The organism is Streptomyces sp. NPDC001796 (assembly GCF_042892355.1).
GTDB lineage: Bacteria > Actinomycetota > Actinomycetes > Streptomycetales > Streptomycetaceae > Streptomyces.
Map to the genome: position 1 here is coordinate 169597 of NZ_JBIAUC010000008.1, position 112013 is coordinate 281609.

100 protein-coding genes and 2 pseudogenes (2 of these 102 only partly in view) are annotated in these 112013 nt (G+C 71.6%); 43 read left to right on the forward strand and 59 right to left on the reverse strand.

Annotated elements, in window-relative coordinates; translation table 11 throughout:
- The 7 genes from ACFYZE_RS18770 to ACFYZE_RS18800 form a co-directional block, all read right to left on the reverse strand.
- On the reverse strand, window positions 1-713 hold the beginning of the coding sequence (locus ACFYZE_RS18770; protein WP_388994821.1) for a cellulase family glycosylhydrolase. The gene continues 1156 nt to the left of window position 1, outside the view; only the first 713 of its 1869 coding nucleotides appear in the window; it begins with the start codon at window positions 711-713; the stop codon falls past the left edge of the window.
- 70 nt (window positions 714-783) lie between these two features.
- Complete coding sequence (locus ACFYZE_RS18775; RefSeq protein ID WP_388994823.1) at window positions 784-2796, reverse strand: GTP-binding protein; 2013 nt, start codon at window positions 2794-2796, stop codon at window positions 784-786.
- 136 nt (window positions 2797-2932) lie between these two features.
- On the reverse strand, window positions 2933-3409 hold the full coding sequence (locus tag ACFYZE_RS18780) for a phosphotransferase (protein WP_388994826.1): 477 nt from the start codon (window positions 3407-3409) through the stop codon (window positions 2933-2935).
- Window positions 3331-3846 (reverse strand): phosphotransferase, encoded by a 516-nt coding sequence (locus tag ACFYZE_RS18785; RefSeq protein WP_388994829.1) that lies wholly within the window; start codon window positions 3844-3846, stop codon window positions 3331-3333. Before ACFYZE_RS18785 ends, ACFYZE_RS18780 begins: the two co-directional genes overlap by 79 nt.
- 25 nt (window positions 3847-3871) lie before the next feature.
- Window positions 3872-4393 carry a metallophosphoesterase family protein gene (locus ACFYZE_RS18790; RefSeq protein WP_388994832.1) on the reverse strand — a complete coding sequence of 174 codons (522 nt, stop codon included), beginning with the start codon at window positions 4391-4393 and terminating at the stop codon, window positions 3872-3874.
- 21 nt (window positions 4394-4414) lie between these two features.
- Window positions 4415-6838: a SpoIIE family protein phosphatase gene (locus tag ACFYZE_RS18795; RefSeq protein ID WP_388994835.1), complete on the reverse strand. Its 2424-nt coding sequence runs from the start codon at window positions 6836-6838 to the stop codon at window positions 4415-4417.
- A gap of 268 nt (window positions 6839-7106) precedes the next feature.
- Window positions 7107-8534 carry a S1 family peptidase gene (locus tag ACFYZE_RS18800; RefSeq protein WP_388994838.1) on the reverse strand — a complete coding sequence of 476 codons (1428 nt, stop codon included), beginning with the start codon at window positions 8532-8534 and terminating at the stop codon, window positions 7107-7109.
- Between the two features lie 661 nt (window positions 8535-9195).
- On the opposite strand from ACFYZE_RS18800, the gene ACFYZE_RS18805 reads away from it, so the two are divergent.
- The 4 genes from ACFYZE_RS18805 to ACFYZE_RS18820 all read left to right on the forward strand — a co-directional run bounded on the left by ACFYZE_RS18805 (window position 9196) and on the right by ACFYZE_RS18820 (window position 15360).
- Entirely contained in the window at window positions 9196-9411 is a 216-nt protein-coding gene (locus ACFYZE_RS18805) for a type A2 lantipeptide (protein WP_388994841.1), read from the forward strand.
- 92 nt (window positions 9412-9503) lie between these two features.
- Complete coding sequence (locus ACFYZE_RS18810) at window positions 9504-10310, forward strand: HlyD family efflux transporter periplasmic adaptor subunit (protein WP_388994844.1); 807 nt, start codon at window positions 9504-9506, stop codon at window positions 10308-10310.
- On the forward strand, window positions 10307-12541 hold the full coding sequence (locus ACFYZE_RS18815) for an NHLP family bacteriocin export ABC transporter peptidase/permease/ATPase subunit (protein WP_388994847.1): 2235 nt from the start codon (window positions 10307-10309) through the stop codon (window positions 12539-12541). Before ACFYZE_RS18810 ends, ACFYZE_RS18815 begins: the two co-directional genes overlap by 4 nt.
- Before the next feature lie 2 nt (window positions 12542-12543).
- A complete protein-coding gene (locus ACFYZE_RS18820) occupies window positions 12544-15360 on the forward strand; it encodes an NHLP bacteriocin export ABC transporter permease/ATPase subunit (protein ID WP_388994850.1) in 2817 nt (938 codons plus the stop codon).
- 4 nt (window positions 15361-15364) lie between these two features.
- Here ACFYZE_RS18820 and ACFYZE_RS18825 read toward each other — a convergent pair whose 3' ends face one another.
- Complete coding sequence (locus ACFYZE_RS18825; RefSeq protein ID WP_388994854.1) at window positions 15365-15895, reverse strand: SRPBCC family protein; 531 nt, start codon at window positions 15893-15895, stop codon at window positions 15365-15367.
- A 6-nt stretch (window positions 15896-15901) separates the two neighbouring features.
- The gene (locus tag ACFYZE_RS18830; protein WP_388994857.1) at window positions 15902-16243 is read right to left on the reverse strand and encodes an ArsR/SmtB family transcription factor; all 342 of its coding nucleotides are present in this window, start codon (window positions 16241-16243) and stop codon (window positions 15902-15904) included.
- A gap of 190 nt (window positions 16244-16433) precedes the next feature.
- Here ACFYZE_RS18830 and ACFYZE_RS18835 point away from each other — a divergent pair, with 190 nt between their 5' ends.
- On the forward strand, window positions 16434-16514 hold the full coding sequence (locus ACFYZE_RS18835) for a hypothetical protein (RefSeq protein WP_388995294.1): 81 nt from the start codon (window positions 16434-16436) through the stop codon (window positions 16512-16514).
- Window positions 16515-16568: 54 nt separating this feature from the next.
- Here the strand turns inward: ACFYZE_RS18835 and ACFYZE_RS18840 are convergent, their stop codons facing one another.
- Window positions 16569-17051, reverse strand: a complete 483-nt coding sequence (locus ACFYZE_RS18840) for a VOC family protein (RefSeq protein WP_388994860.1) — start codon at window positions 17049-17051, stop codon at window positions 16569-16571.
- A 122-nt stretch (window positions 17052-17173) separates the two neighbouring features.
- Here ACFYZE_RS18840 and ACFYZE_RS18845 point away from each other — a divergent pair, with 122 nt between their 5' ends.
- The 3 genes from ACFYZE_RS18845 to ACFYZE_RS18855 all read left to right on the forward strand — a co-directional run bounded on the left by ACFYZE_RS18845 (window position 17174) and on the right by ACFYZE_RS18855 (window position 19728).
- On the forward strand, window positions 17174-18373 hold the full coding sequence (locus tag ACFYZE_RS18845) for an epoxide hydrolase family protein (protein WP_388994863.1): 1200 nt from the start codon (window positions 17174-17176) through the stop codon (window positions 18371-18373).
- Between the two features lie 112 nt (window positions 18374-18485).
- Window positions 18486-19124 carry a ClpP family protease gene (locus tag ACFYZE_RS18850; protein ID WP_388994866.1) on the forward strand — a complete coding sequence of 213 codons (639 nt, stop codon included), beginning with the start codon at window positions 18486-18488 and terminating at the stop codon, window positions 19122-19124.
- Between the two features lies 1 nt (window position 19125).
- Window positions 19126-19728 (forward strand): ClpP family protease, encoded by a 603-nt coding sequence (locus ACFYZE_RS18855; protein ID WP_388994868.1) that lies wholly within the window; start codon window positions 19126-19128, stop codon window positions 19726-19728.
- Window positions 19729-19797: 69 nt separating this feature from the next.
- On the opposite strand, the gene ACFYZE_RS18860 is transcribed toward ACFYZE_RS18855, so the two are convergent.
- Window positions 19798-20229, reverse strand: coding sequence for a helix-turn-helix domain-containing protein (locus ACFYZE_RS18860; RefSeq protein WP_388994871.1), 432 nt, complete (start codon window positions 20227-20229; stop codon window positions 19798-19800).
- Between the two features lie 222 nt (window positions 20230-20451).
- Between ACFYZE_RS18860 and ACFYZE_RS18865 the strand changes: the two genes are divergently transcribed.
- Window positions 20452-21738: a streptophobe family protein gene (locus ACFYZE_RS18865; protein WP_388994873.1), complete on the forward strand. Its 1287-nt coding sequence runs from the start codon at window positions 20452-20454 to the stop codon at window positions 21736-21738.
- A gap of 20 nt (window positions 21739-21758) precedes the next feature.
- Here the strand turns inward: ACFYZE_RS18865 and ACFYZE_RS18870 are convergent, their stop codons facing one another.
- Entirely contained in the window at window positions 21759-22169 is a 411-nt protein-coding gene (locus ACFYZE_RS18870; protein ID WP_388994876.1) for a hypothetical protein, read from the reverse strand.
- 366 nt (window positions 22170-22535) lie between these two features.
- On the opposite strand from ACFYZE_RS18870, the gene ACFYZE_RS18875 reads away from it, so the two are divergent.
- A complete protein-coding gene (locus ACFYZE_RS18875) occupies window positions 22536-22925 on the forward strand; it encodes a nuclear transport factor 2 family protein (RefSeq protein ID WP_388994879.1) in 390 nt (129 codons plus the stop codon).
- Between the two features lie 35 nt (window positions 22926-22960).
- Here the strand turns inward: ACFYZE_RS18875 and ACFYZE_RS18880 are convergent, their stop codons facing one another.
- Window positions 22961-25492 carry an ATP-dependent Clp protease ATP-binding subunit gene (locus ACFYZE_RS18880; RefSeq protein WP_388994882.1) on the reverse strand — a complete coding sequence of 844 codons (2532 nt, stop codon included), beginning with the start codon at window positions 25490-25492 and terminating at the stop codon, window positions 22961-22963.
- A gap of 356 nt (window positions 25493-25848) precedes the next feature.
- A complete protein-coding gene (gene mgrA, locus ACFYZE_RS18885; RefSeq protein ID WP_388994884.1) occupies window positions 25849-26841 on the reverse strand; it encodes an L-glyceraldehyde 3-phosphate reductase in 993 nt (330 codons plus the stop codon).
- Between the two features lie 126 nt (window positions 26842-26967).
- Between mgrA and ACFYZE_RS18890 the strand changes: the two genes are divergently transcribed.
- Window positions 26968-27867: a LysR family transcriptional regulator gene (locus tag ACFYZE_RS18890; protein WP_388994887.1), complete on the forward strand. Its 900-nt coding sequence runs from the start codon at window positions 26968-26970 to the stop codon at window positions 27865-27867.
- 57 nt (window positions 27868-27924) lie between these two features.
- Window positions 27925-28440, forward strand: coding sequence for a DUF664 domain-containing protein (locus ACFYZE_RS18895; protein ID WP_388994890.1), 516 nt, complete (start codon window positions 27925-27927; stop codon window positions 28438-28440).
- Here the strand turns inward: ACFYZE_RS18895 and ACFYZE_RS18900 are convergent.
- The 4 genes from ACFYZE_RS18900 to ACFYZE_RS18915 all read right to left on the reverse strand — a co-directional run bounded on the left by ACFYZE_RS18900 (window position 28422) and on the right by ACFYZE_RS18915 (window position 31369).
- On the reverse strand, window positions 28422-29492 hold the full coding sequence (locus tag ACFYZE_RS18900) for an adenosine deaminase (RefSeq protein ID WP_388994893.1): 1071 nt from the start codon (window positions 29490-29492) through the stop codon (window positions 28422-28424). The two genes, ACFYZE_RS18895 and ACFYZE_RS18900, sit on opposite strands and share 19 nt — an antisense overlap.
- A gap of 50 nt (window positions 29493-29542) precedes the next feature.
- Entirely contained in the window at window positions 29543-29935 is a 393-nt protein-coding gene (locus ACFYZE_RS18905; protein ID WP_388994896.1) for a VOC family protein, read from the reverse strand.
- Window positions 29936-30071: 136 nt separating this feature from the next.
- On the reverse strand, window positions 30072-31001 hold the full coding sequence (locus ACFYZE_RS18910; protein WP_388994899.1) for a M48 family metalloprotease: 930 nt from the start codon (window positions 30999-31001) through the stop codon (window positions 30072-30074).
- Window positions 30998-31369, reverse strand: a complete 372-nt coding sequence (locus ACFYZE_RS18915) for a BlaI/MecI/CopY family transcriptional regulator (protein WP_388994902.1) — start codon at window positions 31367-31369, stop codon at window positions 30998-31000. Before ACFYZE_RS18915 ends, ACFYZE_RS18910 begins: the two co-directional genes overlap by 4 nt.
- Window positions 31370-31545: 176 nt before the next feature.
- Here ACFYZE_RS18915 and ACFYZE_RS18920 point away from each other — a divergent pair, with 176 nt between their 5' ends.
- Window positions 31546-32226, forward strand: a complete 681-nt coding sequence (locus ACFYZE_RS18920; RefSeq protein WP_388994905.1) for a phosphatase PAP2 family protein — start codon at window positions 31546-31548, stop codon at window positions 32224-32226.
- A 90-nt stretch (window positions 32227-32316) separates the two neighbouring features.
- Here the strand turns inward: ACFYZE_RS18920 and ACFYZE_RS18925 are convergent, their stop codons facing one another.
- The 3 genes from ACFYZE_RS18925 to ACFYZE_RS18935 form a co-directional block, all read right to left on the reverse strand.
- Entirely contained in the window at window positions 32317-32493 is a 177-nt protein-coding gene (locus ACFYZE_RS18925) for a hypothetical protein (protein WP_388994908.1), read from the reverse strand.
- 89 nt (window positions 32494-32582) lie between these two features.
- Window positions 32583-33494: an aldo/keto reductase gene (locus ACFYZE_RS18930; RefSeq protein WP_388994911.1), complete on the reverse strand. Its 912-nt coding sequence runs from the start codon at window positions 33492-33494 to the stop codon at window positions 32583-32585.
- 42 nt (window positions 33495-33536) lie between these two features.
- A complete protein-coding gene (locus ACFYZE_RS18935; protein WP_388994913.1) occupies window positions 33537-34901 on the reverse strand; it encodes a phospholipase in 1365 nt (454 codons plus the stop codon).
- Window positions 34902-35108: 207 nt separating this feature from the next.
- Between ACFYZE_RS18935 and ACFYZE_RS18940 the strand changes: the two genes are divergently transcribed.
- On the forward strand, window positions 35109-36167 hold the full coding sequence (locus tag ACFYZE_RS18940) for an acyl-CoA dehydrogenase family protein (RefSeq protein WP_388994916.1): 1059 nt from the start codon (window positions 35109-35111) through the stop codon (window positions 36165-36167).
- Here ACFYZE_RS18940 and ACFYZE_RS18945 read toward each other — a convergent pair.
- From ACFYZE_RS18945 to ACFYZE_RS18970, 6 genes are all read right to left on the reverse strand, one after another.
- Window positions 36144-37286: an LLM class flavin-dependent oxidoreductase gene (locus ACFYZE_RS18945; protein ID WP_388994919.1), complete on the reverse strand. Its 1143-nt coding sequence runs from the start codon at window positions 37284-37286 to the stop codon at window positions 36144-36146. The two genes, ACFYZE_RS18940 and ACFYZE_RS18945, sit on opposite strands and share 24 nt — an antisense overlap.
- 26 nt (window positions 37287-37312) lie before the next feature.
- The gene (locus ACFYZE_RS18950; protein ID WP_388994921.1) at window positions 37313-38500 is read right to left on the reverse strand and encodes an SfnB family sulfur acquisition oxidoreductase; all 1188 of its coding nucleotides are present in this window, start codon (window positions 38498-38500) and stop codon (window positions 37313-37315) included.
- Window positions 38497-39051, reverse strand: a complete 555-nt coding sequence (gene ssuE / locus ACFYZE_RS18955) for an NADPH-dependent FMN reductase (protein ID WP_388994924.1) — start codon at window positions 39049-39051, stop codon at window positions 38497-38499. Before ssuE ends, ACFYZE_RS18950 begins: the two co-directional genes overlap by 4 nt.
- Before the next feature lie 71 nt (window positions 39052-39122).
- Entirely contained in the window at window positions 39123-40340 is a 1218-nt protein-coding gene (locus ACFYZE_RS18960; protein WP_388994927.1) for an acyl-CoA dehydrogenase family protein, read from the reverse strand.
- A 46-nt stretch (window positions 40341-40386) separates the two neighbouring features.
- A complete protein-coding gene (sfnG, locus tag ACFYZE_RS18965; protein ID WP_388994930.1) occupies window positions 40387-41508 on the reverse strand; it encodes a dimethylsulfone monooxygenase SfnG in 1122 nt (373 codons plus the stop codon).
- Between the two features lie 180 nt (window positions 41509-41688).
- A complete protein-coding gene (locus ACFYZE_RS18970) occupies window positions 41689-41772 on the reverse strand; it encodes a putative leader peptide (protein WP_356947393.1) in 84 nt (27 codons plus the stop codon).
- A 137-nt stretch (window positions 41773-41909) separates the two neighbouring features.
- Here ACFYZE_RS18970 and ACFYZE_RS18975 point away from each other — a divergent pair, with 137 nt between their 5' ends.
- Window positions 41910-42920, forward strand: a complete 1011-nt coding sequence (locus tag ACFYZE_RS18975; RefSeq protein ID WP_388994933.1) for a LysR family transcriptional regulator — start codon at window positions 41910-41912, stop codon at window positions 42918-42920.
- Window positions 42921-42929: 9 nt separating this feature from the next.
- Here the strand turns inward: ACFYZE_RS18975 and ACFYZE_RS18980 are convergent, their stop codons facing one another.
- Window positions 42930-43124: a hypothetical protein gene (locus ACFYZE_RS18980; protein ID WP_388994936.1), complete on the reverse strand. Its 195-nt coding sequence runs from the start codon at window positions 43122-43124 to the stop codon at window positions 42930-42932.
- Between the two features lie 157 nt (window positions 43125-43281).
- Between ACFYZE_RS18980 and ACFYZE_RS18985 the strand changes: the two genes are divergently transcribed.
- The 5 genes and pseudogenes from ACFYZE_RS18985 to ACFYZE_RS19005 all read left to right on the forward strand — a co-directional run.
- The gene (locus ACFYZE_RS18985) at window positions 43282-44811 is read left to right on the forward strand and encodes an SDR family oxidoreductase (protein ID WP_388994938.1); all 1530 of its coding nucleotides are present in this window, start codon (window positions 43282-43284) and stop codon (window positions 44809-44811) included.
- 58 nt (window positions 44812-44869) lie between these two features.
- Window positions 44870-46249, forward strand: coding sequence for a cryptochrome/photolyase family protein (locus tag ACFYZE_RS18990; RefSeq protein ID WP_388994940.1), 1380 nt, complete (start codon window positions 44870-44872; stop codon window positions 46247-46249).
- Between the two features lie 164 nt (window positions 46250-46413).
- Entirely contained in the window at window positions 46414-47634 is a 1221-nt protein-coding gene (locus tag ACFYZE_RS18995; protein WP_388994943.1) for an aminoglycoside phosphotransferase family protein, read from the forward strand.
- A 5-nt stretch (window positions 47635-47639) separates the two neighbouring features.
- The gene (locus ACFYZE_RS19000; RefSeq protein ID WP_388994946.1) at window positions 47640-48170 is read left to right on the forward strand and encodes a hypothetical protein; all 531 of its coding nucleotides are present in this window, start codon (window positions 47640-47642) and stop codon (window positions 48168-48170) included.
- 76 nt (window positions 48171-48246) lie between these two features.
- A pseudogene (locus ACFYZE_RS19005) lies at window positions 48247-48846 on the forward strand (ROK family protein); the annotation flags it as partial.
- A gap of 78 nt (window positions 48847-48924) precedes the next feature.
- Here ACFYZE_RS19005 and ACFYZE_RS19010 read toward each other — a convergent pair.
- On the reverse strand, window positions 48925-50385 hold the full coding sequence (locus tag ACFYZE_RS19010) for a hydrolase (protein WP_388994949.1): 1461 nt from the start codon (window positions 50383-50385) through the stop codon (window positions 48925-48927).
- Between the two features lie 280 nt (window positions 50386-50665).
- On the opposite strand from ACFYZE_RS19010, the gene ACFYZE_RS19015 reads away from it, so the two are divergent.
- Window positions 50666-50932: a GlsB/YeaQ/YmgE family stress response membrane protein gene (locus tag ACFYZE_RS19015; RefSeq protein ID WP_200419602.1), complete on the forward strand. Its 267-nt coding sequence runs from the start codon at window positions 50666-50668 to the stop codon at window positions 50930-50932.
- A gap of 328 nt (window positions 50933-51260) precedes the next feature.
- Here the strand turns inward: ACFYZE_RS19015 and ACFYZE_RS19020 are convergent, their stop codons facing one another.
- The 3 genes from ACFYZE_RS19020 to asnB all read right to left on the reverse strand — a co-directional run bounded on the left by ACFYZE_RS19020 (window position 51261) and on the right by asnB (window position 55362).
- Window positions 51261-52115: a GNAT family N-acetyltransferase gene (locus tag ACFYZE_RS19020; protein WP_388994952.1), complete on the reverse strand. Its 855-nt coding sequence runs from the start codon at window positions 52113-52115 to the stop codon at window positions 51261-51263.
- Between the two features lie 445 nt (window positions 52116-52560).
- Window positions 52561-53196: a chaplin gene (locus ACFYZE_RS19025; RefSeq protein WP_388994956.1), complete on the reverse strand. Its 636-nt coding sequence runs from the start codon at window positions 53194-53196 to the stop codon at window positions 52561-52563.
- Window positions 53197-53520: 324 nt separating this feature from the next.
- Window positions 53521-55362, reverse strand: coding sequence for an asparagine synthase (glutamine-hydrolyzing) (gene asnB / locus ACFYZE_RS19030; protein WP_388994959.1), 1842 nt, complete (start codon window positions 55360-55362; stop codon window positions 53521-53523).
- 390 nt (window positions 55363-55752) lie between these two features.
- Between asnB and ACFYZE_RS19035 the strand changes: the two genes are divergently transcribed.
- The 3 genes from ACFYZE_RS19035 (at window position 55753) to ACFYZE_RS19045 (ending at window position 59647) form a co-directional block, all read left to right on the forward strand.
- Window positions 55753-56850, forward strand: coding sequence for a chemotaxis protein (locus tag ACFYZE_RS19035; RefSeq protein ID WP_388994962.1), 1098 nt, complete (start codon window positions 55753-55755; stop codon window positions 56848-56850).
- A 94-nt stretch (window positions 56851-56944) separates the two neighbouring features.
- A complete protein-coding gene (locus ACFYZE_RS19040) occupies window positions 56945-57970 on the forward strand; it encodes a Gfo/Idh/MocA family protein (protein ID WP_388994965.1) in 1026 nt (341 codons plus the stop codon).
- A 279-nt stretch (window positions 57971-58249) separates the two neighbouring features.
- Window positions 58250-59647, forward strand: coding sequence for a PP2C family protein-serine/threonine phosphatase (locus tag ACFYZE_RS19045; protein ID WP_388994968.1), 1398 nt, complete (start codon window positions 58250-58252; stop codon window positions 59645-59647).
- Window positions 59648-59707: 60 nt separating this feature from the next.
- Here the strand turns inward: ACFYZE_RS19045 and ACFYZE_RS19050 are convergent, their stop codons facing one another.
- Complete coding sequence (locus ACFYZE_RS19050) at window positions 59708-61207, reverse strand: hypothetical protein (RefSeq protein ID WP_388994971.1); 1500 nt, start codon at window positions 61205-61207, stop codon at window positions 59708-59710.
- A gap of 234 nt (window positions 61208-61441) precedes the next feature.
- Here ACFYZE_RS19050 and ACFYZE_RS19055 point away from each other — a divergent pair, with 234 nt between their 5' ends.
- Both ACFYZE_RS19055 and ACFYZE_RS19060 read left to right on the forward strand, forming a co-directional pair.
- A complete protein-coding gene (locus tag ACFYZE_RS19055; protein ID WP_388994974.1) occupies window positions 61442-62581 on the forward strand; it encodes an aminoglycoside phosphotransferase family protein in 1140 nt (379 codons plus the stop codon).
- Between the two features lie 285 nt (window positions 62582-62866).
- Window positions 62867-64843 (forward strand): N-acetylmuramoyl-L-alanine amidase, encoded by a 1977-nt coding sequence (locus ACFYZE_RS19060; RefSeq protein WP_388994977.1) that lies wholly within the window; start codon window positions 62867-62869, stop codon window positions 64841-64843.
- Between the two features lie 58 nt (window positions 64844-64901).
- Here ACFYZE_RS19060 and ACFYZE_RS19065 read toward each other — a convergent pair whose 3' ends face one another.
- From ACFYZE_RS19065 to ACFYZE_RS19095, 7 genes are all read right to left on the reverse strand, one after another.
- Window positions 64902-65399, reverse strand: coding sequence for a hypothetical protein (locus ACFYZE_RS19065; protein WP_103844891.1), 498 nt, complete (start codon window positions 65397-65399; stop codon window positions 64902-64904).
- A 240-nt stretch (window positions 65400-65639) separates the two neighbouring features.
- Complete coding sequence (locus ACFYZE_RS19070) at window positions 65640-66548, reverse strand: universal stress protein (RefSeq protein WP_388994980.1); 909 nt, start codon at window positions 66546-66548, stop codon at window positions 65640-65642.
- A gap of 125 nt (window positions 66549-66673) precedes the next feature.
- The gene (locus ACFYZE_RS19075; protein ID WP_388994983.1) at window positions 66674-66916 is read right to left on the reverse strand and encodes a DUF397 domain-containing protein; all 243 of its coding nucleotides are present in this window, start codon (window positions 66914-66916) and stop codon (window positions 66674-66676) included.
- 83 nt (window positions 66917-66999) lie between these two features.
- The gene (locus ACFYZE_RS19080; RefSeq protein ID WP_388994986.1) at window positions 67000-68166 is read right to left on the reverse strand and encodes a thiolase domain-containing protein; all 1167 of its coding nucleotides are present in this window, start codon (window positions 68164-68166) and stop codon (window positions 67000-67002) included.
- Window positions 68163-69212, reverse strand: coding sequence for a thiolase domain-containing protein (locus ACFYZE_RS19085; protein ID WP_388994987.1), 1050 nt, complete (start codon window positions 69210-69212; stop codon window positions 68163-68165). Before ACFYZE_RS19085 ends, ACFYZE_RS19080 begins: the two co-directional genes overlap by 4 nt.
- Window positions 69209-70150: a Zn-ribbon domain-containing OB-fold protein gene (locus tag ACFYZE_RS19090; protein ID WP_388994989.1), complete on the reverse strand. Its 942-nt coding sequence runs from the start codon at window positions 70148-70150 to the stop codon at window positions 69209-69211. The genes ACFYZE_RS19085 and ACFYZE_RS19090 overlap by 4 nt, the downstream gene beginning before the upstream one ends.
- Before the next feature lie 22 nt (window positions 70151-70172).
- Window positions 70173-70973, reverse strand: a complete 801-nt coding sequence (locus ACFYZE_RS19095; protein ID WP_388994992.1) for a crotonase/enoyl-CoA hydratase family protein — start codon at window positions 70971-70973, stop codon at window positions 70173-70175.
- 188 nt (window positions 70974-71161) lie between these two features.
- Between ACFYZE_RS19095 and ACFYZE_RS19100 the strand changes: the two genes are divergently transcribed.
- Window positions 71162-72793, forward strand: coding sequence for an acyl-CoA synthetase (locus ACFYZE_RS19100; protein ID WP_388994995.1), 1632 nt, complete (start codon window positions 71162-71164; stop codon window positions 72791-72793).
- A gap of 90 nt (window positions 72794-72883) precedes the next feature.
- Here ACFYZE_RS19100 and ACFYZE_RS19105 read toward each other — a convergent pair whose 3' ends face one another.
- On the reverse strand, window positions 72884-73912 hold the full coding sequence (locus ACFYZE_RS19105) for a GAF domain-containing protein (RefSeq protein ID WP_388994998.1): 1029 nt from the start codon (window positions 73910-73912) through the stop codon (window positions 72884-72886).
- A gap of 845 nt (window positions 73913-74757) precedes the next feature.
- On the opposite strand from ACFYZE_RS19105, the gene ACFYZE_RS19110 reads away from it, so the two are divergent.
- The 7 genes from ACFYZE_RS19110 (at window position 74758) to ACFYZE_RS19140 (ending at window position 83934) form a co-directional block, all read left to right on the forward strand.
- Window positions 74758-76731 (forward strand): beta-ketoacyl synthase N-terminal-like domain-containing protein, encoded by a 1974-nt coding sequence (locus ACFYZE_RS19110; protein WP_388995001.1) that lies wholly within the window; start codon window positions 74758-74760, stop codon window positions 76729-76731.
- The gene (locus ACFYZE_RS19115; protein ID WP_388995004.1) at window positions 76728-78266 is read left to right on the forward strand and encodes an amino acid adenylation domain-containing protein; all 1539 of its coding nucleotides are present in this window, start codon (window positions 76728-76730) and stop codon (window positions 78264-78266) included. The genes ACFYZE_RS19110 and ACFYZE_RS19115 overlap by 4 nt, the downstream gene beginning before the upstream one ends.
- A gap of 66 nt (window positions 78267-78332) precedes the next feature.
- Window positions 78333-79517, forward strand: a complete 1185-nt coding sequence (locus ACFYZE_RS19120) for an FAD-dependent oxidoreductase (RefSeq protein ID WP_388995007.1) — start codon at window positions 78333-78335, stop codon at window positions 79515-79517.
- Window positions 79518-79757: 240 nt separating this feature from the next.
- Window positions 79758-82547 (forward strand): nitrate- and nitrite sensing domain-containing protein, encoded by a 2790-nt coding sequence (locus tag ACFYZE_RS19125; RefSeq protein WP_388995010.1) that lies wholly within the window; start codon window positions 79758-79760, stop codon window positions 82545-82547.
- A gap of 14 nt (window positions 82548-82561) precedes the next feature.
- Window positions 82562-82993, forward strand: coding sequence for a roadblock/LC7 domain-containing protein (locus ACFYZE_RS19130; RefSeq protein WP_200419577.1), 432 nt, complete (start codon window positions 82562-82564; stop codon window positions 82991-82993).
- Window positions 82986-83360 (forward strand): DUF742 domain-containing protein, encoded by a 375-nt coding sequence (locus tag ACFYZE_RS19135; protein ID WP_200419576.1) that lies wholly within the window; start codon window positions 82986-82988, stop codon window positions 83358-83360. The genes ACFYZE_RS19130 and ACFYZE_RS19135 overlap by 8 nt, the downstream gene beginning before the upstream one ends.
- The gene (locus ACFYZE_RS19140; RefSeq protein ID WP_388995012.1) at window positions 83341-83934 is read left to right on the forward strand and encodes an ATP/GTP-binding protein; all 594 of its coding nucleotides are present in this window, start codon (window positions 83341-83343) and stop codon (window positions 83932-83934) included. The genes ACFYZE_RS19135 and ACFYZE_RS19140 overlap by 20 nt, the downstream gene beginning before the upstream one ends.
- Before the next feature lie 27 nt (window positions 83935-83961).
- On the opposite strand, the gene ACFYZE_RS19145 is transcribed toward ACFYZE_RS19140, so the two are convergent.
- Entirely contained in the window at window positions 83962-84798 is an 837-nt protein-coding gene (locus ACFYZE_RS19145; RefSeq protein WP_388995015.1) for an alpha/beta fold hydrolase, read from the reverse strand.
- Between the two features lie 159 nt (window positions 84799-84957).
- On the opposite strand from ACFYZE_RS19145, the gene paaK reads away from it, so the two are divergent.
- Window positions 84958-86253, forward strand: a complete 1296-nt coding sequence (paaK, locus tag ACFYZE_RS19150) for a phenylacetate--CoA ligase PaaK (protein WP_388995018.1) — start codon at window positions 84958-84960, stop codon at window positions 86251-86253.
- 6 nt (window positions 86254-86259) lie between these two features.
- On the opposite strand, the gene ACFYZE_RS19155 is transcribed toward paaK, so the two are convergent.
- From ACFYZE_RS19155 to ACFYZE_RS19190, 8 genes are all read right to left on the reverse strand, one after another.
- Entirely contained in the window at window positions 86260-87756 is a 1497-nt protein-coding gene (locus tag ACFYZE_RS19155) for an acyl-CoA synthetase (RefSeq protein WP_388995021.1), read from the reverse strand.
- Between the two features lie 67 nt (window positions 87757-87823).
- Window positions 87824-89374, reverse strand: coding sequence for an acyl-CoA synthetase (locus ACFYZE_RS19160; RefSeq protein ID WP_388995027.1), 1551 nt, complete (start codon window positions 89372-89374; stop codon window positions 87824-87826).
- Complete coding sequence (locus ACFYZE_RS19165; protein ID WP_388995030.1) at window positions 89371-90480, reverse strand: nitronate monooxygenase; 1110 nt, start codon at window positions 90478-90480, stop codon at window positions 89371-89373. The genes ACFYZE_RS19160 and ACFYZE_RS19165 overlap by 4 nt, the downstream gene beginning before the upstream one ends.
- 200 nt (window positions 90481-90680) lie before the next feature.
- Window positions 90681-90887, reverse strand: a complete 207-nt coding sequence (locus ACFYZE_RS19170) for a hypothetical protein (RefSeq protein WP_388995033.1) — start codon at window positions 90885-90887, stop codon at window positions 90681-90683.
- Complete coding sequence (locus tag ACFYZE_RS19175; protein ID WP_388995036.1) at window positions 90884-92494, reverse strand: phytoene desaturase family protein; 1611 nt, start codon at window positions 92492-92494, stop codon at window positions 90884-90886. The genes ACFYZE_RS19170 and ACFYZE_RS19175 overlap by 4 nt, the downstream gene beginning before the upstream one ends.
- Window positions 92495-92552: 58 nt before the next feature.
- Window positions 92553-93440, reverse strand: a complete 888-nt coding sequence (locus tag ACFYZE_RS19180) for an oxygenase MpaB family protein (RefSeq protein ID WP_388995039.1) — start codon at window positions 93438-93440, stop codon at window positions 92553-92555.
- A 99-nt stretch (window positions 93441-93539) separates the two neighbouring features.
- The gene (locus ACFYZE_RS19185; protein ID WP_388995297.1) at window positions 93540-93935 is read right to left on the reverse strand and encodes an iron chaperone; all 396 of its coding nucleotides are present in this window, start codon (window positions 93933-93935) and stop codon (window positions 93540-93542) included.
- A 176-nt stretch (window positions 93936-94111) separates the two neighbouring features.
- On the reverse strand, window positions 94112-94567 hold the full coding sequence (locus ACFYZE_RS19190) for a carboxymuconolactone decarboxylase family protein (RefSeq protein ID WP_388995042.1): 456 nt from the start codon (window positions 94565-94567) through the stop codon (window positions 94112-94114).
- A 182-nt stretch (window positions 94568-94749) separates the two neighbouring features.
- On the opposite strand from ACFYZE_RS19190, the gene ACFYZE_RS19195 reads away from it, so the two are divergent.
- On the forward strand, window positions 94750-97215 hold the full coding sequence (locus ACFYZE_RS19195) for a tetratricopeptide repeat protein (RefSeq protein ID WP_388995045.1): 2466 nt from the start codon (window positions 94750-94752) through the stop codon (window positions 97213-97215).
- Between the two features lie 140 nt (window positions 97216-97355).
- Here the strand turns inward: ACFYZE_RS19195 and ACFYZE_RS19200 are convergent, their stop codons facing one another.
- Window positions 97356-97784 (reverse strand): hypothetical protein, encoded by a 429-nt coding sequence (locus ACFYZE_RS19200; RefSeq protein WP_388995048.1) that lies wholly within the window; start codon window positions 97782-97784, stop codon window positions 97356-97358.
- Between the two features lie 164 nt (window positions 97785-97948).
- Complete coding sequence (locus tag ACFYZE_RS19205) at window positions 97949-98983, reverse strand: LacI family DNA-binding transcriptional regulator (protein WP_388995051.1); 1035 nt, start codon at window positions 98981-98983, stop codon at window positions 97949-97951.
- A 141-nt stretch (window positions 98984-99124) separates the two neighbouring features.
- Between ACFYZE_RS19205 and ACFYZE_RS19210 the strand changes: the two genes are divergently transcribed.
- The 4 genes from ACFYZE_RS19210 (at window position 99125) to ACFYZE_RS19225 (ending at window position 103188) form a co-directional block, all read left to right on the forward strand.
- Window positions 99125-100288 carry a phytanoyl-CoA dioxygenase family protein gene (locus tag ACFYZE_RS19210; protein WP_388995053.1) on the forward strand — a complete coding sequence of 388 codons (1164 nt, stop codon included), beginning with the start codon at window positions 99125-99127 and terminating at the stop codon, window positions 100286-100288.
- Between the two features lie 11 nt (window positions 100289-100299).
- Window positions 100300-101061 carry an SDR family oxidoreductase gene (locus ACFYZE_RS19215; RefSeq protein ID WP_388995055.1) on the forward strand — a complete coding sequence of 254 codons (762 nt, stop codon included), beginning with the start codon at window positions 100300-100302 and terminating at the stop codon, window positions 101059-101061.
- 66 nt (window positions 101062-101127) lie between these two features.
- Window positions 101128-102147 carry a Gfo/Idh/MocA family oxidoreductase gene (locus ACFYZE_RS19220; protein ID WP_388995058.1) on the forward strand — a complete coding sequence of 340 codons (1020 nt, stop codon included), beginning with the start codon at window positions 101128-101130 and terminating at the stop codon, window positions 102145-102147.
- A gap of 3 nt (window positions 102148-102150) precedes the next feature.
- On the forward strand, window positions 102151-103188 hold the full coding sequence (locus ACFYZE_RS19225) for a Gfo/Idh/MocA family protein (RefSeq protein ID WP_388995061.1): 1038 nt from the start codon (window positions 102151-102153) through the stop codon (window positions 103186-103188).
- A 157-nt stretch (window positions 103189-103345) separates the two neighbouring features.
- On the opposite strand, the gene ACFYZE_RS19230 is transcribed toward ACFYZE_RS19225, so the two are convergent.
- Together ACFYZE_RS19230 and ACFYZE_RS19235 are read right to left on the reverse strand one after the other, a co-directional pair.
- The gene (locus ACFYZE_RS19230) at window positions 103346-103600 is read right to left on the reverse strand and encodes a hypothetical protein (RefSeq protein ID WP_388995064.1); all 255 of its coding nucleotides are present in this window, start codon (window positions 103598-103600) and stop codon (window positions 103346-103348) included.
- Between the two features lie 14 nt (window positions 103601-103614).
- A complete protein-coding gene (locus ACFYZE_RS19235; protein WP_388995067.1) occupies window positions 103615-105072 on the reverse strand; it encodes a carboxylesterase/lipase family protein in 1458 nt (485 codons plus the stop codon).
- A 114-nt stretch (window positions 105073-105186) separates the two neighbouring features.
- On the opposite strand from ACFYZE_RS19235, the gene ACFYZE_RS19240 reads away from it, so the two are divergent.
- Window positions 105187-106164, forward strand: coding sequence for an Lrp/AsnC ligand binding domain-containing protein (locus ACFYZE_RS19240; protein ID WP_388995070.1), 978 nt, complete (start codon window positions 105187-105189; stop codon window positions 106162-106164).
- Window positions 106165-106506: 342 nt separating this feature from the next.
- Here the strand turns inward: ACFYZE_RS19240 and ACFYZE_RS19245 are convergent, their stop codons facing one another.
- Window positions 106507-106902, reverse strand: coding sequence for a hypothetical protein (locus tag ACFYZE_RS19245; protein WP_388995073.1), 396 nt, complete (start codon window positions 106900-106902; stop codon window positions 106507-106509).
- Window positions 106903-107189: 287 nt separating this feature from the next.
- Between ACFYZE_RS19245 and ACFYZE_RS19250 the strand changes: the two genes are divergently transcribed.
- Complete coding sequence (locus ACFYZE_RS19250; protein ID WP_388995076.1) at window positions 107190-108734, forward strand: multicopper oxidase family protein; 1545 nt, start codon at window positions 107190-107192, stop codon at window positions 108732-108734.
- A 375-nt stretch (window positions 108735-109109) separates the two neighbouring features.
- On the opposite strand, the gene ACFYZE_RS19255 is transcribed toward ACFYZE_RS19250, so the two are convergent.
- Window positions 109110-110273, reverse strand: a complete 1164-nt coding sequence (locus ACFYZE_RS19255; RefSeq protein ID WP_388995079.1) for a sulfite oxidase — start codon at window positions 110271-110273, stop codon at window positions 109110-109112.
- A gap of 29 nt (window positions 110274-110302) precedes the next feature.
- Here ACFYZE_RS19255 and ACFYZE_RS19260 point away from each other — a divergent pair, with 29 nt between their 5' ends.
- Window positions 110303-110650 carry a YidH family protein gene (locus ACFYZE_RS19260; protein ID WP_388995082.1) on the forward strand — a complete coding sequence of 116 codons (348 nt, stop codon included), beginning with the start codon at window positions 110303-110305 and terminating at the stop codon, window positions 110648-110650.
- Here the strand turns inward: ACFYZE_RS19260 and ACFYZE_RS19265 are convergent.
- The 3 genes and pseudogenes from ACFYZE_RS19265 to ACFYZE_RS19275 all read right to left on the reverse strand — a co-directional run.
- A pseudogene (locus tag ACFYZE_RS19265) lies at window positions 110565-110837 on the reverse strand (transposase); the annotation flags it as partial. The gene ACFYZE_RS19260 and the pseudogene ACFYZE_RS19265 sit on opposite strands and share 86 nt — an antisense overlap.
- A gap of 264 nt (window positions 110838-111101) precedes the next feature.
- Window positions 111102-111296, reverse strand: a complete 195-nt coding sequence (locus ACFYZE_RS19270) for a DUF2180 family protein (protein ID WP_388995085.1) — start codon at window positions 111294-111296, stop codon at window positions 111102-111104.
- A gap of 59 nt (window positions 111297-111355) precedes the next feature.
- A protein-coding gene (locus tag ACFYZE_RS19275) for a catalase (protein ID WP_388995088.1) crosses the window boundary here: on the reverse strand, window positions 111356-112013 show its 3' portion. It continues 815 nt past the right edge of the window; 658 of the gene's 1473 nt are visible here — the last part of the coding sequence; the start codon falls outside the window, past its right edge — the gene reads right to left on this strand; it ends in the stop codon at window positions 111356-111358.

Sequence of the window (112013 nt, forward strand, 5' to 3'; positions counted from 1 at the left end):
CGCGCGAACTCGTCCTCGGTCAGGTGCTGCTGGATGTACGTCATCGTCTTCTGCGCGGTGGCGAGGAAGGCGTCCTGCACCCCGTACGCGTTGTGCCAGAAATCGTACGACGCCTTCGTCACCGCCTGGTTCTGGGTGATGTTCTGACCCCAGAACAGGCAGATCCCGCAGGACTCGGCGGGGTAGTTCCCCGCATCCACCGCCCACTTGGGCGCGCCGTCGCCGGTGTACCAACTGTCCTGGTCGAAGAGGTGACGGGAGTAGAGGTCCTGGTGGAAATCGGGGTAGACGCGGATACCGGCGTCGAGGAACGCGCGCATCTGGTCGGTGACGGCGGCCAGGTAGGCCGTGTCGACCTGGCCGCGCACCGGCTCGGCGTGGGCCCAGGAGAGCAGGAAGCGGACCGTGTTGCCGCCGCCGAGGGTGCGCAGGGCGGTCGCCGACTTCCGGGCGTCGGCGACGGAGGCGAACGGCAGCCCGCTGTTCTCCTCCAGCTTGGTCTCGCCGGAGACGTTGTAGCCGCGCAGCACGACCTCGCGGCCGAGGCCGTCGGTGAGGCGGCCGCCCTGGACGGTGAGGGTGGCGGACGCCTGGGCGTCGAACCAGAGGGAGTCGGGAAGGGAGTCGGCGGCCGCGGGCCGTGCGCCCGGGGCCGCCAGGAGGCCGGTGAGAGCCACGAGAACGCCGCACAGACGCACACGTAACTTTGCCATGCACATTACACTCAGGGCGATTTACGGCCTATGTCAACACCCGTGCACCCTCCGGTGCGTTCGTCGCGTCTCAGGACGGCACCCCCGCCGCTCGCCCGGGCACCCTCCGCATCACCCGCAGCAGGTACTCCTCCCGGTCCAGCGGGTTGTGGTCGGTGCGCGGGCGGCTCGGAACCGCGCCACCGGTCACCGGGGCGTAGTGGTCGAACGCGGACTCCAGCTCGCCCTCGCCGCGGGTCAGCCCCGGCAGCGTCTGCTCCAGCTCGTGCACCTGGGCGGCCGGCACCCGGCCCTCGAGAACACAGGCACGCCCGCGCAGTGAGGTCGTCCCCGGGACCGCGCGCAACCGGGTGAGAGCCGGCAGCAGCGCGCCGAGCGTGTCCGCCGGGGCCTCGATCCGGAAGCGGTGCATCGGCTCGTACACCCGGGTGCCCGCCCGACTGAGCGCGGTCATCACGACCAGCGGGGTCAGGCCCCGGAAGTCCGCACCCGTGCTCGACATGCTCTTGTCGAAGCCCTGGTGGGCGTGGCTCTGCCGCGCGGAGTAGCCCGAGTGCGTCACGGTGACCGTGCAGTCGGTCACCTGCCAGCCGTGCAGGCCCTGCCTCAGGGTCTCGTTCACCGTGTCCTCCACCGCCTTGAAGAAGGCGTACGGCATCGAACCGAGCTCCACCTCCAGATGGAACGTGACGCCCGAGCCGACCGGGGCGGGGTCGATACGCAGGCCCACGGTGGCCAGGAAGGGGTTGGGGTCCTTCTTGTTGAACTCCACCGCCGCGCCCGTGCCGACGGGCCGTTCGACACACAGCGGCGTCGTCTCGCGGAAGGTGACCGCAAGTCCGTACTCCTCGGCCAGGGTCGCCTGGATGACCTCCTTCTGGACCTCGCCGTAGAGGGAGACGGAGATCTCCTGGCGGAGCTCGTCCTGTCGCAGCGCGATGAGCGGGTCCTGTTCGGCGAGCTGGGTGAGCGCGAGGTGCAGCGCTCCCCTGTCACGCGGGCGGGCGGGGACGACGACGGTCTCCAGGGTGGGCGGGGAGAAGTGGTGCCCCGGCTGCTCGGCGCGCGGCGCCTCGCCGAAGGTGTCGCCGATACGGACGTCGGTCAGGCCCCACAGCTTGCCGATGCGGCCCGCCGTCACCGATGCCTCGCGGTCCGCTCCGCCCCGGTCGAAGACACTGATCGCGGTGACCTTGCCCTCTCGTCCGTCACGGAACACCAGCCGGTCGCGGGTCCGCAGGGTCCCGGAGAACAGGCGCGCGTACGCGATCTTCTCCCCCGCCGGCCCCCGCTCGACCTTGAAGACGGTGCCGGAGGCAGGCCCCTCGGTGTCGCCCTCGACGGCCGGCAGCAGTTCCGTGAGACCGCCGATCAGCTCGCCCACACCCGCTCCCGTGATCGCCGAGCCGAAGAACACGGGGTGCACCAGGGCGCGCCCGGTCTGCTCGACGAGGGCGCGGCGCAGCCTTTCACAGGAGACCGCGTCCTCGACGTACGCGGCCAGCAGTTCCTCGTCGTGCTCGGCGAGGACGTCGAGCAGCCGTGTGGTGAACGCGGTGTCGTGGCTGTCGTACGGCACCACGTGCACGTCGCGTGTGCCGAGTCCGTACGGCCGTCCCATCGGGACCACCGACGGGGTGAGGCGCCCGGCGAGAGCAGTGAGGGTCCGGTCGTCGTGCGCGCCGCCGCGGTCGATCTTGTTGACGAACACGAGGGTCGGGATCCGCAGCCGTCGCAGGGTGCGCATCAGAATGCGTGTCTGGGCCTGGACGCCCTCCACCGCGGAGACGACCAGCACCGCGCCGTCGAGCACGCCCAGCACCCGCTCGACCTCGGCGATGAAGTCGGGGTGGCCAGGGGTGTCGATCAGGTTGACGGTGATGTCGTCGAGCGTGAAGGAGACGACGGCGGACTTGATGGTGATGCCGCGCTGCCGCTCCAGCGCGAGCGTGTCGGTCTGGGTGCTGCCGTCGTCGACACTGCCGATCTCGTCGATCACTCCGGCGGCGTGCAGCAGCCGCTCGGTGAGGCTTGTCTTACCCGCGTCTACGTGCGCGAGGATTCCCAGGTTCAGCGTGGGCACAGAGCGTCATGTCCTTAGGGAGGGTGCTGGTTCCTTGCTGGGTGGACATGAACGCTGTGCGCATGGGGGCTCCTGGGTCTCGACGGCTCTGTCCCCTGCAGTCCAGCAGGACCGTGACGGTGACAGCAACGGATTTTCAGGCGCGCTCACTCCGGTGGTCGGCGATGAGCTGCTCCAGATGGTGCAGGGCGGTGCGCACCCTGGCCGGGTCCTGCCGGAAGTACGGGTCGTCCGGCACCGGCAGCGAGCCCGCCAGGGCCCAGCCCCGGCCACGGGCCCAGGTGGCGTCATCGACGCCCATCGCCTCCCGGAAGTCGCCGCGCACCTTCTCCGGCAGGAACTTCCAGGCGGCGAGCAGGTCGACCGCCGGGTCACCGACGGCGAGGGTGCCGAAGTCGATGACCGCGCTCAGCCGGCCGTCCACGGCGAGGAGGTTGCCGACGGCCAGGTCGCCGTGGACCCAGAGGGGCGGCCGGTGCCAGGCGGGTGCGGCGAGGGCCGCCTCCCAGACCTCCGTCACCGCGTCGGCGTCGATCAGGCCCGACCGTTCGAGCGCCTCGATCTTGGGCCGTACCCGTGCCTCGCAGGCGAGCGAGTCCCGCTCGTCGCCCATCGGCACGCCCCGAAAGGCGTTGCTCTGCTCGGGAGCGGACCGCCCGTGGGATCGATCGCCTGCAGCGCGGCCAGGAACGCGGCCAGTTCGAGCGCGGTGCGGCGGGGGTCGGCGAGGCCTTCGGGGGTGGCCGTCTCGCCGTCCAGCCAGCGGTAGACGGACCACGGGTAGGGGTAGCCCTCGCCGGGTTCTCCCTTGGCGACGGGTTCGCTGACGGGCAGCGGCAGATGGGGCGCGAGCCGGGGCAGCCAGGTCTGCTCCCGCTCGACCTGGCCCGCCCAGTGCGGGTAGCGCGGGAGGCGCACGGACAGCTCCTCACCGAGGCGGAACGTCGCGTTGTCCATGCCTGAGGCCGGGACCGGGGTGATCGGGAGGCGGGCCCACTGCGGGAACTGGGCCGCCAGCAGACGGCGTACGAGGTCGGCATCGATCAGCACCGGCCCATCTCACCCTAACGGGTTGTCAGGAGTCCACGGGATTTCCGGTGCGCGGGAGCAGCAGGTGCAGCCGGACGTCCGTCAGTTCCCCGCCGGTCACGGTGGCCGTCATGTACGAGCAGTGCGGCTGGCGGCGGCGGTCTGTCGGGGAGCCGGGGTTGAGCAGGCGCAGGCCGGTGTCCGTGGTGGTGTCCCAGGGGATGTGGCTGTGGCCGAACACCAGCACATCGAGGTCCGGGTACCGGTCGGCGCAGCGGCGTTCCCGGCCCTGGGCGGGTCCCGTCTCGTGGACGACGCCGAGGCGCAGGCCGTCGAGGTCGGCGCGGGCCACTTCGGGGAGCCGGGCGCGCAGGGCGGGGCCGTCGTTGTTGCCGTACACGCCGATGAGCCGGGCGGACCGGCTCAGCAGCAGGTCGAGCGTGGCGACGTCCACCCAGTCGCCGGCGTGGATCACGACGTCGGCGCGCGCGAGTTCGGCGAGCAGCGGCGCGGGCAGTGCCTTCGCGCGCTTGGGGAGGTGGGTGTCGGACATCATGAGCAGACGCACGACACCAGGGTGTCATCGAGGTCAGGCCTGTGCGTCGGCCGGCGAGTGCTCCAGGACGATGTCCGCCCACACCTGCTTGCCGCCGCTGACCGGGAGCGTCCCCCAGGTGTCGGACATGGCCTCGACGAGCACGATGCCACGGCCGCCCGTCGCCTCCCAGCCGATGCTGGTCGGCTTGACGGGCGTGCGCGGTGAGGAGTCGGCGACCGCGACGCGTAGCCGGTGGTTGGACAGGGTGAGGTCGAGCCGGACCTGGCCGTCGGTGTGGACGAGCGCGTTGGTGACGAGTTCGGAGACGACGAGGAGCACCGTGTCGGTCTCCTCCGGCACGCCCCAGGAGCGCAGGGTGCGCCGGGTGAAGCGGCGGGCGTGCCGGACCGCTTCGGGAACGCGCCACACCGTCCAGCTCTCGCGCAGCGGGAGCATCGCCATGCCGTCGTAGCGCACCAGGAGCAGCGCCACGTCGTCGCTCCGGTTCGCCTCGGCGAGCAGGGCGTCCGCGACGAGCCCGAGGTGCGCGGGGTCTGCGGCGGAAAGCTCGCCGGCGATCCGCGCGAGGCCGTCCTCGATGTCCAGGTCGGCGGACTCGACCAGGCCGTCCGTGGTGAGGGCGATGACCGTGCCCGCCTGCAGCCTGAGCGGGCTCATCGGGTAGTCGGCCCGGGTGACGACCCCGAGGGGCGGTCCGCCCTCCGCTTCGGTGATCTCGGTGCTGCCGTCCGGGTGGCGCAGCAGGGGCGGGAGATGCCCGGCGCGGACGTACCAGGCGGTGCCCTGCTCCATGTCGACGTCGACGTAGCAGCAGGTCGCGAAGAGGTCCGACTCCATGTCCACGAGGAGCCGGTTGGCGTGCGAGACGACGACGTCCGGGGGATGGCCCTCGGCCGCGTAGGCGCGCAGCGCCGTCCGCATCTGGCCCATCAGGGTGGCCGCGCCGGCGCTGTGGCCCTGGACGTCGCCGATGACGAGGGCGACGTGGTTGTCGGGCAGCGGGATCACGTCGTACCAGTCGCCGCCGAGCTCCAGACCCGCGGTGGTGGGCAGATAGCGGGCGACGGCGACGGCTCCGGGCAGCGCGGGCAGGCGGCGCGGCAGGAGGGCGCGCTGGAGCATGCCGATCAGCTCGTGCTCGGCGTCGAAGGCGTGGGCGCGCATGAGCGCCTGCCCGGCGAGACCGGCGACGGCGGTGAGCAGGGCGCGTTCGTCGGGGCCGAAGTCGTGCGGGCTGTCCCAGCCGACGAGGCAGGCGCCGGCCATGCGCCCGCCGGCGGGCAGCGGCAGCACGGCGAGACCGCCGGGGCCGACCTCGGCGAGCGCGGGTTCCAGTGGGGTGCCGGCGGGCCAGATCGCGGCGCGGCCTTCCCTGAGGGCCGTGGCGAGGGTCGGCATCGCGCGGACGGGTGCGTCCGGCCACTCCGAGCGCCACTCGGTGCGCCACAGCTCCGGCCAGGCCTCAGGTTCGGGCGGGTCCAGGACGGTGACGACGAGGCGGTCGGACTCCAGCTCGGCGAGGGCGATACGGTCCGCCCGCAGAGGGCCCCGCAGGGCGGTGACCACGGCCCTGCTGACGTCGCGGACGGTGCCGGCTGTGGCGAGGGCGGCGGCGAGCCGCTGGATGCGGGTGACGTCGCTGACGCCGGGGCGCAGTTGGGACGCGTCGGTGACCGTGCCGACGAGCCGGACCGGGTGCCCCTCCCCGGCGGGCTGCAGCCGTCCGCGCAGCCGCAGCCACCTCGGCTCGCCGGAGGGCTGGAGGATGCGGAACTCAAGTTCCCGGTCGCCGATGGACATGTGGTCGGCCTCGACGACGGACATCACGGAGGGCAGGTCCTCCGGAACGGTCCGGGCCAGCAGGGTCTCGACACGACCGTCGAACTCGCCGGTTTCGATGCCGAACAGCCCCAGCATCTCGTCGTCGACCTGCACCCGGCCGCTGTCCATGTCGAGCGAGAAGGAGCTGCCGGGCAGCCCACCGGTGTCGGCCGCGCCCGGAGGCGGGCAGGTGATGGCCTCGGCGAACAGCTTCAGGCACGCGCGGTCGTCGGTGTCGAAGCCCTCCGGGCCGTCGCTGACGGCGGCCAGGCATCCGCCTCCGCGCAGCGGCAGGACGGCCAGCGAGAAGTCCTGGGCGGGCATCCGGCGCGCGTCGGCGCAGCGGCCGATGTCCTCCGGGGTGAGCCACTGCGCCTGCCCGGAACGATGCACCTCGGCGGCGGGGGCCGTGCCGGAGAGGGAGTAGGTGTCGCGCAGCCCGTACAGCGCCCGCGGCACGCCGGCCGACTCGGTGAGGGTCAGCTGGTCGCCGCCCTCTTCCGGACTGTAGACGACGGCGAGAGTGGCTCCGGTGAAGACGAGCACCTGTTCGAGCACACGTCGCAGACGCTCGCGCGGGTCGAGATCCGCCGCGAGCGTCTTGAGGGCAAGTTCCGCGCGCAGCGTTCTCATTCTGCGTCCCGCAGTGCCCTCACTGCCCACCCTGCCATTAGAGCGCGTCCCGGACGCTCGCGCAGCCCCTGTGAGCGCGCGGACCGACGGCTCGCGGATGCGCGGTGGAGCGGGCGTGGGGGACGGCGCGCCCGCCACGGAGGGTGACGGGCCGCCCACGGGACGCGTGGGCAACCCTGCGGACACGCCAGGAGACGGAGCGGTCCGGCCCTCCCGCCGGAGGGCCGGACCGTTCCACTGACCGGGGGGAACCGCGGTTGCTTCCCGGTCAGTGGCTCGACACCAGTCCGGAGCCGTCGCCCACGCTGCTGCCCGACTGGTCACCGACGTTGCCGGACTGGTCGGCTGCCCCGCCCGACTGGTCACCAGGGCTCGCCGACTGCTGACCGGCACCGCTCTGGTCACCCGCACCAGCGCCGGCGCCGCTCTGGTCACCCGCACCGGCGCCGGCGCCGCTCTGGTCGCCGGCACCCTGCTGGCCACCCGGGCTCGCCGACTGGCCACCCGCGCCCGCACCGGCACCGTTCTGGCCGCCGGCGCCGCCCGCGCCGCCGGCACCGAGCGTCGCGCCGGTCGCCTGCAGCGCCGTGGTCACCGGCTGGAAGAAGGTCTCGCCGCCGGTGGTGCAGTCGCCGCTGCCGCCCGAGGTCAGACCGATCGCGCTGCCGTCCTGGGTGAACAGCGAGCCTCCGCTGTCACCCGCCTCGGCGCAGACGTTCGTCTGGATGAGCCCGGTGACGGTGTCGACGCCGCCCGGGTTGGTCTCGCTCTGGAAGTTGACGGTGGCGTCGAGCCCGGTGACGGTTCCGTCGTGCAGCCCGGTGGTGCTGCCCATCCGGAAGACCTGCTGGCCCACCACCGCGTCCGCGGCCTGGGTGATCTGGACCGTCTGCCCGTTGCCGACATTGACCTCACTCGGGGCTTGGGTGTTCGGGTCGTCGTACTTGACGAGGGAGAAGTCACCGTTGCCCGGGAAGGTGGCCTGGTCGACGGTGGCGATCGGCCGGCCGTTCTGGGAGTCGGACCACTGCTTCGCCGCGACTCCGCAGTGACCGGCCGTCAGGAAGGCCGGGCTGCCGTCGCCGGCGGTGACGTTGAAGCCGAGGGAACAGCGGACGCCGCCGCCGTTCGCCTGCGCGAAGATGGCGTCGCCGCCGGACACGAAGGTCTTGAAGGTGCCCGCCGACTTCTTGACGGTCGCCACGCCCGAGCCGAGGCTCCTGACCGTCGACTGGAGCGTGTTCCACTTGGAGCCGGTGACCGTCCTGTCGGCGGTGACCCGGATCTCGTTGGTCCTGGGGTCGACGGCCCACGCGGTGCCGGGGATCGTCGCCTTGGTCCGCAGCGTCCTGGCGGCGGCCTGGAGCGTGGCGGTGCTGTTGTGCACCTGGTTGGGGACCGCGCCCGCCTTTCTCACGGTGTCGACGACCTTGCTGTCGCCGCCGACGACGTTGACGACGACCTGCTGCTTTGCGGCGTTGTAGTAGGAGCCCGCGAAGGCATCACCCAACTGCGATGCGAGCTGCTTGGCGACCAGCGAGACATCGGCCGACTTGAACGTCTTCGGCGTGTCGCCCGACGCCGAGTCCGTCTGGGACGCGTTGGCGTTGGGCAGCAGAAGGGCCGCAGCTCCGAGCGCCGCCACGCTTCCAACCGCGATCGCGGCCTTGCGCTTGGGTATGCGTTTGTGACTCAACTCTCGACCTCCTGGGGACGGGGTCCGTTGCCGCCGTCCGGCAGCTGACTGGCGCCTGGATGCCAGTTGATACGCGCGCGTCCGGTGGGGTGTTCAACCGACTTTGCAACTGGCCGAGTTGGCGTATGCGAAAGCGTGAAATAGGTGGCAAAGGCACCTGTCGAGCCCGGCCGGGCTGAAGAACCGACTCACCGAGGGGCCGTGGACACAGCGCGCTACCAGCCGGTAACTCTCGGTTCGTCACGCTCGGCCGAATCCTGGCTTCAGGGAATCTGCACATCGAATGCGCAAGCGGGTCACCATGTGCGACGGATCTGCACAGACGCACACCGCTCGCCGCGTCATTGAACCCGGACTGTCCCATTCCTTGTCGGGGTGGCAAGAGGTCGTGCGCGACGATGCCGCGCGGCATGTGAAGAAGTCGGCCCCAAGACGTGCGCACGCCTGCACGGATCGGCGCATCGGAACGTCAATTGCCCAGGTGAGAGCGGTGGTTGATTGGAACCGCCGCACGCCGCCGTGCTTTGATCCGTTGCACCGCGGGGGCCACCCCAGGGGTCCCGGCAACGGGGTGCCCGGCGCTCGCGGATCGCGGCCGACCGTCTGTCCCCAGAAGGGGCCGCTCCCCCTTGTGACTATCCATACGAAGGGAAGTTCCATCATGAACTCCACCCCCCGGGTTGAGACCGCCGAGATCTCGGACGCCGAGCTCGACGCCGTGTCCGGTGGCCTGCAGATCAACGCCGTGGGCACCGCGACCGGCCTGGTGGACGGCATCGCCCCGGTTTCCGGCCTGGTCGGCACGGCCGTCGGCACCGTCGAGGGTGTCACCGGCCTGAACACCGCCCCGGTCACGAACCTGGTCGCCGGTCTCTGATCGCACCCCTGTACCGCTGAGTCCCGGAACCGCTCCCCGGTTCCGGGACTCTCGGATGCCGTGAATCTTCTGGAGTAGGTGAGGGAAGTTCCGTGCAGTTCCGCCAGCAGGCCCTCGCCAAGCTGCAGTCGCCCGAGGAGCTCGATCTCCCGGTGCGCTTCGCCCGCCCCCAGGGCTGGCTGGTCCTGGCCGTGACGGTGGTCGCCATGGCCGCCGCGTCGGTGTGGGCCGTCACCGGCTCGGTGGCCTCCACGGTCAGCGCGCCCGCCATCCTCACGCACGCTGAGGGCAGTTACCTCCTGCAGAGCCCGGTGGCCGGACAGGTCACCGCGGTCCTCGCCGAGCAGGGCGAGCGGCTGCCCGCGAACGCGCCCGTGATCAAGGTCCGTACGGAGCAGGGCGAGTCGGTGGTCCGCACGGTCGCCGCGGGCCGTATCACCGAACTCGCCGCCACGATCGGGCAGATCATCCGCACCGGGGCGAACGTCGCCGCGGTGGAGAAGGTGGAGCACGCCTCCGACCCGCTGTACGCGACGGTGTACGTGCCCGCCGAGAACGCCGCGTCGATTCCCGCGAACGCCGCCGTCGACCTCACCGTCCAGTCGGTGCCGGCCCAGCAGTACGGCGTGTTGCGCGGCCATGTGAGGTCCGTCGACCGCACGGCCCAGTCGGCTCAGCAGATCGCCGCGTTCCTCGGGGACGACCAGTTGGGCGAGCAGTTCACCAAGAAGGGTCGCCCGGTGGCCGTGCTGGTGCGGCTCGACACGTCGTCCGGCACGAAGAGCGGCTACAAGTGGTCGTCGGCGGACGGCCCCCCGTTCCCCCTCTCCTCCATGACCCTGGCCACGGGTTCGATCCGCATGGCCGATCAGCGTCCCGTCGATTGGCTCCTGCCGTGACCGCTCCCCAGGACACCCTGCCCCCGGTGCGGGGCAGACGCCGTGCCGCGCCGCCGAAGCGCACCGTGCCCAAGTCCCGGCGCAAAACGGTCCGCACGCCCACCGTGCTGCAGATGGAGGCCGTCGAATGCGGCGCCGCCTCCCTGGCGATGGTGCTCGGCCACTACGGCCGGCACGTCCCGCTGGAGGAGCTGCGCATCGCCTGCGGTGTCTCCCGGGACGGCTCACGAGCCAGCAACCTCCTCAAGGCGGCCCGCAGTTACGGTCTGACGGCCAAGGGCATGCAGATGGACACGGCCGCGCTCGCCGAGGTGAACGCGCCCGCGATCCTGTTCTGGGAGTTCAACCACTACGTCGTCTACGACGGCATGGGGCGCCGTTTCGGCCGCCGGGGCGTGTACGTCAACGACCCGGGCAAGGGCCGCCGTTTCGTGCCGATGGAGGACTTCGACACGAGCTTCACCGGGGTAGTCCTCGTGATGGAACCCGGCGAGGGCTTCACCCGGGGCGGCCGCAGGCCGGGCATCCTGGGCGCGATGCCGGCCCGGCTGCGCGGCACGGCGGGCACCCTGCCCGCCGCGGTCCTGGCGAGCCTGCTCCTGGTGATGGTCGGCGCCGCGCTGCCCGCGCTGAGCCGCACGTACATCGACATGTTCCTGATCGGCGGACAGACTTCGCTGCTGGGCGTGCTGTTCACGTCGATGACGGCCTGTGTGCTGCTGACGGTGGTGCTCACCTGGTTGCAGCAGGCGAACCTGCTGCACGGCCGGATCATCTCCTCCACGCTCTCCAGCGCCCGTTTCCTGCGGCATCTGCTGCGGCTCCCGGTGACGTTCTTCGCCCAGCGCAGCCCCGCCGACCTGGTGCAGCGTCTGCAGTCCAACGACGCGGTCGCCGAGACCCTGGCCCGCGACCTCGCTGCGGCGGGCGTCGACGCGATCGTCGTGGTGCTGTACGCGGTGCTGCTGTACACCTACGACCCGCAGCTGACGTTCGTCGGCATCGGGGTGGCGCTGCTGAACGTGGTGGCGATGCGGGTCGTCGTACGGCTGCGGGCGACCCGTACGGCGAAGCTGCGCGCGGACACGGCGCGGCTGACCAACACCGCCTACACCGGCCTGCAGCTGATCGAGACGATGAAGGCGACCGGCGGTGAGGACGGCTACTTCCGCAAGTGGGCCGGCCAGCACGCCACGACCCTGGAGGAGCAGCAGCGGCTCGGTGTGCCGAGCGCCTGGCTGGGTGTGGTCGCGCCGACGCTCGCCACGCTCAACAGTGCGCTGATCCTGTGGATCGGCGGCCTGAGGGCGGTGGAGGGGCACATCTCGGTGGGTCTGCTGGTCGCCTTCCAGGCCCTGGTGACCCGGTTCACCGCACCGCTGACACGTCTGAACGGGGTCGCGGGCCGCATCCAGGACTTCGCCGCCGACGTGGCCCGCCTGAAGGACGTGGAGAGCTTCCAGGCCGACCCGCTCTACGGCCGCTCGGGCGGCGGCGCGTCGACGCGCCGGCTGCACGGCCATGTGGAGCTGGAGAACATCACCTTCGGCTACAGCCCGCTCGACAAGCCGCTGCTGAGCGGCTTCAGCCTGACTGTCGGCCCGGGCCAGCAGGTGGCACTGGTCGGTGGCTCGGGCAGCGGCAAGTCCACGGTGTCCCGGCTGATCGCCGGCCTGTACGCGCCCTGGGAGGGCGAGATCCGTATCGACGGGCAGCGTCTGGAGGACATTCCGCGCGGCGCGCTCGCCGCCTCGGTCTCCTTCGTCGACCAGGAGATCTTCCTCTTCGAGGGCACGGTCCGCGACAACGTGGCCCTTTGGGACCCGTCGATCCCGGACGACGCCGTGGTCGCCGCCCTGCGGGACGCGGCCCTGTACGACGTGGTGATGCGCCGCCCGGGCGGTATCCACAGCCGGGTGGAGCAGGACGGACGGAACTTCTCCGGCGGGCAGCGCCAACGCCTGGAGATCGCACGGGCGTTGGTGCGCGACCCCAGCATCCTGGTGCTCGACGAGGTGACCAGTGCGCTGGACGCGGAGACCGAGCAGACCGTGATCGACAACCTTCGCAAGCGCGGCTGCGCCTGCGTGGTGATCGCGCACCGGCTGAGCACGGTGCGCGACAGTGACGAGATCGTGGTGCTCCAGCACGGCACGATCGTGGAACGCGGGCGGCACGACGCCCTGGTGGCGGCCGGCGGCGCGTACGCCGAGCTGGTCAGGGAGCGGTGAGGATGACGGCGGTGCACGAGGGCGACGTCGTCCTGGGCGCGCTGGGGGCGATGGGCGCCCCCATCGACGGCTCGGGCCTGAGCCGGCTCGACCTGGAGGGGCCGCAGGTGCTGTGGCTCGTGGCGTCCGGCGCGCTGGACCTGTTCGCCGTCGACGCGGCGGTACAGGGCCACTGGCACCACCTGGGCCGTCTGGAGCCGGGCTCCCTGCTGCTCGGCCCGGTCGCGGGGCCCCAGCACACCCTGGTCGCCCGGCCGGTGCGCGACTGCGTGGTGCGCCGTATCCAGTTGCGCGAGCTGTACCAGCAGGCCGACACCCAGACCTGGTCGTACGACGAGTACGGCAACCCGCAGTACGTACCGCCGACGACGAGTCCCCTGGAGTACGCCCTGGCTCTCGGTGTCGGCCGGAGCCTGTCGATCCTGTTCCAGGCGCCGATGGCCACCGAGCGGGCCGCCGACATCACCGACGACGACGTCTTCTGGATGCAGGTGCCGCCGGGCAGCGTCCAGTACGGCTCGCTGTACGGGGCGGAGGCCGCGGCCGACCTGCTGATGGACCCTGCCGTCTGGCAGGGCATGGTCGACCAGCAGTACCGCCTCCTGGCCACCCTGGACAGGTGGATCGAGCAACTGGAGCGCACCCACGAGACCCGTACCGCGGCCGGTATCAAAGCGGGCGAGGCGGTCCGTGCCCAGGCCGACCGGACGCTGCTGGCGTCCATCGGGAAGTCCTCGCAGCGGCGCACCACGGCCGCCGACGCCGACGCCACCTACGCGGCGTGCGGACTGGTGGCCCGCGCGGCCGGCATCACCCTCGCCGAACCCACGCGGAGCGGCGCCGAGAGCGACCGCCTGGACCCGGTGGAGCGCATCGCCGTCGCCTCCCGTGTCCGCACCCGGGCGGTACGGCTCGACGGGCGCTGGTGGCACGAGAACGTCGGCCCGCTGGTCGGTCACCGGGCCCTGTCGGGCGCGCCGGTGGCGCTGCTGTGGCGGCGCGGCGGCTATGTCGCCGTGCACCCGTCGTCGGGGCGCGAGACACCGATCGAGAAGGCGAACGCGGCGGAGTTCGCGCCCCGGGCCGTGATGTTCTACCGCCCGCTGCCCGACCAGCGCCTCAGTCCGCTCAGGCTGCTGCGGTTCAGCATGCGCGGCATGAGCGGGGATCTGGTCAACCTGCTGATCGGTGGACTGGTGACCGTCGCGATCGGCGCGCTGGTGCCGATCGCCACCGGCAAGGTGCTCGGCGAGTACGTGCCGAAGGCGCAGGAAGGGCTGATCGTCCAGGTCTGCCTCGCCCTCATGGTCACCGGAGTGGTGGCGGCCGCCTTCATGCTGCTGGAGAACCTGACCATCCTGCGCCTCGAGGGACGGATCGAGGCGACCCTCCAGCCCGCGGTCTGGGACCGGCTGCTGAGGCTGCCGACGAAGTTCTTCGCCGAGCGGTCCACGGGCGAGCTGGCGAGCGCCGCGATGGGGGTCAGTGCGATCAGGCGGCTCCTCGCCGGAGTCGGGCCCACGGTGGCCCAGTCGGTGACGGTCGGCGCGATGAACCTGGGGCTGCTGCTGTGGTACAGCGTGCCCATGGCCATGGCCGCCATCGGAATGCTCGTCGTCATCGCCGCCGTCTTCCTCGGGCTCGGACTGTGGCAGGTGCGCTGGCAGCGGCGGCTGGTGCAGCTCAGCAACAAGCTGAACAACCAGGCGTTCCAGACCCTGCGCGGCCTGCCCAAGCTACGGGTGGCGGCGGCCGAGAACTACGCCTACGCCGCCTGGGCACGGGAGTTCGCGCGCAGCCGCGAACTCCAGCAGAAGGTGGGCCGGATCAAGAACCTGACCACGGTGCTGGGCGCGGTGTATCTGCCGCTGTGCTCCCTGCTGCTGTTCATGCTGCTGGCGGGGCCCGCGAAGGGTGCGTTGTCGGCCGCCGACTTCCTCACCTTCAACACCTCGATGACCATGCTGCTCACCTCGGTCACCCAGCTGACCGGCGCGTTCGTGTCGGCGGTGGCCGCGCTGCCGCTGTTCGAGGAGATCAGGCCGGTGCTGGACGCGACACCCGAGGTGCGCACGGCGAGCACCCGGCCGGGGGTCCTCTCCGGGGCGATCGAGGCGCGCAGGCTCTCGTTCCGGTACGCCGACGACGGTCCCCTGGTCCTCGACGACGTCTCCTTCGAGGTGAAACCGGGCGAGTTCGTGGCGATCGTGGGGCCGAGCGGTTGCGGCAAGTCGACGCTGCTGCGTCTGCTGATCGGCTTCGACAAGCCCGTGTCCGGCAGCGTGCTCTACGACGGTCAGGACCTCTCGGCGCTCGACCAGTCGGCGGTGCGCCGTCAGTGCGGGGTGGTGCTCCAGCACGCGCAGCCGATGAACGGGTCCATCCTGGACGTCATCTGCGGCACCGAGCCGTACACCCCCGAGGAGGCGATGGCGGCGGCCGAGATGGCGGGCCTGGCCGAGGACATCCAGCGGATGCCGATGGGGCTGCACACCATCGTCCAGGGCAGCGGCGCGATCTCGGGCGGCCAGCGGCAGCGGCTCATGATCGCCCAGGCGCTGATCCGCCGACCGCGCATCCTGTTCTTCGACGAGGCGACGAGCGCGCTGGACAACGAGACGCAGCGCAAGGTCATCGAATCCACCCGCGCCCTGAACGCCACCAGGATCGTCATCGCCCACCGCCTGTCCACGGTGCTGGACGCGGACCGTGTCATCGTGATGGAGGACGGCAGGATCGCCCAGCAGGGCCCGCCCTCCCGGCTCCTCGCCGACACGACCGGCCGGCTGCACGAGCTGGTGCGGCGGCAGATGGCGTGAGCGCTCAGACCTCGGCGCCGGGGACGGGCGCGCCCGAGGGGACCCCGGCGTCGACGTAGCCCTCGTAGTACTCCTTCCAGGGTGCCGACAGCCCGGCGTGCGGGCCCTCGAAGCGTTCGCCGCGGGCCTTCGCGTCCAGGGCGGAGAGGCACACCTCCCAGCCGGCGCCGTTGCGGGCGGCGGTGTTCCGCTCGCTCAGGACGTTGGTGAGCGTGAAACGGGTCCGCTTGTCGTCCAGCGCCTCCAGGTCGAAGCGCAGTTCGTCACCGCCCCACGCGAAGGACAGGTGCCGGGGCGCGTCCACGGCCCGGACCGTGCCGGTGGACTCGGGCATGTTCGGGTCCCCGCTGAACCGGACCGTTCCACCGGGGCGCAGGTCGAACTCGGCGCGGGAGGGGAACCACTGGGCGAGTTCGCCGGGATCGGTGACGAAGCGCCACACACGGTCGATGGGGTGGTCGTAGACGCGGCTGAAGCGGACTGCGGGACGGCCGTCGTCGAGGGTGAGGTACGTGCCGGTGAGGTCGGCGGGCATGGCGGATCAGTCCTTCGCGGGGGGTTCGTCGACGTCGTCCGACGTCTCGTCGAGGCGCCGCCCCAGCGCGTCGAGGCTGCTGTTCCACAGCTTGCGGTAGGGGGCGAGCCAGGCGTCGAGCTCGGCGATCGGCGCCGGGTCGAGGGCGTAGACACGGCGCTGTGCGTCCTGGCGCACACGCACCAGGCCCGCCTCGCGCAGCACCTTCAGGTGCTTCGACGTGCTCGGCTGGCTCAGACCGCACGCCTCGACGATCTCACCGACGGCCCGCGGCCGCTCCAGGAGCAGGGCGACGATGACCCGTCGGTGGGGATCGGCGAGGGCCGTCCAGAGGGAGGCGTCGGACACTCTCTGAATATGCCTCTCCAGTTATATTCCTGTCAAGGAATAGGCGCGGTGGCGCCCGCGTGCACGGGTTCGAACGGTCCGCCACCCGTGGATCGGACGGCCGCAACGCGAAGGTGACCGTGAGCCGCGGAACTTCGGCAACCGCATCCGCGCCGGGTACATCGGCAGGTCGCAGTACGCCGACCCGCATCTGAAGGGAGCGGTCGACGACTTCCGGGTGTACGGGCGCGCCCTGAACGCCGACGAGGTGACGGCGCTGGCACAGGCGTAGCCGGGGCGGCCGGCTCACCCCGTCACCGGTGGGCCGGCCGTCGCCCCGCGGTGGCTACTCGCCCGCGTACGCCTTCTCCAGGGCGGCGATGTCGAGCTTGCCCATCGACAGCATCGCGCGCGTGGTGCGGGCCGCCTTCTCCTGGTCCGGGTCGCCGACCATGTCGAGGAGCCCGTCGGGGATGACCTGCCAGGACACGCCGTACTTGTCCTTGAGCCAGCCGCAGGGGCCCGGCTGGCCGCCGCCCTCGGTGAGCCTGGTCCAGTAGTAGTCGATCTCCTCCTGGTTCTCGCAGTAGATCTGGAAGGAGATCGCCTCGTTGAACGTGAACTGGGGTCCGCCGTTCAGCGCGACGAACTTGTGGCCGTTGGCCGTGAAGTCGACGGCGATCACGGAACCGGCGGGGCCGGGGCCGGCCTCCGTGTAGCGGCCGACCTGCCCGATGCTGGAGTTCTTGAAGATCGACACGTAGTGGTGCGCGGCGTCCTCGGCCTGGCCGTCGAACCAGAGACAGGTGGTGAATCCCTCGGTGGCCATGTGTACCTCCTGGAGTGTGGAAGCGGTCACCTGTGCAGACCGATCCTCGCCCCGGAACTCATCGGCTGAGCCGCGGATCAATCCGTGTCGCGGTCCAGGCGGCCGGAACTAGCATCACGGCCATGACGTCATCGCCCGCCGAGAGCATCCGGCCCTTCCGTCTCGCGATCCCCCAGAGCGACCTGGACGATCTCCACGACCGGCTGGACCGCACCCGCTGGCCCGACGAGCTGCCCGGTGCGGGGTGGGCGTACGGGGTGCCCCGCGACTATCTGAAGGAGCTCGTACGGTACTGGCGCCACGACTACGACTGGCGGGCCGCCGAGGCACGGCTGAACGCGTGGCCGCAGTTCACGACGGAGATCGACGGCGCACACGTCCACTTCGCCCATGTGCGCTCCCCCGAGCCGGACGCGACCCCGTTGATCATCACGCACGGCTGGCCGGGCTCGATCGTGGAGTTCCTCGACGTGGTCGGGCCGCTCACCGACCCGGCCGCCCACGGGGGCGATCCGGCCGACGCGTTCCATGTGGTGGTGCCCAGCATTCCGGGGTTCGGTCTGTCCGGGCCGACCCGGGACACCGGCTGGGAGGCGGGCCGGGTCGCCGACGCATGGGTGGAGCTGATGGACCGGCTCGGCCATCGGCGATTCGGAGCACAGGGTGGTGACTGGGGCTCGGCGATCTCGCGCGAGCTGGGACGTGCCCACCCGGAGCGGGTGATCGGTGTCCATCTGAACCTGCTTCCCGGTGCGCAGCAGACCACCGAGCCCACCGCCGAGGAGCTGGCCGCGCTGAGCCCCGAGGAGCGGGAGCGCACGCTCACCTCGTGGCGCCGGTGGGACGCGTGGCTGCGCGAGGGCGCGGGCTACGCGATGCTGCACGCCACCCGGCCGCAGACGCTGGCGTACGCGCTCACCGACTCGCCCGTCGGCCAACTCGCCTGGATCGTGGAGAAGTTCCGCGAGTGGACGGACTCCGAGAAGCTGCCCGAGGAGGCCGTCGACCGGGACCTGCTGCTGACCAACGTGATGCTGTACTGGCTGACCGGGACCGCCGGTTCGTCGTCCCGGATCTACTACGAGCGGGCGCACACCACGGGCCGGGCCGCCGCGCCGGCCGAACCGTCGACCGCGCCGACCGCACTGGCGGTCTTCCCCGCCGAGATCCAGATCCCGCTGCGGCACAGGGCGGAGCGTACGGAGAACATGGTGCGCTGGACGGAGTTCGACCGGGGCGGGCACTTCGCGGCCATGGAGGAGCCGGACCTGCTGGTGGAGGACGTACGGGCGTTCTTCCGGCAGCTGCGCGAGCACAGCTGAGCCGTGGCCTCTGCCCACGGCGAATCTGCGGCGGGCAGAGAAACCGCATCGGGGGATCTCCCGAGGTCAAGAGTGGAGTCGACGGCATCCACGCCACCGACAAGGAGACCCGATGACTCCACTCACCACGCTCGCGCCGCGGGCGGAGGAGGGCGACACCACGCCCAGCCGCTTCGACGACCACCTCGCCGCACAGCTGCTCGCCCAGCGGATCGTCTTCCTCGGCACTCAGGTCGACGAGGTGTCGGCCAACCGGGTGTGCGCGCAGCTGCTCCTGCTGTCGGCGGAGGATCCGCGTACCGACATCAGCCTGTACATCAACAGCCCCGGCGGATCGGTCACCGCGGGGCTCGCGATCTACGACACGATGCGGCTCATCCCGAACGACGTCTCGACGCTGGTGATGGGGTTCGCGGCGAGCATGGGGCAGTTCCTGCTCACCGTCGGGACGCGGGGCAAGCGGTTCGCGCTGCCGAACGCACGGATCATGATGCACCAGCCGTCGGCGGGCATCGGCGGCACCGCCGCGGACATCGAGATCCAGGCGGAGAACCTTCAGTTCACCAAGAAGGCCATCGAGCGGATCACCGCCGAGCACACCGGGCAGAGCGAGGAGACGATCGCTCGGGACGGCGATCGGGACCGCTGGTTCACGGCCGAGCAGGCCAGGGAGTACGGAATGGTGGACCGGGTGGTGGAGTCGCTCGCCGACGTCCGCCCGGCCGCGTCGCGCCGACGGATGGGGCTGTGACATGGGGTCGTACACGGTTCCGTACGTCATCGAGCGGACCGCGCAGGGTGAGCGGTCCTACGACGTCTTCAGCCGGCTGCTCAACGAGCGGATCATCTTCCTCGGTACCGAGATCGACGACGGGGTCGCCAATGTGGTCATCGCGCAACTCCTGCACCTGGAGTCGTCGAATCCCGAGCACGAGATCTCGATCTACCTCAACTCGCCCGGAGGATCGTTCACTTCCCTGATGGCGATCTACGACACGATGACGTTCGTGCAGTCGCCGATCTCCACGTTCTGCGTCGGCCAGGCGGCCTCCACGGCAGCGGTGCTGCTGGCGGGCGGAGATCCCGGACGGCGGTTCGTGCTCCGGCACGCGCGGGTGCTGCTCGGCCAGCCGGCCAGCGGCGGACGGCAGGGCACGGTCTCCGACCTCAGCCTCGCGGCCAAGGAAATGGTCCGCATCCGCTCCCAGGTGGAGGAGGTCCTGTCCCGTCACACCCACCACGACGTGGCGACGCTGCGCGCCGACATGGACCGGGACAAGGTGTTCACCGCCGAGGAGGCCGTCGCCTACGGGCTCGCCGACGAGGTGCTGAGCCGACGGCTCGCGTTCGTCTGAGCCCGGAGCGGCCGGAGCCGGAGGCCGGTACGGCAGGGCGCGCCCCCGCCGTGCCGGCCCTCGGTCCGGTCAGGCGGCGAGGCAGAGGCCGTCGTACTGCGCCGTCGGCGACCTGCGGCCCCTGCCCACCCCGCTCCGGGCGTACCGGGCCAACTCGTCCTGGGCGAGCGAGAGCAGGTCGGCGAGGCCGAGCCCCAGGGCCTGGGCGGCGGCCGCGAGAACCTCGGAGGAGGCCTCCTTGCGGCCTCGTTCCAGTTCGGACAGGTACGGCATCGAGATCCGGGCCGCCTCCGCGACGTCCTTCAACGTGCGCTCCTGGGCGAGCCGCTCGCGCCGCAGCACATCACCGACGAGGTCACGCCACAGGGGCTCCTTGGGCGCGGGTGGCTGCGGGGCCCCCGCCGGTCGCTGCGGGGTGCGGGGCGCCCCACCGGAGCGGGGCGGCGCGGTCTGCGGGCGCAGGGGGATGACGCGGGCTTCGTTCGGCGCATGAGTGCTCACCCCTTCAGCCTAGGGATCCGGGGCGCCACGGGAAGGGAGCGCCGTTCTGCCCTGGGTGAAGCCGCCCGGCCGTGCGGCCGGGCTGGTGGCGGAAGTTGACGGGTGCCGCGGCCCTGCCGTCGACCGATGCGGCCGTCGACGCGCTCGGGGAGGAGACCGATGCGCTCGGGGAGGAAGTGGCGTGGCCGTGCGAGGCGCCGTGGGGCTGCCTAGCGTGGCAGTGTGAGCGCCACGAGCCCGCCCGGCCGGGCCGCCACCCGCACCGGCGGCCCGGCACTCGTACCGCACGGATGGGTGCGTGCCGGCGTCACCGTGCTGGCCGGGCTGGTCGTCATGGGCGCGCTCGCCGCGCTCGGGCTGTGGGCGGCCGGCGGCAGCGACATCCCGGAGGGCGGGTTCCCCCGCGTGGTCGTGGCCGTGGTCGTCGTCGCGGTCGGCGGCAGTGTGAGGCTGGCGGGCGACGCCGGCGTGCTGGCCGGCACACGGGCGGGGCTGACGGTGATGCCGCTGTCGGTGACGCTGGCCGGGGGGCTGGTGCTCGCCACGGGATTCCTGCGCCCGCTGCGGCAGCGGGCCGTCGCGAGCGGGCGTGAACTGGCGGGCTGGGCCGGGCGGATCGCCGTGCTGTGGCTGGCGGCACTCGTCGGCCTCGCCCTGGCGGCCCGCCAGACCTTCGCGGTCCCGCTCGGCACCGGAACCATCGGCGACATCGGCAGCCTGTTCGGGATCTCCCCGAGGATCGGCTTCGTCACGGACCTGTGGCCGACCGTGCTGTTCGGTCTGCTTTGGCTGGCGGGCGTGCTCGTCCTCGCCCTGCTGGTGTCACGAGGTGCGCCGCTGCCGGCCCGGCTGTTGCGCTTCCAGGAGTCGGTGCGGCCCGCCGCCTACGCCATGGTGGCCCTGCTGCTCGCCTGCGTCGCCCTGGGCGCCGTCGTGGCGCTGGTGGCGGCGGCGGCCCGCGGGCATCCCGCCGAGACGTTCGCGCTGGTCCTGCTGGGCCTGCCCAACCTGGTGTGGCCGGTGCTCACCCTCGGCATGGGCGCAACCTGGCACGGCCGGGTGGACGGGCCGTTCGGGCTGCCCGTGCCGCATCTGCTCGACGAGGTGCTGCGGACTCCGGACATCTCGACGCTGAACCTTCGTGCGCTCGCCCGGTACGACGGCCGGGTGTGGTGGCTCGTGGCCGTGGACGCCGTGCTGCTGATCGCCGCCGGGTTCGTGCTGGCGGCCCGCTCACCGGCGTGGATGCGGCCGTGGCGGCACGCCGTGCACATGGCGGTCGCGCTGGTGGCGGCGGTTCTCGCCGTCTGCCTGCTGTGCCGGGTATCGGCGCACTACGGCCTGTCGCTCATCGGGGTCGGCGACCTCGGCGGCGGGCTGTCCGGCGTGTTGTTCCTGAGACCCCGGCCGGGGACGGCGCTGGGCCTCGCCATGGTGTGGGGACTTGCGACCGGTTTCGCGGGCGGGCTGCTCGCCCAGGGGGTGCGGCGACGCGGCGAGGTTCCGTGACGCGGCGCCCCGGCCTTCGGTCAGGCCACCGGGGTGGACAGCGCGGGCACGAACCGCTGCATCCGCAGCGCGTCCACGGACTCGGTGAGCAGTTCGTACTCGGTGGTGTCGTCACTGACGGCGACACGGACCAGCCGTCCGGCCGCCAGCTCCTCCGCCACCCTCTCCTGCTGCCCGACGTCCTTGCACCAGGCGCGCAGGACGGCCGGCACGTCCGGGACCGTGTCGGCGACGGGGACGATGGAGTTCGGCGGGAACAGCGGGCTGTCGGGGTCCGGGTCGAGCCGTTCGGCGATCCAGGAGGCACGGTCGCGCATCCACCACAGGGCGAGGGCCAGGGTCGGTGCGCGGTAGGTGCCGAGGGGGACGCCGACCCGTTTCCCTCCGCAGATGCCGTATGCCGTGACATGGCACAGGAACTCGTCGTGCACGATCGCTCCCCCCGTGCGGTGCTCGGTGCCGGATCGGCCCGTGGTGCCTTGCGTTCGCTCGCTGTGCACGTGGGCGTCCCGCTGTCCGCGCGGTAGCGCTTTCTATCGTGACCCGGGTCACCCGCTCCTTCGAGTATCGCCACTCCTGACCCTCTGTCACCATGCGATTTCAGCCAGTCTCCTGGCATATTCACGGCCGCTTCTGGCGCAAACGAGCCACCTCCGCCCGGTGTGCTCACGCTTACCCGGGAGGTAATCGACGCCCCCACGTGTGCCCGGGCATGGTTGCGGTGTCGGATCCCACCGGGCACCCCCCGGGATCCGGCCCCTGACCAGCGCATGTGACCTCGATGGAGGCTGATCGCCATGACCGCAGAGAACAACCGCTACGAGTCCGCCGTCGCCCGCTACTTCGAGGCGTGGAACACCCGTGACGACCAGGCGCTGGCCAAGGCGGTCGCCGCCGCCTGGGCCGCGGACGGAACCTACACCGACCCGCTGGGCGACGTCAGCGGCCACGAGCAGATCGCGGCCGTGATCGCGGGCGCGCACACCCAGTTCCCGGGGTTCTCCTTCCGGCTCACGGGCGCGGTCGACGGGCACCACGACCTCGCCCGCTTCTCCTGGGAGTTGGTGAGCGACGCGGACGGTTCGGCGCCCGTCGCCGGCTCCGACGTGATCACCCTGGACGGCGAGGGGCGCATCCGCAGCGTGCACGGGTTCCTGGACCGCGTCCCCGAGGGCGCGGCGGGTTAGGGGTCTTTCGTTTGGATCAGGCCGGGCTCGCGGCGCTAGGAAATGGGTCCGGGCCAGCTCGGAGGCTCCTCCTCGGTGTCCTGCAGGCTGCCGCCCGGCGCTCCCTGTTCCTGGGCCGCCGCCTTCGCCTGGAGGCTCAGGCTCAGTTCACCGTCCACGACGTCGACGACGACGGTGTCACCCGGGTTGAGCGTGCCGTCGAGCAGCATGTTCGACAGCCGGTTGTCGAGTTCGGTCTGGATGGTGCGGCGCAGCGGCCGCGCCCCGTACTCCGGCTGGTAGCCGCGGTTCGCCAGCCACTCCTTGGCCGTCTCCGTGACCTCCAGGCCGATCTGCTGGGCGTGCAGCCGGCGCCGGCTGCCGTCCAGGAGCAGGTCGACGATCCGCACCAGGTCCCGGCGGCCCAGGGCGTGGAAGACGATGACCTCGTCGATCCGGTTGAGGAACTCCGGGCGGAAGTGCGCCTGGAGTTCCGCCATCAGGTCGTCCCTGATCTCGTCGATGTCGCCATGGTGGTCGAGGATGTGCTTGGAGGCGATGTTGCTGGTCATGATGACGACGGTGTTGCGGAAGTCGACCGTGCGTCCCTGCGCGTCGGTGAGCCGTCCGTCGTCCAGGACCTGCAGCAGCAGGTTGAACACGTCGCGGTGGGCCTTCTCCACCTCGTCGAACAGCACGACGCTGTACGGCTTGCGGCGCACCGCCTCGGTGAGCTGGCCGGCCTCCTCGTAGCCGACGTAGCCGGGCGGGGAGCCGATGAGCCGGGAGACGGTGTGCTTCTCCTGGAACTCGCTCATGTCGAAGCGGATCATGCGGTCCGGGTCGCCGAAGAGCAGGTCCGCGAGCGCCTTGGCGAGTTCCGTCTTGCCGACGCCGGTGGGGCCGAGGAAGAGGAAGCTGCCGGTGGGCCGGTTGGGGTCGCCCATGCCGGCCCGGCCGCGGCGCACGGCCTGGGCCACGGCCGTGACCGCGTCGTCCTGGCCGACGACCCGCTCGTGCAGGACCTCCTCCAGCTTCATCAGCCGGTCGCGTTCGGTCTCGGTGAGCTGGGAGACCGGAATACCGGTGCGGGCGGAGAGGACTTCGGCGATGTCGTCGGGGGTGACGCTGGGCGTGGGTGCTCCACCCTCGCCGATCGAGGCCAGCCGGCCCTCCAACTCCGTGATCTCCCGCTTGAGTCGGCTCGCGCGCTCGAAGTCCTCGGTGCTGACCGCCTCGTCCTTCTCCCGGCGCAGCCGGGTGAGCCGGTCCTCGAGGTCCGCGGCCTCCGCGGAGTCCCCCACGCTGCGCAGTCCGACCCGGGCCCCGGCCTGGTCCATGAGGTCGATGGCCTTGTCGGGCAGGAAGCGGTCGCTGATGTAGCGGTCGGAGAGGGCCGCCGCGGCGTCCAGCGCCTCGTCGGTGTACCGGACCTGGTGGTGGGCCTCGTAGGCGTCGCGCAGCCCGCGCAGGATCTCCACCGTCTCCTCGACGGTGGGTTCGGGCACCATGACGGGCTGGAAGCGGCGCTCCAGCGCGGCGTCCTTCTCGATGTGCTTGCGGTACTCGTCGATCGTGGTGGCGCCCACCACACTGAGGTCGCCGCGGGCGAGGGCGGGCTTGAGGATGTTGCCCGCGTCCATGGAGCCCTCGCCGGTGCCGCCGGCGCCTACGACCGTGTGCAGTTCGTCGATGAAGAGGACGACGCTCTTCTCGGCTCCCGTGACCTCGTCGATGACCTTCTTCAGCCGCTCCTCGAACTGGCCCCGGTACTGCGACCCGGCCACGAGCCCGGCGAGGTCGAGGGCGACCACGCGGCGGTCCTTCAGCGCCTTGGGGACCTCCCCCGCGACGATGCGCTGGGCCAGCCCTTCGACGATCGCGGTCTTGCCGACGCCCGGGTCGCCGATCAGCACCGGGTTGTTCTTCGTGCGGCGGGAGAGGACCTCGATGGTCTGCTCGATCTCGGCCGCCCGGCCGACCACCGGGTCGAGGTGTCCGGCGCGTGCCTCGTCGGTGAGGTCGCGCCCGTACTCGTCGAGCGTCGGTGTGTCGGGGTGCCCGCCCGTGTCCCGTCCCTGCCGGGGCGCGCCGCCGAGTGCGCCCGGCGTGGCTCCCTCGGCCCTCAGGGTCCGGCCCAGCGGGGAGCGCGGATCGTCCAGGAGCGCGGCGAGGATGTGCTCGGGGCCGATGTAGGAGGCGCCGGCCGCCTGGGAGCGGGCGTGCGCCGCGAGCAGGGCGCGTTTGGCCGCCGGTGTCAGCGCGGGCTCACCGGTGCCGGTCCCGGAGGGCAGGGATTCCCGCAGGTCGCCGGCGAGCTTGTCAGGATCGGCGCCCGCCTGCTCCAGCGCCTGGCGCGCGGCCGGCACCTGGGTCGCGGCCCACAGCAGATGGACGGTGTCGAGATCGGACCCGTCCTCGGCCGCCCGTGTGCCGGCGGTGGCGAGCAACTCGTGCGCGGAGTCGCTGAGGAGTCGTCCGATGGGGACGCGTTGGACGGCCGGCGGTGAGGTCGCCGGGCTCATGCCGAAGAAGCGGTTGAAGAGTTCGGAGAACGGGTCTCCTGACCCGAAGGGTGAGATCGTCACGGTGAACCACCCGTCCGCGGCCGACACGGCCGCGTCGCCCGCCGTAGTCGATTGCCCGTACCTTCCCAGTCTTGGACATGCGGAACGGCCCCTCAACCGCAGGGGCTGCCGCGGCACCGGGGCGATTGGGAAACGGGATGCGGGGGTACCCGGCGTCGACGCTCAGCGGCAGTTGCCCGAGGAGACGAGGCCTCCGGGCGGGCCTGGCGCCGCGCCCCGGGAGTCCTCGGACACGTGCTCGGCCGGAGGCCGGCGCCCGGCTCCGGGAGCTAGGGGAACCCCACGGCTTGATCGCCGGACGGCCGTGTGGCCGCGGCGGCAGGGTGACACCTGCCGCCGGGCGCCTCGTGGTCACCTCACTGTTGGACGAGCGCGTCGATCCGCGCCAGTTCCTCCGCGTCGAAGTCGAGGTTGCCGATCGCCGCGACACTGTCCTCCAGCTGCTGCGGGCTGCTCGCGCCGACCAGGGCGGACGTGACCCGGCCGCCGCGCAGCACCCAGGCCAGGGCCATCTGGGCCAGGGACTGGCCGCGGGACTTGGCGATGTCGTCGAGGGCGCGCAGCCTGCCCACCAGCTCCTCGGTGACCGCGTCGGAGTCGAGGAACGGGCTGTCGCTCGCCGCGCGCGAGTCCTCCGGGATGCCGTCGAGGTAGCGGGCGGTGAGCAGGCCCTGCTCCAGCGGCGAGTAGGCGATGGAACCGACCTGGAGTTCGTCCAGGGTGTCCAGCAGCCCGTCGTCCTCGGGACGGCGGTCCAGCATCGAGTAGCGGGGCTGGTGGATCAGCAGCGGGGTGCCCAGCTCGCCGAGGATGCGGGCGGCCTCACGGGTCTGCTCCGGGGAGTAGTTCGAGACGCCGACGTAGAGCGCCTTGCCCTGCTGGACCGCCGAGTGCAGGGCGCCCATCGTCTCCTCCAGCGGAGTGTCGGGGTCCGGGCGGTGCGAGTAGAAGATGTCGACGTAGTCCAGGTCCAGCCGCTTCAGGCTCTGGTCGAGCGACGACAGCAGGTACTTGCGCGAGCCCCACTCGCCGTACGGCCCGGGCCACATCAGATACCCGGCCTTGGTGGAGATGACCAGCTCGTCGCGGTACGGCGCGAAGTCCGCCTTCAGCGCCTCGCCGAGCGCGGACTCGGCGGCGCCGGGCGGCGGGCCGTAGTTGTTGGCCAGGTCGAAGTGCGTGACACCGAGGTCGAAGGCGCGGCGCAGGATGGCGCGTTGGGTGGCGACCGGGCGGTCCGGGCCGAAGTTGTGCCACAGGCCGAGCGACAGCGCGGGCAGCTGCAGGCCGCTGCGTCCGGTGCGGCGGTAGGGCATGGCCTCGTAGCGGTCGGGATGGGCGGTGTACAACGCGACTCCAGTGGGGTTGGCGCACGGGTGAGCGGTTCCGGGGAACCGGTCACCACTCTCGCCCTGCCTGCGGGCAGTGGTCCAACAGAAGAATCCGATGGAATTCAGCGGATACGCTTCTCAATCATGGAACTGCGCCACCTCCAGCACTTCGTCGCGGTCGCCGAGGACCAGCACTTCACCCGGGCAGCGGAACGCCTCATGGTGTCCCAGTCGGGCCTGTCGGCGTCGATCCGGGCGCTGGAGCGGGAGCTGCGGGCCCCGCTGTTCGTGCGCACCACCCGCCGGGTGACCCTGACGGAGGCCGGGCGCGCCCTGCTCGGCGAGGCTGAGCGGATCCTGGCACAGGTCAGGGCGGCGCACGAGGCGGTGGCCGCGGTGCAGGGCGTCCTGCGCGGCACGCTGGCGCTCGGCACCGAGCAGTGCATCCCGGGAGTGCATGTGGCCGGGCTGCTCGCGGCGTTCCGGCGGCGTCACCCGGATGTGGAGATCCGGCTGCGGCAGGCGGGTTCGGGCGTGCTGGCCGAGGAGGTCGCCGCCGGACGGCTGGACCTGGCCTTCGCCTACCGCCCGCAGGCGGACACCGACCAGCTGCGGTCCGTGTCGCTGACCAGCGAGTCGATGACGGTGCTGTGTCATCCGGACCACCGTCTGGCGTCGCGCGGAGCGGTGCTCACGCCTGAGGATCTGGGCGGGGAGGTCTTCGTGGACTTCCATCCGGACTGGGGGCCGCGCCGCACCACCGACGCGGCGTTCTCCGCGGCGGGCATACGGCGCACGGTGGCCCTGGAGGTCAACGACGTGCACAGCCTCCTCGACCTGGTCGACGAGAACCTGGGCATCGCCGTCGTACCCCGGCACTTCCGGCACAAGCGTCCCTCGCTGACCGCGCTCCCCCTCAAGACCGCGGCCGGGCCGGAGTACGAGACCGTCGCCCTGCTGCCACCCGAGCGGGCCACCGGGCCGGCGGCCCGGGCGCTGATCACCCTGCTCGATGTCGAGGGCCTGGCGTCACCACCTCCGTGACGGGGACGCGAGCCGGCTGCGCACGCATGACGGGCGGCGATGCGCGATGGTGGAGCCATGCATGCCAAGGACATCCTCATCGACGGTTACGGCCGCATCCAGGAAGAAGTCCACGCCGCCGTCGACGGCCTGGATCCGGACGACCTCAACGCCCGGCCAACCGCCGACACCAACTCCGTCGCCTGGCTCGTCTGGCACCTCACCCGCGTCCAGGACGACCATGTCGCCGACGCCTTCGACCGCGACCAGGTGTGGCTGTCACAGGGCTGGGAGAAGCGTTTCGGCCTCGATCTGCCGCGCCACGACACCGGGTACGGGCACAGCCCCGCGAAGGTCGCCAAGGTCCGGGTCGACACCGGTGACCTGCTGACCGGGTACTACGACGCCGTGCACGAGCAGACGGTTCAGGCCCTGCGGGAGCTGGCCGCCAAGGACCTCGAGCGCATCGTCGACGAACGCTGGGACCCGCCGGTCAGTCTCGGCGTACGGCTGGTGAGCGTCCTGTCCGACGATCTGCAGCACGTCGGACAGGCCGCCTACGTACGGGGGCTGCTTCAGAGCGCGGCCTCGTAACCGGGCAGGACCACGTCCCGGATGAGGGCGTTGCGCTCGTCGAACGGGATGAACGCGCTCTTGATCGCGTTCACCGTGACGGTGCGCAGGTCCTCGAGGGTCCAGCCCGCCTCTTCGACCAGCAGGGACATCTCCCGGGTCATCGTCGTGCCGGAGACCAGACGGTTGTCGGTGTTGAGGGTGACCCGGAAACCGAGGTCCTTCAGGGCGGTGATGGGGTGCTCGGCGATCGAGGTGGCGGCGCCGGTCTGGAGGTTGGAGGTCGGGCACATCTCCAGGGCGACACGGCGGTCGCGCACCCAGCCGGCCAGGCGGCCGAGCTTTCCGTCCACGATGTCCTCCGTGATGCGGACGCCGTGGCCGATGCGCTGGGCGCCGCAGACCTGCAGGGCCTGGTGGATGCTGGGCAGGCCGTGCGCCTCGCCGGCGTGGATGGTGAAGGGGACGCTCTCGCGGCGCAGGTGCTCGAAGGCGGCCAGGTGGTCGGCGGGCGGGAAGCCGTCCTCGGCGCCGGCGATGTCGAAGCCGAGGACACCGGCGTCCCGGTAGGCGACGGCCAGGTCGGCGATCTCACGGGTCCGGTCGAACATGCGCATGCCGCACAGCAGCGTGCCGACGCGCACCGGGGTACCGGCGGCCGCCGCCTTCGCCATGCCGGCCGCGAGCCCCTCCTGGACGGTCTCGACGACCTCGTTCAGGGTCAGCCCGCCCTTGACCATCAGCTCGGGGGCGTAGCGCACCTCGCCGTAGACGACGCCGTCCCCGGCGAGGTCGAGGACGTACTCCTCGGCGGTGCGCAGCAGGCCCTCGCGGTTCTGCATCACCGCGAGGGTGTGCTCGAAGGTGGCTATGTAGCGCACCAGGTCGCCGGAGTTGGCGGCGTCGTAGTACCAGGCGGCCAGTTCTCCGGGGTCGGTGGTGGGCAGGGTGTGCCCGACCTCCCGGGCGAGCTCGACGACGGTCGCGGGGCGCAGGCCGCCGTCGAGGTGGTCGTGCAGGACGGCCTTGGGCAGGCGGCGGAGAGTGTCGGTGTCGATGCGCGGGGCGGTCATGTGCGGTGGTTCCTCGACGGGTTGTTCTTCAGGGGGATCGGCCGGGGGGACTACTCGGCGGGCTGGAGCAGGTCCCAGCGGTTGCCGTACAGGTCCTGGAAGACGGCGACCGTGCCGTACGGCTCGTGTCGCGGCTCCTCCACGAAGGTGACGCCGGCGGCGGTCATCCGGGCGTGGTCGCGGGCGAAGTCGTCGGTGTGCAGGAAGAAGCCCACGCGCCCGCCGGTCTGGTCACCGACCCGGCCGCGCTGTGCCTCGTCCTTGGCCCGGGCGAGCAGCAGCCCCGTGCCGTGGCCTTCTGCTCCGGGATCGACCACGACCCATCGGGACCCGTCGCCGCGTGGCTCGTCGGCCACGAGCCGGAACCCCAGGGCGTCGGTGTAGAAGCGGATCGCGGTGTCGTAGTCGTCGACGACGAGGGTGACCAGGGCGATGCGTCTCATGGGGCCTTCCGGGTGCGGCGTGCGGCGCGGGACCACAGGGCGTTTGGCGTTATACGTAACACGTAGCGTACGGCATGCCGCCGAGCGCGCCGGTGTGGGCTGCGCCACCCGCGGTGCACTCAGCAGCGGCGCGGTTTCAGCGCGCCTCTTCGCCCTGGGCGACCTCGACTTCGTGGTGGAAACCCATGACGCCGGTCGCCGAGGCACAGGCGGACACGGCGGCGCAGGCGACGAGGAGCGCGGCGATCCAGCGGGCGGCCCGCTGCGGGGTGCGCGGGGCGGTCAGGAGGGCGGCGACCCGTTGGGGCACGGGCCCGGCGGTCGCGGCGGGCGCGAAGGCGGGCCGTTCGTCGGGGGCGGTACGGGTGGCGAGGGCGGCGCGGCCGATCGCCCGGGCGGTCAGCCGCCGGTCGCCGACCACGGCGGCGGCGGCCTCGTCGGCGGCGCGCTCGACCGCGAGCCGGATGACCGGCGCCACGGACCGCAGCCCGGGGTGACAGAGCGCGGCCAGTTCGGCGACCGCGAGGAAGTAGTGGTGCCCGGCCGCGTTGTGGGCGCGCTCATGGGCGAAGAGCGCCTCGCGCTCGTCGGGGTCGAGGCTGCGCAGCATCCCGGTGGTGACGACGATCCGGTGCGGCCGCCCGGGCAGCGCGTACGCGTCCGGGCGCGGGGAGTCGATCACGCACAGGTCGCCCGCGGTGGTGCGACGGTCCGCCTCGCTGGTGGCGGCGCGGAACGCCCGGGCCTGCCGCAGCACGGTACGGCACAGGGTCCACAGGCACACGGCGAGCCCACCGACCGAGAACGCCGCCGCCGGCACGACGAACAGGTCCGATCCGGCGCGCAGCGGGCGAACCAGTTCACCGAGCGCGGCGAACAGCGGCAGCTTCAGCAGCCCGGTGAGCACGAAGGCGCCCAGCGCGGTCAGGGAGCAGCACGCGAGGACGACCGTGCAGCAGGTCACCACCCACAGTGCGGCCCGGGGCGCGAGCCGGTCCAGGGCGCGCCGCGCCAGCGGGGGCATCACGAACGGCAGTGCGAGCGGCAGGAGCAGCAGGAAGGTCACTGCTCACCGGATTCCAGCAGGTCCCGCAGGACGCGCTCGTCGTCTTCGCTGAGCTGGGCGACGAAGCGGGCCAGCACGGTATGCCGGTCGCTGTCCCGGTCCAGTTCGGTGTGCATGCGCCGGGCGGTGAGCCCGTGGGCGTCCTGGACGGGGAAATAGGCGTAGCCGCGGCCCTGGCGGCGGCGGTCGACGACGCCCTTCTCGTGCAGCCGGGACAGGATCGTCGTGACCGTCGTACGGGCGAGGCCGGCACCGAGGCTCTGCTGCACCTGGCCCGGGGTCCGGGGGGCGTCCGCGGCCCACAGGGCGGCCATGACGCTCGCTTCCAGCTCGCCCGCCGGGCGGCGCTCGTCCTTCGCTTCGGCCATGGAACCTTCCTCACCCCGGTTTTCGTCTACATCCCTGTAGACCGTCTACAGAAGTGTAGTCTTCGCGGGTCCGGCCGAGCCGGGTCCGCACGTCCATTATGAGAGGGGCTCACTCCCATGGGCGCCGTACCGCGCACCCCGCCGCTGTACCCGACCCCCGCACCCGGGCCGCGGTCGTGAGGCGGGCGGACACGGCCGACCTCGCCGGTTCCACGGCGCTCGGCGCCCTGGCGGCGTTCGTGCTGCTGGCGCTGACCGTGACCGGGCGCGGCGGCGCCCCGCTGTTCGGCGACACGGACCTGCTGCACTGGTCGCTCGCCCACCGTCCGCCCATCGCGGTCGCCGTGGCGCGCGCGGTGACGTACACGGGAACGGGATTCACTCCCTACCTCCTGGCCGCCGTGGCAGGTGTCGTGATGGGCCGCACGGCGCGCCGCGGCGTTCTCGCCGCCGCTGCCTGTGTCGCCTGCCTGGCCGCGGGCCAGACCGTGCGGTACGGGGTGATGTCGCTGGCCGCGCGTCCGCGCCCGGAGCGCGCGGACTGGGTCACGCACGCCTCGGGCTGGTCGTTCCCCTCGGGCCATACGACGACGGCCGCGCTCACCGCCGGGCTGCTGGCGCTCGCGATCCTCGTCCGTGCCCCGCGCGGCAGAGCGGGTTTCATGGCCGTCGTGCTCACCTGGGGCGCCTCGGTCGGCCTGACCCGTGTGTATCTGGGGGTGCACTGGTTCTCCGACGTCCTGGGCGGCTGGCTGCTCGCCCTGTGCTGGCTGAGCCTGTGCACCTACGCCGCCGCCCGGCTGGCTCCGCGGACGTTCGCCGACGCCACGCAGCCGGTGCGGTCCTCGGCGCCGTGAGACGGCGGACGGCGACGGCACTCCCCCGCCGGCCGCTCCTGCCGCCGGCGCGGTGCCCCGGCGGCATGGCCGGGGCGGGGTCTGCGCCGATCAGTTGGTGGACGACAAGTCGATCCAGATCCTCCGGAGCTTGCGGCCCGAAGTCTCCACGTACACCGTGCGCTTGTCGGCTGCGCCGCACTTGCCGGCGGTCTCGATGAACTCCTTGAGGTCTGCGATGGTCAGGTCCCGGTTCTTCCCGTCGAAAGAGTGCTGATGCTCTGGCATGAGCACAGGATGCGATGCCGTCGCCCGCTTGTCACCAGGGCCCCGGCTCCCGCTCGACGAACGACAACGGCCCAGCAGAGTACCGACGTTCACTCTCCCTCTCGGTGCAGCGCGTCGAGACGGGACATCTCCTCAGAGGTCAGGCGCAGCGCGCCCGCCGCCACGTTCTCCACCAGGTGGTCGGGGTTGCCGGTGCCCGGGATGGCCAGGACGTGCGCACCCTGCTGGAGCGTCCACGCCAGACGGACCTGGGCGGGTGTGGCGCCGTGGGCCCGCGCGATGGCGTCGACCTCGTCCACCTGGTCACCGGACGGGCCACGCTCGGCGCCCTTGCCCGCGATGGCGAAGAACGGAACGAAGGCGATGCCCTGTTCGCCGCAGATCCGCAGGAGTTCGTCCGTGTCCGGATCGAACTCGTGAAGCCCGTACTTGTTCTGTACGCTCACCACCGGCGCGATCGCCTGTGCCTCCGCCAGGTGGCGGGGTTCGACTCCGGAGATGCCCAGATGGCGGATCAGGCCCGCCTCACGCAGCTCGGCGAGAGCGCCGAAATGCTCGGCGATCGAGTCCCACCGCTGCTGCGACCTGCGCAGGTAGACCATGTCCAGGTGGTCGCGGCCGAGCTGGCGCAGGTTCTCCTCGACATGGCCGCGCAGCTGGTCCGGGCGGGCCCATGTACCCCACTCCCCCGAGTAGTCGCGGAACGGGCCCACCTTCGTGGCGATGACCAGGTCGTCCGCGTACGGCGCCAGCGCGCTGTTGATGATCTCGTTCGCTGAGCGCAGCGACGAGAAGTAGAAGGCGGCCGTGTCGATGTGGTTGACACCGAGCTCGATCGCCTTGCGCACCACGGCGATCGACTGCTCGCGGTCGCTCGGCGTTCCGAGGTGGAAGGCGGCACTGCCCGTCAGCCGCATCGCGCCGAAGCCGATGCGGTGGACGGGCAGGTCGCCGAGTTTCCAGGTGCCCGCGACATCCGCGGTGATCGTCTGTGAGGTCATGGGTGGATCATGCACATACCCCGGGGGTCCGGCGCACGCCCTTTAGGGATACGTGTACGTGTTCAGGGTGCTGACGGCGGCGGCCGGGTCGCCGAGGTCGTAGCGGTCCACGGCCAGGTAGTTGGGCTTCTTGCGGGCGGCCGGCTGGCAGAACCGCTGGGCGCGGTCGGTGAGTTTGGTGTTGTCCGTGCGCGCCGTGGACGTGATCGTCGCGTCACGGAAGTGGTTCATGACGAACAGCGGACGGAAGCCGGGTTCGGTGCGGGTCAGCGGGATGTTCGTGTTCGCGTCGTACCAGCGGCTGTAGCAGGACCAGTCGGAGGAGCCGATGCCCGAGCCCATGGACCAGTAGTTCTCGACGGTCCAGTCCTTCTGGTACATCACGCCGAAGCTGTCACGGGTGAGCCCGGCCGCCTCGTCCGAGGCGCGGCTGTGGTCGGTGAAGATCAGCAGTCGGTGGTCGGCGGCGATCAGGTCGGCCACCTTCGGCCAGCCGTTCTGCTTCACTCCGGTCCGGTCGGGCCGGTAGAGCACGTCGGACAGGCCGCTCACCCGGGCCAGTTCACCGCGCAGGACGCCCGGGTCGACGTAGTCCTCGAGGAAGACGGTGATGAACTGATCGGGTTGGGCCTTGAGGAAGTCCACCATCCGCTGGACGTCCACCCACAGGGAGACCGGACTGCTGACCAGGGTGCAGCTGTTGTGGCAGAGGATCGCTCCGTCGGGGGTCTGGTGGATGTCCAGCATGAAGCCGCGGACGCCGTCGGCGAGTTGCTGGTTGATCCCGCGCGTCTGGTTGGGTACGAGGTTGACGAAGGGCGGGGCGAAGCCGCCGTCGACTCCGTTGGCGTAGGCGTTGTGCGCGGTGAGGAAGGTGACCTGGTCGAGGGTGCGCTGATCGGCGGGCGGCATCGGGCTGGTGGGCGAGGTGACCGGGGTGAGGTACCAGGAGGCGAGGCCGCTCGCGGAGCCGATGGCGAGCTGGGCGGGGTAGTCGGCGCCGGAGGCCTTGGCGGCCACGGTCAGATAGCGGTCGGTCCCGGGCGCCTTGAGTGCGTACTGATCGTCTCCTGCCTGTGTGATGTCCCAGGCCGCGTCGGCGCTCGCGCAGGCCAAGGTGCGGGCCTGGTCGCCCGAGCGGCCGAGGCAGCTCCCCGCGGTGTCGGTGCTTTCCAGGACGTACGAGGATCCGCTCGCTCTGAGGTTCCACTGCTGGTGGTCCTCGTTGCCCTTGGGGTTGTGCTGTTCGACGGCTCCCCCGTGGTCGGCCGCGTTGAGCCCGGTCGTGGCGCTCTGGACGTAGTAGGCACCGGTGGCGGGAAGCGCGGCGGCCGCGTGGGACGGAGAGGCCACGGTCGCGGCGGCCAGCACGGTGGCCGTCGCGAGCAGGGCGTGGGGGGTTCGCATGAGGTGACCCTTCGGTCGAGGGCAGGTGGCCAGTTGGTCAGGTGGCCAGGTGCATGTAGTCAGGTGCATGACATCACGACAGATGGCCGGTCGTCAGGAGGGGAGACGTCCACCCGGTGAAATCCGAGGACCTGTGCCCGCGTGACTCGGCGGCGCTGCGCGGCGTCGTACGCAAACCCGGCGCGCACGCGTCGGACAATCTTCCTCATGACCACCACAGCGCACCCTCTCGTCGCCCGTGCCCGACAGCTCGCCGCCGACGTCCTGGCACCGCAGGCGGAGCGTGTCGACCAGGAGGGCGTGCCCCTGAGCCATATCGAGGCCGTCAAGCGGTCGGGGTTGCTCGGGGTGAGCGCACCGGTGGAGTACGGCGGCTCGGGCGCACCCGCCGCGGTGGCCCGGGAGACCGCCGAGATCCTGGCGGGGGCGTGCTGCTCGACGTGGTTCGTGCAGACCCAGCACCACACACCGGTGCTGACGCTGGCGCAGAGCGAACTGCCCGTGCGGGAGCGGCTGCTCGGCCCACTGGCGCGCGGGGAGCTGCTGTCGGGGGTGGCGTACGCCCATCTGCGGTCGCATCCGCGCGTCCCGGTGCGGGTCAGGCGGGAGCGGGGCGGCTGGCGGTTCGACGGGACCGTGCCCTGGTACACCGGGTGGGGCCTGAACGACGTGATGCTGCTCGCCGGGGTGACCGACGCCGGCGAGGCGCTGTTCGCCTTCACCGAGGCGGGCGACCAGCCGGGGCTGCGGGCGTCGGCGCCGTTGCGGCTGGCGGCGCTCACCGCGGCGCGCACGGTCTCGCTGGAACTGGACGGGCTGTGGCTGCCGGAGGATGCGGTGGCGCTGCGGACTCCGTACGAGCGGTGGGCGGCCGCCGACCGACCGAAGACGGTGAACACCTCACCGGCGGTGTTCGGTGTGGCTCAGGCGGCGCTCGGTCTGCTGGACGACGACACCGCAGCGCCCCTGCGGGCCCGGCTCGGCGAGGTGAGGGGCCGGGCCTACGCCCTGGCCGACCAGGCGGCCCCGCACGAACGCCTGCAGGAGCGGCTGGCGCTCAGGACGCAGGCGTACGAGGTGCTGCGCGCGGCCACCACGGCGGCGGTGGTGACCGGCGGGGGCCGCGCGATGATGCTGACGAGCACGGCCCAACGGCTCGCCCGCGAGGGGATGTTCCTGCTGGTGCAGGGCCAGACGGCGGAGTCGCGCCGGGCGCACCTCGACCACCTGGCGGCCCTGGGTTCAGCTCGCGAAGGGCACCTGTGACGTGAGGGCGTCCCGAGCCCCGGACGGATGCCGCCACAGCCCTTCCGCCGCCAGCCTCGGCAACACCCCCTCCCCGAACCAGTACGCCTCCTCCAGATGCGGATAGCCGGACAGCACGAACTCCTCGATGCCCAGCGCGGCGTACTCCTTGATCCGTTCGGCGACCTCCTGGTGGCTGCCGACCAGCGCCGTTCCGGCGCCGCCGCGCACCAGTCCGATCCCCGCCCACAGGTTGGGGTGGATCTCCAGGCCGTCCCTGCTCCCGCCGTGCAGCGCGAGCATCCGCCGCTGCCCCTCGGACTCGCTGCGGGCGAGCCCGGCCTGGACGGACGCCACGGTCTCGGGGTCGAAGCCGTCGAGCAGCCGGTCGGCCTCGGCCCACGCCTGCTCGGAGGTGTCGCGGCTGATCACGTGCAGCCGGATGCCGAACCGCAGGGTCCGGCCCTCCTTCGCGGCGAGCGACCTGATCCAGGCGACTTTTTCGGCGACCTGCGCCGGCGGCTCCCCCCACGTGAGGTAGACGTCGACGTGCCGGGCCGCGATCTCCCCCGCGACGGGCGACGACCCGCCGAAGTAGACCTCGGGTACCGGGTCGGGCACCCGGGCCAGCTTGGCGTCCTCGACCTGGAGGTGCTCGCCGTGCAGGTCGACGGTCTTGCCCTCCCACAACCCGCGCACGATCTGCAGGAACTCGCCGGTGCGCCGGTAGCGGGCGTCCTTGTCCAGGAAGTCCCCGTAGGCGCGCTGCTCGTGGCTCTCGCCGCCGGTGACGACGTTGAGGAGGAGCCGTCCACCCGTTTGCCGCTGGAAGGTGGAGGCCATCTGCGCGGCGAGGGTCGGCGAGACGAAGCCGGGGCGGAAGGCGACCAGGAACTTCAGGCGCTCGGTGTTCTGGCTGACCATCGCGGTGGTCAGCCACGCGTCCTCGCACCAGGCGCCGGTCGGGGTGAGCGCTCCGACGAAGCCGAGGTCCTCGGCGGCGCGGGCGATCTGGGTGAGGTAGGCGACCGTCGGCGGCCGGTCCCGCCCGGAGACGGTCGCCGGGGTGCCGTGGCCGCCGCCGACCACATGGCGGCTGTCGCCGTTGGTGGGCAGGAACCAGTGGAAGGTGAGGGACACGTGGGTCTCCGATCAGCGAGTGTTCGTCAGAGCAGGCCGTGGCGGGGCGGCCGCGTGCCGTTCAGCACGTACCGGCCGATGTGCTGGATCTTCCAGCGGGCCGGGTCGTGCAGGGTGTGGGTGCGGGCGTCGCGCCAGTGCCGGTGGAGATTGAGGGAGTTCAGTGCCGAGCGGGTGCCGGCCACCTCGAACAGGGCGCCCGCCACCTCCACGGCGGCCTGCGCGGCCCGCACCTTCGCGGCGGCCACGGCGATCGACGCCTCGGCCGCCGAGTCGTCGGTGAGGCCGGCGCGGGCCCTGTCCGCCGCGCGGGCCGCCTCGCGCAGCAGTGCCTCCGCGGTCCGCACCTGGAGGGCGAGTTCGCCGAACCGCTGGATCAGCAGCGGGTCCTCGACGGCGGTCTCGGCCCCGCTCTCGAACCAGGGGCGACTCTTCGTCCGTACGAACTCGGCGGCCTCGGCCAGGGCGCCGGCCGCGATCCCCGCATCGATGGCCGCATGCAGCAACTGCGCGAACGCGCCGTGGAGTTGGGGTCCCCGAAAGGTGAGGTGGTGCGGGAAGACCCGGTCGGCGGGCACCGGCACGCCCACCAGGCGGACGGTGCCGCTGGCGGTCGTACGCTGACCCATGCCGTCCCAGTCGTCGATCACCGTCAGCCCGGGGGCGTCGCTCGGTACGAAGGCGACCTGCAGGTGGCCGTTGTCGTCTCGGGCCAGCACGGGGATCCAGTCGGCGAACAGGGCGCCTGTGGAGTAGTGCTTGACGCCGTTCAGAAGGTACGAGCCGTCGGGCAGGGGCTCCAGGCGGGTGCGGATGTCCTGGACGTGCTTCGTACCCGCCTCGGACTGGGCGTTGCCGAAGCGGCGGCCGGCGAGCAGCTCGGCGAAGAAGAACTTCTGCTGCTGCGGTGTCCCCTGGCGGCGGATCACGTTGACGTAGGCGAAGTGGCTCTGCGGGATCTGGGCGAGGCTGCCGTCGGCCGTGGCGAGCAGCCGGAAGATCTCCGCGAGGGTCCCCGCGGTGACGTCGGTGCCACCGTGCTCGGCGGGCACGGTGACGGCCAGCAGCCCGGACGCGGAGAGCCTGTCCAGCTCCTCACGCGGCAGGGTGCGGTCGGCGTCGCGCTGGGACGCCCCGGCCCGGAAGTCGTCGGCCAGGGCGGCTGCCACGGCGAGGGCCTCGGAGTCGTCGGCGATCACATGGGCGGTGGTCATCCCGCCGCCGCCAGGACAGGAGTGTGCCCGAGGGCCGCCGAGAACTGGTCGACCACCTGCAGGAGCGCCTCGGTGGCGGCCGGCGCGATGACGAGGGAGCCGTCCTCCTGGACGGTGATGTCCTTGTCGAGGGTGAACCAGCCCTGGACGATATGGGCTGCCCCCATGGAGTTGAGGACTGGCCGGAGGGCGTAGTCGATGGCCAGGACATGGGCGGTGCTGCCGCCGGTGGCCAGGGGCAGCACGGTCTTGCCGGTGAGCGCGTACTGCGGGAGCAGGTCGAGCAGTGCCTTGAGGACACCGGAGTAGGAGGCCTTGTAGACGGGGGTGCCGACGACGACTCCGTCGGCGCGGGCGAACAGCTCGGTCGCCTCGACGATGGCGGGGTGGCGGAAGTCCGCGCCGAGCAGGGCCTCGGCGGCAATGGTACGCACGTCGAGCGGGACCACCTCGTGGCCCTGCGCGGTCAGGCGCTGGTCCAGATGGCGCAGCAGGCGGTTGGTGCGCGAGGAGACGGAGGGGCTGCCGGAGACGGACAGGACGGTGGCCATGGGGTCCTCTTTCGGGAGGCTTTGTCGAGAGGGGGCGCCACCGTGCGGGAGGCGCCCCGTCGGTCGAGCGGTCAGGAGTACCAGGTGGGCTCGGGCAGTTCGCCTTCGAGGACCCAACGGCCGACCTCGCGCCGCTTGTAGGCGACGGGGTCGTGCAGCGTGTGTGTACGGACGTTGCGCCAGAAGCGGTCCAGGCCCTCGGCGGTGGACGTGGACCGGGCACCGGTGACCTCGAAGATGCGGCTGGAGATCTCCAGCGCGACGTCGGTGGCGCGCGCCTTGACCGCCGCCACCCGCACCTCGAACTCGCCGCGGGCCTGTTCGGTGACGGCGTCGGGGTCGTCGTGCAGCTTCTGACCCTCTGCGGCGACGGCGTCGGCGAGCGCCTCGACCGCCCACAGCTTCGCGGTGAGGTCGCCGTAGGTGTCGACGACGTGCGGCTCGTCGACCGCGCGTCCGTGGCCGCCGTGCAGCCAGGACCGCGCCTTGGTGCGGGTGTAGGCGGCGGCCGTCTCCAGCGCGCCGGCAGCGATGCCGAGGTAGAAGTTGACGAAGACGAGCTGGATGGTGGGGACGTTGAGCGTGTTGTAGACGCGCGGCCGGAACTCCTTGTCCACGTAACCGGCCGCAGAGGACCACGGCGTGCGCACCCCGTCCAGGGTGACGCTGCCGCTCTCGGTGAGCCGCTGGCCGATGTTGTCCCAGTCGTCGTGGAAGGTCAGACCCTCGCTGGCGGAGGGCACGATCGCGAAGACGTGCTGGTCGGTGCCCTCCAGGACGCCCTCAAGGACGGTGACGTCGGAGACCTTGCTGCCGGTGGAGAAGGACTTGCGACCCGTGAAGACGAGGTCGTCGCCGTCCTCGGTGACGACCACGTCCTTGTCGCGGGGATTGACGGCGCCGCCGAAGAACCAGCGGTTGCGGCTGGCCTCGGCCTCGACGTGCTCCCACTGCTCGCGGGTGCCGACCAGACGGGCGGCCCAGAACCACAGGTAGTGGTAGCCGAGGAGCTGGCCGATGGAGCCGTCGGCCTTGGCGACCTCGCGGACGACACGGTAGGCGGTGGGCCAGTACTGGCCCGCGCCACCGTGCTCGGTGGGGCCTAGCAGGGTGACCAGGCCGGAGTCCTTCAGCAGGCGGACCTCGGCGTAGGGGGTGGCGCCGGCGCGGTCGCGTTCGGCGGCGTCGGTGGCGAGGACGGCGGCGACCTCGGCGGCGCGGGCGATCCACTCCTGGGCGGTGGTCGGGGCGGGGCGGGTGGTCCAGTCGGTGGGTGTGGCGGTGCTCACGCTGCGATGACCTCTTTCTCGCTGTGCGTGCGGAAGACGGGGGCGGTCAGGCTCGGACGGTCACGGAGGCGGAATCGCTCTCGGGCAGTTCGGCCTCGAGTTCGCGCACGAGGGGCAGCACGCGCTTGCCGAAGTACTCGACCTCCTCGTGGTAGTGCAGGAATCCGAGCAGGAAGAGGTCCACGCCGAGCTTCTTGTAGGCGACGATGCGCTCGGCGATCTGTTCCGGAGTGCCGATGAGGCCTGTTCGGAAGCCGTCGTTGTACTGGACCAGGTCCTCGAAGGCGGAGTCCTGCCACATGCCCTTGCCGTCGGCAGTGGACTGCCCGGCCTGCTTCACCGCGGCGCCGAAACCCTCGACGGCCTCGGTGTCGGCCTTGGCGACGATCTCGCGCAGAGTGCTGTGTGCCTCGGCCTCGGTGTCGCGGGCGATGAGGAAGCCGTTCAGCCCGAACTTCGGTACCCTCCGGCCAACTTGAGCGGCGGCAGCCCGCACGTCGCCGATCTGCTCGACGACCCCGTCGAAGTCCCTGCCGTTGGAGAAGTACCAGTCGGAGACCCGGCCGGCCATCTGCCGGGCGGCGGTGGAGTTGCCGCCCTGGAAGATCTCCGGGTGCCGGCGCTCGGGGGTGTTGAGGGGCTTGGGCTTGAGAGAGAAGTCGCGCAACCGGTAGAAGTCGCCGGCGAGTTCGGCGTGGTCCTCGGTCCAGATCTTCCGCAGGGCGGTGATGAACTCCTCGGAGCGGCGGTAGCGTTCGTCGTGCTCCAGCCAGGGCTCGCCGAGCGCGGTGAACTCGCCCTTGAACCAGCCGGAGACGACGTTCACGGCGAACCGTCCGCCCGAGAGGTGGTCTGCGGTGGCGCCGAGCTTGGCGAGAACGCCCGGGTGCCACAGGCCGGGGTGGACGGCGGCGATGACCTTCAGCCGCTGGGTGGCCAGCAGCAGAGCGAGGCTGAAACTGGTCGACTCGTGCTGGTACTCGGCGCCGTAGCTGGCCATGTAGCGCACCTGGCTGAGCGCGTACTCGAAGCCGTTGTTCTCGGCCAGGACCGCGAGTTCGCGGTTGTAGTCGTAACCCCAGTCGGTGCGCTGCTCGATCGTGCTGGTGACGAGTCCCCCGCTGACGTTGGGGACCCAATAGGCGAATTTCACGGGCGCTGCGGGCATGCGGAACTCCTGTTGCGGATGGTCGCGGTGTCGCGGATGGTCCGCGGAATGGGCGGGAACCCCGAATTCACGGCATGGCAGTGCCCCGAATTCAGGCCCTGAGGGAAAAGCACCGCGCACCTCGGCCCGTCGGGCAGGTGCGGTGCGGGAGGAAGCGGGTGCGGCGGATCCGGAGGCGGATCAGGCCGCGGGGCAACAGGAGGCGCTGGAGACGCGCGCCAGATCGACGTGGCGCCGCCGCGTGAGGTCCAGTCGCATCGTCATGCCATCGATCGTGGCAGCAGCCGGATGCGGCAGTCAAGGAAAACCCGACCGTTCTCGCATCGCGGACCATTGAATTTCACGAAGGTGTGACAGGGAAACCCTTGAACGACTTCCGGTGGAACCCGCATTCTGCGGCGATGCGAACGGAACAGCTCGAATACATCACGGCCGTGGTCCGATTGGGTTCGCTGCGCCGGGCGGCCGAGGAACTGCGCCTGTCGCAGCCCGCGTTGAGCGAGACGGTGCGGAATCTGGAGCGCGAACTCGGCGTCGACCTGCTGGAGCGAAAGCGGTCCGGTGCCACGATGAGCGCCGAGGGACGGGAACTGCTGCCGCACATCGTCAATGTGCTGGACGCGGTGGACCGGTTGCGGACAGCGGCGGGCGAGCAGCACCGCATCAGCCGGACAGTGCGACTCGGCACGGTGAACGCGGCGACCGTGCCGCTGCTCATCCCGGTGATGCGGGAGTTCCGCGCCAGGCATCCGCTGACGCAAGTGGAGGTGGTCGCCGCGCAGCAGACCGACATCCATCGGGGCCTGCTGGAGGGCGGCTTCGACCTGGGTCTGGTGAACCACCTCGACGGCGACGACATGCCGGCCGGATTCGACAGCCTGGAACTGCTCCGAGGGCGGCCGGTGGTGTGCCTGCGCCCGGACAACCCACTGGCGGCCCTGCCGGCCGTTCCGGTCGCGGACCTGCTGACCGAGCCGTTCATCGCCATGCGCTCCGGCTACGTGATGCACCGGTACGTGCACCGGCTCCTCGGGGAACGGGCTTCGTCCTTCTCCTACTCGACGGACGGCGCGGAGCTGGGCAAGCTGATGGTGGCGCAGGGGCTCGGCGCGACGGTGCTGCCCGACTTCAGTGTGATCGGGGACCCACTGGAACGCCAGGGCCTGATCACCTGCCGGCCGCTCGCCGACGACACCACCACCCGAGTGCTGCTGATGCTGCGGCGGCGCCGGGCGGAGTCGGTGCCGAGGGCCGCTCAGGAGCTGTACGAGGCGTTCGTCCGCAAGGGGCGGGAACTGGGGCCTGCTCCGGAAGTCGCGCCGGTGCAGGCCCGGGACGGGATGCCGACCGCAGGCGGTCCGTCGCCGGGCCTTGCGGCGTCGCCGGGTTCGGGGGTGTCCCGCCCCGGGTGACGCGTCCGCTCAGTTCTCGTCGCGGTCCCTGCCCGGGACCACCACGAGGAACGCGTCCGACTTCAGGTCCATGACCACTTTGGCGGGCTCACCGTCGGCGCGGCGCCGCGCCGCGTACTCCTCCGCCGGCCACGATCCGCGCGGAGCTCCGGCAGGAAACCGCTCCAGCACCTTCGCGCCCATGGGGGTCGACACCTCCAGCATCGATCATCGACTCGTACCGACAACTTCCTGCATTTCGCCTGCCCGGAAGGGACGCCGATATGTCTCCCTCGCGCAAAACATCCCTTCGCCGCGTCCGGAAGCACTCGTTCTGTGGAAGTGATCGCTGAAAGAACTCCGACAAGAGGGAGCGAGGCGGATGAACGGAGGCCGTGCCGGGCCGGGGCTGCGCTGCCTGGTGACCGGCGCCACGGGATACATCGGCGGCCGCCTCGTCCCGGAACTGCTGGCGGCTGGGCACCAGGTGCGCTGCCTGGCCCGTTCCCCGGAGAAGGTGAGCGGCCACCCGTGGGCGGCCGAGGTCGAGGTGGTGGCCGGAGACGTCATGCGGGCCCGGCCCGTCGCCGACGCGCTGCGCGGTATGGACGTCGCGTACTACCTGGTGCACGCACTGGGCACGGGCCGCGGCTTCGAGGAGACGGATCGCACCGCTGCGCGGATCTTCGGGGAGCAGGCCCGGGCCGCGGGTGTGCGGCGCATCGTCTATCTGGGCGGTCTCACCCCGGCGGACGTGCCCGAGCGCGAGCTGTCCCCGCACCTGCGGTCGCGCGCCGAGGTCGGCCGCATCCTGCTGGGCTCCGGCGTTCCGACCACGGTACTGCGGGCCGCCGTCATCATCGGCTCGGGGTCGGCCTCCTTCGAGATGCTGCGCTATCTCACCGAGCGCCTGCCCGTCATGGTCACCCCGCGCTGGGTCGGCACCCGGATCCAGCCGATCGCGGTGCGGGACGTACTGCGGTTCCTGGTCGGCAGCGCGACGATGCCGCACGACATCAGCCGCGCCTTCGACATCGGAGGGCCGGAGGTGCTGACGTACCGGGACATGATGCTCAGGTACTCGGCTCTCGCGGGCCTTCCGCGCCGGCGCATCGTCTCCGTTCCCGTCCTCACCCCGCGCCTTTCGAGTCTCTGGATCGGCCTGGTGACTCCCGTTCCCCCGTCGATCGCACGGCCGCTCACCGAGTCGCTGCGCCATGAGGTCGTCTGCCGCGACCGCGACATCGAGCGCTACGTTCCCGCCCCCGCGTCAGGTCCGATCGGTTTCGACGAGGCGGTCCGGCTGGCCCTGCGGCGCGTGCGCGACGCGCAGGTCACCACGCGCTGGTCGTCCGCCTCGCCGCCGGGGGCGCCGAGCGACCCGCTGCCGACCGATCCCGGCTGGGCGGGCGGCAGCCTCTACACGGACCGGCGCGAACTCGTCGTCGACGCCTCGCACGAGGCCCTGTGGCGCGTCGTCGAGGGCATCGGCGGCGAGAACGGCTGGTATTCCTTCCCTCTGGCCTGGGCGGCACGGGGCTGGCTCGACCGGCTGGTCGGAGGGGTCGGGCTGCGCCGGGGACGACGCGACGCGCAGCGGTTGCGGGTCGGGGACTCGCTGGACTTCTGGCGGGTGGAGGAGATCGAACCCGGGCATCTGCTGCGCCTGCGGGCGGAGATGCGGCTGCCGGGCCTCGCCTGGCTGGAGCTGTACGCCGAACAGGACGAGCACGGGCGGACCCGGTACCGCCAGCGGGCCCTGTTCCATCCGCACGGGCTGCTCGGTCACGCCTACTGGTGGGGAGTCTCCCCCTTCCACTCCCTCGTGTTCGGAGGCATGGCGCGAGGCATCGCGCGGGCCGCCGCCCGGACGCCGCGCACCGGTCCGGCCCAGCCCCGGCCCGCCCCGTGATGCCCGCGCCGACGGCGAGCGGACCGCGGCCGGCACCCTCTCCCCCGGAGTTCACGTCATGCACGTCTCGGTCGTCCTGTTCACCTCCGACCTGCGTCTGCACGACCACCCGCCGCTGCGGGCCGCCCTGACCCGCCCCGGACAGGTGGTGCCGCTCTTCGTGCGGGACCGGGGAGTGGCTGCCGCCGGATTCGCCGTTCCCAACCGGCTGGCGTTCCTCGCCGACTGCCTGCGCGACCTCGACGCGGGGCTGCGCGCCCGGGGCGGGCGTCTCGTCGTCCGGTCCGGGGACGTGGTCGACGAGGTGTGCCGGGTGGTCACCGAGACGGACGCGGCCGACGTTCATCTGGCGGCGGACGTCAGCGCCTACGCGCAGAGACGCGAGGCGCGGCTGCGCCGGGAGCTGGCGGCCCAGGGGTGCCGGCTGTGGGTGCACGACACCGTCAACGCGGTCGTGCCGCCGGGTACGGTGGCCCCGGCCGCCTCCGACCACTTCGCCGTCTTCACCCCGTACTTCCGGCGGTGGACCGGGCAGCGGCTGCGCGACACGTCGGGCGCGCCGCGTGCCGTGCGGGTGCCGGACACCGCCGGATCGGAGGAACTGCCCGTACGCGAAGGTCGTGCTGCGGTCTCGGCAGGGCTGCCCGCCGGTGGCGAGACGGAGGCCAGGAAGCGGCTCACGGCGTGGCTGCGCGGCGGCCTCGCCGCTTACGGGGACCGGCAGGACGACCTGGCGGGCGACGCCACCTCCCGTCTGTCACCGCATCTGCACTTCGGCACCCTCTCCCCCGTCGAGGTCGTCCACCGGGTGCGGCAGGCGGGCGGCCCGGGCGCCGATGCCTTCGTACGACAGCTGGCGTGGCGCGACTTCCACCGTCAGGTGCTCGCAGCGCGGCCGGACGCGGCCACCGCCGACTACCGGACGCGAGGGGACCGCTGGCGGTCCGAGCGCGCGGCGCGCGCGGACGTCGAGGCGTGGCGGGAGGGCCGTACGGGCTATCCGGCCATCGACGCGGCGATGCGGCAGCTGCGGCACGAGGGGTGGATGCCGGGCCGGGCCCGGCTGCTGGCCGCGAGTTTCCTCACCAAGACGCTGTACGTCGACTGGCGTGTGGGAGCGCGCCACTTCCTGCGGCTGCTGGTCGACGGCGATGTCGCCAACAACCAGCTGAACTGGCAGTGGATGGCCGGAACGGGCACCGACACCCGGCCCAACCGGGTCCTGAACCCCCTCGTCCAGGCCAGGCGGCACGACCCTGACGGCGCGTACGTGCGCCGCTGGGTCCCCGAACTCGCCGGGCTCCACGGGCCGGCGGTGCATGAACCATGGCGCCTGCGGGGCCGGGAACGGGCCGCGTGCGGAGCCTACCCGGATCCGATCGTCGACCTGTCCGACGGCCTGGCCCGCTTCAGACGGGCCCGCGGACTTACGGCCTGAGCCGGGCCATGTGTGCCTCGGGCTCATGGATGATCATCTCGCCGTTGATCGTCGGCACGGCCCGGACACCGGAGTCGTGGTCGAGGGCGCAGCCGCGGACCGGCCTCATGACCCAGCGGAATAACCGTTCGCCCGGGTCCCCTCGCGAGCCGCACACTGGCGCCATGGGTCGAACCGTCAGTGCGTGGGTGACGTCCGGCGAGGACGTCCTCGGCGTCACGGGACCGTTTCCCGTGGACGTTCCCTGGTGGTCGGAGGTCGAGCAGGTCGTCGGGCGGCTGGAGGAGTTGCTCCGGGTCCCGGTGATGGTGCTGCGGCTGCTGACGGTGGACGGCGGTGAAGGCGGACGGGACGGCCACGCGACCTACCACGTGGAGGCGTGGGAGCGCCCGGCGGCCGGGCTGCTCGCTCAACGGGCCGCTCCGAAGGGCCTGTTGGTGGCGGACGCGGCACTGCGAATGCCGTGGGCGCGTGTGGACGGCCTGCGGGAACTGCTCGACTGGGGCCTCGGCACGCTCCGGGCGGCGGGCCGCCCCGTCACGGGCCGCGTCGAGCAGCGACGGACCTGGAATCTGGCAGGGTTGTTCCGGCTGCCCACCGCGTCCGGGCCCGTCTGGCTCAAGGCGACGCCGCGCTTCGCCGCCGACGAGGCGGCCGTCGCCGACGCGTTCGCGCGGGTGGACGCCGGGCTGGCGCCGACGGTCGTCGGCCGGGGCGAGCGGCGGATACTGATGGAGCACGTGCCCGGCAAGGACTGCTGGGGGGCGTCCGCCGATACGGCGACGGCGGCGATGCAACGGTTCGTGGCGGCCCAGGCCGCGCTCGCGCGCAGCCGCCCCGTCGTGCTGCGGGACTGGCGCACCCCGGTGCTCGCGGCCCGGGGGCAGGCGCTGCTCGACGGGCCGGCCGGGGCGGAGCTGGACGGTGGGGAGAGGCAGGCCGTGCGGGACCTGGCGGACCGCTGGCGGCAGCTGGAGGACTGCGGTCTGCCCGACACGGTGGTGCACGGCGACTTCCATCCGGGCAACTGGCGCAGTGACGGCGGCCGTCCGGTCGTTCTGGACTTCGCGGACGCCTACTGGGGCAATCCGGTGGTGGACGGCCTGCGCGCCATCGACCACCTCCCCGAGGCGGCCCGGCCTGCGGCGGCCCGGGCCTGGACCGCCGCCTGGGCGGCGCACGCGCCGGGAAGCGCCCCGTCCCGCGCCCTCCGTCTCGCCGAGCCGCTCGCCCATCTCATGTACGCCATCCGCTATCAGGAGTTCCTCGACGGCATCGAGTCCTCGGAGCGGCCCTACCACGAAGGTGATCCGGTGACGGTGCTCCGCAGGGCGGTGCGCGCCGTGCGACACCCGAGCCCGTTCCTCGCGGCAGCCGGGGAGTGAGGGCGATGGATCACGCGGAGGCGCTGCTCATCGGTGGACGCGCCGGTGTCGGCAAGACGACGGTGGGCTGGGAGGTCTCGGCACGGCTGAGGGCCGCCGGAGTCGCCCACGCCGTGATCGACGGCGACTTCATGGGACAGGTGCACCCGGCGCCGGACGGTGATCCCCACCGCGCCGGGATCACCGAACGCAACCTCACCGCCGTGTGGCGGAACTACGCCTCGCTCGGACATCGGCGGCTCGTCTACACCAACACGGTCAGCGTGCTCGACGAGTCCGCGGGCATGTTCCGGCGGGCGATGGGCCCGCGGGCGCGGCTCGTCCGTGTGCTGCTGACCGCGGCCGACGACACGATCGCCCTCCGGCTGAAGGGCCGTGAACTGGGGTCGGAGCTGGAGCAGGAGTTGCGCACCAGCGCGTACAAGGCGCGACTGCTGGACGCTCGGGCGCCCGTCGACACCGTGCGGTTGGCCACCGACGGGCGTGACGTCGTCGACATCGCGCGGGAGGTGCTGGCCGCAACCGGGTGGGTGTGACTCCGCCTTCGAGGCGAGGTGACCTGCCACCGGGCCGTGATCACGCCACCGGGGGCCGACCCTGTTCCGGGGTGGAGAGGTGCACAACGACGCCAACCTGGCCGCGCTCGGCGAGTACACGTACGGCGTCGGCGCGGGCAGCCGCCTGTTCGCGTACATCCTCATCGGGACCGGGCTCGGCATGGGGGTCGTCAGCGAGGGACGGCTGTTCACGGGTGCGCACGGCGGAGCGGGGGAGATCGGGTTCCTGCCGTGGCCGGGACGGCAGAAGCCGCAGACACTGGAGGACGCGGTGTCGGGCGTCGCCGTCGTGGAGTCCGCGCGGGCGTTCGGCATGACGGGGCAGCTCACGGCGAAGTCGGTGTTCGACGCGGCCCGGCAGGGTCATCCCGCCGCGACCGAGGCCGTGCGCCTGGAGGGCGAGCGGATCGCCCACACGGTCGCGGCGGCCGCCGCGGTGCTCGACCCCGACCCGGTGGTGCTCGGCGGCGGTGTGGGCCACAGCGTCGGCCTGCTGTTGCGTCCCGTGCGGGAGACGCTGCGCTCCCTCACTCCGCTGCGCCCGAAGATCGCCCCGAGTGGGCTGGGCGAGGACGCGGTGCTGCTCGGCGCGCTGGCGACGGCGCTCGGCAGGGCCCGGGACGTGGTGTTCGAGCGCAGGTCCGCCACCTCCTGACCAACTCCGGACGGTCAGCGGCGCCCCGCCGCGGTAGACGGGGGTGGGCCCTCGGGAGAGACCCACCCCCGTGCGGGTTCAGCTCACGTCGAGCGCCGTGTCGTCGAGGACGAACGACGTCTGCAGGCTGGAGCCCTCGGTGCCGGTGAACTTCAGGGTGACGGTCTGTCCGGCGTAGCTCGCCAGGTTGAAGCTGCGCTGGGTGTAGCCGCCGGCGGCGTTGAGGTTGGAGTACGTCGCCAGGGTGCTCAGGACCGTACCGGAACCGTTCAGGAGCTGGACCTTGAGCGTGTCGTACGCCGTGCTGGTGGTGGTCTCCGCCGTGTCGATGTGCAGGTAGAAGCTCAGGGTGGCGGAGGTGCAGGCGGACGGGACGGTCACCGTCTGGGAGAGGGTGTCGGTGTGCGCGGAGCCGTAGCCGTCCAGCCAGGCGTAGTACGAGCCCGTACGGGGCGACTCGCTGCTGGAGTTGGTGATGACGCCACTGCTGGCGGTCCAGGCGGTGCTGCCGGACTCGAAGCCGTTGTTGCCGAGGAGCTGGGCGGCGGTGCAGGAGGTCGAGCCTCCGCCGCCGCTTCCGCCGCCGCTGCTGCCGCTCGCTCCGGAGAGCCATTCGGTGGCGTTCAGGGCCAGGGCGGCGTTGGTGGCGCCGGAGTCGTTCCAGCCGTCGTACAGCGTGTTGCCGGACTGGCCGGTGCCGTCGTCGATGGGTGAGCTGTCGCCCCAGAAGGCGACACGACCGCTGCCGAAGGCGGACGTCAGGAAGAAGGCGCCGGTGTTGCCCGAGTAGCCGCTGCGGTAGAGCAGGCCCTTGACGGAGGAGTTGTCGGAGGGCTTGAGGGTGGCGGTGGTGCCGTTGGCGATGAGGCTCTTGGTGACGGTGCCGAAGGAGCCGTGCAGCACCGGGTCGGTGCTGTCGCTGATCGCGGCCGGGTAGCCGGAGGTGATGTTCAGCGAGTCGATGGAGAAGCCGAACGGGTCGGTGGAGTCGACGCTGTTGTTGGTCATCAGGTCGTTGAGGATCTCGACCGCGTCGTAGCCGTCGTTGTTGCGGTCGGCGCCGGTGTGGTCGGAGATCATGAACAGTCCGCCGCCGTTCTTGACGAAGTTCATGATCGCCGTCTTCTCGGCGGTGGTGAAGAGGGTGTTCGGTTCGGGCAGGACGAGGGTGTCGAAGTTCTTCAGGTCCAGCGAGGAGGAGCCGCCGTAACTGAGGCTGGAGCCCGACGGCAGGGTCTTGAGGCTGTAATTTCCGGTCTTCTGGAGGGCGACGCCCCAGGAGGAGAGGGCTCCGGTCCAGTCCGTCTCGGCGGACGGCGTGGAGTCCTGGCCGAGCGGGTCGGGCTGGCTGGTGGAGATGATCCAGTCGGCGTTGCCGGCGGTCTCCGCGTGCGCGTTGTCGAACAGGACGCGGTGCGGGGTGGCCGCGTGGGCCTCGGTCGCGGCCGTGGTGGCCTGGACGGCGGTCCCGGTGGCGAGCAGGCCGCACACGGCGAGGACCGTGGCGAGTCTGTGGCGGGGCCTGGTGAGTCCGAGCATCCGGCGAACCTCCATGGGGAGTTGGGGAGAGGAGCGGTGCGGGTGCCAGTCTGCGCGCGTAGAGATTCCGCCGCGGTCTGCGCGCGTAGAGTTCCTTCATACGCCACCCGTGCGACGGACTGTTGAACGGTACATGGCAGGACGGGGCGTGGCCAGGAGAACGCCCTCCTGACAGGTCGAGGATTGACCCTCCATTGACCCGCGATTGAAGCGAGAAGGAGTGTTGCCGCGCAGAGCGGGCACACGTCGTACGACAGACGCTTCACAAAGAGGGGCGGAGATGGAGATCTCGGGCATCATCAGTGCCATTGTCATCGGGCTCATCATCGGCGTCCTGGGGCGGCTCGTCGTCCCCGGGCGCCAGCACATCGGCATCCTGTGGACGATCGTCGTCGGCATCGTGGCAGCTTTCATCGGCGCCGGGATCGCCGCCGCGGTCGGCGTGGCCGACACCAAGGGAGTGGACTGGATCGAGTGGCTCATCCAGATCGCTCTGGCGGCACTCGGCATCGCGGCGCTGGACCGGGCGAAGACAGCTCATCGCTGAACGGTCCCTCACTGAACGGTTCGTCCCGGGGTACGCACCCCGGGACGCCGAGCCATACCTCATCAACGGGCCGATCGGGCCGGTGTCACGCCCGATCGGCCCCGTCGCGTGCGGTCACCGGGACGTCGGCCGTTCCCCGTACCAGGCGAGTGTGACGTCCAGCGCCTTCGCGAGCGGTGTCGGAATGACGCCGAAGGTGTGCTCGAAGGCGGACGAGTAGCTGTGCGCCGGTCGATGTCGCCCAGGGCGCTACATCGCGCCCCGGGGCGTTCGGCCCCCTTGCGGCGGCGCTTCCACCGGCGCCGGGCGAACCATGCCTGTCGGGGCACTAGCCGAGCTCCAGAGTGGTCACCCCGTACACACGCTCCTGGGCGAAGGACCTGACCGGTCCCGTGTACATGCGCGCTGTTTCGAACGACGGGGCGAGGCCCGCGCGTTCGGCGAGGGAGACGGCCGCCGTGTTGGGTTCGGGGACGTCGACGGCGATCTCCCGTCCCGCTGCTTCGGTGGTCAGCGCGGCGAAGAGGGCGTCGGCGTCCTCGGCGCTGTCGGCGAAGAGGGGGCCGATGCGCAGCGCGTCGCGGGCGGGCCGGATCACCGCGTAACCGGCGAGGCGGCCGTCGCCGGGACGGACGAACACCCGGTGGCCGGGGGTGGTGAGCCAGCGTTTCAGGAAGCCGGGGCGGTCGGCGGGGCAGCAGGCGCTGTCGTACGCCGCGATGGCGTCGAAGTCGTCCTTCTCGGCCGGGCGCACTCCGGGCACGGGCTCCCCGGCGGGGGCGGCTCCGGTGAACCGTACGGTGCGGTGGGCCGGTTCGAAGCCGGAGCGGCGGTAGTTGTCCTGCTGGGCGACCACGCCGTCGAGGCCGACCGTACGGTCGCCGGCGTGGGCCAGCCCCGTCTTCCAGGTGGTCAGTCCCAGGCCACGACCGCGCAGGTCCGGCCGTACGAGGTAGCAGCCCAGGAAGGCGTAGTCGGCGCCGTAGGTGACGACGGAGACCGCCGAGACGGGCTCCCCGCCGAGCCGGCCGATGAAGAAGCCGTCGGGGTCCTGGGCGAAGAAGGCGGTGCCGTCGGACAGACCGGGGTTCCAGCCCTCGTCCGCGGCCCAGCCGCTGATCACCGGCCAGTCGTCGAGCGTGGCCCGGGTGACGACCAGGTCGTCGGGACCCGCAGAGCTCATCGTCGCGCTCCCTTCCATGGGGGGTCGGGCGCGGCGGACGGACCGGCCGCGCCGCGAGCATCCTTCCCGATGCCGAAGACCTGCGCCACCGTAGGCACGTCGGCACCTGCCTCAGCCAATTCCGCGTCCCCCGAAGGGAGTTGAGACAGAAGGCCGGGATGGCCGGGTTCACCCGTGAGGGCGTCCACCGCGGCGCCGTGTTCCATGGCGGAGGGTGGCGCGGCGGCGTGCGGTACGCCGCTCCTTCGGGGCGGCCCGGTCGCAACCGGCCCAGGCTGACACCACGGTGCCGAAGGCCCCGCCGCCAGTCGGTGCGGCGGGGCGTTCCGCTGATGTGCTCGGGTCGGCTGGTGACCCGCAGGCAGAGTTCGCCCGTCAAGCAGCGGTGTCCGGTGCGTGCTCCTGGTCGGCCCTCGCGACGGGGCGAAGGCCGTCCGTGGCGGCGCTAGCGGGTCGCTGACGACCGAAAGCGCCGGTACAGCAGCGTCCCGCCGAGCAGCAGGGCCCCGCTTCCCGCCAGTGCGGGCAGGGTCACGTCCGCGCCCGTGTGCGCGAGGGTGACCCCGGCCTGCTGCACCGGGGGCGCCGTCCGTACGGGGGTGTGCGCCTTCGGCGGTGCGGCGGGGCGGGCCGTGCTCGAGGTGTTCGTTGAGGTGTTGCCCACCGACGCGTTGCCGGCCCCGGCCACACTGACCGAGTTGCCGGTGACGTTCACGGGGATGTCGACCGGGAGTTGCAGGCCGTTGCCCCCGAGCACGCCCGAGGAATCCTTTCCGCCGGTGTGCGCGGTGGCACCGCCGCCCCCGGACACCGCTCCCCGCCCTGCGCCGGACTGGCGCGCACCCCGGTTCTCGCAGGCGTTTCCCGCCGCCGGGTTCAGCAGCCCCACGACGTCCACGGTGTTGCCGCACACATTGACCGGCACGTGCACCGGGACCTGGAGGGTGCTGCCGGAGATCAGCCCGGGCGAACCCGCCGCGGTGCCGTCCGCCGCGGAGTCCGCGTGCGCCGGCAGCGCCACGGCCATCGCCCCCGAGGCGGCGGCCACGGCGATCAAACCATTCCGGGTAACCCGATTCATAGGTTCCCTGCCTTCCAGACATGGTCGCGAGCACTCGCCCGCACCCCGTAAAACGCAGACGAACCATCCGAGTTATGGCTTATCTGCCTTTCACCCCATCGAGTGGCACGGTTGTCGAACCGGCGGAAGGCCGTCGCGGGCGGCGCAACGTGCGGCAGGTCCGCCCTTTCCGCCTGTCCGCGGGCGCGCTCCACAGGCCCCGCTCGCGGTGGTCAATGGGTCGCCGCCGGATCCGCGACCGGGGCGTCCCAGGAGGCACCATGCTGGCGGGGATCCGCCGCCGAACGGCGGCTCCTGCGGCCTGGAGCCGCCGGCTGAGCGGGCTCAGGCGAGGGAGAGCTCCGGGGTGTACAGGTCCAGCCAGAGGGCCAGGTCCAGGGCCCGTTCCAGGCCGTGGCGCGAGGCCTGGGTGATCTGCGGGGTGTCGCGGTGGGCGGCCCGGCGCAGCCGTTCGTGGTCGACCAGGTCGAAGACGGGGTGGGAGGGGCGGCCGAGGAGGTCCTTGGCGTGTTCCTGGAGGGCGAGGGCGTACTTGGGGTCCTGGGTGGAGGGGTAGGGGCTCTTGACCCTGTCGTACACGGACTTCGGGATCAGGTCCGCGGCCGCCTCCCGCAGCAGGCTCTTCTCGCGTCCGTCGAAGGACTTCAGCGTCCAGGGCGTGTTGTAGACGTACTCGACGAGCCGGTGGTCGCAGAACGGCACCCGCACCTCCAGGCCGACCGCCATGCTCGTACGGTCCTTGCGGTCGAGCAGGACCCGCACGAAGCGGGTCAGGTGCAGATGGCAGATCTGCCGCATCCGGTACTCGAAGTCGCTCTCGCCCTCCAGGCGCGCGATGTCCGCGACGGCCGTGCGGTAGCCGTCGGCGATGTACGCCTCGAGGTCCAGTGCCCCGGTGAGGTCGGGGCGCAGGACGTCGGCGTCCTCGCCCCGGTCCCGGCCGTGGCGGACCAGCCAGGGGAAGGTGTCGGCGCGGCGTGCCTCCTCGTCGAAGAACTGCTGGTAGCCGCCGAAGACCTCGTCGGCGGACTCCCCGGACAGCGCGACGGTGGACTGCTCGCGGATCGCCTGAAACAGCAGGTAGAGCGAGGTGTCCATGTCGCCGAGACCCATCGGCAGGTCGCGGGCGCGGATGACCTTGGCGCGTACGTCGAGGTCGGCGAGGGCCTGGGCGTCGAGCACGATGTCCTGGTGGTCGGTGGCGCAGGCGCGGGCCACGTCGTGCACGAACGGCGCGTCGGGGGTGGCGCGCAGTTCGTCGGCGACGAAGTGGTCGGCCTGTCCGACGAAGTCCACGGCGAAGCTGCGCACCTTCTCGCCGTGCAGGGCCAGTTGCCGCGCGGCCAGCGCGGTCATCGCGGAGGAGTCCAGGCCGCCCGACAGCAGGGTGCAGCGCGGCACGTCGGCGACGAGCTGGCGGCGCACGATGTCCTCGAGCAGCGCCCGGACGGTGGCGACGGTGGTGTCGCGGTCGTCGGAGTGCGGCCGGGTCTCCAATCGCCAGTAGACGCGCCGGTGTGCGCCCTGCCGGTCGACGGTGACGACGGTGCCGGGCTCCACCTCGCGCATGCCGTCCCAGATGGCGTGCCCGGGCGTCTTGACCAGCGCCAGCAGCTCTCGCAGTCCGTCGAGGCGGATCCGGGCGGGGGCCAGCGGGTTGGCGAGGATCGCCTTGGGCTCGGAGCCGAAGAGGACGCCGTCGGGGGTCGGGTGGTAGTAGAAGGGCTTGATGCCCATGCGGTCGCGGATCATCACGAGTGTGTCGCGGCGGCCGTCCCAGAGGGCGAAGGCGTACATGCCGTTGAGACGCTCGGCGAGCGCGTCGCCCCACTCGAGGTAGGCGCGCAGAACGACCTCGGTGTCCGAGTCGGTGGTGAAGCGGTGGCCCAGGGCGCTCAGTTCACGGCGCAGCTCGGTGAAGTTGTAGGTCTCCCCGGAGTACACGAGCGCGACGGTGCCCTCCGGGGTCTTTGCGGTCATCGGCTGGCGTCCGCCGGGCAGGTCGATGATCGCGAGCCTGCGGTGGCCCAGGGCGGCGGCACCGCCGATCCAGGTGCCGCTGTCGTCGGGGCCGCGGCAGGCCATGGTCCGCGTCATCGCATCCAATGTCGCGGTCTCGGTCCGCAGATCGCGATCGTAGGAAACCCACCCGGTGATGCCACACATGTGTCGCCTCCCGCGTCCGATCGCCGGGACACCGCGTTCACCTGCGGCCACGCAAGGGCCGAGCATCGCCCCGACAAACCAGTTGTATTAAGCAGCTATATGTCGAGCGTGTGTGATGTCACGCGGGCGGTCAACGCGTCCGTGACCCGGCCGGGCTCGCTCCCCCCACCGTTTCGGCCGGGTTTTACGTCTCGTGTACGCGCCGATGGGCCTTGTCGGAGGGCGCGGCCGTCAGGTCTCGGCCACGGGCAAAGAATTTCCCAACATCCCTCTTCCTCCCGGCGCCGTCCGCTCACGGACGGCGCCGCCGCCCAGGCGGATGTCACAGTAATCACTTTGCACACAGTTGCCCCGAATGCCCGACAAGCGAATCGGTCCTAAGGTGCTCATATGGAGCATGCCCTCAGTCCCACGACCCTCGCGGAACTGCGCCGGCCACGGCCGTACCCCGCGGTGTCGGTGCTGACGCCGACGCACCGCCGCGCGACCGAGCACGCGGAGGACCGGGTACGGCTGCGTAATGCGCTGGCCGACGCCAGGAAGCAACTCGAGGCCGACCCGGCGGTCCCCAGGGAACGCCGTATCGACGTCGCGGACCAGCTCGACCGGGCACTCGCCGAGGTCGACCTCGCACATGCCGAGGACGGCCTGGTGATCTTCGCCGCGCCGGGCGAGCACCAGGTGTGGTCGCTGGCCCGCGCGGTGCCCGAGCGCGTGGTCCTCTCGGACACCTTCCTGACCCGCAACCTGGTGGCCGCGCAGGTCGCCGAGCGGCCGTTCTGGGTGCTCACGGTCTCGGCAGACAGGGTGACGCTGTGGAACGGCGGTGCCGGCCACGTCGCGGAGGAGCGCGTCGGCGGCTTCCCGCTGACCCGGAGCCGGGAGAACTTCGACGCCGAGCGCCAGATGCAGGTCGGCGACATGCCGAGCACGTCCCGCGACGAGACGACCCGCCGCTTCCTGCGTGAGGCCGACACCGCGATGAGCAGGATCCTGCGCCGGTATCCGCGCCCGCTCTACGTCGCCGGCGAGCAGGCCGCGCTGTCCGTTCTGGACGAGCTCGGCACCGTCACGAAGGACGCGGTCCATGTCCGCCACGGCGGTCTCGCCCACGGCACCCCCGACGCCGTGTGGCAGGCCGTCCGGCCGGTGATCGCCGCCGAGGAGCACAGGACCGTCGAGACGGTCGGCCGTGAGCTGGAGTCGGCCCGCGGCCGCAAGGCGTTCGCCGCCGGCGTCGACGAGGTCTGGCAGAACGCCTCCGACGGACGCATCCGTCTCCTCGCGGTGGAGGAGAACTACCGCATCACGGTCCGTGCCGACGGCGGCGACCATCTGGTGCCCGCCGAGAGCGGCGACCTGGACGCCCGCGAGGACATCGTGGACGAGATCGTGGAGCGCTGCCTGGACACCGGCGCCGACGTCCGCTTCGTCCCGGACGGTGCCCTGGGCGACGCGCAGGGGATCGCCGGGGTTCTCCGCTACTGAGCCGCTCACTTCCCCTGCCGGGGCCTCTGCCGAGGCCGTCTCACCACGGTCTACCCTGCCGGGGACGGTCCGCGGAGAGGGAGGGCGGGGGCACATGGGCGATCTGCTGGGTGTGGCGGTACTGGGTGCGGGGCACATGGGCGCCGACCACATACGCCGGCTGGACCGCGTGGTGAGCGGAGCGAGGGTGGTGGCCGTGGCGGATCCCGAGAAGGACCGCGCCGAGGAGGCCACGGCCGGTGTCGAAGGCGTTCTGGTGCACACCGAACCCGAGGCCGCGCTGGACGCGCCCGGCGTCCGGGCCGTGCTGATCGCCTCCCCCGGCCCGGCCCATGAGGAGTCGCTGCTGGCGGCCTTCGCGCGCGGACTGCCGGTGCTGTGCGAGAAGCCGCTGGTGCCGGACGCGGCCGGGGCGCTGCGGGTGGTGGAGGCGGAGTCCCGGCTCGGCCGGCGCCTCACACAGGTGGGGTTCATGCGCCGGTACGACGCCGAGTACCTGCGCCTGAAGTCGCTGCTGGACAGCGGCCGGCTGGGGAGGACGCTGATGCTGCACTGCACGCACCGCAACGTCTCCTCGCCTCCCGGTTTCACCACCGCCATGCTGATCGACAGCTCCGTCTCGCACGAGATCGACGCGGCCCGCTGGCTGCTGGGCCAGGAGCCGACCGCGGTGACCGTGCTGCGTCCCCGGTCGTCATCGAACGCTCCGGACGGCCTGCTCGACCCGCAGTTCGTGCTGTTGGAGACGTCGGGGGGCGCCCTCGTCGATGTGGAGATCTTCGTGAACACCGGCTTCGGCTACCAGGTGCGCTGCGAGGCCGTCTGCGAGGGCGGCAGCGCCCGCATCGGCGAGGGGCACTCCATGGTCGTCACGACCGCGGACGGCGCGCGCGAGGAGGTCGCGCAGGACTATCTCGTCCGGTTCGCCGACGCCTACGACCGGGAGGTACAGGCATGGGTCGACGCCACCCGGCAGGGGCGGGTCACCGGGCCCTCCGCGTGGGACGGCTATGCGGCCTCCGTGGTCGCCGAGGCGGGCGTGCGGGCGCTGGGGAGGGGCGAACGGGAGGCGGTCACCCTGGCACCGCGCCCGGAGCTGTATGGAGGCGATGACCGCTGACAGCCTCAGCGGACCCGCACACGCATCCATAACTCGTACACGTGCACGATCTGACGTCTGTACCCCGAACGTCAACTGACGTACTGCCCCTACGACTTGCCCGTCCGGGGCGGCCCGTCACCGGCTCCGACCACTTCTTCCGCAGGGCCTTTGGCATATGCCAGAAGCACCACCGTATCGGGTGTTGCCAAATCCCTTACGCCCCGTCGTCGGCTGTGCCACAGTCGTAACGGTCCTTCCGCCGGACCTGGTCGAACCGTCCCCGCATCGGAGCGCGTCATGCCACCCCATCTCTCCGCGGACCGCCCCGCCCCCCCACCGCCCGGCCGTGACTCGGTCGACGCGCTCATCTCGCAGACCCGGCGGCTGCGCGGCGAGGTGGACGCCGTACGGCGAGAGGCGCCCGAGGACGGTACGGACCCCGAGGGCCGGTGGCAGCGGGCGCTGTGCGACCTCGCACTGCACCAACTCAGCGACCTGGACGCCCACTTGGCGCAGTTGCGCGACGGCCCGCCCCCCGTTCCCTCCGGACGTCCCGCCGTGCCGCCCGTCGGGTCCCTGCTCAGCCGGGTAGGCAGCGCGGAGTGGAACCTGCTGACCGACGAGGCGAGTTGGTCGGGCGAGCTGTACCAGATCCTCGGCCGTGAACCCTCGTCCCCCGCGCTCACCCTCGACGAACTGCCTTCGCTGGTGCACGACGAGGACCGGCCGCTGCTGACGGCGATGGTGACGGACTGCCTGGTCGACGGAAAGCCCATCGACGGCGAGTTCCGGATCCGTCGCCCCGACTGCGGGGTCCGCACGGTGCACATGATGGGCGAGCCCGTGCTCGCCGCCGACGGCAGCACCGCCTCGATGTGGGCCGTGCTGCGGGACGTGAGCGAACTGCGCCGCAGCCAACGGACGGTGCGCGAGACCGGCGACGCGATGCAGCGCCACCGGGCCCGGACCGAACACCGGCTCGCGGCCGAGCTCCAGGAGGCCGTGCTGCCGCCGCGGCGCGGCTCGCTACGCCTCCCGCGACAGGGCACCGGCGCCCTGGACGTGGCCGCCCGCCACCTTCCCGCGTCCGCGAGCGCGCCGATCGGCGGCCACTGGTACGAAGCGTTCGACCTGCCCGACGGGGACACACTGCTCGGCGCCGGCGACCTCACCGGACACGGCATGACCGTGGCCTCGGGCATGGCGACCCTGATCGGTGCCCTCCGGGGCTTGGCCATGGCCGGCACCGCGCCCGGCCGGCTCCTGGGCTGGCTCAACCAGCTCCTGGACGGCTCCGACCAGCCGGCCCTGGGCAGCGCGGTGTGCTGCCGCTACCGGGCCGCCACCCGCACCCTGAGCTGGGCGCAGGCGGGGCACCCCGCCCCGCTGCTGTTCCGCGACGGGACGGGACGCGTGCTGGCCGGACCCGAGGGCGTCCTGCTCGGGGCGAGGCCCCGAGCAGCCTACGGGCAGGCCGAGGAGACGCTTCGGGAAGGCGACCTGCTGCTCCTGCACACCGATGGGCTGGTCCCACGGCACACCGGCACGGAGGCCGTGCAGAGGCTGCTCGACCTGGCTCCGCGCCTCTGCGCGGACCGCACGGCCCAGGACTGCGTACGGACCGTCGTGGAGGAGTTCGGCGAGAGCGGGCGCGAGGACGACGCGTGCGTGCTCGTCGCCAGGGTGGTCCCCTGACGGTCAGGGAGACGGGGCAGGACGGCTCCGCCCTGGTGTCGGCACCGACGCACAGCCCCCTTATGCCTGCGCCCAGTTGCCGCCTCTCGGCTTGGACACGCCCTTCGGGAGCGCCTGCTCGATCTCCTCACGCAGGTCCTGGATCTTCGGATAGCTCGAGTACTGCGCGGTGAGCCGGTACATCTCACGCAGCCGGTCCCAGGTGCGCTGGGAGGAGTTCGCCCCCATGGACGTCAGGGCCAGGCGGGCGTAGCGGTCGGCCTGTTCGGGATCGTCGGCGATGAAGCACGCGGACGCCATGGAGATGTGGTCGAAGATCTTCGACCGGTCCCGGCCGGCTCCGCGCAGCTCCAGCGCCTCCTTGGCGTGGCGCTGCGCGATGAGGGCCGCGCCGGGCTCGTGTTCGGCGAGGGTGCGGTAGGCCAGGGCCTGCATCCCGTGCAGGTCCGCCTCGTCGAACATCTGCATCCAGCTCGGCGGGGGCACGTCCCCCTTGTCGGAGACGAACAGGTCCTCCGCCTCGCCGAGCGTGCGCCGCATCGCCTGCCCCTTGCCCATCGACGCCTGCGCCCAGGCCTCGATGGTGCAGAGCATGGCCTTGGTGCGCGGCAGCACCTCGTCACCGGAGCCCGACCTGGCGAGCTGCATCAGATCCAGGGCGTCGTCGGGACGGCCGAGGTGCACCATCTGCCGGGCGGCGCGGGAGAGCGCCTCCCCGGCGCGGGGCCGGTCGCCGCCCTCGCGGGCCGCGTGCGCGGCGATGACGAAGTACTTCTGTGCCGTGGGCTCCAGGCCGATGTCGTGCGACATCCAGCCCGCGAGAACGGCGAGGTTGGCGGCGACGCCCCACAGGCGGCGCTGCAGATGATCGGGGTGGCGGTAGGCGAGCATGCCTCCCACCTCGTTGAGCTGTCCCACGACCGCCTTGCGCTGCAGGCCGCCGCCGCGGGCCGCGTCCCAGGCCCGGAACACCTCCACCGAGCGTTCCAGCTCCTCGACCTCCTGCGACCCGATGGGGGCGGCCTCGTAGCGGTCGAACCCGGCGGGGTCGGCGTGCAGGGGGTCGTCGTAGCGGGGGGCGTCGGCCGCCAGGGCCGGATCGGTGCGCAGCCAGTCGTGCATGGCGCTGCTGAGTGCGGATCCTGCGGCGAGCGCGGCACCCGCGCCCACCAAGCCGCGTCGGTTGAGCATGAGGTCCATTCCCGTGAATTCGGTGAGGACCGCAGCCGTCCGCTCGGGCGCCCATGGCACTCCGTCGGGGTGCTTCGCACTCCCTTCGTCACGCCGTCTCCCCGCGCGCCCGTGCCGGACCAGACCGAGGTCCTCGATGGTCACGACACGGCCGAGTCGCTCGGTGAACAGCGCCGCCAGCACCCGCGGCACGGGATCCCGCGGGATCTCTCCCACGTCGATCCAACGCCGCACCCGGGAGGTGTCGGTCGCCAGCTGGGGGTGGCCCATGGCCGCCGCCTTCCGGTTGACCATCCTCGCGAGTTCCCCCTTGGACCAGCCGGCCAGGCCGAACAGGTCCGCGAGGCGGGTGTTGGGTTGTCCGCTCACATCAAGCCCCCAGGTTCTCGGCTGAGTTGACAGTAGCCCGCTGTCAGTTGCAGCGGGACTATTCGCCAGGGTTCGCCAGGGTGCGCCAGATGGTGTGCCACGGCCCATCGGGTGTCAGGTAGGAACGCGCCACCCCGACCCGGTCGCCGCAGGGACATTCCCCAGGGTGCGCCGGCGGCGGCCGGGCCGGGCGGGCGCGGAATTCGCAGGCACACGAAGGGATCTGTCTCACCCATGTACGCAGCATCGTCCTCCGTGTCCGCACCGCCCCGGCCGCTGCGTCCCCGCCCGGGAGCCGGCGGCCCCTATCTCGAGCCCGCGCGACCGGCGGCCCCCGTGCTCGGTGCCGGCAGGACACGGCGCGTTCCGGGCCTCGGCACCCAGCCGCTCAGCGGGAGAATCGACTTGTCCGGCCCCCAGGGCGCGCAACTGCGCACGGCGATCGCCTCGGTGCACCGCATCTGCCCGGAGTTCACCCCGGTGCAGGTACTGCGCCGAAGCGGGCGCTCGGTGCTCCTCGTCGGCACCACGGGTCGCAGTACGGCCGTGGCCAAGTGTTTACTGGACCACTCCCCCATCTGGTCCGAGCGCTTCAGGCACGAGATAGCGGCGTACCGGTCGTTCGTCCGGCACCGCCCTCCGGTGCGGGCGCCTCGACTGATCGCGGCGGACCCCGACAACTGCACCCTGGTCATCGAGCGGATGCCCGGCCGGGTGGCCGCGCTGCAGCGGCATCCGGTGGAGGCGCCGCCGCGCGCGGACATCCGGGCGGCACTGGGCGCGATCTGCCGGCTGAACGCGTGGCGTCCCCCGGCGGGCACGTTCGGCGCCCCGCTGGACTACGCGGAGCGGATCTCGCGCTTCCATGATCTGGGGCTGCTCACGGACCGGGACATGGGAGATCTGCAGAAGTTGCTGCACGGCATCGCCCACGTGGCGGGCCGACAGGGCATGGGCCAGTTCTGCCACGGCGACGCCCTGCTGTCGAACGTACTGCTCTCGCCGGCCGGCCCGGTGCTGCTGGACTGGGAGCACGCGGGCTGGTACCTGCCCGGGTACGACCTGGCGACGCTGTGGGCCGTCCTCGGCGACGCCCCCGTGGCGCGGCGTCAGATCAGCCAGATCGCGCAGTCGGCGGGACCGGCGTCGCGCGACGCGTTCCTGGTGAACCTGATGCTCGTCCTGACCCGTGAGATCCGCACGTACGAGACGGCCGTGCAGCGTTCGATGCACGACACGGCCCCGGCGGCACCGGGAGTGGCCCACCCGGGCGCTGCGCCGTCCGGCGAGGAGCAGCGGCTGCTGCTGCGGCGGCTGCACGACGACTGCCAGATGGCCCGGCGGGCCGTACGAGCGGCGGTCGGCACTCGCTGACGGGGACGTGGGTCCGCGGAGCGGTCACGAAAGTGGCGCACCGCGGACCTTCGTCGTGTCCGGCCGGCCAGGGACCCTCGGCGGTCCTCCGTTCGGCTCATTGGTCCACGCCAGTGGCGCCCCGCAGGCCCTGTCACCGCCGCCGCGAAACTCCCGGCAACCGCTGCTGAAGTGGCAATTAGCCCTGATGCAGGCATGATTGACGGACTGTTGGTCACCGAGTACCACTGACGGACGTTCGGCGCCCGCACGCCCCAGAGCGCCCGACCGTCCCAGGAGGCTGCATTGCGAGGATCCACCACCGACCCCCATGCCCCCGCCGGGCACAGACGCGCCTCCAGGACCGTGGGCGCCGCCGCCTCGGCGGCGCTGCTGCTGCCGCTGCTGGGTGCCGCCCCGGCCCCCGGGCAGGACACGCCTGCCGGCCTGCAGAGCGCGTTCGCCGCCGCGTCCGCCCGGTACCACGTACCGCGGAACGTGCTGCTCGGCGTCTCCTATCTCCAGTCCCGGTGGGACACGCACGGCGGCGCGCCGAGCGTCGCGGGCGGCTACGGCCCGATGCATCTGACGGACGCCCGCACCGCGATCGCCACCGAGGCGGCGCACCACAGCGAGGGCGCGGACGACGCGCGCGGCGACCAGGCCCGTCCCGCGCTGCTGCCCAGCACGCGGGTGCCGGCCGACGCGCAACTTCCGGCCCGGCTGAGGACACTGCCCCGGGCCGCCACGCTCACCGGCCTGTCGGCCGAGCGGCTGCGCACCGACCCGGCGGCGAACATCGCCGGCGGAGCCGCCCTGCTCGCCGCCGCGCAGGAACACCTAGGCGAGCCGCTGAGCGCCGACCCGGCCGACTGGTACGGGGCGGTGGCGGAGTTCTCCGGCGCGGACGACAGCGCCACGGCGGCCGCGTACGCGAACGACGTCTTCGCGGTGCTTCGCGACGGCGAGCAGCGCACCACGGACACCGGTGAGAGCGTGCGGCTCGCCGCGGAGCCGGGCCTCGCACCCGACACCGCACAGCTGGGGCGCGCCGGGCTCCGCGCGGCCGACGCGGACGGGACCGAGTGCCCGAGGACCGTGTCCTGCGAGTGGATCCCGGCGCCGTACGCGCAGTTCGGCGACAACGACTACGGCAACCACGACCTGGCGGACCGGCCGGCCTCGCAACGCATCAGGTACATCGTCATCCACGACACGGAAGGTCAGTGGGACGGCGTCCTCAAGCTGATCCAGGACCCGACCTATGTGTCGTGGAACTACACCGTGCGCTCCACGGACGGACTGATCGCCCAGCACGTGAAGGCCAAGGACGTCGCCTGGCACGCGGGCAACTGGTACGTCAACGCCGCATCGGTCGGCATCGAGCACGAGGGGTTCCTCGCCTCGCCGGACGCCTGGTACACGGAGGCGATGTACCGCTCGTCGGCGCGGCTGGTGAGGTACCTCGCCGGGCAGTACGGCATCCCGCTGGACCGTCAGCACATCCTCGGCCACGACAACGTTCCGGGCCCGACCTCGTCTTACATCCCGCAGATGCACACGGACCCGGGCCCCTACTGGGACTGGCGGCACTACTTCGAGCTGCTGGGCAGGCCGTTCCACGCCACGGCCGGCCCGAAGGGCGAGCTGGTGACCATCCTGCCGGACTACCCCGCGAACCAGCCGCCGTACACGGGGTGCACCACCGCGGGCGAGCCCTGCGCGGCGCACGGCTCCAGCGAGGTCCGGCTGTACAGCGCGCCGGACGAGTCCGCGCCGCTGATCAAGGACATCGGCCTGTACCCCAAGGGCGGCGACTCGACGATCGACGTGAACGACGTCGGCTCGCGGGCCTCCACGGGTCAGCGGTACGCGGTCGCGGACCGGGACGGGGACTGGACCGCGATCTGGTACCTGGGCCGGAAGGCCTGGTTCAGGAACCCGGAGAAGCAGCCCACGGCGGTGAACGCGTCCGGGTTCGTGGTCACGCCCAGGGACGGTCTCCCGGACGTCCCCGTGTACGGCCGCGCCTACCCCGAGAAGGAGGCGTACCCGGAGGGGGTGCCCGTGCAGTCGGTCTCGCCCCTGCCGTACCGGCTGCCGGCGGGCCAGCGGTATGCGACCGGCGGCGTGGTGCCGGGTGAGTACTACTACTCGACCACCTTCACCACCGACTCGCACCGGGTGGTGGCCGGCGAGGACCAGTACTACGAGATCCAGTTCGGCCACCGGGTGGCGTTCGTCCGGGCGGCGGACGTGCGGGTGGTGGCGTCGGTGCGGTAGCACGAAAGGAAGGGCCGGGACCACGGGTGGTCCCGGCCCATTGGTGCCTTCGGGCGTGTCAGCCCTGCTGGAACAGCTCCGCGGGCAGGGGCTTCAGCAGCGCGTACAGGTCGTCGGTGATGGGGCGGTCCCAGGCGGCGATGGTCACCAGGACGCCGTCGCTGCGGTCGAACTGGACGCAGGAGATCCGGCCCTCGGAGAGCTTGAGGCGGCGCACGATGAGGAGGTTGTCACCCTGCATCACCGGGATGTCCTCGCTGCCGACGACGGTGACCTCCTCGTCGTTCTCCAGCGCGAGCAGGAGCTGGGCCACCTCGAAGGGGACCTCGCCCTCGGCGACGTCGCGGGCCGGTGAGCCCTCCGGCAGATTACCGATGATCATCGCGGGACCGCGGCCGCCGAAGAGGTCGTAGCGCAGGAAGACGCCCTGACAGCTGCCGTCGGGCGCGGGCAGCAGGCCGGCACCGAGATTTCCCGGCCAGTCACCCGGGTCCATGGCCAGTACGTCGAAGTCGGGCCCGGCGGGGGTGGCACTGCGGCGGCGGAGGAAGGACATGCCGCCATGGTACGTGCCCGACCGCGAAACCGGGCCCGCTCCCTGGCGAGGCCGATCACACTCCCCCGAGCGTGAGGCGATCATGCGCGCCGCGCTTGGGTCGATCACACTCCGCCGAGCGGCACGCGCCGCGCGAGCAGCTCGGTGACGGCCATCCGGTCGTCGGCATTCAGTGCCATGGCTTCCACCTCCGGCATGATCACGCCATTGGGCCGGGTGGGTCGCGGCGTGTTCGCCCGTTCATCCGGTCGGCTCCACCGTGGGTGGGATCACCGCGACGGGGCACGCCGCGTGGAGCAGGACCGCCTGGGTCACCGAGCCGAGCATGCGGGCGGGGGCGAGGAGGCGGCGGCGGTGGCGGCCCACCACGACCAGTTCGGCCCCACGCGACGCCGCGACGAGGTGGCCCGCCGCGTGACCGGGGGGCGTGGTGAGGTCGGTCGGCACGTCCGGGTGCTGTGCGTGGTGGGGGCCCAGGAGGCTCGCGGCCAAGGTCCGGATCTCCTCCTCGACGGCGTCCTCGTCGACGGCCGGAGGCATGAGTTCGCCGGGCGCCGGCCAGATCTCCAACGGCGGCCAGGGGTGGGTGGCGATCACATGCAGCCGGGCGTCGCGGCGGGCCGCCTCCGCGAACGCGAAGGTGAGCGTGGCCTCGGCGGGGCTGTCGACGTGCAGACCGACGACCACGCGCCGACCGGGCGCGACCGGCGGCCCTTCGTGCACCTCGCGGCCCGGGCGCGGCACCACGACCACCGGGCAGGAGCTGTCGCGTGCGGCGGCCAGGCTCGTGGAGCCGAGCAACAGGGCGGCGAAGCCGCCGCGGCCCCGTGAGCCGAGCACCATCAGCTGGGCGTCGGCTCCGAGTTCGGGCAGGACCGCGGCCGGGAAGCCGTCCACCGCCAGGTAATCGGTGAACGGACGGTCGGTCCTGTCGTCCAGACGTGCCCTGGCCTCCTCGAGCACCGGGTCCTCGGCCGGCGCCGGGGGTCCGGCGACCAGGGCGCCGGGCTGCGCCCAGGGGCCGTACTGCCGCACATGGACCACGCGCAGCGGCGCCTCGCACAACTGTGCGGCAGTCAGTGCCCAGTCCAGGGCCCGCAGGCTGTCGTCCGATCCGTCGACGGCCGCGATGACCGGCTCGGTGCTCATGGAATCCTCGCCTCCGGGACGCGGCTGTGTTCCCTCAGCCTGACGCAGAGGGCGGCCCGGGGGGCGGGTTCACCGCCCGCGTGTCCGGAGATTCGGCAACGGGCGAGGACTCGGCGGGCGAGGACTCAGGTGAGGTCGAACTCCCCCTCCCGTGCTCCCGACACGAACGCACCCCACTCCGCGGGGGTGAAGATCAGGGAAGGACTCTCGGGGCGGCCGCTGTTGCGCATCGCGATGAAGCCCTCCACGAAGGCGATCTGGACATCGCCGAGCCCTCGGCTGCTGGACTGCCACTCGGCGTTGCTGAGGTCCAGCTCCGGCTTGTCCCAGCCCGCCGGCGGGTACTGCTGGATGGTGCTCTCGGCCACGTCCGTGCTCCTCCCGGTTCGTCGTCCGCGGCCAGCCTAGCGATCGCATCGCACGGCCGACAGGGCACGTGAGGGGGATGCGTTCACGAGTTCGGCGGCCGGTCGCCGACCAGCCACATGGAGAAGAACTGCGACCCGCCGCCATAGGCGTGGCCGAGCACCCGGCGGGCCCCGTCCACCTGGTGTTCCCCGGCCTGCCCGCGCACCTGGAGGGCCGCCTCCGCGAAGCGGATCATGCCGGAGGCGCCGATGGGGTTGGTGGACAGCACCCCGCCCGACATGTTGACGGGGAGGTCTCCGTCGAGTTCTGTCACCCCGGCCTCGGTGAGCTTCCAGCCCTCGCCCTCGTCGGCGAAGCCCAGGTTCTCCAGCCACATCGGTTCGTACCAGGAGAACGGCACATAGATCTCGGCCGCGTCGATGTCCCGGCGCGGGTCGGCGATCCCGGCCTGCCGGTAGACGTCGGCGGCGCAGTCCTTTCCGGCTCGGGGTGAGACGAAGTCCTTGCCCGCGAAGAGGGTCGGCTCGCTGCGCATGGCGCCGCCGAGCATCCACGCGGGCGGCCGGGGCGAACGGGCCGCCCCCGTGCGGTCGGTGAGCACCATCGCGCAGGCGCCGTCGGAGGAGGGGCAGGTCTCGGAGTAGCGGATGGGGTCCCACAGCATGGGCGAGGACTGCACCTTCTCGAGCGTGATGTCGTGCTCGTGCAGATGCGCGTACGGGTTCTTGAGAGCGTTGCGCCGGTCCTTGTACGCGACCAGCGAGCCGATGGTGTCGGGGGCGCCGCTGCGCCGTATGTACGCCCGTACGTGCGGCGCGAAGAAGCCGCCCGCGCCGGCCAGCAGCGGCTGCTGGAAGGGGATCGGGAGCGACAGGCCCCACATGGCGTTGGACTCGGACTGCTTCTCGAAGGCCAGGGTCAGCACGGTGCGGTGGACACGGGCCGCGACCAGGTTGGCGGCGACGAGCGCGGTGGAGCCCCCGACCGAACCGGCCGTGTGCACCCGCAGCATGGGCTTGCCGACGGCGCCGAGGGCGTCGGCGAGGTAGAGCTCCGGCATCATCACGCCCTCGAAGAAGTCGGGCGCCTTCCCGATGACGACGGCCTCGACGTCCGCCCACGTCAACTCGGCATCCTCCAGGGCACGTCGGGCGGCCTCCCTCACCAGTCCCGCGATCGACACGTCCCCGCGCGCCGCCACGTGCCTGGTCTGGCCGATCCCTACGACGGCCACGGGTTCCTTGCTCATCGGGGATCCCCTTCGAGTACGGCGACCAGGTTCTGTTGCAGACACGGTCCCGAGGTGGCGTGGGCCAGGGCGCGGTCGGACTCGCCACGGTGGATGCGGGCGGCGGCCTCGCCGACGCGGATGAGTCCGGCTGCCATCACCGGGTGGGCGGCGAGGGCGCCGCCGGAGGGGTTGACCGCGACGCCGTCGTCGAGGCGGAGCGCCTTGCGCAGGATCACCTCCTGGGAGGTGAACGGGGCGTGCAACTCTGCGGTGTCGACGGGCCGTTCGAAGGCGCCGGCCTTCTCGGCGGCGAGCCGCGTGGACGGCGAGTCCGTCAGGTCGCGCACGCCGAGCCCGTGCGTCTCGATCCGGTGGTCGATGCCCCGGATCCAGGCGGGCCGTACGCACAGCTCCCGCGCCCGCTCCCCCGCCGCGAGGACCACGGCGGCGGCTCCGTCACCGATCGGCGGGCAGTCCCCGGTGCGCAACGGCCGTACGACGTAGTCGCCCTGCGGTACCGGACCCCGGAGTTGGGCACGCGAGTTGGTGCCGGCGGCCGCGCGGTTGCGGGCGGCGACGGCGGCGAGGGCCGGCTCGTCGGTCTCGCCCGCGTCGATGAGGGCCTGCGCCTGGAGGGCGGCCAGGGCCACGGAGTCGGGCCACAGGGGGGCGACGTAGTAGGGGTCGAGCTGCCGGGTCAGCACGTCCCGTACGGAGCCGGGTGAGGACTTGCCGTAGGAGTAGACGAGCGCGGTGTCGGCGTCGCCGGTGAGCAGCTTCGTCCACGCCTCGTACAGCGCCCAGGCGCCGTCCATCTCGACGTGCGACTCGGAGATCGGCGGCCAGGCGCCCACTCCGTCCAGGGCGAGGGTGAAGGAGAAGGCCCGGCCGGCCAGGTAGTCGCTGGAACCGGAGCAGGTGAAGCCGATGTCGGCGGTCTTCAGGCCGGTCCGCTCCAGCACCTGGTGCAGGACCGGCATGAGCATCTCCACCTCGGAGAGTTCGTCGCTGGTGCGCCGGTGGTCGGTCTGGGCGAAGGCGACGACGGCGATCTCGCGGGTCACAACAGCTCCTTGTACGAGTCGTAGTCGGCGTCGGGTTCCCCGGTGGGCCGGTAGTGGTCGGGGTGGCGCGCCCCTTCGGTCCACACCGGCTCGACCCGCAGTCCCATACGGACCTGGTCGTAGGGGATGCCCCCGATACGGCCGTGCAGCGCGAGGCCGGCGCCGTCCAGGGCGATGTGCGCGTAGACGTACGGCAACTCGATGTCGAGGTTCTTCGCCTTGATGTTGACGATGCAGAAGGTGGTGACCGTGCCACGAGGACCCACTTCAACCTGTTCCTGTGTGGCGACACCACAGGTGGGACAGGCGCCGCGCGGCGGTACGTACACCTTGCGGCACTTCGGGCAGCGCTCACCGACGGTGCGGTGTCCGGCGAGGGCCGCTATGTAGGCGGACTGGGCGCGGCCCGGCGAGTAGGTGTAGTCGAGGCGGGCGGGGGCGACGATGCCGGTGATCGCGTCCGCGAACTCGCCGTCGTGTCCTGCCGGTCGGCCCGGGTCGCCGTCGTACGGCTCGAAGCAGGCGATGTCCGTGATGGTGCCGGAGCGTTCCTCGGCCCAGCGGATCCGGACGCGCAGGCCGGTGCGGACGGACCCGGGTCCGGGGGTGTCGAGGGCGTGCAGCAGGGCGGTGTCGGCGCCGTCGAGCTTCACGAGCACCCAGGCGAAGGGGCTGGAAAGGGGCTGGCCGCGGCGGGGCTCGTGGTTCCAGGCCCAGGTCGTGACCGTGCCGGTGGGGGCGACCTCTACGAGGTCGTGGATCTCCTCGGCGGTGAGGGGGTCGTACTCGACGGGCGGGACGAGGGTGCGGCCGTCGCGGGTCCTCACCCCGAGGACGACGCGTTCGCGCAGGCCGGTGAGGAAGGCGCTCTGGACGGGGCCGAGGGAGCGGGTGAAGGGGAACTCGACGACGAGGGGGGCTTTGAGGACTCCGGGCATCCTTGCGGACTCCTTCGGTGGGTCAGGCGCGCTTGTAGACGGGTGGGCGTTTCTGCGCGAAGGCGCGGGCGCCTTCCCTGGCGTCCGCGGTGTCGAAGACGGGCCAACCGCGCTCGAGTTCGGCGGCGAGCCCCTCGGTCTCCGTCATCTCGGCGGTCTCGTACACGGACGCCTTGACGGCCTCGACCGCCAGCGGGCCGCAGCCGTTGATCAGTTCGGCGATCTCCAGTGCCTTGGTGAGGGCGGCGCCGTCGGGCACGACATGGCCGACGAGTCCGATGGCGGCGGCCTCGTGCGCGGAGTAGGGTCGCCCGGTGAGCAGCATCTCCAGGGCGTGGGTGCGCGGGATCTGCCGCTGGAGGCGGACCGTGGAGCCGCCGATCGGGAACAGTGCGCGCCGGACCTCGAACAGGCCGAAGGTCGCGGACTCGGCCGCCACGCGGATGTCGGTGCCCTGGAGGATCTCGGTGCCGCCGGCCACGCAAGGCCCCTCGACGGCGGCGATCACCGGTTTGCGTGGGCGGTGGTGGCGCAGCATCGCCTTCCAGTGCAGATCGGGGTCGGCGTCGAGCCGCTCGCGGTACCCGTGCCCTTCCATGCCCTTTCCGGCCAGGGCCTTGAGATCCATCCCCGCGCAGAAGGAGCCGCCGGCGCCGGTGAGCACGATCGAACGGACGGTGTCGTCCTCGTCTGCCTCGACCCACCCGTCGTAGAGCCCCACCAGCATCGGCAACGAGAGCGCGTTCCTGGCCTCGGGCCTGTTGAGCGTGAGCACCAGTGTGGCGCCATCGCGCTGCACGGTGAGGTGTTCCGTCCCGCCCATTCGCTTCCTCCCGTCCACTGGACGAGAACAGGTTGCAGGAGGGGTGGAGCAAGAACAAGAGTTTTCTGACACTCAGTCAGATTTCCTTCCCGAGGACCCTTCACAGTTGCGCCGGGCTTTGCTCTGATGACCGGCGAACCGACGGATGCGCCCTTCTTCGCCGTGCGGGACCGAGCTCAGGAGGAACGGTGGAGTACAACCTTGCCGACCTGTTCGAGTCGGTCGTCGACGTGGCTGCGGACCGCGAGGCGCTCGTGTACGTCGACCACCCGGGCACGGGTGCGGAGCGCCGTCTCACCTACGCGCAGCTGGATCGGGCGGCAAACCGCATCGGGCACCATCTGCTGGACGCGGGGATACGTCCGGGGGAACACCTGGGGCTGCACCTGTACAACGGCGTGGAGTACCTGCAGACGGTGCTGGGCTGCCTCAAGGCCCGGATCGTGCCGGTCAACGTCAACTACCGATACGTCGAAGACGAGTTGCTGTACCTCTACCGGGACGCGGACCTGGTGGCGGTGGTCTTCGACGCGGAGTTCACCGACCGGGTCGCGGCGGCGCTGCCCGGGGCGGAGAAGCTGCGGCACCTGGTGCGGGTGGGCACCCCCGCGCCGGACGCGGTCGCGCTGTCCGCGGTGGACTTCGCCGGCGCCGAGGCCGCCGGGTCGCCCGAGCGGGGCTTCCCGGCCCGCTCGGGCGACGACCAGGTCATCATCTACACCGGCGGCACGACCGGCATGCCCAAGGGCGTGATGTGGCGGCAGGAGGACCTGTTCTTCTCCGGCCTGGGCGGCGGCGCCCCGACCGGCGAGCCGGTCGGCAAGCCGGAGGAGCTGGCCGAGCGGGTCGCGGCCGGCGGCGAGGGCATCACGTTCTTCCCCACTCCGCCGCTGATGCACGGCACGTCCACCCTCACGGCGTTCATCGGGTTCCACTTCGGCCAGCGCGTCGTGCTGCATCGCAAGTTCGTTCCGGAGGAAGTGCTGCGGACGATCGAGAAGGAGAAGGTCACCAGTGTGTCCCTGGTGGGCGACGCGATGCTGCGGCCGCTGATCGACGCGCTGAGCGGGCCGATGAAGGGCACCGACTGCTCGTCGCTGTTCAGCGTGTCGTCGTCCGGCGCGATCATGTCGGAGACCGTCCGCGCGCAGTTCCAGGCGCTCGTCCCGAACGCCGTGCTGCTGAACAACTTCGGTTCCTCGGAGTCCGGCTTCAACGGCACCGCGACCCCCGACTCCGGCCCGGACCGGGGCTTCCGCATCCGGGTCAACTCCCGTACGCGGGTCGTGGACCCGGTCACCCACGAGCCGGTGGCGGCCGGTGAGGTGGGCCGCATCGCGCAGCGCGGGCACGTACCGCTCGGGTACTACAACGACCCGGGGAAAACGGCGGAGACGTTCTTCGAGAAGGAAGGCGAGCGTTGGGTGCTGCTCGGCGACATGGCGACGGTCGACGAGGAGGGCGTCGTCACCGTCCTGGGGCGCGGCTCGCAGTGCATCAACACCGGCGGCGAGAAGGTGTACCCGGAGGAGGTCGAACAGGCACTCAAGTCACATCCGGACGTGTACGACGCACTGGTGGCCGGGGTGCCGGACGCGATGTGGGGCAACCATGTGGCGGCGGTGGTGCAGCTGCGCCGGGGCGCGGCGCGTCCCTCGCTGGAGGACATCCAGGCCCACTGCCGGACACGGCTCGCGGGCTACAAGATCCCGCGCCAGCTGGTCGTCACGGAGGCCATCCGGCGCTCGCCCAGCGGCAAGGCGGACTACCGCTGGGCCAGGGATGTGGCGGTGACGGCGGACCGCTCCGCCCGCCGGTGACGGGGGCAAGGAACGCTGTCCCAAGGCCGCGGCCGGCAGGGCTCGGGCAGTTCAGGAACCCGAGCCCTGGGCGACCGGCGCAGAGGGTGGTCAGGCGCGGTAGCCGGCGCTCTCCCGGTGGTCCGGCATGGCGCCGAGCCGCTCGAAGCGCTCCTGGACGTTGGCGGCGAAGGCCTGCTGCTCGGAGCCCGGGTAGCTCTGTCCGGTGCTCTGCATCGCCACCGTCAGGACACCGCTGATCGGCGCCCCGGGCGACGTACGCACCGGGGTGCACAGGAAGGTGAACTCCTGCGGCCGTGGATCGTCGTACGTGGTGAGGGAGACCTGGGACAGTGTGGTGGGCTGCCCGGTGCGGTAGGCGTCGTCCATCGCGTTGAAGACGCCTATGGCCTCCAGGCCGGGCAGCACCATCCGGCCGGGGCTGAACTGCGGGACCATGCCGAAGGCGGCGCCCTGCTTGCCGTTGGCGTAGCGCAGCAGGTGGTTGGGGCCCTCGGTGAGCATGATGGGGAAGGGCGCGCCGTCGAACACGGCGAACAGCTCCTGCTGCTGGGCCAGCAGGCTGTCCCGCAGTTTGAAGTCCGACAGCAGGGTCTGGCTGAGTTCCTGCATGCCCTCGCGCAGGCCGCGGTCCCAGGCCCGGGGCTTGAAGTCGGCGACGCACACGGTGCCCAGGATCATGCCCGTGTTGTCGCGCAGCGGGGTGCCGAGGTAGGAGCGTACGCCCAGGTCGTTGACGAGGGGGTTGCCCTTGAAGCGGGGGTAGTCGAAGACGTCGTCCAGGGCCAGTTGGGACCCCTGGGCCACCACATGGGGGCAGAAGCCGTAGTCGCCGGGGGCCTCCCGGGAGAGGTTGCTGAGGTCGAAGGCGATCCCACCGCCGTCGGGGTTCACCTTGTCGTCGGGCGACGCGGTGGGCACGTACATGCCGCGGAACATCTGCCGCTCGTCGTTGATGAAGTTGACCATGGCCAGAGGTGACTGGGTGAAACTGGCCGCCAGCCTCGCGACACGGTCGAACGTGGCCTCCGCCTCGACGGTGTTGAGGCCGAGAACCTGCAGTCGTAGCTTCCGTTGCTCACCCGCGAGCCGGGCCTGGTCAGGAGAGAGGGGATCCATGGGATCAGATGAAAGCAGAATCCCGGCTTCCGCGGGTCGCCCCACCCGCTGATTTCCGTATCACTTGACTCACGCACAACGCCCCGCAGGCCCGGGGGACTTGGCCGGAGTGCCTTCGCGACCACCGCGCCCGCCTGGGGGCGTGCAGATACCCAAACCATGATTCTGTCCAAATATTTCCAGGTTTCAACCTACGGCGATCACTTCCCGCCATTCCTTGAGCGTCCATCGAGCGGAAACGATCCGGCGTACGACAATCGTGCGGCGGGCTGGTTTTCGACGTCGGCGCATTCCATCCGAACTCCCACGCGATGATCGAACTTTGGTTCGGTTTTCCGCGGGCTGTGACGGACGGGACATGTCGCCGCTGGTGCGGCCCGTGTGTAATGGGTTCGTGCGATGCACCTGCGAGAGAGGGCACGGCAGCGTGGGGCAAGTACGGTTCGAGCTACGGACCGCCCGTCACAAAAGAGAGCGACTGCGCCGTTTCGGCCAGGGCGCCATGCGCGGTTTCCCGCCAAGATCCATGCCGCTCCTGACGACCCGTTGTCCCGCCCCGACGTGGGGCTGTCCCGCTACAGGCCCCAGGGGGAGCCGACCTGCTCGAGAACCTCTCCCGTCCGACGGACGAGCCCGGTACGACGGCGTGCCGGGCTCCTGAGCGGACCGTCCCTTCCGCCCGGAGACGGGGGCCTGGCGGTAGGGCGGCGTGTCGGACGCCACGTTGCGTCCACCGTGCCGCCCTCGGTAATGCCGTGATGCCGCGTCGACAGCCGCAAGGCCGTGCGGCAAGGTCAACTGCGCCATCTCCCACGGACAGTGGCGAACATCGAAGGAGTAACGTCATGAACAGGTCGGACGCGGACGCCCGGGCGGTGGCGGTGATCGGCGTGGCCTGCCGGCTTCCCGGCGCATCGGGAGCCGACGAGCTCTGGGCCCTCCTGAGGGACGGTACGGACGCCACCAGTGAGACTCCTCCCGAACGTTATGACGTGGACGCCCTCCACTCCCCCGTCCCCGGGCCGGGCCGCATAGCCAGCCGCCGCGCGGGCTACGTGGACGGCATCGCCCACTTCGACGCCGAGTTCTTCGGGATGTCCGCCACGGAGGCGGTGGAACTCGACCCGCAGCAGCGGCTGTTGCTGATGACGGCCTGGGAGGCGCTGGAGGACGCGGGGCAGCGGCCCGACCTGCTGGCGGGCAGCCGGACCGGTGTGTTCGTGGGCAACGCCCGTGCCGACTACCTGGAGTTGGCGCTGCGCCAAGGTCCGCACGGCGCCACCGCCTCGCAGTTGAACAACTTCCGCTCACTGCTGCCCGCCCGGATCTCCCACACCTTCGACTTCCGCGGGCCCAGCGTCGTCGTGGACACGGCTTGCTCCTCCTCCCTGGTCGCCGTCCACCAGGCCGTGCAGAGCCTGCGCTCCCGGGAGACCCCTCTGGCCCTGGCCGCGGGCGTGAACCTCAAACTGCGCCCGGACGAGGGCCTGGTGATGACACAGGCCGGCGGCATGGCCGCCGACGGGCGCAGCAAGTTCGGTGACGCGAACGCCGACGGCCACGCGCCGAGCGACGCTGTGGCGGTCGTCGTCCTCAAGCGCCTGGCGGACGCTGTGGCCGACGGCGACCGCATCCGCGCCGTCATCCAGGGCAGCGCCGTCGGCAACGACGGCCGCACCAGCGACTCGGTGCTCAACCCCTCGCTCCAGGGTCAGATCGACGTGCTGCGCTGGGCGTACGAGGACGCCGGGATCGATCCCGCGGACGTGGACTACGTCGAGGCGCACGGCTCCGGCTCGCCCTCGTTCGACCCCCTGGAACTGACCGCGCTGGGCCGGGTCCTGGGCGAGGGGCGCCCGGCCGACCGGCCGCTGCTCGTCGGCTCGGTCAAGACGAACATAGGGCACGCGGAGGCCGCCGGCGGCCTGGCCGGGCTGATCAAGGCGGTGCTCTGCCTGGAGCACGGGCAGGTGCCCGCCAGCCTGCACCTGTCGAGGCCGAACCCCGAGGTGGCGTGGGACGAGCTGCCGCTGGTGGTGCCGACCGGGCTCGTCGACCTTCCCGAGAAGGGCCGGCCGGCCGTCGCCGGTGTCTCCGGGCAGGGCTCCTCGGCGCTCAACGCACACGTGGTGATCCGCAGCCCCGCCCCCGCCGAAGCGCCCGCCGCGCCCCGCAGCGCGCGGGGCCCGGCGCTCACAGGCGCCGCACGCCCCACGCCGTACGTCCTCGTGCTCTCCGCGCGCAGCCCCGCCGCCCTGGAGGCCCTCGCCCGGTCGTACGCCGACCATCTCTCGCCGGGCGGCGCGGGGGCCGCGTACTCCGTGCGGGACATCTGCTACAGCGCGGCCACCCGTCGGCAGCATCACGAGCACCGGCTCGCGGTCGTCGGGGCGAGCCACGAGGAGCTGGTGGCCGCGCTGACCGGCTCGCCGGGGCTGGGCGGCAGACCGCTGTCGGCCGTCGCCGAGCGCTACCGGAGGGGCGAGGACGTGGACTGGGGGGCGGTGTTCGGCGACCCGGGCCGCTTCGTCCCGCTGCCCACGTACCCGTGGCAGACCAAGCGGTACTGGCCGGGCGAGGAGCACGACGACGACGGTGGCGACCTGGCGTCCTGGGTGCTGCGCGAGCACGCCCGCACCGGCTTCGACGACACGTCCACGCTCACCGACATCGGCATCGACTCCCTGGCCAAGCTGCGGATCATCGTCGAGCTCACCAAGCGGTCCAGCCAGGAGGTCGACCCCGAGGAGTTCGGCAGGCTGCGCACCGTGGGTGAGCTGCGCCGGTGGACGCGCGACCTGGAGGCGGCCGCCCGATGAGCCACCCGGAGACCGCGTACGCCTGGTTCGCCCGTTCCGCCGACACCTACGGCGAGGACGCCGTCGCGCTGGAGGTGGACGAGGACCGGCTCACCTATGCGCAGCTGCGCGACCTGGCGGAGCGGCTGGCCGCCCGGCTGGTCATCGCGACGGGCGGCACCCCGCCGCGCCGCGTGGGCCTGCTGGCGAGCCGTTCGGTGACCGCTTACGCCGGGTATCTCGCGATCCTGCGGGCCGGCGCCACCGTCGTCCCCCTCAACCCCGAGCACCCCCCGGCCCGCACGGCCGAGATCGTGAAGGCCGCAGAGGTGGAGGTCGTGCTGGCCGACACCGCCGGGGCGGGCACCGACCAGGGGGTGCCCGCCCTCGTCGTGGGGCCCGACGAACTGGCGGCCCTGTCGAAGGAGCCCGCGCCCGAACTGCCGTATCCGGCAACCGGCCCCGACGACATCGCGTACATCATCTTCACGTCCGGGTCGACCGGCACCCCCAAGGGCGTACCGATCCCGCACCGCAACATCGCGACCTATCTCGCCCAGGTCGCGCCGCGGTACGACATCGCACCCGGCAGCCGGCTGTCGCAGTGCTTCGAGCTGACCTTCGACGGCTCCGTGCACGATCTGTTCGTCGCCTGGGCGGGCGGCGGCACCCTCGTGGTGCCGCGCCGCAGCCAGCTGCTGTCCCCGGTGAAGACCGTCGGCTCCCTGCGCCTGACCCACTGGTTCTCCGTTCCGTCGCTGGTCTCCTTCGCCTCCCGCCTCGGCACCCTGAAACCCGGCAGCATGCCCACCCTGCGGTGGAGCGTCTTCGGCGGCGAACCGCTCACCCTGGAAGCGGCCCGTCAGTGGCGGGCCGCCGCACCCGGCAGCCGTCTGGAGGTGCTGTACGGGCCGACCGAACTCACCATCTCCTGCACGGCGTACCGGTTCCCGGACGACCCGGCGCAGTGGCCCGACACCCCGAACGGCACCGCCCCGATCGGCACCGGTTATCCGGTCCTCGACCTGCTGCTGATCGACGAGGACGGCCGCCCCGCGGACAGCGGCGAGCTGTGCGTGCGCGGGCCGCTGCGGTTCCCGGGCTACCTGGACCCGGCGAACAACGCCGGACGTTTCCTGGACCCTGACGGACGGCCCGGCGACGACGGGCCGCTCACCGACCGGCACTGGTACCGCACCGGGGACCGGGTGGCGATGCGCGACGGGCGGCTGGTCCACCTCGGGCGCACCGACCAGCAGGTGAAGGTCCGCGGGCACCGCATCGAACTCGGGGAGATCGAGGCCATGGTGCGGCAGCAGCCGGGGGTACGGGACGCGGTCGTCCTCGCGGTGCCCGCGTCCGACGGCGAGCCGGAGCTCCATGCCGCGGTCAGCGGCGACGGCTGCACGTCCGACGGGCTGTTCGCCGCCCTGACCGAGCGGCTGCCGCCGTACATGCTGCCCCGCCGGATCGCCGTCCTCGATCAACTGCCGCTGAACGCCAATGGCAAGATCGACCGGCGGGCCCTGCTCGACGACCTCGGACGCTCCCGCTGAACGACGCCCGTGCGGGTCACGGCACCACAACACCCCCTCCCCGACGTCTGTTGTGAGGCAACCCAGATGTACGACGCCATCGTGGTAGGCGCCCGTTGCGCCGGTGCGCCCACCGCCATGCTGCTCGCCCGCGCGGGGTACCGGGTACTCCTGCTCGACAAGGCGCCCTCCGGCACGGACACCCTCTCCACCCATCTCATCCACCAGCCCGGGGTGGCGGCGCTCGCCCGCTGGGGGCTGCTGGACGCGCTGCGCGCCTCGGGGTGCCCACCCCTGGACCAGGTGGTCTACGAGGTCGCCGACATCCGCCTCGAAGGGTGCGCCCGGGGTGTGGAAGGGCAGCGGGCGGCGTTCGCGCCGCGGCGCCACGTCCTGGACGCCCTCCTGGTGGAGGCGGCGGCCGCAGCGGGCGTCGAGGTGCGCCACCACTGTCGGGTGACCGGACTGCTGCGCGACTTCAGCGGGCGGGTCGTGGGGGTGGAAGGTGGATCCGGGATGGATTCCTTCACCGAACGCGCACACCTCGTGATCGGCGCGGACGGCATGCGTTCCACCGTCGCCGGGCTCGCACAGGCGCCGTACACCGTGGAGCATCCCCGGCTGACCTGCGCGTACTACACGTACTGGGCGGACGTCCCGGCCACCCTGGAGCTCTACGAGCGACCGGGCAGCTGGGTGGCGGCCGTGGCCACCAACGATGCGGCGACGCTGGTCCTCGCCTACTTCCCGCAGTCCCGCTTCGAGGAGGTACGCACCGACGCCCGGCGGGCCTACCTGGAACAGATCCGCACCACCGCGCCCGGCCTGTACGAGCGGCTCGCGGGCAAGGAGCCCCTGGAGCGGCTGCGCGGCACCGGTGACCAGCAGAACTTCTTCCGGCAGGCCGCCGGGCCCGGCTGGGTCCTGGTGGGCGACGCGGGGCACCACAAGGACTCCATCACCGCGCGCGGCATCAGCGACGCCTTCCTCCAGGCCGATGCCCTGGCCCGCAGGCTGGAGGGCCGGCTCGACGGCGACCCGGCCGGACTCGACGCCGCCCTCGAGGATTTCGCCAAGGAACGGGACGAACTACTCACTCCGGGCTACGAGTCCACTCTCGGCGTGGCCCAACTCACACCGCACGAACAGCGGCTGTCCCTGCTGCGTGCCGTGCAGACGGATCCGGAACTGACGGCGATCTATTTCGACATGGTGGCCGGAATCGAGACAGCGGGCGCCCTCTATACTCCCAAGCTTCTCGCTCTGCTGTGATATGTCCCCCCGCGTCCGCCCGAACGGCGACAGCAGCCAATTCCGCGAACGCGCCTGGCAACTCACGTATGAAAGCCGTTAGTTGCCCTAAGCGGAAGCTGACGCTGCTGCATGATCCTGATACGGTTCAGCCTGATCGCCGACTCCGATGACGGTGAGGTCAAGTCGCCGCGCCGGGCACAATCCGGCACTCGAACCGTCCCAACCGAACCAGTGCTTCGCTGCCGTACGAGGAATCAGATGCCAGGCACCCGCGACCGGCGGACGCGTCATCGGTCCGCCCCGCGCAGATCTCTCCGATTCTCGTTCGTCCTGCCCTTCGTCGTGCCCGCCGTCTGCCTGACCGGACTGTGGGGGTACACGGCGGCCGGTCTCGTCGACGAGCACGTCCAGTTGCAGGCCGACGCGGACCACGACACGTCGGCCGCCCGGCCTGCCCAGGCGGTGCTCTCCGCGCTCCAGAACGAGCGCCGTCTGACCGCCGTCTGGCAGGCGAGCCGCGCCGGCGCCGCGCGCAGTGACCTGGAGGCCGCCCGCAAGAGGACCGACGCGGCCCTCACCGCCTACCGCGGCTCCTCCGGCCTGGACACCTCGACGCTGCGGCGCCTGGCGAAGCCGCTCGACGACGCGCTGGCCGCGCTGTCCGACCGCCGCCAGGCGATCGACGCCCGCACCTTGTCCGCCGCCGACGCCTTCCAGTACTTCACCGACAGCATCACCCAGGGCGTGTCGCTGGTGACCGCCGCCGTCCGCAGTGACAACGGCGACCTGGCGCGGGGCGGCTCCGCCACGGTCTCCCTGGTGCAGATCACGGAGATGCTCTCGCGCCAGGACGCCCTGCTGTCCGGTGTCCTGCCCTCCGGGCGCATACCGGCGACGACCCGCGCCCAGTTCGCGGAATACCTGGCGCTCCAGCGGGAGTTCAGCGCGGGCCTGACCGCCCGTGACCTGCCCGCAGGGGCGGCCGCCGGCTACACGCAGATCACCGACGGCGCGCAGTGGACGACGCTGGGCACGCTCGGCGACGCGGTGGCGTCCGCCCCGGGCACGACGCTGCCTTCCAAGGCCTCGACATGGTCGGACACCGCGAACGGTGTCCTGGGCGATCTGCAGTCGCTGGGCGCGGACTCCGTGCGGGGGCTCGCGGACGACGCCTCGGACCGGGCCGACGAGCTGCTGCTGGGCATGCTCCTGGGCACCGCCGCCACCCTGGCCGCACTGGCCGGCGGCACGGTGCTCGCGCTGCGCGCCCGCCGCGCCACGCTCGGCCGGGTGTCCGAACTCGAGGCGCGGGCCGAGGAACTGTCCCGTGCACTCCCCCAGTTGCTGGCCCGTATCGAGCGCGGCGAGCACGTGGACCCTGCCGTCCTGGGCCCGCAGGATCGCCAGGCCGGCGACGAGCTGGAACGGCTGGCCGGGGCCATCGACCGGCTGGGCCGGGTCGCCGCGGACACCGCGATGCGTCAGTCGAGGGGCCGCGAGGGCACCGAGAAGGTCTTCGCGCAGCTCATCCGGCGTACCCAGATCCTGATCCACCGTCTGATCTCGCTCCTGGACGACCTGGAGCGCAAGCACGAGGACTCCGACCTGCTGAAGGACATCTTCAAGGTCGACCACCTCGCGACCCGCGTGCGACGGCACGCGGAGAACCTGGTGATCCTCAGCGGTTCCCCGCCGAGCCGCCGGATGACCGCGCCGGTCTCCATCACCGACGTCATGCGCAGTGCGGTCGCGGAGACCGAGCAGTACACGCGCGTGAAGGTGAAGAACCTGCCCGCGGAGCGGCGTGTCGCCCTGGCGGGCCGGGCCGTCGCGGACGTCACGCACCTGCTCGCCGAGTTGATCGAGAACGGCACGAGCTTCTCCCCGCCGGACACCCAGGTGTTCGTCAGCGCCACCAAGGTGGCCAAGGGGCTGGCCATCCATGTCGAGGACCACGGACTCGGCATGCCGTCCGACAAGATGGCGTACGCCAACGAGCTGCTCGCCCATCCGCCCCAGCTGGACATGACGTCCCTGGGCGAGGACCCGCGTCTCGGCCATTTCGTGGTCGCCCGGCTCGCCGAGCGGCACAAGATCAAGGTGGAGCTGCGCGACTCCGTCTACGGCGGCACGCTCGTCGTCGTCCTGCTGCCCTCGGAGCTGCTGGAGGATCTCCAGTCGCCGGTCATCGACCAGCTCAGGTCGGCGGCCGCGGCGGCCGGCAACGCGCTGCAGAGCGAGCCCCGGGCCGAGGACAGGGCGCTCGCGGGCGCGGCCGTGGGAGTCACCGGAAGCGTGACCGCGCCGGCGGTCGTGGGAGCGGACGTGCTCACGCACTCCCGCATCGCGGATCACAGCGGCTTTCCCGAGTACGGAGGTGCAGGTCTGTTGCCGCCCGTGTCGGAACACCCGGTACCCCCTTCCGAGCCGGACCGGTGGGGCATGCCCCAGCAGGCGGCCCCGGCCCCAGGTGCGGCGGCCCCCGAGGCCGCACCCGGGTACACCGGGCCGTCGGCCGAGTACGCCGGGTACAGCGGGCCGTCGGCCGAGTACCCGGGGCAGTCGGCCCGGTACTCCGGGCCGTCGACCGGGTACGGCCGGCCGCAGGCCGGGCCACCGGCGGAGCAGGACCGGCCCCAGGCCGGACCCCCGCCGGGTCAGCACCGGCCCCAAGCCGGGCCGCCGTCGGGTCAGCACCGACCGCAAGCCGGGCCCCCGCTCGGACGTGAGCCCGGCGCGGGGCGCACCGCACCCGCCGGGCAGGCGTCCGCACCCGATGCGGCGCGCCCGCTGACGACACCCCCGGTGCTGCCGCAGCGGACCCGGGGAGCCAGCCTCGCGCAGCAGTTGCGCAGGGAGGCAGCACAAACCCAGGGCCGGCCCGAGGGCGAAGAGGACAACGGCGTCGTCTCCCCGGAAGCGTCGGCGCGCGCGATGATCGCCATTCAGCAGGGGCTGAAGCGGGCCCGGATGTCCGATCCGGACGGGTCGGCCGGCGCGGAGGGCCGGCCGCAGGATTCGAGGGACCCCGGTGCCAATCGACTGTGAGGGAACGTTGAGCAATGACTGAGCAGGTACATCCCGGGCCGCAGCTGGACTGGCTCCTCGACGGCCTGGTGGACCGGATCCCGGAGATCCGCTGTGCCATCGTGCTGTCCGGGGACGGCCTCCTCATCGGCAAGTCGAAGGACCTGCGCCGCGACGACGCCGAGCACCTGTCGGCGGTGGGTTCGGGCATGCACAGCCTGGCCCGGGGCGCCGCGCGCCACTTCCACGGCGGGGAGGTCCAGCAGACGGTCATCCAGATGGAGAGGGCGTTCCTGTTCGTCACGGCCGCGGGCAGGGGCGCACGGCTGGCCGCGATCGCCTCGGAGGAAGTGGATGTGGGGATGATGGCCTTCGAGATGGGCACGCTCGTCAAGCAGGTAGGCCAGTACATGAGCGCCGCACCTCGCGTCCAGACATCGTCCGGTGGTCTTATTCAGGATGCGTGAACCGCGGTGGCTCGACGGTGCGGAGGCCGGGCGTCATTTACGGCCGTACGCCATCACGGGCGGGCGCACCCGCCACAGTCAGCACACGTTCACACTGATCACGCTCGTCGTCTCGCGGTCCGAGGCTGAGTTCGAGTACGAGTACCTGGAGCCGGAGTCGGTCCAGATCCTCGAGCTGTGCCGGGACCGCGCGGTGGCGGTCGCCGAGATCGCCGCGCATCTGGACCTGCCGGTGAGCGTGGTGAAGATCCTGTGCGGGGATCTGCTCAACGCCTCGCTCATCATCGTCCAGTCGCCGCCCGGGCAGGACGAGCAGCCGAGTGTGGAAATCATCGAAAGGGTGATGGATGGTATCCGTCAGCTCTGAGCCGGTCATGCCCACCGCGCTGAAGATCCTCATCGCGGGCGGTTTCGGCGTGGGCAAGACCACCATGGTGGGCTCGGTGAGCGAGGTGCCCCCGCTGGAGACAGAGGAGCGCATGACCGAAGCGAGCCTCGGGGTGGACGACCTGACCGGGGTGGAGGGCAAGTCGTCCACGACGGTCGCCATGGACTTCGGCCGGATCACCATCGCGCCGGAGCTGGTGCTTTACCTGTTCGGCACGCCCGGGCAGGACCGGTTCTGGTTCATGTGGGACGACCTGGCGACTGGCGCGCTGGCGGCGGTGGTCCTCGCCGACACCCGCCGTCTGGACGCCTCGTTCGCCTCGATCGACTTCTTCGAGGCGCGGGAGATCCCTTTCGCGGTGGGAATCAACTGCTTCGACGGGCGGCGGGACTGCACGGCCGAGCAGGTCCGGGCGGCGCTGGACCTGGACGCGTCGACACCGGTGCTCCTGTGCGACGTACGGGACCGCAACTCGAGCAAGGCGGTTCTCCTGGCGGTCCTGGAGGCCGCCCGGGCCCGGGCGGCGGCCCGTCTGACCCCCATGGGCGGCTGACGCCCGAGGCCACCGGCTCAGGCCCGCTCAGCCCGCGAAGAAGGCGTCCACGCGCTCGGTGAAGTGCTCGGGGTCGTCCAGCCACGGGTAGTGCCCGGCGCCCGGCTGGACCGTGAACTCGGCGCGCGGGAAGAGCTCGGTGACGCGACGGGCGAGTTCGGGGCGGGGACCGCCGTCGAGTTCGCCCGCGTACACGAGGACGGGCGCGGTGAGGCGGGCGAGCGCGGCCAGAGTGGCGGGCGGGTCGAAGGCCGCGTCGGAGAGGAAGACCTCGGCCGCCGCGTCATTGGCCTGACCGGCCCGGTCCGCGACGTGCTCCCGCGCCGCAGCGTCCCACCGCCCGTAGAAGAAGGGTATGAAGACCGGGTCGAACTCGCCGTCTCCCTTCAGCCAGGCCTCGAACGCGGGGAAGGCCTCCTCGAACCAGGGCTCGCCCTCGCGCAGCCGTGCCGCCTCGAGCCGGTCCTCGGCCGTGGCGGGCATCCCGAGCGCCCAGGGTGTGACGGTGACCAGGGCGAGCCGGGCGACGCGCTCCGGGAACCGGGCTGCGTGGAGCAGCGCCAGGCTGCCGCCCGCCGAGTGCGCGAGGATGTCCATGCGTTCCAGGCCGAGGTGCTCGCGCAGCGCCTCCACGTCGTCGACGAGCCGGTCGCAGCGGTAGGTGTCCGGGTCCGCCGGCACGGCCGAGTGCCCGGTCCCGCGCAGATCGAGCAGCACCAGCCGCCGCCGGTCGGCGAGCCCGCCGAGGTCCCCGAGGTACGCGGAGGCCCGCATCGGCCCACCGGGCAGCACGACGAGCGGCTCTCCCTCTCCCCACAGGTGGTAGGCGAGTCGGGTCCCGTCGAACGCGTCAAAGGTCGGCATGTACCTGATCTTCGCGGCAGGGCGGGTTTCGCCGCAAGAAAGTTCCGGGCAGGCCCTTGCCTCCGGCCGGGCGGCCTGGATTACTGATCCTCGACATCTACCGAATGATCGGTCGACCGGTTGCAGACGATTGCTCTTGATTGCTAGGGAGGCGTCCCCATGGCGCACGCTCAGGGCCTGCTGGACGCGGGGGAACGGCTCGACGCCCAGGCGCTGCGGGCCCTTCAACTCGAGCGGCTGCGGGCCTCGCTGCGACATGCCTACGAGCACGTTCCCTTCTACCGGGAGTCCTTCGACAAGGCAGGGGTGCGGCCGGAGGACTGCCGTACGCTCGCGGATCTCGCCCGGTTCCCCTTCACCGTGAAGGCGGACCTCAGAGAGCACTACCCGTACGGCATGTTCGCCGTCCCCAGGGAGCGGGTCCGCCGCATCCACGCCTCCAGCGGCACCACAGGACGGCCCACGGTCGTCGGGTACACCGACAACGACCTGTCGATGTGGGCCGACATGGTGGCCCGGTCCATCCGCGCGGCGGGCGGCCGGCCCGGTGACACGGTGCATGTGGCGTACGGCTACGGCCTGTTCACCGGCGGCCTCGGCGCGCACTACGGCGCCGAGCGTCTCGGCTGCACGGTGATCCCCGCCTCCGGTGGCATGACGGCCCGGCAGGTGCAACTGATCCAGGACCTCCGGCCCGGGGTCATCATGGTCACCCCCTCGTACATGCTCACCCTGCTGGACGAGTTCGAGCGCCAGGGCGTCGACCCGCGCACCACCTCCCTGCGCGTCGGCATCTTCGGAGCCGAGCCGTGGACCGAGGAGATGCGGCGCGAGATCGAGGAAAGGTTCGCGATCGACGCGGTGGACATCTACGGGCTGTCGGAGGTCGTCGGCCCGGGTGTGGCTCAGGAGTGCGTCGAGACGAAGGACGGCCTGCACGTGTGGGAGGACCACTTCTACCCGGAGATCGTCGATCCGATCACCGGCGAAGTACTGCCGGACGGTGAGGAGGGCGAGCTGGTCTTCACCTCCCTCACCAAGGAGGCCATGCCCGTGATCCGGTACCGGACGCGGGACCTCACCCGGCTGCTGCCCGGCACGGCGCGGGTCTTCCGGCGCATCGAGAAGATCACCGGGCGCAGCGACGACATGGTCATCCTGCGCGGGGTCAACCTCTTCCCCACGCAGGTCGAGGAGATCGTGCTGCGCACCCCGGGCGTGGCGCCGCACTTCCAGCTCCGGCTGACCCGCGAGGGCCGGCTCGACGCGCTGACCGTGCGGGCCGAGGCCCGGCCCGACGCCACCCCGGAGCAGCGTGAGGCGGCGGCGCTCGCCATCGCGGCGGCCGTGAAGGACGGCATCGGTGTCTCGGTGCGCGTCGAGATCGTCGAACCGGAGTCCCTGGAGCGGTCGGTGGGCAAGATCAGGCGGATCGTGGACCTGCGGCCGCGCTGACCCCCGTCAGCGCGCGAACCGGTCGCGCAGCTCCCGCTTCAGGATCTTCCCGCTCGCGTTGCGCGGCAGCTCGTCCACGAACAGCACCCGCTTGGGCGCCTTGAAGTGCGGCAGTTTCTCGCGCACGTGGTCGATCAGTTCGGCCTCGGTCACCTCGCCGCGCGGTACGACGACCGCGGTGACCGCCTCGATCCACCGCTCGTCCGGCAGCCCGATCACCGCGGTCTCGGCGACCCGCTCGTGGCTGTACAGGGCGTCCTCGACCTGCCGTGAAGCGACCAGTACGCCACCGGAGTTGATGACGTCCTTCACCCGGTCGACGATGGTGAAGTACCCGTCGGCATCCCGCACGGCGAGGTCCCCGGAGTGGAACCAGCCGTCGCGGAACGCCTCGGCGCTCTCCTCCGGCTTCTCCCAGTAGCCCTCGCACAGCTGCGGTGACCGGTAGACGATCTCTCCCTGTTCCCCGTCGGGCACGTCCTTGCCGGACTCGTCGACGAGCTTCGCCTCCACGAACAGCACCGGACGCCCGCACGAGTCCATGCGTCCCTTGTGCTCGTAGGGCCCGAGGACCATGGCGAGCGGGCCGATCTCGCTCTGCCCGAAGCAGTTGTGGAACGCGAGCTTCGGCAGCCGCTCCTTGAGGCGCTCCAGGACGGGCACCGGCATGATCGAGGCGCCGTAGTAGGCCTTGCGCAGGCCGCTGAGGTCGCGGGTGGCGAAGTCGGGGCGGTTCGCCAGTGCGATCCAGACCGTGGGCGGCGCGAACAGGCTGTCGGCGCGGCCCGCCTCGACCAGGTCGAAGAGCCGGTCGCCGTCGGGCGCGTCCAGGATGACGTTCTCCGCGCCGACGGCGAGGTAGGGCAGCAGGAAGACGTGCATCTGCGCCGAGTGGTAGAGCGGCAGGGCGTGCACCGGCCGGTCGCCCGCGCTCAGGTCGAGGGCGGTGATCGCGCTCAGGTACTCGTGCACCAGGGCGCGGTGCGTCATCATCGCGCCCTTGGGCAGCGCGGTGGTGCCCGACGTGTACAGCAGTTGCACCAGGTCCTCGGCGCGCGGTTCCTCGCCGTCGTACGGCTCGGCCGCGGCCAGCCGCGCGAGCAGCGAGTCGTCCGCGTCGCGCAGCGGCAGCCGCCGTGCGCCCTGCGGGAGGTTCCCCGCGAGGTCGGGGTCCGCGAGGACGAGGGAACAGCCGGACTGGTCGACGATGTACGCCAGGTCGTCGCCGGTCAGGTTCTGGTTCACCGGTACGTGCACCAGCCCGGCGCGGGCGCAGGCCAGGAAGGCGATCAGATAGGCGTCGGAATTGTGGCCCAGCGCGCCGACCCGGTCGCCGGGGGCGAGCCCGGCCTCCCGCAGGACGCGGGCGGCGCGTGAGACGGCGTCGTCGAGTTCCGCGTAGGTCCACGACCGGTCGCCGTAGCGGATCGCCACCCTCGCCGGCGTGCGCCGGGCGCTGCGCCGCAGCGTGCCGTCGACCGTGACGCTTCGTCCCGCCGTCATGTCCCGCTCCTTCGTGTCCGGCCCTGGCGCGATCCTCGCCGGGCACGCGGGGCAGGTCAAGCAGCCGTCACACGGGGCGGGTACGGCCCTCCCAGTACGGTTCGCGCAGCCGTCGTTTGTACAGCTTGCCGTTGGGGTCGCGGGGCATCGTCCTGACGAAGTCGACGCTCTTGGGCCGCTTGTAGCCGGCGAGTTGCCGTGCGCAGTGGTCGAGGATGTCCGTGGCGAGTGCCGGGCCGGGCTCATGACCGGGGGCGGGTTCGACGACCGCCTTGACTTCCTCGCCCCAGTCGTCGTCCGGGATGCCGAAGACGGCCGCGTCGGCGACGGCGGGGTGGGTGAGCAGCGCGGCCTCGATCTCGGCGGGGTAGACGTTGACCCCGCCGGAGATGATCAGGTCGATCTTGCGGTCGCGCAGGAAGAGATACCCGTCCTCGTCGAGCACGCCGAGGTCCCCGACGGTGAAGAAGTCGCCGATGCGGTTGTTGCGTGTCTTGGCCTCGTCCTTGTGGTACGAGAAGCCGCCGGTGCTCATCTTCATGTAGACGGTGCCGAGTTCGCCGGGCGGCAGCCGGTTGCCGTCGTCGTCGAAGATCGCGAGTTCGCTGATGGGCCATGCCTTGCCGACCGTGCCGGGCTTCTTCAGCCAGTCCTCGGCGGTCGCGAACGCGCCGCCTCCCTCGCTCGCCGCGTAGTACTCCTCCACGCACATGCCCCACCACTTGATCATCGCCCGCTTCACATGGTCCGGGCAGGGGGCGGCGCCGTGGATGGCGTGACGCATGGACGAGACGTCGTAGCGGGCCCTCACCTCGTCGGGCAGGGCGAGAAGCCGGTGGAACTGGGTCGGCACCATGTGCGTGTGCGTGCACCGGTGGGCGTCGATGAGGCGGAGCATCTCCTCGGGCGTCCACTTGTCCATCACGACCAGCCGGTGTCCGATGTGCAGGGACGCACCCGCGAACTGGAGCACGGCCGTGTGGTAGAGCGGTGAGCAGACGAGGTGGACGTTGTCGTCGTAGGGCTTGATACCGAAGATGCCGAGGAAACCGCCGAGGTAGGCCACCTCGGGCGGTTTTCCGGGCAGTGGGCGGCGGATGCCGCGGGGGCGGCCCGTGGTGCCCGAGGTGTAGTTCATGACCCAGCCGAGGGTGCGCTCGTTCGGCGCCGACCCGGGTTGCCCGTCGAGGAGTTCGGCGTACGGCCGGAAGCCCTCGGCCTCGCCGACGGAGTACCGGTGGGTGGCCGGCAGTCCGGCCTCGTCGGCGGCGGCGCGTGCCGCGTCCGCGTAACGCTCGTGCGCGACGATCGCCTTGGCACCGGAGTCGGAGACGATCCAGGCGATCTCCGGCCCGACGAGGTGGTGGTTGACGGGGACGAGGTAGAGCCCGGCCTGGGTGGCGGCCAGGTACGTGGTGAGCAACGCGACACCGTTGGGCAGGACGACGGCGAAGGAGTCACCGGTCCGCAGCCCCGCCGCGCGCAGCCCGTGCACCAGCCGGTTGGCGTCGGCGAGCAGCCGCCCGGCGGTCCACTCCTCCCCGTCGGGGGCGACGAGGACGACGCGCTCGGGATCGGCCGCTGCATGGGCCCAGAAACCGTTGGCGGACTGGCTCACTGCTGGCTCCTTCCGGCGATCCGGTTGATGCGGTCGACGGCCTTCTCGAAGCCCCGGGTGAGGTCGTCGACGACGGCCTGGACGCTGCGTTCGCCGGTCATGCGGCCGACGATCTGGCCGACGGGCGTGCCGAGCAGCCGGTCCACCTCGTACTTCTGGATGCGGGTGATCGCCTCGGCGACCAGCAGGCCCTGCAGCGGCATGGGAAGGGCGCCCGGGCCGTCCGGGTCGTCCCAGACGTCGGTCCACGCGGTACGCAACTGCCGGGCAGGTTTGCCGGTCAGCGCCCGGGAGCGGACGGTGTCGCCCGAGCCGGCGGCCAGCAGCTTGCGGACGAGGACGGGCGAGGGAAGTTCGGCCTCCGTGGTGGTCAGCCAGATCGAGCCGAGCCAGACGCCCTGCGCACCCAGCGCCAGGGCGGCGGCGACCTGCTGCCCGCTGCCGATGCCGCCGGCGGCCAGCACGGGCAACGGGTCGACGGCGTCGACCACTTCGGGCGTGAGCACCATGGAGGCGATCTCACCGGTGTGGCCACCGGCCTCGTACCCCTGCGCGACCACGATGTCGATGCCCGCCTCCTGGTGCTTGCGGGCGTGCCGGGCGCTGCCGGCGAGCGCGGCGACCGGTACGCCCTGCGCGTGGGCGCGTTCGACGACGTCGGGGGGCGGGGAGCCGAGAGCATTGGCCAGCAGCCTGATCGGGTATTCGAACGCGACATCGAGCTGGCTGCGGGCGACCTGTTCCATCCAGCCGGTGATCCGCCACCCGGACGCGTCGCCCTCGGCGAGTTCTGGCACCCCGTACTCGGCCAGCGTGTCCCTGACGAACTGCCGGTGCCCTTCCGGGATCAGCGCCTCGACATCGGCCTCCGTCGCGCCCTCCACCTTCTTGGCGGGCATGACGACGTCCAGTCCGTAGGGGCGGCCGTCGACGTGCGCGTCCACCCAGTCGAGGTCGCGCTTGAGGTCGTCCGGGGCGGTGTAGCGGACCGCGCCGAGCACGCCGAAGCCGCCGACCCGGCTGATCGCCGCGGCGACGGCGGGAAACGGCGTGAACCCGAAGAGGGCGTGCTCGATTCCGAGTTGCTTGCTCAGCTCCGTCTGCATGGGCGCAGGATGCCGCAGCGGCCGAGAGGACGGAAGAGTTTTCCTGATGGGCCGTCAGATTTTCGGATCGGCCATTTCCCAACCGATCGGTCATACGACCTGCTGCTGCGGCCCGGCCTGGAGGGCACCCTGCGCGCGGACCAGCTGCCGCTGCCCCTGCGGATCGTCCGGCGGGTCCCGGCACTGCGGTCGGTGGCGGGTTACGTCGGCGGCGTCGGCGTACTCCCCGAGTACGCACGGGCGTTCGCCCGCCGCCGACGGCCGGGGGCGGACCAGGGGTCAGCCGCCTCCTGGGGATCGGCGCCGCCCCGGGCCGAGACCAGGTCGCTGGTGCACTCGATGAGCTGCCGGCGCCGGGCCTGCTCGGTGAAGGTGGGGGCGCCGTCCCCGTGGCCGGATCCCGTCACGCCCGGGCACCGTCCGGCAGCGGCTCCCCCAGGTCCTCGAGCACCGCCATCGCCGCGTTGTGCCCGGGCACGCCGCTCACCCCGCCGCCGCGCACCGCCCCCGCGCCGCACAGCAGGACGTTCGCGTGCCGGGTCTCCACGCCCCAGCGGCCGGTGCCCTCCTGGGCGTACGGCCAGGCAAGTTCGCGGTGGAAGATGTTGCCACCCGGCAGCCGCAGGTCGTGCTCCAGGTCGAGCGGGGACCTGGCCTCGATGCAGGGGCGCCCGTCCGCGTCGGTGGCCAGGCAGTTCTCGACCGGCTCTGCGAGGTGGGCGTCCAGCTGCGCCAGCGTCGACTTCAGCAGCTCCTCGCGTACGGCGTCGTTGTCCTCCTCGAAGAGCCGGGCAGGGGTGTGGAGGCCGAAGAGGGTGAGGGTCTGCCAGCCGCGCTCGACGAGGTCGGGGCCGAGGATGGTGGGGTCGGTGAGTGAGTGGCAGTAGATCTCGGACGGTGGCGCCGCGGGCAGTGAGCCGGCGGCGGCCTGGGCGTGGGCGGTGGCCAGTTGCTCGTATCCCTCGGCGATGTGGAAGGTGCCGGAGAACGCCTCGCGCGGGTCGACGGCGGTGTCGCGGAGCGCGGGCAGCCGGGTGAGCAGCATGTTCACCTTCAGCTGGGCCCCCTCGGCCGGGGCCGGCGGGGTGTCGCCGGTGAGCCGGGCCAGCTCCTGCGGGGAGGCGTTCACCAGGACGTGTCGGGCCAAGACGGTGCCCTCCCCGTCCGCGCTGCGGTAGGTGACCTCGGCGGCGCGCCCGTCGGTGTCGACCCGTACCACCTCTCGACCGGTGGCGACGACCGCCCCCGCGGCGCGCGCGGCGGCGGCGAGCGCGTCGGTGAGGGCGCCCATGCCGCCGACGGGGACGTCCCACGCGCCGGTGCCGCCGCCGATGACGTGGTAGAGGAAGCAGCGGTTCTGCTTCAGGGAGGTGTCGTGGGCGTCGGCGAAGGTGCCGATGAGCGCGTCGGTGAGGACGACTCCGCGGACCAGGTCGTCGGTGAAGCGGTCCTCGATCGCCGCGCCGATCGGCTCCTCGAACAGCGCCCGCCACGCATCCTCGTCGTCGATGCGGCGGCGCAGGTCGTCACGGGTGGGCAGCGGCTGGGTGAGCGTCGGGAACACCCGCTGGGCCACCCGCCCGGTCATGCCGTAGAAGCGCCGCCATGCCTCGAACTCGCGGTCGGAGCCGGTGAGCCGGGCGAACGCCTCCCGGGTGCGCCGCTCGCCACCGCCGACGAGCAGCCCGGTGGGGCGCCCGTTGCGCTCGACGGGGGTGTACGAGGAGACGGTGCGCGCCCGCACGCGGAAGTCCAGCCCCAGGTCCCGCACGATCTTCCGGGGCAGCAGGCTGACCAGGTAGGAGTAGCGCGACAGCCGTGCGTCGACCCCGGCGAACGGGCGCGTGGACACTGCGGCGCCGCCGGTGTGGTCCAGCCGCTCCAGCACGAGCACGGATCGCCCGGCCCGGGCCAGATAGGCGGCGGCCACGAGGCCGTTGTGGCCGCCGCCGACGATCACGGCGTCGAATCGCTCGTGTCTCTGGTTTCCCTCGTGTCCTTCGCGTGCAGGCATGCTTCTTCGTAGCACGCGAAGATCCGGATCGGCCAGAGACGGGCCGGGCGGCGCCGGATCAGTCGACGTGCCCGCCCACCTTGTACGGCGCGGGCCGTGCGGCGGGGCCGAGCCGGGCCATGGCGCGCAGAACGTGCTTCGGGGGCAGTTGCCAGCGCACCCGTGCGGGGATGCGGCGCAGCAGGGTGCCGGTCAGGCGCAGCCGCCGGGTGACCGCCGCGGGGCTCGGGGCCGGGCGGCCGTAGAGTTCGTGGGCGTACGAGGGCAGGGCGGCGTACGCCAGGTTCGCCACACGCCGCCACAGCAGGGCGCGCGCCGGGACCAGCAGCGGGTGGACCGGCGGGCGCCGCAGGAAGTCGTCCACCTCGCGGGCCTCGGGCCCGGCGGCTAGTTCGGGTCGCACCTTCTCGAAGTACGCGGCCAACTCGACCTGGTCCGCAGGCACTTGCTCGGGGTCGAGTCCGACCAGGGCGGCGGCGGCCCGGTTCTCGCCGATGTACCGGTCGGCCTGTGCCTCGGTGAGCCGGAACCCCGAGCGGCGCAGGACGTGGAGGTAGGAGTCGATCTCGGCGCAGTGCACCCACAGCAGCAACCCGGGCTCGTCGACCGCGTACCGCTCGCCTGTGTCGGGGTCCGTGGCACCGAGCATGCCGTGGATCTTCCGCACCCGCGCCGCCAGCCGCTCGGCGGCCTCGGTGGTGCCGTACGTCGTCGTCCCGACGAAGTCGGCGGTGCGCATCAGCCGGCCCCAGGCGTCGCGGCGGAAGTCCGAGTTCTGCACGACGCCGCGCACGGTGGGCGGGTGCAGGGCCTGGAGGTAGAGCGCGCGGATCCCGGCGACCCACATCATGGGGTCGGCGTGCATCTGCCAGGTCACCGAGGAGGGCCCGTAGAACCCCGGATCCGCGTCCACCCGGCCAGTGTGACCTCGCCTTGCGGGCTCCATCAACCCACCGTCCCACCGCGGTACGCGGGCTCGGCGACCGGGCCTGCCGTGCTGACACGTCAGCACGGCCGACCTGATCCGGACGACAGGCCCCAGGCCTCAGTTCACCGCCTGCTTCACGAGCGCGCCGATCCTCGCCTCGTCGGCGGAGGTCAGCTCCTTCAGGGCGTAGGAAGCCGGCCACATGCTGCCGTCGTCGAGGTTGGCCTTGTCACTGAAGCCGAACGTCGCATAGCGGGACTTGAATTTCTCCGCGCTCTGGAAGAAGCAGACGACCTTGCCGTCCAGGGCGTACGCGGGCATCCCGTACCAGAGCTTCGGGGCGAGTTCCGGAGCGCTCTCCTTGACGACGGCGTGGATCCGTTCGGCCATGACCCGGTCCGACTCCTGCATCCCGGCGATCTTCGCCAGCACGGCCGCCTCGTCCTCCGCCGCCTTGGCGGCCTTCGACCCGCGGCGCGCGGGCGCCTTCAGCTCCTTGGCGCGCTCCTTCATCGCGGCTCGCTCCTCGTCCGTGAATCCCTCGGACGTCGTGTCGGTCGCGGTGGTGCTCTTGGCGGGCTTCTGTGCGTCCTTCACAGCGGGTCTCCCACGGGTGTGTGGATCATGGATGTACGCAGTATCGGTGTTGAGATCGCTCGCCGGCTCGCCTTTGCCGGTGGCGCCGGGCGTCAGCCCCACGCGCCGGCGATCTGACGGGTGGTGGCGTTGAGCCGGTTGAACAGGTTGGTGACGCCGATCATCAGGACGATCGCCGCGAGCTGCTTCTCGTCGAAGTAGGTGGCGGCCGTGTCCCAGACCTCGTCGCTGACCGCGTCGGGACGATCGGCCAGCCGCGTCGCGGCCTCGGCCAGCGCGAGCGCCGCCCGCTCCTCCTCGGTGAAGTACGGGGCCTCCCGCCAGGCGGCGACCGCGTCCAGCCGCTCGTCGCTCACCCCGGCCTTGCGGGCCGTCCTGGCGCCGCCGACGACGCAGGCGCTGCAGCCGTTGATCTGGCTGACCCGCAGATGCACCAGTTCCAGCGTCTGCGCGTCCGCGCCACCGGTCTGCACGGCCTTGAGGATCTCCTGGATGGGCTGCATCGCGCCGGACAGGACGACGGCGGGGTTCTGCATACGGGACTGCATCTCGGTGTTCTCCTCTTCCGGGCCGCTGCCCCGCTGTCGTCGGGGCGTGACTCCATGACAGCCGGGCCGGCTTTCTCCGGCCACGGCGTTGGGACACCGTGGGACAGCTGAAACAACCTTGACCAGCGGCGACTTGGCTCGGGAGACTTCTGCCCGAGCGGGACGGGAAGCGGGGGGAACGGTTGGACGCGCAAGCACGGACGGCGAAGGCCGACCCACAGGAGGAGCTGGCGGCCCGGCTGCGCCTGCTGCAGGAACTGTCCGGGCTCGGCGTGCGGGCCCTCGCGCGGGACACCGGCCTCAGCTCGTCGTCGCTGTCGCGCTACCTCAACGGGCAGACCGTGCCGCCCTGGCCCGCGGTGGTCGCCCTCTGCCGCCTCGTCAAGCGCGACCCCCGGCCCCTGCGTCCGCTGTGGGAACGGATTTCGAACCCGTTGCCGGCGCCCCCGAGGAGCAGCCGCCAGGTCCGGCCGCTGCCCCGGAACGATCTGCCTCGCGACGTGCCCGACTTCACCGGACGGGAGGCCCGGCTCGCCGCCGTGCTCGCCGCGGTGGACAGCCATCGGGTGGTCTCCGTCGACGGCATGGCGGGCGTCGGCAAGACCTGTCTGGCGGTGCACGCCGCGCACCGGCTCGCCGCCGACTTCCCGGACGCCCAGCTCTATGTGGACCTGCACGGGTTCACCGAGGGCCGGCCCCCGCTCGACCCGGATTCGGCGCTGAGGATGCTGCTCGGCGCGCTCGACGTCCCGTCCGAGAAGGTGCCGCAGGAGGGGATCGAGCAACTGGCCGCCTGCTGGCGGTCGGAACTGGCCCGCCGACGGGTCGTCGTGGTCCTCGACAACGCGGCCGACGCCGACCAGGTCCGCCCGCTGCTGCCCGGCGCCGGCCCCTCCGTCGCCCTGATCACGAGCCGCAACCGGCTCCTCGGCCTGGACGAGGCGCCGCCCGTCTCGCTCGACGTGCTGAGCCCGCAGGAGAGCGCGGAGCTGCTGGCCCGGGCCAGCGGCGACCCCGTCGGCCCCGAGGGCAGGCTGGCCCGCGAACCGGAGTCCACCGCCGAGGTGCTGCGGCTGTGCGGCCATCTGCCGCTGGCCCTGCGGCTGGCGGCGGCACGGCTGCGGCACCGGCCGGGCTGGACCGTGGGCATCCTTCTCGAGCGGATGGCGCAGGGGGTGAGCGAGTTCGACGCCGCGTTCGGCGCGGCCTTCGCCATGTCGGTGCGGCAGCTGAACCGTTCCCAGGCCCGCCTGTTCCGGATGCTGGGCCTGCTGCCCGGGGAGTCCTTCGACGAGTACGTGGTGGCGGCCCTGGCGGACGTGCCGCTGCGCAGCGCCCAGGCGATGCTGGAGGACCTGCTCGACGCGCACCTGGTCCAGCAGCCGACGGCGGGCCGCTACCGGCTGCACGACCTGGTGCACCAGCACGCGCGCCGGGCCGCGGCGGAAGAGGACTCGGCGGCCGAGCGGGAGCGGGCATTGGGCCGGGTGCTCGGCTACTACGTGCACGCCGCGGCCGCCGCCGACGCCGCCATGCCGTTCGTGTCCCCCGGCCGGGCGGCCGCCGCGGGCCCGCCTCCGGCCGAACTGCCGCGGTTCCCGGACAAGAACGCGGCCTTCGCCTGGCTCGTCACCGAGTACGGAAACCTCATCGCCGTCTTCGAGACGGCGGCCGCCGTCGGGGCCGACGTGCACGTGTGCGAGCTGCCACGCTTCCTGCGGGCCTACTTCGCACGCCGCTGCGGCACGACGCATCTCAACGTCCTCTTCGAGCGATCGCTGGCTGCCGCCGAGCGACTGGGCGATCCGCTGCGGCTGGCCGAGGCGCACAGCGATCTGGGCTTCGCGCGGTACAACGCGGGCCGGATGGCCGAAGCCGCCGCCGCGTACGATGCGGCCGCGCTCCGGTTGTCCGAGGCGGGGGACGCGCGGGCGGAGGCCGAGCTGGCCATGCGCCGCGGCTGTCTGAGCTGGGACGCCGGGCACGTCGAGGAGCCGCTCGAACTCTTCCGGTTGGCGGGGAAGTTGTACGAGCAGGCCGGTTGCCCGACGGGCGCGGCCGAAGCGGCCGCGTCGGAGGCCTGGGCGATGCTGCAGCTGGGGCACCGTGAGGAGGCGGCGCGGCGGGCCCGGGAGGTGCTGGGCATCCCCCACACCGACCCCGCGTGGCCGCCCGCTCTGACGGCCCGGATCACGCTCGGGGTGGCCATCGCCCGCGAGGAACCCGACGAGGCGGTGGAGCATCTGCGTCACGCGCTGGCGGTGGCCCGCGACGACGGGCACCTTCACAACCAGGCGTGGTGCCTGAACTGCCTGGGCGTGGCGCTGCGGCAGATGGGCCGGTACGAGGAGGCACTGGCCGGACACCGGGAGGCGTTCGCGCTGCTCGACGAGCTGTTCGAGGAACACTGGAAGATCCACTTCCTCAACGGCTATGCCGAGACCTGCCTGCTCGCGGGCCTGACCGAGGAGGCCCTACGACTGCACCGGCAGGCGCTGGAGCTGGCCCCGAAGCTGGGAAACCGGTACGAGGAGGTGCTGGCCCACGAAGGCATCGCGGCCGTGCTCGACCAGACGGACCCGGCGGGGGCCGCCGAGCAGCGCACGGCGGCGCAGGCCCTCCTGCGGGAGCTCGGCCCCAGGGCATAGAGTCCACCGACGGTACGGATTCGTGCTCGGCGCTGCTGTCCTGCCAAGGAGCCTCCGGCCGTGCGAACCGCCCCGGCGGGCGACAGGCCGAATCGGTCTCCCGAACGGCCGGTGTGCCGCCCGCCGGGGCGAATGCCGCGTCACAGAACGGCGACGGTCTCCTGGCGGGCGTAGCTGAACCCGTCAGTGTCGAAGTAGAAGACGGTGACCTGCACCTTGTCTCCCTTCGCGAAGTGCGAACCCGCGGCCGGGCGCAGTGTGACCTGCGCGATGTGACTGTCGTAGTCGCAGACGAGCTTGTCCTTCTTGATGGTGCCCGCGGCGATCGACTCGTCGTGGCCGCCCCGGCCGAGCGCCGTCGCGTTGGCCACGAGCTCGTGGTCCATGCCGACGTCGCAGGAGTAGGTGACCTTCACCTGCAGGCCCGGAGCGTGGAACGACACCTTGTCGATGGCCAGCAGGTTGGCCTTCGCAGCCGCCGAAGGCGCGCCCGCCAGGACGCCCGCACCGACCATGACAGCGGTGGCCGCTGTCCCGGCGAGGCGTCGCCGGAGACCGGATGACTTCATCGGTTTTCTTCCTTCCCCCTTGCGCGGTCACCCTTGGTCGAGGCGTGGAGTAAGTCTCCAACTGGGCGGGTGACTGCGACAGTTGGTCGATTTCCGATCTGGATGTTACGTGATCTTTGAGGTTTATGGTGCCCGATGCCAGTTCTGGGGTCCGCCCGGCCCGATCACCCCTCCGTCACCACCCGGGGCGGCAGGTTGAACGGCGTGACCACCTGGATCGGCGAGGGAGGAAGGGGTTCCTCGGGGAGCGCGCCGTGCGCCCGCATGACCGACTGGCAGGCGTGGCGCATGTCCTGGCGCAGGTCGTGGTGGAGGACGGCGGAGATGCGGCGTTCCCGCAGCAGGCGCGTGTTGTCCTGGTCGAGGTCGTGCGCGATGAAGACGGCCGGGGCTCGGCCGAGTGCCGCGAAGGCTTCCACGGTGGCCGCGTTGCCGCCGCCGATGGAGTAGACGGCGTTGATGTCCGGGTCCTGTTCCAGCGCGGCCAGGACCAGGTCCCGCTGGGTGGCGTCCAGGCCGTCGCTGTCGGTGACCTCGACCACGGTGCGGTCGGGGCAGGTCATCCGGAGCGTGCCGCGGAAGCCCATCTCACGTTCCTCCTCGCCGCGGAAGAAGCCCCGGCTGATGGTGACCAGCACATGGCCCGGGCGGTCCCCCAGCCACTGGTCGAGGAGGTACGCGGCGGTGGCTCCCGCGGCGCGGTTGTCGATGCCGACGTAGGCGCGGCGTGCACTGCCCGGCAGGTCCGTCACCAGGGTGACCACGGGGATCCCGGCCGCCACCAGCCGGCCGACGGCGTCCGTGATCTCGGGCAGGTCCGGGGCCTTCAGGATCACGCCCTGGGTGCCGCGCCGGGCGATCCGGTCGAGAACGCGGACGAGCTCCGCGGGCGGGCAGGTCTCGCGGAAGTGGAAGCGGGAGCGGACGACCGCCGGGTGCAGGGAGGGCAGTTCGGCCTCCAGGGCGTCGCGCACCGCGGTGGAGAACCGTGCCGGGGTCTGCATCACTATGTCGATCATGAAAGTGCGGCCGCCGATGCGGACCTGTGTCCGCTGCCGGTCCAGGTCCCTGATCGCCTGGTGCACCTCGCGCGCCGTGCTCTCCCGTACTCCGCCCCGGTGGTTGAGGACGCGGTCGACGGTGGCCTGGCTCAGTCCGGCCTGACGGGCGATCTCGCGGACCGTGTACGGGTGTCCCATGGCTGTTCCCGGAAGTGGAGGAGGTGCTGGAGGCAGGTGGACGGCTGTGATGATGGTTTTTTGATGGTCTCCTGATTGTTGATTGAGGGGCCCGGGTTCACAAGACTGGCCGCAACGACGCCACTGCGAAAGGACTCCGCGATGTCTCTCACCACCGCGGGACCCGGGATCTGGCTGCGCGAGGAGGACTGCGACCTCGACGCCTTCCGTTCCCTGGTCGACGAGCGCACCGATCCGGCCGAATACCCGCTCGCCGACGGGGTCGAGCAGAACGTCCTCGTGTACGACAGCGACCGGCTGCGGGCCGCCGGGGCGGAGCAGGTACGGACGGAGTGGGTGCGTGCCCTGCTGGACGGTCCCGGGATCGTGGTGCTCAGGCGCGCGTTCCCCGACCTCGATGTGGTGGACCGTGCGAGCGCCGTCTTCGCCGCGTTGATCGAGCGGGAGCGCGCGGCGGGCACCGCCCGCGGTGACCACTTCGCCAAGCCCGGCGCCAACGACCGGGTGTGGAACGCGCTCGACAAGATGGCCGCCCACGACCCGGTGACGTTCGCCGACTACTACGGCAACGACATGCTGGCGCTGATCGCCGGGGCCTGGCTCGGCCCCGGCTACCAGATCACCTCGCAGATCAACCAGGTCAACCCGGGCGGCGCGGCGCAGAGCGTGCACCGCGACTACCACCTCGGGTTCCTGCGCCAGGAGCAGGCGGCCCGCTACCCGGCCCACGTCCACCGGCTCTCCCCCGTGCTGACCCTGCAGGGCGCGGTGGCGCACTGCGACATGCCCGTGGAGTCGGGACCCACGCTGTATCTGCCGCACTCGCAGAAGTACGAGCCCGGCTATCTGGCCTGGCGGCGGCCGGAGTTCGTCGCGTACTTCGAGGAGCACCACGTCCAGCTGCCCCTTCAGAAGGGCGACGCGGTCTTCTTCAACCCCGCGCTCTTCCACGCCGCCGGGCACAACAGGTCGGCGGACATCCGGCGGATGGCGAACCTGTTGCAGATCTCCTCCGCCTTCGGCCGCGCCATGGAGACCGTCGACCGTGAGGCGGTGTCGAACGCGGTCTATCCGGTGCTGCTGAGGCGCAAGGCCGAGGGTGCCGACGAGGACTGGCTGCGCCGGGTGGTCGCCGCCTGCGCCGAGGGCTATCCGTTCCCGACCAATCTGGACCTGGACCCGCCGGTCGACGGGCTGGCACCGCCTTCGCAGGCGGACACGGTGTGGCGGGCCGTGGCCGAGGAATGGAGCCCGGAGCGGCTGCGGCAGGAACTGCGGGCGGGCGCCGAGCGCCGCCGGATCTGACGGGAAATCACATGGGATTGCTTCGGGACAAGGTCGTCCTCGTCAACGGCGGGAGCCAGGGTGTCGGCGCCGGTATCGTCCGGGCGGCCCTGCGTGAAGGGGCGCGAGTGGTCTTCACCGGGCGCCGGGCCGACGCCGGCGAGGAGTTCGCGAAGGAGACCGGCGCCGTCTTCGTACGGGCGGACCTGGCGGATCCTGCCGAGGCGCGCGGCAGCGTGGAACAGGTCGTGGACCTGTGCGGCAGGATCGACTGCCTGGTGAACGCGGCCGGGCTGACCTCGCGGGGTTCGCTGCTGGACACCACGCCGGAACTCTTCGACGCGCACGTCGCGATCAACCTGCGGGCGCCGTTCTTCGCGATGCAGGCGGCCGTGCGGAACATGGTGGACCGCGGGGCGCCCGGCACCATCGTCAACATCATCACTTCCTCTGCCCACGGCGGGCAGCCGTTCCTCGCCCCGTACGTCGCCGCCAAGGCCGGTCTGGTGGGGCTCACCCGCAACGCCGCGCACGCGCACCGCTGGGACCGCATCCGGATCAACGGACTGAACATCGGCTGGACGGACACCGAGGGCGAGGACGCGATCCAGCGCGCCTTCCACGGCGCCGGGGACGACTGGCGTGAGAAGGCGGCCGAGACCGTGCCCATGGGCAGGCTCGGGCAGGTCGACGAGATCGCCGACTTCGCCGTCTTCCTGCTCTCCGACCGCAGCGGCGTGGTGACCGGTTCGGTGATCGACTGGGACCAGATCGTCTTCGGCGGACTCGACTGAATTCTCACCCCGTCACCTTCCACCCATGACACCCACGTCACCCCTCGTTCATTGGAGCAACTTCCCATGCCCATCGGCATCCTGGGCCTCGGCCGGATCGGCGCCTTCCACGCCGCCACCCTCGCCGCACTGGACGCGGTGGACTCCCTGGTGGTCACCGATCCCGTGGCCGCTGCCACCGCGTCGGCGGCGGAGCGCTTCGGGGCGAGGGCGGTCGACTCTCCCGAGGCGCTCTTCGCCGCCGGGGTCGACGGCGTCGTGATCGCCGCCGCCACGGACGCCCACCCGGCGCTGATCCTCGCCGCCGTCGAGGCGGGCGTCCCCGTCTTCTGCGAGAAGCCGGTGGCGAAGACCGTCGAGGAGAGCCTGAGCGTGCTGCGCGCCGTGCGGGACAGCGGCGTCGAGGTGCACATCGGCTACAACCGGCGTTTCGACGCGGGCTGTGCCGCCGCGCGCGAGGCGGTCCTCGCCGGTGAACTCGGCCCGCTGCACACCGTGCGTTCCACCACCCTGGACCCGGCGCCGCCGCCGGAGGCTTACATCGCGGTCTCCGGGGGCATCTTCCGCGACTGCTCCGTGCACGACTTCGACATCGTGCGCTGGGTGACCGGGCGAGAGGTCACCGAGGTGTACGCGGCCGGCGGCAACCGCGGCGCGGAGTACATCGCGGCCGCCGGCGACGTCGACACCGCCTCCGCGCTCCTCACTCTGGACGACGGCACCCTGGCGGTGATCTCCAACTCCCGGCACAACGCGCGCGGCTACGACGTACGCCTGGAGCTGCACGGCATGAAGGACAGCATCGCCGTGGGCCTGGAGGACAAGCTGCCGCTGCGGTCCGTCGAACCGGGCGCCATCTTCCCGGGCGGTGCCCCGCACCACTTCTTCATGGACCGCTTCGCGGACGCCTACCGCGCCGAACTCGCCGCGTTCACCGAGGTGGTGGCGGGCACGAGGCCCTCACCGTGTACGGTGGCCGACGCCATCGAGGCGAGCTGGGTCGCCGAAGCCTGCACGTTGTCGCTGGCGGAGCACCGACCGGTGCGGATGGACGAGGTGCGCCACGGCATGGACGAGGTGAAGTGAGGCATGGGCGAATCGCTGCGGATCGGGCTGCTGGGAGCGGCCCGCATCACCGAGTTCGCGCTCGTGGCCCCGGCCCGCGCGGGCGGACACCGTCTCGTCGCGGTGGCCGCCCGTGACCGGGCCCGGGCGCAGGCGTTCGCCGACGCCCACTGCGTGGAGCGGGTCGTCGGCTCGTACGCCGATCTCGTCGCCGACCCCGAGGTCGACGTCGTCTACAACCCGCTCGCCAACGGCCTGCACGGCCCCTGGAACCTGGCGGCGCTGAAGGCGGGCAAGCATGTGCTGACCGAGAAGCCGTCCGCGAGCAACGCCGAGGAGGCGGCCGAGGTGCGCGACGCCGCGTCGACGGCGGGCACGGTGTTCATGGAGGGCTTCCACTACCTCTTCCACCCGGTCACCCGGCGGCTGCACGAACTGCTCGCCTCCGGGGAACTCGGCCACCTGCGGCACGTGGAGACCGTGGTGGCCATGCCCCCGCCGCCGGACGACGACGTGCGCTGGTCACTCGCGCTGGCCGGCGGCGCCGTGATGGACCTGGGCTGCTACGCCCTGCATGCCCAGCGGATGCTCGCTCCGTGGGCCGGCGGCGCCCCCGAGGTGGTCTCGGCGCGCGGTGGGGAACGGCCGCAGGCTCCGGGCGTCGACGCCTGGCTGGACGCGGAGCTGGCCTTCCCCGGCGGCGCCACCGGAACCGCGCGCAGTTCCATGGTGCACGGCACCTGGCAGGCGACGTGCCGGCTGGTCGGCACCCGGGGTGAGGCCACAGCGCTCGACTTCGTACTGCCGCACCAGGACGACCGGGTCGTGGTGCGCACGGACGGCGGCGAACGGACGGAGGAGCTGGGACGCAGGTCCTCGTACACCTACCAGCTCGAGGCGTTCGCGGCCCGGGTGCGGGACGAACAACCGCTGCCTCCCACGGACTCCGACCGGGGGTACCCCCCTCTCGCTTCCCTCGACGCGGACGAGGCACTGGCGACGATGCGGCTCATCGACACCGCCTACGAGAAGGCCGGGTTCACGCCCCGGCCGCGCAGCTAGCTGTATTGACCTGAAGCGTTGTTGACGCGGCTGATCGGCGGTTGGCCGCCGAGTGCGGTGTGGCAGCGGTGGTGAACATAGACGCCTGAGTTCTTACCGCTGTGAAGACGCGATGGCCGGCGTCCCACGGGTGCGGGGCGCCGGCCATCGGCGGGGTTCAGTGGGCGGCGGCCGTGTGCAGGGCCTTCGCGTACAGGGTCTTCCAGAGCCGGCCGGCGCCCGGCATCACGAAGAAGACGAGCAGCGCGATGGAGGCCAGAGTGAAGGGGAATGGGCGCACCCACTGGTTCCAGTTCGCGAAGCGGTCGGCGATGGTCAGGGAGTACAGCCGGTCCGAGGAGTAGATGGTGACCAGCAAGGTGAGGAACTCGGCCCAGTGAGGCATGGTCGGCTTGCGGAAGATGTGCTTCATGACGGTCTCCTCTCTCAGCCGAAGTGGCGGATACGGGCCGCGGTCGCGGGGGCGTAGGGAAGCCAGTCGCTGGTCGTTCCGGTGGTGACGAACTCGGCGACGGCGGTCGCGAATTCGAGGCCCAGGGCGCGCTGGGCCTCGGCGGCGCCGGCGAGGACGGGACTGCCGGGGTAGGCGTCGAAGGTGTTGAAGAGGAAGGGCAGTTCGGCGCAGTGGGTGGCGCCCAGGGCGTACGGGTCCTCGGCGGGGGCGTAGTCGAACTGGTAGACGTAGGTGGTGTTGCCGCCGGCCGCGTGATGGTCGGCGATCTCCAGCGAGCCGTCGCGGAAGAGGCCGTCGGTCTGCACCGAGGTGAAGATCTGCGCCGGTGTCGCCTGCGGGAGGCGGGCGGCGTGCTGCTGGTAGACGTCCAGGGCGGTCTGTCGGCCGACCTGGGCGGTGAGGACGTCCAGGGCGGTTTCGGTGGTGAGGTTCTGGATGCGGGGATCGAAGGCGAAGAAGGCCGTCGCTTCGTCGCGGGTGGTGCCGATCAGCAGCGGCTTGCCCTCCAGAGCGCCTTCGGCGAGTGCCTGTTGCCGGGTGCGGGGCATGCCGGGGGCACCGAGGACCGGATACATCGGCGGAGCCGCGTTGCCCGGAGCCGCGAGCTGGGCGGACAGGCGGCCGTAGGCGTCCAGCAACTGCTCGGCCGGCAGGGCGCGCAGGGCCTTCGCGGTGTCCGTGCCGGCCGGGATACCCAGCAGGCGCAGGTAGGCGTCGGCGTTCTCGGCGGCCTGGTGCGGATCCTGCGGGTTCAGGCCGAAGGGACCGCTCTGCAGCAGCACCCGGGTGACGGATCCGTTCGTCGCCGGGTCGAGCGCGAGCGACAGGGCCGAGTACGCTCCGGCGGACTGCCCGCCGACTGTGACCGTACGCGGGTCGCCGCCGAAGAAGGCGATGTTGTTCTGCACCCAGGACAGCACGGCGGCCTGGTCCTGGGGACCGAGATTGGCCGCGCCGATCTCGGGCAGGTAGAGGTAACCCAGCGGCCCCACCCGGTAGTTGGCGGTGACGACCACGATGTCGCCCAGTACGGCGAGGCGGCCGCCGTCGTACCAGTCCCAGCCGCCGGAACCGCTGGTGAAGCCGCCGCCGTGCCACCAGACCAGCACCGGGCGGGCGGCGCCGTCCTCCAGCGCCCGGCGCGGAGTGAAGACGTTGACGGTCAGGCTGCCGTCCTCGTTCCAGTCCGGCACGCGCTGCCCCTGCACCTTCTCCAGCCGGGAGGCCGCCTGCGGCACGGACGGGCCGGCCTTGGCCGCGTCCCGCACGTCCGTCCAGCCCGGGTGCGGCCGCGGCGGCGCGAACCGCAGCTCTCCGACCGGCGACGCGGCGTACGGAATACCCCGGAAGGAAACCGCCTCGCCCTCCGCGACTCCCCTGACCTTGCCCCGGTCGGTGTCCACCACCGCGTGCTCGATACCTGCGGCCATCGTGCTCACCTGCTCTCTCGTCTCGATTGCTCTGAGACGTTTCTAGGCCGAGGTGAGAATCTGAGCCAGAAATGACCATCTGAATCGAGAAAAAAGGACATAAGATCTTGATCTATGGAGAGAGTGCGCCATCTGTTGAATGAAACGGACAGTCGGATCGCCGCCGCGATGCTGGCCGCTCCGCGTGCCTCGTGGCGCACGGTCGGCCGGGTCCTGGGCATCTCGGAGCGCACTGTCGTACGCAGGGCGGCACCGCTGTTCGGCGATGGGACGCTGCGGGCCACGGCCGTACGCAATCCCGTGCACTTCCCCGAGCTGATTCCGCTGGCCCTGCGCATCCGCTGCCGGCCCAACCGGATCAGCGCCATCGCCGCCACCCTCGCCCGCCGCCCCGACACCATCTGGGTCGACGTCCTCGGCGGCGGCGACGAGATCTGCACCATCCTGTTCCTGGACGGACCGGACGCCCGCAACAACCTGCTGCTACGCGACCTGCCCGCCACCCCCGCGGTCCAGTCCTGGACCTCACACGTCCTGCTCCGGGTCTTCCCGGCCGCCTTCGACTGGAGCGGCGGCCTGCTGACGCAGACCGAACTGACCAGCCTGCGGCCCGACATCCCCGCGGCACCCACCCGCCCCGTCCTCCAGCCCCTCGACCACCAGCTGATCACCGCACTGACCGAGGACGGCCGAGCCTCCTACACCGACCTCGCCCGCCGCGCCGACACCACCGCCCTCACCGCTCGCCGCCGGGTAGAGGCACTGGTGGGCGGCCAGGTCCTCAGGCTCGCGACCGAAGTCGATCTCGCCCGGCTGGGCGTCCGGACCGAGGCACTTCTGTGGATCACCGTCGCCCCCGGCGGCCTGGAGGAGACGGGCCAGCAGCTCAGCCGCCACCCACAGGTCCGCTTCGCTTCCGCCACCACCGGCTCGGCCAACCTCCTCGTGGCCGTCGCTGCAGCCGACCTCGACGCGCTCTACCACTTCATGAGCGACGTCATCGGCGCCCTCACACACATCACCACCACCGAGGTCACCCCCATCCTGACCGGGGTGAAGAGGACCGGCCTGGTCCGCCCGGGCAGTCTCTGAGCCGATCACAGGTTCCGGGTAGGCAGGACCTCACGTCCGTTCGGCTGCGGACAACGGACAAGGACAAGCCCTGTCAAGGACGAAACCGATCACCCCGTCCTCACTGATCAGCGCCTGATCCGGATCATGCGGTGGCCGGGATGCCGAGGTCGGCGAGCAGGACGCGCGATCGCCTCACAGGCTGCCGGGTCGGACCAGACCGGCCCTTTTGACCCCGGTCAGGATGGGGGTGACCTCAAGGGAACGCCGCCTCGCGGGCCGAAACACCGACCCAATCGCTCCTGACCGATGTGTCGGCCGACGGGACCGCCGCCAGGTGCCGCTTCCTCTTCCGGCCGAGTCTCACTCGGCAGAACGACGCCGACGAAGCCAGGCCAACGCCAACGTTCCCAGAATCATCAGCAGACCGCCGGCCGCGAAGATGATGTGCTTCCCGCTCAGCAGGCCGACGCTCCAGCCGGCTGCTCTGGCGTCACGCGGATCAGAGGGATTGGCGCTCCCCTGACCCTGAGTCTCCTGCCCGCTGTTCTGGGGCGCCGGGGAGCCGGACGAGCCCCCGCCATCAGCAGTGGTGCCACCGTGAGGACGAGCACCATCCTTGCGGCCACCGCGGTCGTCCTCGTCGATGCAGTGGGTGGCGGGGAAGGGGAAGACTCGCTTGTGCTGGGCGAAGGCCTTCACAACGAGAAGCGGCTGCACCTCACGGCCGACTCCGGGCCGAGCCAGTTCGAATGTCACTGCCACTTCGAGCGGCCGCTCAGAGCGGCCGAACCCGTAGGCCTGGGCGGTTTCGAAGAAGTCGGCGCCCTGCGGCCTCGTGTACGCCGTCGCCTGGGGCGCGGCCCGCCCCCGACGGCTGCCCGGTAGCGCGACGGCACCTGGGCGGGGATCGGGGGCGATCCGACTGCCCCGGCTCGGTCGTGGGCGACCCCGAAGGAGATCGGATCTGGTGCGAGCAAACATGGTGCGGACGTGGTGGTCGCTGTTGCGGAGGTCTGTGTCATCGCATTCCTGGTGGCATCGGGGTGCAGAGCGTCGCCCGAACGGGTCAGAACGGGTCAGCCGGGAGCGCGGATGGCTTCCCCATGGGCTTTCGTGGTGGCCAGCCAGGCGAGCCCTGGATGCCCATCACCGGAGACGTCATGCGATCCCGTTGCACGCTTCCTCTCATCACCATGGCGCTGATCCTTGCCTTCGGCGCCCTGATGAGCGGCTGCACGAGCGCCCCGTCCCGGTCGTCGCCGTCGCCGGAGCCCTCGTTCGCCGCGGGTGCTCCGCTGCGGGAACCGGCGCAACTGGTCAGCCACAACGGGCTGCTGCGGGCGGACATCGTCGTGGAGAGACGGCGCGTGAACCTCGGCGGCCACGCGTTTTGGGCACTCACCTACAACGGCAGCTACATGCCGCCCACGCTGCGGATCCGGCCGGGGGACAAGATGGAGCTGGCCTACAAGAACACGCTCAACGAGGAGACCAACCTGCATGTGCACGGTCTCCATGTGTCACCGAGCGGCGACGCCGACAACATCTTCCTGCACATCCATCCGGGCGAGACGTTCCGCTATTCCTACCGGTTCCCCAAGACGCTGCGCGCCGGTACCTACTGGTACCACCCGCACCCTCACCACACTTCCGCGCCGCAGGTCGCCGGTGGCATGTCGGGCATCATCATCGTCGACGGCCTGCAGCAGTACCTTCCGGCGGATCTGCGCCACATCACCGATCACGTCATCGCGCTCAAGGACTTCCAGGTCCAGGGCGATGCGATCAAGACCCAGGGTCTGCACATCGGTGCGCCGACCCATCGCACGGTCAACGGCCAGCTGAATCCGGTTATCGGCATCCGGCCGGGTGAGACCCAGTTGTGGCGGCTGGCCAACATCAGCGCCAACATCTATTACAAGGTCCGCCTGCGGGGCCAGAAGTTCCATGTGATCGCGCATGACGGCACACCTGTCGACCGCATCTGGACGGCCGACTCGCTGCTCCTCGCGGCTGGGGCACGCTTCGACGTGCTGGTGCAGGGCGGTCCGGCCGGCCGCACCGAGTTGGAGACGCTCCCGTACCAGACCGGGCCGGGCGGCAATTCCTTCCCGCAGGCGACCTTGGCCACCCTGGTCTCCGCAGGGCCTTCCGCGCGACCGGCGACGCTGCCCACCTCTTCCTTCGCGCCGACCGTGGATCTGGCCCACGAGGAGATCGCCGTGCGGCGCACTGTCGTGTTCTCCGAGAACGAGGCCGGCACCAAGTTCTACATCAACGGCAAGCAGTTCGATCCGAACCGGGTGGACCTGCGGGCCAAGCTGAACACAGTCGAGGAGTGGACTGTGGTCAACGAAAGCAACGAGGAACACTCCTTCCATGTGCACACCAATCACTTCCAGTTGATGAGCATCAACGGCCGTGCGCACCAGAGCCACGGCCTGCAGGATGTCGCGAACGTCCCCGCCCACGGGCGGCTCGTCATCCGGATCCGCTTCAAGGACTACACCGGCAAGACCGTCCTGCACTGCCATATCCTCAACCACGAGGACGGGGGCATGATGGCGGTGCTGGACATCGAGAAGTGACCGACAGCGCTGCGAGCGGGGTCAGCCGGCGGCGCCGAGCGCGGCGCCGACGCCGGCGATGACCGCACCGCCGAGCGGAGTAGCACGGGACCTGATCGCTCACATCACCCGCTGCGATCAACCTCGGCGGACACGCAGGCCCGCATCCGGCCCGGAGCCGGCAACCGGCGCCGGCATCCCCCGCCGTTCTGCCTCCTGACCTCACCGGACTCACACCACCCGTTCTCCGCGTGCGTGTGCGGTCGTCGGCCTGCCCCCAGGCTCCGGCATCGGCCGACGCCCCGCCGGCGACGTTGGGCAGCCCTCGGGGGCTGCGACGCCTGTCCGCGGGTCCGCCGGCGTGCCGTCGGGATCTGCGGCCCGGCCGCCCGGCTTTCAGCGGTCGCAAGTGAGGTGGAGGCGGCCCCAGGCGTTGTTGGCGTAGCCCTTTGGGTTCCAGACCGTCGCTGGAGACTCGGGCTGTACGGCTGCGGCGGAGTCCCAGGCGCGGGCGAGGACTTCCGTCTCCCCGGCCGGGAGGGTGAGCGTGGCGCGCCAGTGCTGCCACGTCCATGGGTTGTCCGGTGCGTTCAGATCGGCGTGGACCCACGTGGTGCCGCCGTCCGCGGACACGTCCACGCGCTTCACCGTGCGGTCGTCGCCGGCGAAGGCAACGCCGGTGACCTCGGTAGGTCCGGACCGCAGCTGGGCCCCTTTGCCGGGCCGCAGGATGGCGATGTGAATGACGACCGGCCCAAGCGTGATGCCGTCGCCCGGTCCTGCCTCGTCGGGGCCGGCCTCGGGAGGCAGGAGGCTGTATTCCCACTGGAAGTAGTTGTCGGACGGCTCGGTCTGTGCGGTGATGCGCTGGAGCCATTTGACGCTGCGGGCGCCGATGTAGCCCGGGACGACGGCGCGCAGCGGAGCGCCGTGCGCGACAGGAAGAGCCTGATCGTTCATCGCCCAGGCCAGGAGCACCTCGCTGGAGGTGGCCTTGGCCACCGGTATGGAGGCGCCAAAGGGCTGTGGTGGGTCGGTGTCCTGTGACACATCGGCACCGGTGAAGGCGATGTGGGCCGCTTCCGCCTGCAGCCCTGCCTCGGTCAGTACATCGGCCAAGCTCACACCGGTCCACCATGCCGTGGAGATGGCTCCCGGGCCCCAGGGGACCTGGCCGGGTATGTCGCGGAACTCCATGAGGTCGGCGCGACGGTTGCCCGCGCACTGCAAGGTGGCAAGCACTTTCCGTTCGGGGAAGCGACGCCGTAGTTCGTCCAGCGACAATTCCAGCGGGCGGTCGACCGTGCCGTCCACCCGTAGCCGCCAGCTCGCCCCGTCCACGCGGGGGATCGGGGCATGGTTGCGGCCATAGAAGGTGTCCAGAGGGGTGACCAGGTCCACGAGCGCGCCAGGAGGTGGTTCAGCGTTGTAGGGCTCGGCCTGGTGCACGATCATATCGCCCCGTTTACCCCATATGCCCATATCGCCACTATGCTCGAAGTTCTTCCAAGCGGCACCTTCGATCCCGCTCGGTTTCGGCGACCGCGACAGAATGCGCATCGCCGCGGCCTCCAGCAGGAGAGCGAGTGATGGGTAAGGAACGCCCCGGGGACGACACAGATCCATCCCACGCCCGAGATCATCTGGCGAACGAGCGCACCTACCTCGCATGGCTGCGCACATCGGCAAACGTGATGGCGCTAGGGCTGGCCGTGGCCAAGTTCGTCGACGACAGCCGTACCCGTTCACTGGCCGCAGGCGCTCTACTGATGGCTGTCGGAGCGGCTGGGCTGGCTTACTCCGCAGTGCGCTACCGGAACGCCGCAGCCGATATCAGGCACGAACGACTTCTCACCGCCAGCCGAACCGGAGGACCACTGACTGCAGGCGCCGTACTGACCGTCGCACTCGCTGCCGCCCTATTGCTGCTCTGGTGACGTCGGTGCGGCCAGGCCGTAGACGCTGGCTGTCGGCGTTGCGGAACCCGAACGCGGTACGAGCGACGAGCTTGATCACACGATTGACGCCCTCGCTCCTGGCGTTGCTGTGACCCGTGTCAATGAACGCGGCGCTCTCGGGCCACCAGCGGTCGACGGTGGCGGCGAGGGCGCGGACTTCGGGGTTGTCGGAATCCGACGCACCTGGTCAGGAACTTCCTGCGGGCTGGCCGACTTGTGGCGGTCGGCGCCGGCGCGGGCCAGGGCGAGGAGGGTGCGCAGGTTCTCCTTGGCGATCCATGCGGTCAGGACCCGGCGGGGTACCGTCCGCAAGCAGCTCGACCCGGATGACGGACACCCCGTCCAGGTCCAACAGCAACGTCGCATCGTTGACGGCTCCCTGCGCGAAGGCGCCCAGGTCACCGCTCCGCCCGCGCCTCCGCGCCGGCTCTCAGGCGACCGACTGCGTCCCGCAACATGTCGTGCAGGCAAGGCGGCGCGTCACGACGACGAGGCCGATCACGCGCTTGCCGGGAGCCGGGGTGATCGTCGCGTGGTTGGCGCACACGGCCAGACCGCAAAGGGAACATACACCGATGGCGGCGTTGTCATCCCGCCCCGCTTGGGTGCACTCGTAGCACGTCATTTCTGCCTCCTATGAGGGGTTCAGGTGATTGCGGTGGTAGTGGGCCGGGGAAGGCCGGCTCATCGGCGTCGTTCCTTCACGCCCGCTTCCAGGCGGCTGCCGAAGTCGGAATCGGCACGGCGGAAGTTGTCGATCGCCCGCTCGACGATGTCGTCACGGTCGGCGGAGACGCCGGCCAAGGCGATGGCCAGGTTGTTGATCAGGCGCTCCTTCTCCTCCTGCGACATCAGTCGGTAGAGGTGGCCCGCCTGGGCGAAGTCGTCGTCCTGGGCGTGTGCCGGTGCGGCGTGGTTGCCGGTGAGTCCGGAGACCGCGGTGGCGGCCCACAGCGGCCGGTCGGTCTGGACCGGGCCGTCGAAGCTGTTCGGCTCGTAGTTCTTCGAGCCGCTGTGCCGGCCGTCGTACAAGGCCCCGTCGCGGCCGTAGGTTCGGGCCTCGGTGGCGTGCGGGCGGTTCACCGGCAGTTGGTCGGCGTTGATGCCGACGCGGTAGCGGTGGGCGTCGCCGTACGCGAAGAGGCGGCCCTGGAGCATCTTGTCCGGGGAGGGACCGATGCCCGGCACGAAGTGCGCGGGTGAGAAGGCCGACTGCTCGACTTCGGCGAAGATGTTCCGCGGATTGCGGTTGAGCTCCAGCCTGCCGATCTCGATGGGCGGGTAGTCCTCGTGCGGCCAGACCTTGGTGAGGTCGAAGGGGTTGAAGCGGTAGGTGGTCGCG

What these genes read in the sequence shown, in the direction of transcription:
- ACFYZE_RS18780 (WP_388994826.1), bottom strand. Translation starts at nt 3,409, where the DNA reads ATGGGCGACGAGCGGGACTCGCTCGCCTGCGAGGCACGGGTACGGCCC.
- ACFYZE_RS18795 (WP_388994835.1), bottom strand. Translation starts at nt 6,838, where the DNA reads ATGAGAACGCTGCGCGCGGAACTTGCCCTCAAGACGCTCGCGGCGGAT.
- ACFYZE_RS18805 (WP_388994841.1), top strand. Translation starts at nt 9,196, where the DNA reads ATGAACTCCACCCCCCGGGTTGAGACCGCCGAGATCTCGGACGCCGAG.
- ACFYZE_RS18820 (WP_388994850.1), top strand. Translation starts at nt 12,544, where the DNA reads ATGACGGCGGTGCACGAGGGCGACGTCGTCCTGGGCGCGCTGGGGGCG.
- ACFYZE_RS18825 (WP_388994854.1), bottom strand. Translation starts at nt 15,895, where the DNA reads ATGCCCGCCGACCTCACCGGCACGTACCTCACCCTCGACGACGGCCGT.
- ACFYZE_RS18840 (WP_388994860.1), bottom strand. Translation starts at nt 17,051, where the DNA reads ATGGCCACCGAGGGATTCACCACCTGTCTCTGGTTCGACGGCCAGGCC.
- ACFYZE_RS18845 (WP_388994863.1), top strand. Translation starts at nt 17,174, where the DNA reads ATGACGTCATCGCCCGCCGAGAGCATCCGGCCCTTCCGTCTCGCGATC.
- ACFYZE_RS18850 (WP_388994866.1), top strand. Translation starts at nt 18,486, where the DNA reads ATGACTCCACTCACCACGCTCGCGCCGCGGGCGGAGGAGGGCGACACC.
- ACFYZE_RS18855 (WP_388994868.1), top strand. Translation starts at nt 19,126, where the DNA reads ATGGGGTCGTACACGGTTCCGTACGTCATCGAGCGGACCGCGCAGGGT.
- ACFYZE_RS18875 (WP_388994879.1), top strand. Translation starts at nt 22,536, where the DNA reads ATGACCGCAGAGAACAACCGCTACGAGTCCGCCGTCGCCCGCTACTTC.
- ACFYZE_RS18890 (WP_388994887.1), top strand. Translation starts at nt 26,968, where the DNA reads ATGGAACTGCGCCACCTCCAGCACTTCGTCGCGGTCGCCGAGGACCAG.
- ACFYZE_RS18895 (WP_388994890.1), top strand. Translation starts at nt 27,925, where the DNA reads ATGCATGCCAAGGACATCCTCATCGACGGTTACGGCCGCATCCAGGAA.
- ACFYZE_RS18900 (WP_388994893.1), bottom strand. Translation starts at nt 29,492, where the DNA reads ATGACCGCCCCGCGCATCGACACCGACACTCTCCGCCGCCTGCCCAAG.
- ACFYZE_RS18905 (WP_388994896.1), bottom strand. Translation starts at nt 29,935, where the DNA reads ATGAGACGCATCGCCCTGGTCACCCTCGTCGTCGACGACTACGACACC.
- ACFYZE_RS18915 (WP_388994902.1), bottom strand. Translation starts at nt 31,369, where the DNA reads ATGGCCGAAGCGAAGGACGAGCGCCGCCCGGCGGGCGAGCTGGAAGCG.
- ACFYZE_RS18925 (WP_388994908.1), bottom strand. Translation starts at nt 32,493, where the DNA reads ATGCCAGAGCATCAGCACTCTTTCGACGGGAAGAACCGGGACCTGACC.
- ACFYZE_RS18930 (WP_388994911.1), bottom strand. Translation starts at nt 33,494, where the DNA reads ATGACCTCACAGACGATCACCGCGGATGTCGCGGGCACCTGGAAACTC.
- ACFYZE_RS18935 (WP_388994913.1), bottom strand. Translation starts at nt 34,901, where the DNA reads ATGCGAACCCCCCACGCCCTGCTCGCGACGGCCACCGTGCTGGCCGCC.
- ACFYZE_RS18940 (WP_388994916.1), top strand. Translation starts at nt 35,109, where the DNA reads ATGACCACCACAGCGCACCCTCTCGTCGCCCGTGCCCGACAGCTCGCC.
- ACFYZE_RS18950 (WP_388994921.1), bottom strand. Translation starts at nt 38,500, where the DNA reads ATGACCACCGCCCATGTGATCGCCGACGACTCCGAGGCCCTCGCCGTG.
- ssuE (WP_388994924.1), bottom strand. Translation starts at nt 39,051, where the DNA reads ATGGCCACCGTCCTGTCCGTCTCCGGCAGCCCCTCCGTCTCCTCGCGC.
- sfnG (WP_388994930.1), bottom strand. Translation starts at nt 41,508, where the DNA reads ATGCCCGCAGCGCCCGTGAAATTCGCCTATTGGGTCCCCAACGTCAGC.
- ACFYZE_RS18970 (WP_356947393.1), bottom strand. Translation starts at nt 41,772, where the DNA reads ATGACGATGCGACTGGACCTCACGCGGCGGCGCCACGTCGATCTGGCG.
- ACFYZE_RS18975 (WP_388994933.1), top strand. Translation starts at nt 41,910, where the DNA reads ATGCGAACGGAACAGCTCGAATACATCACGGCCGTGGTCCGATTGGGT.
- ACFYZE_RS18980 (WP_388994936.1), bottom strand. Translation starts at nt 43,124, where the DNA reads ATGCTGGAGGTGTCGACCCCCATGGGCGCGAAGGTGCTGGAGCGGTTT.
- ACFYZE_RS18985 (WP_388994938.1), top strand. Translation starts at nt 43,282, where the DNA reads ATGAACGGAGGCCGTGCCGGGCCGGGGCTGCGCTGCCTGGTGACCGGC.
- ACFYZE_RS18990 (WP_388994940.1), top strand. Translation starts at nt 44,870, where the DNA reads ATGCACGTCTCGGTCGTCCTGTTCACCTCCGACCTGCGTCTGCACGAC.
- ACFYZE_RS18995 (WP_388994943.1), top strand. Translation starts at nt 46,414, where the DNA reads ATGGGTCGAACCGTCAGTGCGTGGGTGACGTCCGGCGAGGACGTCCTC.
- ACFYZE_RS19000 (WP_388994946.1), top strand. Translation starts at nt 47,640, where the DNA reads ATGGATCACGCGGAGGCGCTGCTCATCGGTGGACGCGCCGGTGTCGGC.
- ACFYZE_RS19010 (WP_388994949.1), bottom strand. Translation starts at nt 50,385, where the DNA reads ATGCTCGGACTCACCAGGCCCCGCCACAGACTCGCCACGGTCCTCGCC.
- ACFYZE_RS19015 (WP_200419602.1), top strand. Translation starts at nt 50,666, where the DNA reads ATGGAGATCTCGGGCATCATCAGTGCCATTGTCATCGGGCTCATCATC.
- ACFYZE_RS19020 (WP_388994952.1), bottom strand. Translation starts at nt 52,115, where the DNA reads ATGAGCTCTGCGGGTCCCGACGACCTGGTCGTCACCCGGGCCACGCTC.
- ACFYZE_RS19025 (WP_388994956.1), bottom strand. Translation starts at nt 53,196, where the DNA reads ATGAATCGGGTTACCCGGAATGGTTTGATCGCCGTGGCCGCCGCCTCG.
- asnB (WP_388994959.1), bottom strand. Translation starts at nt 55,362, where the DNA reads ATGTGTGGCATCACCGGGTGGGTTTCCTACGATCGCGATCTGCGGACC.
- ACFYZE_RS19035 (WP_388994962.1), top strand. Translation starts at nt 55,753, where the DNA reads ATGGAGCATGCCCTCAGTCCCACGACCCTCGCGGAACTGCGCCGGCCA.
- ACFYZE_RS19040 (WP_388994965.1), top strand. Translation starts at nt 56,945, where the DNA reads ATGGGCGATCTGCTGGGTGTGGCGGTACTGGGTGCGGGGCACATGGGC.
- ACFYZE_RS19045 (WP_388994968.1), top strand. Translation starts at nt 58,250, where the DNA reads ATGCCACCCCATCTCTCCGCGGACCGCCCCGCCCCCCCACCGCCCGGC.
- ACFYZE_RS19055 (WP_388994974.1), top strand. Translation starts at nt 61,442, where the DNA reads ATGTACGCAGCATCGTCCTCCGTGTCCGCACCGCCCCGGCCGCTGCGT.
- ACFYZE_RS19065 (WP_103844891.1), bottom strand. Translation starts at nt 65,399, where the DNA reads ATGTCCTTCCTCCGCCGCCGCAGTGCCACCCCCGCCGGGCCCGACTTC.
- ACFYZE_RS19070 (WP_388994980.1), bottom strand. Translation starts at nt 66,548, where the DNA reads ATGAGCACCGAGCCGGTCATCGCGGCCGTCGACGGATCGGACGACAGC.
- ACFYZE_RS19080 (WP_388994986.1), bottom strand. Translation starts at nt 68,166, where the DNA reads ATGAGCAAGGAACCCGTGGCCGTCGTAGGGATCGGCCAGACCAGGCAC.
- ACFYZE_RS19090 (WP_388994989.1), bottom strand. Translation starts at nt 70,150, where the DNA reads ATGCCCGGAGTCCTCAAAGCCCCCCTCGTCGTCGAGTTCCCCTTCACC.
- ACFYZE_RS19095 (WP_388994992.1), bottom strand. Translation starts at nt 70,973, where the DNA reads ATGGGCGGGACGGAACACCTCACCGTGCAGCGCGATGGCGCCACACTG.
- ACFYZE_RS19105 (WP_388994998.1), bottom strand. Translation starts at nt 73,912, where the DNA reads ATGGATCCCCTCTCTCCTGACCAGGCCCGGCTCGCGGGTGAGCAACGG.
- ACFYZE_RS19110 (WP_388995001.1), top strand. Translation starts at nt 74,758, where the DNA reads ATGAACAGGTCGGACGCGGACGCCCGGGCGGTGGCGGTGATCGGCGTG.
- ACFYZE_RS19115 (WP_388995004.1), top strand. Translation starts at nt 76,728, where the DNA reads ATGAGCCACCCGGAGACCGCGTACGCCTGGTTCGCCCGTTCCGCCGAC.
- ACFYZE_RS19120 (WP_388995007.1), top strand. Translation starts at nt 78,333, where the DNA reads ATGTACGACGCCATCGTGGTAGGCGCCCGTTGCGCCGGTGCGCCCACC.
- ACFYZE_RS19125 (WP_388995010.1), top strand. Translation starts at nt 79,758, where the DNA reads ATGCCAGGCACCCGCGACCGGCGGACGCGTCATCGGTCCGCCCCGCGC.
- ACFYZE_RS19130 (WP_200419577.1), top strand. Translation starts at nt 82,562, where the DNA reads ATGACTGAGCAGGTACATCCCGGGCCGCAGCTGGACTGGCTCCTCGAC.
- ACFYZE_RS19135 (WP_200419576.1), top strand. Translation starts at nt 82,986, where the DNA reads ATGCGTGAACCGCGGTGGCTCGACGGTGCGGAGGCCGGGCGTCATTTA.
- ACFYZE_RS19140 (WP_388995012.1), top strand. Translation starts at nt 83,341, where the DNA reads ATGGTATCCGTCAGCTCTGAGCCGGTCATGCCCACCGCGCTGAAGATC.
- ACFYZE_RS19145 (WP_388995015.1), bottom strand. Translation starts at nt 84,798, where the DNA reads ATGCCGACCTTTGACGCGTTCGACGGGACCCGACTCGCCTACCACCTG.
- paaK (WP_388995018.1), top strand. Translation starts at nt 84,958, where the DNA reads ATGGCGCACGCTCAGGGCCTGCTGGACGCGGGGGAACGGCTCGACGCC.
- ACFYZE_RS19155 (WP_388995021.1), bottom strand. Translation starts at nt 87,756, where the DNA reads ATGACGGCGGGACGAAGCGTCACGGTCGACGGCACGCTGCGGCGCAGC.
- ACFYZE_RS19165 (WP_388995030.1), bottom strand. Translation starts at nt 90,480, where the DNA reads ATGCAGACGGAGCTGAGCAAGCAACTCGGAATCGAGCACGCCCTCTTC.
- ACFYZE_RS19175 (WP_388995036.1), bottom strand. Translation starts at nt 92,494, where the DNA reads ATGCCTGCACGCGAAGGACACGAGGGAAACCAGAGACACGAGCGATTC.
- ACFYZE_RS19180 (WP_388995039.1), bottom strand. Translation starts at nt 93,440, where the DNA reads ATGGAGCCCGCAAGGCGAGGTCACACTGGCCGGGTGGACGCGGATCCG.
- ACFYZE_RS19185 (WP_388995297.1), bottom strand. Translation starts at nt 93,935, where the DNA reads ATGAAGGAGCGCGCCAAGGAGCTGAAGGCGCCCGCGCGCCGCGGGTCG.
- ACFYZE_RS19190 (WP_388995042.1), bottom strand. Translation starts at nt 94,567, where the DNA reads ATGCAGTCCCGTATGCAGAACCCCGCCGTCGTCCTGTCCGGCGCGATG.
- ACFYZE_RS19200 (WP_388995048.1), bottom strand. Translation starts at nt 97,784, where the DNA reads ATGAAGTCATCCGGTCTCCGGCGACGCCTCGCCGGGACAGCGGCCACC.
- ACFYZE_RS19205 (WP_388995051.1), bottom strand. Translation starts at nt 98,983, where the DNA reads ATGGGACACCCGTACACGGTCCGCGAGATCGCCCGTCAGGCCGGACTG.
- ACFYZE_RS19210 (WP_388995053.1), top strand. Translation starts at nt 99,125, where the DNA reads ATGTCTCTCACCACCGCGGGACCCGGGATCTGGCTGCGCGAGGAGGAC.
- ACFYZE_RS19215 (WP_388995055.1), top strand. Translation starts at nt 100,300, where the DNA reads ATGGGATTGCTTCGGGACAAGGTCGTCCTCGTCAACGGCGGGAGCCAG.
- ACFYZE_RS19220 (WP_388995058.1), top strand. Translation starts at nt 101,128, where the DNA reads ATGCCCATCGGCATCCTGGGCCTCGGCCGGATCGGCGCCTTCCACGCC.
- ACFYZE_RS19225 (WP_388995061.1), top strand. Translation starts at nt 102,151, where the DNA reads ATGGGCGAATCGCTGCGGATCGGGCTGCTGGGAGCGGCCCGCATCACC.
- ACFYZE_RS19230 (WP_388995064.1), bottom strand. Translation starts at nt 103,600, where the DNA reads ATGAAGCACATCTTCCGCAAGCCGACCATGCCTCACTGGGCCGAGTTC.
- ACFYZE_RS19235 (WP_388995067.1), bottom strand. Translation starts at nt 105,072, where the DNA reads ATGGCCGCAGGTATCGAGCACGCGGTGGTGGACACCGACCGGGGCAAG.
- ACFYZE_RS19240 (WP_388995070.1), top strand. Translation starts at nt 105,187, where the DNA reads ATGGAGAGAGTGCGCCATCTGTTGAATGAAACGGACAGTCGGATCGCC.
- ACFYZE_RS19255 (WP_388995079.1), bottom strand. Translation starts at nt 110,273, where the DNA reads ATGCGCATTCTGTCGCGGTCGCCGAAACCGAGCGGGATCGAAGGTGCC.
- ACFYZE_RS19260 (WP_388995082.1), top strand. Translation starts at nt 110,303, where the DNA reads ATGGGTAAGGAACGCCCCGGGGACGACACAGATCCATCCCACGCCCGA.
- ACFYZE_RS19270 (WP_388995085.1), bottom strand. Translation starts at nt 111,296, where the DNA reads ATGACGTGCTACGAGTGCACCCAAGCGGGGCGGGATGACAACGCCGCC.